We start from the raw sequence: 109,738 nt of genomic DNA, 5'->3' as shown, positions 1-109,738 counted from the left end.
GCTCCGGTGCTCTCTTTTAGGATTGCGTGCCACATTCCGCGAAAAGGAGACCACGGGACATGGCCGTGAAACTGCGTGACCACCAGATCGAGGCCGTAGCCGCCATTGTGCGCGGCCTCGACATCCCGCCGGGCGGTATTCACTGGAATGGTCTGCGCGGGCAGGTGCACGCCGCGTGTGGCACGGGGAAGACCATCATCGCCGCCGCATCGGCCAAGCGGTTGTGGGGCGTCGTCGATCCGTTCTAACTCTTGCTGAGGGGCAGCTCGTGAGCCTGTCGTATCAACATCGCGGGGGGGTGCGCTCGCGTGAATCCGGGCGGGCGGGGAGGGTGTTGATGACGTCGGGCCGGTTGGCGGCTGTGGCGAGCAGGGTGCGGAGTCGGCGCCGGGTGTGGGCAGGTCCATCTCGGGCTGGCGGAGGTAGCCGACGGCGACGGCGGGGACGTAGGCCATGAGTTCGGTGATGGCAGCGGAGCGGGGTCGGGCGCTGTTTTTCCGCCAGGTGGCGCAGGATCCGCAGGATCGTGGTGGTGGAGGCTGGTGATCCGGTGCTCTGCCGGGTGCCAGGCGTCTGGGGCTTCGGTGTCCGGGCTCGGGATGTCCTGGGCGGGCGGCTCGGGCGGGGGTTGGACGTAGGCAGTAGGCGGCGGCCTGGCCGGCGCCGGCGGCGTACTGCCACCAAAAGCGTGCTCCCTCGTCGGTGTCGGTCAGTTGCAGCACGCAGGCAAGGACCAGGGCGCTGCGGGGCTCGGACACGCGAGCACATCGTTTCCAGCGCAGCCACAGGATGTCGAAGGTGTCGGAGACCGCGGTGTCGCGCTGTTCGTCCTCGAGGAAGACCTGGGCGTAGAGGCTGTAGCAGCCCTCCATGAGCTCACGGAACGCTCGGTGGTCCAACGGAGGGGCCGCATGCGACGTGGTCAGGGCAGTCCTTTCGGTACACCGTTGCACCCACTCCCGGCTCTTGTGGAGATAGGTCTCGCGCATCGGTCCCAGCCAGGCGCGGTGGGCGCTGCTGAGATCCTCCGCGATCGGGCCGAGCTTGCGGCCGGGCCGTGCGGGCGCCGGCCGCAGGGTGGTGCGGGTGGCTCGTAGGGCGTGGTAACGGGGCGCCACCCAGGCGAGCACACGTGACCATTCCGGCGCAGGTAGCGCCCACCACAGGGCGCCTGCGGGTGGAAGTTCCGGTTTTCCTTGGCTGCGAGGCAGGCGCTCGTGTCTGGGGGTGTGTCAGTGGCGTGGGCTACGGTCCCGATGTCCTTTGCGGACCTTTTCGGCTAAGGGCCTCGCGGCCGCGCCTCGGGCAACAACCGGGTGGTGCTGCCCGACGGTTGCGCGGGCGTCGGCGCGGACGCCGAGCCGCACCGCTGGCGGCCGGCACCCGTCGCGGGTGCGCTAACCCGCGCGGACTCAGCCGCAGTGACCGTGCCCGTTGCCCAGCGCGCCGTCGATGGCGCCGAGCCAGAGGATGCACTGGCCTCGGGCGTCCAGGTACACGGGACCGGCGTACGTCGTGTAGAAGCCGTTGTCCACGACGTACGGGGCGCCGCGGCCCGCGTCGATGCCCAGCGTCACGGCCATCGACACCGGTGCACCGGAGGCGTTGTTGCGGATGGTGACCGCGCAGTTCTTGCCGGTCGACTTGTTGTAGGTGACGTAGACGGTGCCCTTGTCCTCGACCGGCGTGGAGTCGATGACGGTGTAGCCGGAGCCGCAGACACCGTTGTAGGCGGCTCCCGCCGCGGCGGCGACGGTGGCGGTGCGGGGCGCCGCGCCGGCCGGAGCGCCCAGGGCGACGGCTCCGCCGAGCGCGACGGTGGCCAGGACGGCGGCTGCGGTGAGGTGACGCGAAGACTTCATGGTGTTCCCCCGTGGTCGGTGGTCAAGTAGTGCTCGGCATGCGGTGCTTGCCGCACACGAGAGGAGACCGGTCGCCCCGGGGGGAAGTTGTGGTCACTTTTGTCACTGTCCTGTCACCGTGCGCGGCCGGTGATCTCCTTCGTGCACGCCGCTCTGCCCGAGTGCTGCACGCCCGCGCGAGCCTGTGAGGCCCCAGCCCCACCCCTCATGGAGCATTGTGCTCTTGAAAACGGCTGGTCATCGGGGCTGGTGTGGGTGGGTGGTCGTCTCCTTGGCTGGTCGCGGGCGGGTGCCTGTGGTGAAGATCGTCTGTCAGGCCGATGAGTAAGGCCGCCACGCCAGGTCTACATGCAGTGAAACCAGTCTGGAGGAAGACCACAGGAGGTCGAAGTGTCTAGATCAGTGCTCGACATGTCGGTGTCAGTCGACGGGTACGTCGCCGACACCGACGATTTCCTCGGCGGCGACGACGGCGAGCGGCTGCATAAGTGGGCCGACCCTGACGGGGAGTCCGGCCAGCCGTCCGGGCCGGCTGCGCAATTCCAGGACGAATGGAATGCGGCCGGTGCGGTGCTCGCGGGACGGCGGACTGCCGAGCTCATGGATCACTGGGGTGGTGATCACGGCGGTCTCCCGATCTTTGTGCCCAGCCACCGCCCGCCCGGCCCGGCCGCCCGCTGGGGCTATCCACTGGTGACGTACGTGACCGATGGGATCGAGAGCGCAATGGCACAGGCCAAGGCCGCAGCCGGAGGCAAAGACGTGCAGGTGCGTGGCGCGTACACGGCGCAGCGGGCGCTCGAGGCCGGGGTGCTGGATGAGGTGCAGATCCATCAGATACCGGTGCTTCTCGGGCGTGGCCATCGGCTGTTCGACGTGTTGCCGTCAGAGATCGAGTTGGAGATCGTCCGGGTGATCGACACACCGCAGGCCACCCACATCCGCTACCGCGTCCGTCGCTGAGCGCACGGGCAGACGATATTGAGCGTGGGCAATCGCCCGTAACCAGCACGAGTACGCGATCAACGATCCGCACCAACCCCGTGATCAGCAACTTCAAGTTGCACAAGCTTCATGGAACGTCACTGATCTGCGGATCTGAAACAGCTTCTGGCAATCGAACGCAGCCTGGGCCAGGACATGCCCCGGCCGCTCGCGAGCGGACGGGCTCCTGGCGCAGGAGGTCGGGGCGGGCGTCGGCGAGGTCGAAGGCCCGCTTGAGGCCCTCCACCAGGGCGGGTTCGATCCGGTAGACGCGGATGCGGTCGTCGAGCTGGAGCACGCGGGTGTTGTTGTCGGGGCCGATCCTGCGGCGTACCGCGCGGATACTGGTCAGCACCCCGCCGATCCTCCCCTGCGCGATCGGTGTCTCAGGGTGGTGGATGAAGTGCTCGCGGATGTCGTCGTAGGAGGCGGTGCCGCCGACTTCGACGAGGCGGCGCAGCACGGCGCGGGCGCCGGGCATCACAGCGACGACGGTGTCGAACAGCAGCCGCTCCGTCCAGCCCTCCCACATGTCGCTGCTGCTGAGGGATTCCGGGCCCGGCCGGGGTTCGAGCGCAGGGGCGGTGGGCCAACTGCTCGCCACGAGGGCCGGGTTGAGCCCGTAGGCGGCCTGCACGGCCGCGATCGCCTGCTCGTAGGTGTCGGCCTGGGTGTCGATGGTCAGCTGCACGCCCTCCCCCTCCGTGATCTCCGCTCCCATCCTGAACCCGGCCGGGAAAGGCCCAAGACGTTGCGGCGGAAATCCATGGAGTCCGCGCGGGCCTGCTCGGCACCGTCCCACTCCCGCCGCTAGCGCGCCTCGGGCAGCCGCCGATGACGCACCAACTCCTGTGCCACAGCGGCCAGATCCTCCGGCACCGCGTAGATGGTCTCGATCGGGGAGAGCACCGTGTGCAGCAGGACGTCGTGCACGCCGCCCAGCCCGGGCAGGGCGTAGAACCAGCCCCGGCGCTCCTCCCACTGCAGCCGAAGGCCCCCCCAGGCCGCCGCCGACCCGGCCGGCATCCCACCCCAGCCGCATATAGCCGGTCAGGCCCCGCTGGCGGGAGCGGACATCGGCCCGGACGATGCCCGGCGCAATACCCCGGGCCGTGAGGGCCTCGTCGACAGCCTGGACGTAGGGCCAGTGCGGCAGCCCCTGCGGCCTGCCGGACCACGATGGCGGATCAAGCAACACGGCTCTCACCTCTCACGACCATCGGGCCAGCAGGCGCGGCGGAAGCCGGCCGCGGGACCGATCACTTGGGGGGGCGCGCTGCTGCTGGCGGGCACTGCCTGAGGCGGTGTGAGGACGACGGGTGGAGGCACAGCGGCGGGCGTGCTGAACGGGGGCGCTGACGGTGCCGGCTCATGGGCGGAAGTCGGTTCAGTACCCCACGACGGGAGGAAATCCGCTGGTCACGTGTGAGGTGACCTTAGTCGCGCACGGAGATGGACGTCGATCACCGGAGTTGTCCTCGCTCTGGAACGACGATGCCGAAGGGGGCTCATTGTCGAGTCATTTCGAGCAGGTTCGAAGTCATTGCTGCCCGGACGTGAACGTGGAACGTTCGTGCCAGTCATACAGGTTGCGTCCCGCCGTACTGCGGAGACCCAGGCCAGTCAGCCATGTCGCCGGTGAGCGCGATCACCAGCAGGCCGCGACGTGCATTACTCCCTGATTACACCCAATTTTGGTACGTGGAGCGGGAGTTGCAGGTGCGTGACCCTTGTGAGATTTACGTGCATCTATGCCATGCCGCACTACGGCAGCGGACGCACCCCTCCTACCTTCGACGGGTGCAGCACAACACGCAGTGAGTAGGGATAAAGCCTGAACCAGCAACCCGAAGGGGTCGCCATGCATGCGATTGCTGAAAGACGACGGAAATTCCGACCGCCGAACCGATCACGGAGGCGCTTAGGCGCGGCCATAGTCGCCGGGCTCTCCGCGTTGACCATGGCGCTTTCCGTGGGCAACGCTCCTCAGGCGCAGGCCCAGTATCCCGGCCCCGTGCCCCCACAGCCCCCGCTCAACTGCGACAAGCCGTGGGTGATCCTTTCCGCCTACGGGACCGCGGAATTCACCGACGCCGGGCACCCCTACGGGACCACCGGCGTCAACGACACCTACATCGGGGCGCTGAAGACGGCCCTCGGCAGGAACAACGTCGCGGCGGCAGACATCGACGTCCGGAACCTCAACTACCCGGCATCGGCCATTGACCTGCCGCAGTGGATCATCGATCTGATCGGCTACGACCCCGGCCCCGACGACTATGCGGACTCGGTCCGCAAGGGCCACGACGAGGCGGTCAAGGACCTCACCTTCTACGCCAACTGCCCCAACAAGCCGACCGTCATCATGCTCGGCTACTCGCAGGGCGCGCAGGTGAACAAGAACGCCATCAATGACCCGGCGGTGACCGGCAACAAGTCCGTCTCGGACGCTGTCGGGGCGATCGTCAACGTCGGAGATGCGTCCCGCAGCAACAGCCAGATCGGCATGGACCAGGACGGCCAGATGCTCACCATCGACCAGGGCTACAACCGGGTCCCCTCTGACGTCGGACGCGGTGGACTCATGCAACGCCAGGACGTCCCCGGGGTCTTCGCCGGCTTCATCACCTCCGGCCGCTACTACGACGTATGCCGCAGCGACGACCTGGTCTGCAACGAGTCCGCCTACCCCGGCAGCGACGAGTGGAAGAACCGCTGGCTCCAGGACTTCGGCAACACAGCCTTCGGTGAGGACGCCCCGCACATCAAGTACAGCACCTACACCAACAACACCAGCGGGACGGACCGCGAAAAGGCCGCCGCGGTGGCCTCGGACGTCGCCACGAAGGCCGTCACCGCGGCCGTCCAGCAGCGCAACGTCGTACACCCGCCGCCGGACACGCCCGAACAGGTCTGGGCCACCAACGTCAACGTCCGCGCCCAGCCGACCACGGACGCTCCGATCGTGACGACGATCCCCGAGCCCACCACGGTCTATGTGCACTGCCAGGAACACGCACAACTGGTGACGTACGGGATCTACAGCAACGACGCCTGGTCGTACCTGCCGCAACAGGGTGGCTGGATCAGCAACATCTTCCTCACGGGCCCCGCGTGGATGCCGGGCGTCCCGGACTGCAACGACCTGCCCGGCGGCCCACCAGCGTCAGCAGCGCACCGCTAAACGCTTCGCTTGAACCAGCACACTTCGCCTGCCGGCGCGTCGTGGCTGGACGTTCGGAACCCCGCGTCGTGCGAGACGCGGGGTTCGGGGAACGCGCCGGGACACTCCAGCGGCGCGAGGAGATCCTCAACCGCCCCCGGCTGGAAAGCGCATCCACACAGCCATCCTGACGTCACCAACACCCACGCGACGTGTTCTCACACGTCAGAGGCGATGCGACCGCTGCAGTGATCGGTAAAACGGACAAGGATGAACAGTGGTGGAGACGGACAGACCCCGCATCGGACGTCACCGAACCCATCCCGTCCCCCGACGCAACTTCTTAGCTTGCAAACGACGGTGACCGTGCGGTCGCGGTTCCGGGGTTTTCCACCACGTAGATGTCTGAACCCGGTCACTACCGGTCGGCCGCCGCCGTGTTCGTCCCGCCGCCGTACGCCTCGGCGACCAGCCGCAAGGGGTCCGACCGCACGCCGAAGCGGTCGCGCAGTGCACGCCGCGCGGCGTGCACTCCGCACATCCCGTGCACCGCCTGGCCCGGTGGGGTGGAGGCGGAGCACAGGTAAACGCCCGGGAGCGGTGTCCGGTAGGGGTCCCAGCGGGCGGCCGGTCGCATCACCAGTTGCCAGGCGGTCGTCGCGCCGCCGGAGATGTCCCCGCCCACGTAGTTGGGGTTGTGCAGGCCCTGCTCGGCCGCGGTGACGACGTGCTCGGCGAGGATCAGGTCCCGGAAGCCGGGGGCGAACCGTTCCACCTGTTGCTTGATCTGTTCGCTGACGTCCCTGGTGGACCCGTTCGGTACGTGGGCGTAGGTCCAGAGCACATGCCGTCCGGCAGGGGCACGCCCTGGGTCCACCACCCCCGGTTGTACGGCCAGCACGAACGGACGCTCGGCGTGCCGGCCGGCCGCCACGTCGGACTCCGCCCGTACCGCCTCGGCGCGTGAACCCACCAGGTGCAAGGTGCCCGCCTTCGCGCAGTCCGGTGCGGACCACGGCACCGGACCGGACAGGGCGAAGTCCACCTTGCACGCCGCGCCGCCGTGCCGGAAGCCGCTCAGTTGACGGAGGTACCGCTCGGGCAGTCGTGGGCCCGCGATCTCCAGCAGGGCACCCGGTGCGACGTCCAGGAGAACGGCCCGCGCGGGTGGCAGTTCATCGAGCGACCGTACCCGGTGGCCGGTGACGATGCGGCCACCGTGCTCGGTCAGCTGCCCCACCATCGCGTCGACGATGGCCTGGCTGCCGCCGATCGGCAGCGGCCAGCCGACGGAATGGGCGAGCGACCCGAGGAGGAGGCCCACGCCGGCCGAGGCGAGCGTGCGCGGCGGCGCGATCGAGTGGCACGCGACGCCCGTCAGCAGGGCGGGGGCGAGATCGCCGCGGAACCGGGCGTTCCACCACGGCGACGCCTGTTCGGTGACGCGCAGCCCGAGGCGTGCGAGGGCCGTCACCTGCGGGGGGATCCCGCGCAGGTCGGACATCGCCGCCTCCACCAGCGGTTCCGTCCGATCGACCAGCGGGCGGAGCAGGCGGGACCAACTGGATCCGTCCGGTCCCAACCCGGCGGCGGTACGGTCCAGGTCATGCCACGCCACCGCGGCCCGGCCGCTGTCCAGCGGGTGGGCGTACGACGCCTCCGGCCAGGCCATCCGGACACCCTGGGAGGCCAGATCGAAGGCGCGGAAGAACGGGGACGCGACGGCCATCGGGTGCACCGCCGAGCAGACGTCGTGACGGTATCCCGGCAGGGTCAGTTCCCGCGTGCGGACGCCGCCGCCCACGCTGTCGGCCGCCTCGTGGACCTGGACCCGCAGCCCGGCGGCGGCCAGGACCAGGGCGGCCGCGAGCCCGTTCGGGCCGGAGCCGACCACGACCGCGTCGATGTCGTTGTCGCCCACATCATCTCCGATCCGAAGTTGATCCGAGGTTGATCCGATACAAGCCGTTCGAGCGCGACGTTCCCGGCCGACCGACCGGCCGGCCGACCGGGAAAGTCGGCGGCTACGCGCTCACCCGCCCGATCGCACGCGGGCCGCCATCGTGCGCACGGTGCGGACCTCGTGCACCTGGGCCAGCGGGATGGTCACGCCGAAGCGCTTGCGCACCTCGCTGAGGAGCCGGATGGCGGTCAGCGAGTCGGCGCCGAGGTCGTACAGGTCCGTCTCCGGCGTGACCGGGGGCACGCGCAGGATGCGGGACCACACGTCCGCCAGCTCGGCCTCCACGGACCCGCCCGCCGGGAGCCCATCCGCTGGCGTGGGCTCCGCCGGGACCACCGGGACCGCCGGGGCGGCCGGAGCGGCCGATTCGGCGGGTGTCGGCGGCTCCGGCTGGATCGCGGTGAGCCGGCCGCGGTCGACCTTGCCGTTGCGGGTGAGCGGCAGCGCGTCGTGCCAGACCACCACGGTCGGGATCATGTAGCCGGGCAGGTGCACAGCCAGCCGCCCGCGCAGCTCGTCCAGTCCGGGGCGGTTCGCACCGGCCGGGACCAGGTGGGCCGCCAGGCGGTCGCCGTACGTCCCGGCCTGTCGGACCACGACGGCCTGCTGGATCTCAGGCAGGGCCGTCAGCCGCGTCTCGACCTCGCCCGCCTCGATCCGGTAGCCGTTGACCTTGATCTGGAAGTCGCTGCGGCCGAGAATCTCGATCGACCCGTCCGGCAGGAATCGGCCCAGGTCACCGGTGCGGTACAGCCCGTCCGCGAAGCGGTCCGCGGTGCGCGCGGGGTCGCCGTGGTAGCCCTGGGCCACGCCGGTGCCACCGGCCCAGATCTCTCCGGCCACCCAGTCCGGTCGGTCCCAGCCCTCGGGGCCGCGGACGTGGGCGGTGTTGTTGCGGTTCGGCCGCCCGTACGGCACCGGCCGACTGCCGTCGTCCTCGGCGTCCACCGGGTGGAGGATGTTCCAGATCGTCGTCTCGGTCGGGCCGCCCAGCGAGACGACCTCGAGGTCGGGCTTGAGCCGGAGGAGCGCTGCGGGGAACTCCGGCGGGATCCGGTCGCCGCTCATCATGACCAGCCGCAGCGCGCCGATCCGGCCCGGCGCCGACTCGGCCTCCTCGCTCAGCATCGCCATGATCGCCGGCACCGAGTTCCACACCGTCACGCGGTGCTCCGCGCAGAGGTCCAGCCAGTGGGCGGGATCCGCCGCCCGGTCCGCGTCCGGCAGCACGATCGCCGCGCCGACCGACAGCGCGCCGAACACGTCGTACACGGACAGGTCGAAATTGAACGCGCTGATGCCGAAGAAGCGGTCCGTGGCGTCGACGCCGAACCGGGCCGTGCAGTCGGCGACCACGTTCGCGACGTTGCGGTGACTGACCATCACGCCCTTGGGCTGTCCGGTGGTACCGGAGGTGTAGAGCACGTACGCGAGGTCGTCGGTGGTCGCCCCGGCGGCCGGCTCCACCGGCTCGACGGGCACCACCGGCCGCGCCGCGTCGAGCAGCAGCGTGTCCGGCTCCGTACCGGGCGCGCCGCTGCCGGGCTCGTTGGCGGGCACGTTGGTGAGCACGCACCGCGCCCCGCCGTCGCGGAGCAGGTACGCGCGTCGCTCGTCGGGCAGGTCCGCGTCGACCGGCAGATACGCGGCCCCGGCGAGCAACGAGGCCAGAATGCCGATGATCTGCTCCGGCCCGCGCCGCATGACCAGCCCGACCAGGTCGCCGCGGCCGACCCCGCGCTCCCGCAGCCACGCGGCGGCGCCCTGCGCGCGGTGGAGCAGTCCGCCGTAACTCACGACGCCGCCCGTGGTGATCACCGCCGGGGCGTCGGGACGCGCCGCGGCCTGTGCGACGGCGTCCTCCCACAGCATGCGCGTGGCCAGCGGCGCCGCGGTGTCGTTGGTCTCGGCCCGCCGCCGCCGCTGGTCCTCGGGCAGCAGGTCGTGCGTGGTCTCCGTCCAGCCCGCCGCGTCGCAGAGCTGGTCCAGCAGCTGCTGGAAGCCGGCGACCAGGGCGGCCGGAAGCCCGGCCGGGAACAGCCGGTCCGCCAAGTCGACCCGCACGACCAGGTCGCCCGCCTGCTCCATCGCGAAGACGTCGAGGTGGGTCCGCGGAGCCTGGCCGACCGAGAAGACCTCCCGGCCGAACAGCTCGAGCGCGGCTCCGTCGAGGCCGGAGCGCTCGTGCCCGATGGCGGAGGTGAACGCGTACGGCGCCTGCGGGTACGCGGTGCCGGACGCGGCCGCCTGGCGCGACGCGGCGCCGAAGGCGTGCCCGTGCTCCGCGGCGGCGCGCATCCGCTGCTGCACCGGCGCACAGCGCTGCGCGAACGTGGCCGCCGGGTCGATGGCGACCTCGACGGGCAGGACGTCCGAGAAGCCGCCGATCGCGCCGCGGGGCGGCAGGAGACTCCCGGCGGTGCGCTCCACCGTCGTGGCGATCGTGAACCGCTCGCCGCCGCCCCAGTACGCCAGCACCTGGCCGTAGGCGGTCAGCAGCGCCGCGCTCGGCGTGATGCCCAGGCGGAGCGCGTGCGCCTTGAACGCGGCCCAGCGCCCGGCGGTCAGCCGTACCTGACGCTGCGTGAACCGCGGCCGGGCCACCGGGGGATTGGGGGCCAGCGGCAGGTCGGGGGCGAGCGCGAGGTCGTCGAGCCGTTCGCGCCAGAAGGCCAGGGAGCGCTGGGCCTCGGCGTCGTCCCGGGGGCCCTCCGGTTCCGCGACCTCGCCGGAGAACGCGGTCTCCGCCTCCGTGGGGGCGTCGCCCTGGTAGGCCCGCCACCATTCCCGGAAGAACAGGAACATGCTGCCAGCGTCCATGGTCAGCCGGTCATGGTTGACGTGCAGCACCATCCGGTCGTCGGCCAGGATGCTCACCTCGACGTGCACCGACGGCGCCCGGTCCGGTGGGGCGACCCGGTGCGAGGCGCGCTCCCGGTAGGCGGCCCGCGCCTGGTCGCGTGCCCGGCGCGGCAGTTGCCGCAGGTCCCGGACCCGGATGTGCACCGGTACGTCGTCGTGCACCACCTGGCACCCGTCGGAGGCGAACGTGGTGCGCAGCGCCGGATGCCGCGCCACCACGGTGCGCAGCGCCGCCTCCAGCCGCGCCACGTCCCAGTGCCCCTCGATCTCGTGGTAGACGTTTCCGGCGCCGCCCGGTTCGGGGTCGTAGCTGGTGAGGATCATGACTGACCTTTCGGAGTTACGCGGGGGCGGCCTGTTTCGCCTGGCCCACTTACGCGGGGGCGGCCTGCTTTCGCCCGGCCCACTTGGTGGTCGGCACGGCCACCAGCCCCGCTCCCAGCAGCAGGAGCCCCAGGACGATCCAGCCCGCCGTGCCGACGGTCAGGCACAGCGTGGTGACCAGGGCCTGGGAGGTGAGGCGTCCTATCGCCGTGCCGTTGGAGAGCAGCCCGAGGTACTCGCCCTGTGCCTCCGCGGGGGCCAGGCCGAAGCTCAGCTCGTAGACCGATGCGGTCGACCAGATCTCCCCGAGGGTGTACACGACGATGGCGACGATGAGGGCGACCGTGGCAGGGGCCGCCGACATGTGCCCCAGGAAACCGATCAGCGCGAGCGAGGCCAGGAAGGCGAGCCCCGCTCTGACCATGACCCGGGCTGCCGAGAGCAGAGACTCCATCCCCAGGGACAGCCGTACCTGCAGGAGCACCACCAGGACGGTGTTGAGCGGGACCACCAGCCCCACGACCCAGCGCGGCACCTGGGTATGCAGCGAGATCCACAGCGGCAGGACCAGGGTGAGGACCGGGAACTGCTGCATGATCACCGCGTTGATCCCGATCAGCGTCAGGTACGGGCGGTCGGTGAAGACCCGCCACCGCCTGCTCGCGGTGCCGGTGGCCTCGGTGCCCGGCACGCGCGGCATCCTGAGCGTCATCAGCGCGCACACGGCGAACGACAGGGCGTCGCAGGCGATCATCGACTGGTAGGCGAGCGGGCTGTCCACGTTGATGGCGACCGCCGCCACCGGGCCGACCAGGGTGACGCCCAGGTTCATCGCGGTGCGCAGGCGGGAGCGCAGCTGGGCCGCCCGCTCGCCTCCGGCGGCGCGGACCAGCGGCCCGCGCGAGGAACTGCTCGCCGAGGCCGCCAGGAAGGCGATGGTGGTGACGGCCACGAACGAGACCAGTGAGCGGGTGAGCAGCAGGGCGCTGGTCGCGAGTGCCTCCGCGACCAGCGACACGACATAGGTCTCGCGCGGTCCGTGGCGGTCGGCGATGCGGCCCACGGGGACGCCGGCCAGCATGCCGATCAGGCCCGAGACCGTGAGCCAGAGCCCGACCTCGGCCGGCGTCAGGCCGACGCAGCGCACGAAGTAGAGCGAACTCGTGGTCAGGAACAGGCCGTTGCCGGCGGAGTTGATCAGCGTGGACCAGTAGAGGTTGCGCCCCGGGCCGGGCTCCGGCAGCACGGACGTCAGTGCGCGGCGGATCGCGCCCCGGGGCGGCGTGGCTGTCTGCGTCACACCGTTTCCGGGGCTTGTACGGTCACGGCCTGCGAGAACCACGCGGCCGCGGCGAGGGTGCGCTCGCGGACCTGCTCCTCGCTGTCGCCGACGATGATCACGGCGCCGGCCTTCATGTTCGACGCCGCGCTGAACGACGGGATCTGCGAACCGGGGGCGATGCTGATGGCGGCCTCCACGCAGCCGGGCTGCGCCAGGAGCTCCGACTCGTCGGGCACGTGTTCCGCCACGCCGGCCGGTGCCTGGAGGTGGACCCAGCCGCACTGCTCCTTGCTGGGCTCGGCCGGCTCTCCCGGGGGCAGGCCCAGCGCCGCGCGGGCCCACTCGTCGGACAGGTCGACGCCGAAGCGGCGCAGCACGATGTCCTGGACGACGCCGCCGCCCAGGCGGCCACCGACCTCGCTGAACGTGAGCTCACCGTCCTTCTCGAAGGCCTCGGCGTGGAAGATCCCGTCCTCGTGGCCGACGGCGTCGAGGACCCCGGTCAGCAGGGACTGGGCCTTCGAGTAGAGGTCCGGGTTCTCGTTCGGGTCGAGCAGGACCGATCCGACCAGTCCGCCGGACTTGATGTCGATCACGTTCTGGAAGTAGCGCGAGACCGAGAGCGCCCGGACGACTCCGGCCCGCACGACCCCGTCGAGGTGGAGTTCCTCCCCCTCCATGAACTCCTCCACCAGCCAGGGGCCGCGGGGAGGCTGCTGGTAGGTCTCGACGAGGGAGGCCAGCTCGGCGGCGTCGGAGACGACGTGGGTGTCCTGCGAACCGGCGCCGGTGAGCGGCTTGATGACGATCGGATAGGTCAGCTGCTCGCCGTCCAGGTCGGACAGGAGGTCCGGCATCTGCGCACCGGCCACGGGAAGTCCCGCCTCGCGGACGAGGCGCTTCTGAACGAACTTGTCACGCAGGGCGATCGCGGCGGAGAGGTTCATGCCGACCGCCTTTCCGTGCTCGGCGAGCAGCGCCGCGGCGACGATCGGCCACTCGCCGATCGTGCACACGAAGTCGAACCCGTCGATTGCGATCTCGGCCCTGGCCAGGCCGGCCAGGATCTGCTCCACATCGCCGTCGTCCGGCACGACCACGTGGGTCGCGTCGGGGGCGTGGGACTTGGCCCTGCGCACGTGCCGGGGACCGATCACGGACACCACATCGGCATGGTGCTCCTTAAGCGCCAGGAACGCCGGGGTGTTCCAGCCGATCATCAGAACTCGGGGAGAAACGGTGGTGGACATTTGTGCACGCCTATCCATAGGTCGTTGACCGGCTGCCCGCGCCGCCGAGGGCAAGGGCGATCGGTTTGTTCGCTGGCTCAATCGGGGCGGGACGGCGAACACAGAATTTGCTGGGGAATGTGCGCCCCCGGTACTGCGGCAGGTCTTCGGTTTCGATGCCGGCCATCGCCGCTTCATCCCCGACAGGCATTCCATTCGGGGAATCTTCTATCAGCCTGCCGGTGATCACGTCAAAGGATAAAAACGCCGGGACAAATTCCTTCGATCTCCCTCGAAGGGGGCTTTTGCGACCCCCTTCGAGGGGTGGCCGAGCGTCTCGATAGTAAAAAGATCTTGAAGTTATTGAGCTGCCCATGCGGGCGCTTACGTGGCAGAACAGGACGAAACGATCAGCGCAAAACGTCATCAAACGCATATTCGGGCCTTGCCTCGGTCGCAAAATCCCTGCGTCGGTCCTGACGACCCGCGATCGTGCGTTTACTGTTTTTCCAGTGCGACATGGGCATGACGGGGAGCGTGTGCATCGAGCCCCAGTCCGATTGGAACGAAGCCCATTTGCTCGTGCGGGAGTGGCGCAGGCCGATGTACTGGGTGGATCGATTTCGAAACCAGGGTTTTCACCCTGTCTGACCGAGGGACGTCCGGGACGATCCCCAGCCGACCGTATTGTGAATGCGATCTAGAAGGGGTGGACTATGTCTGCGGACGGGGGCGTCGCGATTTCCGGGGAGATCCCGGTCATGGCACGCGATGTAGCGGTCATCGGGATGGCCGTCCGGATGCCGGAGGCCGACGATCTGTCGCAGTTCCTGGCAAATCTCCAGGACGGTCGCGACAGCGTCCGGGAGCTGTCCGCCGAGCGCCGTAGCCGTACGTCACTGTCGATCGACGCGCGGTACCAGCTCAACGGCTACATCGAGGACATCGACTCGTTCGACGACGCGGTCTTCGGGATCTCCCCGGGCGAGGCGCGGAACATGGCGCCGGAACACCGGCTGCTCCTGCAGAGCGCGTACCAGGCGCTGGAGAACGCCGGATACGATCCGACCTCGCTCGACGGCACCCGGACCTCGGTCTACGTCGGCGACACCCGGCTGGTCTACCAGCAGCTCGCCCGCCAGGTCGAGCCGACCATGGTGATGGGCACCCACGCCGCGGCCACCGCGGGCCGGATCGCACGGTTCTTCGGGCTCCGCGGGCCGGCCGCCATGGTCGACTCGTCCTGTTCGTCGGCCCTGCTCGCCGTCCACCACGGCGTGAACGACCTGCTGCTCGGCGACGCCGAGCTGGCCCTGGTCTGCGGCGTCAACCTGAACCTCTTCGGCGACCCGAAGGACGACGAGGACGAGCTGGACCTCGGCATCCGGTCCGCGGACGGCAAGACCCGGGCGTTCTCGGCGGATGCGGACGGCACCGGCTCCGGCGAGGCCGTCGTCAGCGTCCTACTCAAGCCGCTGGACCGGGCGCTGCGCGACGGGGACGTCGTCCATGCCGTCATCAAGGGCACCGCGGCCAACAACGTGGCGGGCCGATCCGGCAGCCTCACCGCGCCGGACAGCTCGGCGCAGGCCGAGGTGATCGAGCAGGCGTGGGCGAAGGCCGCCGTCGACCCCACCACGATCTCCTACATCGAGGCGCACGGGACCGCCACGCGGCTCGGCGATCCGATCGAGATCGAGGCCATCGACCTGGCGTTCAGCCGCGTGACGGACCGCAAGCAGTTCTGCGCGCTCTCCTCGGTGAAGAGCAACATCGGGCACACCTGGAGTGCGTCGGGCCTGGCCGGCCTGGTCAAGGCCGTGCTCGCACTGCGGAACCGGCAGCTCTTCCCCAGCCTCCACGCTCAGACGATGAGCCCGCTGATCGACTTCGCGAACTCGGCGGTCACCGTGACCAGGGAACTGACGCCGTGGGAGCCGACCGCCGGCGTCCGCCGGGCCGGCGTCAGCGCGTTCGGCGTCATGGGGACCAACGTGCACGCCGTCCTGGAGGAGGCGCCCGCCCGCGAGGAGCCGGGCCCCTCCTCGAACACCGGCAACTGGATCCCCGTTTCAGCGAAGACCGCCACGGCGCTCGCCGCCAATGTCGAGGCCCTGCGGTCCTGGCTCGTCGAGCACCCGGACCTGTGCATCGAGGACGTCCAGCGCACCCTGGTCACGGGCCGGCAGCACTTCCCGTACCGGGCCTGTGTCACCGCGGCCGATACGGCCGGGCTCACCGCCGCGCTCGTCGACCCCGCGACGACCGGCCCGGAGAGCAGCGCCGCGGTCACCGTCATCCTGGTCTCCGGACGGTGCACGGCGTCGGCCTCGCTGACCGCCTCCCTGCGTCGCGCGCACCCCGAGTTCGACCGGCTGTACGTCCAGGCCGAGCAGGCCGCCGGTGCGCACGCCGGAGACCCGAAGGCGGGCCGGTTCGCCTTCCAGTACGCGATGTACGGCCTGCTGGGGCGGATGGGCGTCGAGTCGCGCCACGTCGTCGGTGAGGGCGTCGGCAAGCTGGTGATCGACGCGAGCCTCGGCCGGGTCGAACTCGCCGAAGCGGTAAGGCAGGCGGTGAACGCCGAGGACACCGACGCCGGTGACCTGGACGCCCGCGTCGACCGTCTGCTCGCCGCGCTGGGCGACCAGCGGGTGCTGTTCGTCGAGGCCGGCCCCATGTCGACGGTCTCCTCGGCGGTCGCGGGCCGCGGTGGCGCCGCACGCTCCGTCGTGGCGCTCGCCGAACGCCCCGATGCCTTCGAGGCCTTTCTGTGTGACATGTATCTGACAGGGGCCCGCTGGAGGTGGGCGGAGACCGCCGGCGACGGCCGCAGGATCGAGCTGCCCTCCTATCAGTTCGACCGCACCCGCTGTTGGCTGGACCCCGCCAACACGGTGGCGCCCGCCCCGCAGGTCGGCGAAGCGGTCACCGGCGCGACGGTCGCCGCCGACCCGGCCCAGGCCGTTCAGCCCGCCGATGTGCTCGGGTCGGTCCTGGCGGCCTGGCAGGGCGTGCTGGGCATCGAGACCATCGCTCCCGACGAGTCCTTCTTCAACCTCGGCGGCGACTCGATCGGCGCCATCCAGGTGCTCAACCGGCTCCAGACGGTGTACGGCGTGGAGCTCGACCCCTACGCGATCTTCGACTACGAGACGCCGGCCGAACTCGCCGCCTACCTGGAGAAGTTGGCGGACATCACCACCTTCGCCACCACGACGCCCGCCGTGCAGGACGCGCCGCCGGACCTCGACGCCGCGCCGACCTCCGCGGAGCAGCTGAACGTATGGCTCGCGGCCGAGTTCGCGGGCGGCTCGGTGGCCTTCAACCTGATCCGCAGCTTCGAGCTGACCGGGACGGTCAACACCGAGGCGCTGCGGCGCGCCCTGGACGCACTGGCCGCACGGCACGACGCGCTGCGGGCCGTCTTCTCCTACGCGGACGAGGAGTTGACCCAGCGGATCACCCCGGCGGCCGGATTCACCGTGCCGCTGGAGCTGCTGGAAGCGCCGCTGGACGGGGACGCGCACGGCGCCGTGGACAGCGTCGCGCTGGCCAAGGCCTTCGCCTCCCGTCCGTTCGACCTGGCGAAGGGCCCCCTGCTGCGGGCCCAGTTGGCGTCCATCGGCGCCGACCGCCACCTGCTGACGCTCTGCACCCACCACGTCGTCGTCGACGGGTGGTCGCTGGGGCTGCTGGTCCGGGACCTGGGCGCCTACTACGCCCACTTCGACCGCGGCGCGGCCCTGGACCTGCCGGAGATCGGCATCGGCTACGGCGAGCACTACCGCAAGCTGGCACAGCAGGCCGGCGGCCGCCACGCGGATGCCGCCGCCTACTGGCTCGACCGGTTCGGCACCCCGGTGGCGGCCCTCGACCTGCCGGCCGCCCCCGTCGCCTCGGAGGGCCTCCCCTCCTACCGCGGCGCCTACCGGCACTACGAGCTCCCCGTGCCGCTGTGGCAGCGGCTCAAGTCGTTCTGCCAGGCCGGCGGGGTGACGGTGTTCACCTCGATGCTGAGCGCCGTCGCCGCCGCGCTCCACGGGTACAGCCGGGACGGCGACCTGGTCATCGGCACCCTGATCGCGGGGCGTAACAGCGAGTCGCTGGAGCAGCTGGTGGCGATGCTGATCCGGTCCCTGCCGCTCCGACTGAGGGTCGACGCTGACGGCAGCTTCGAGCAGCTGTCGGAGACGGTCCGCACCACGTTCGTCGACGCCCTGCGCAACAGCGACTACCCGTACGAGGAACTGGTGGAGGAGCTGCAGCAGCGCGGCCTGCTCCAGGCCTCGGGCCTGTTCGACGTCATCGTGGCGTTCCAGCAGTTCGGCGAGGACGGCGAGGCGCCGCACAGCGCTCTCGCGGGCCCCGGCCTCACCGTCCGGCCGGTCGAGGTGAACCTGGACACCAGGGACGTCCCGATCAACATCATGATGGCGGAGGAGGAGGGCACGGTCCGCTCGGCCATCCGCTTCGACAGCGGCCGGTTCACCGCGGAGATGATCGACCGGCTCTGGGCGGACATCAGCCGCCTGCTCGACCGGGCGCTCGACGACCCCTCGGCCCCGATGCGCCTCGCCGCGAGCCCGGCCGACGGCACGACGGCCGAGCCGGCCACTGCAGCCGCCCCCGCCCTCGCTCCGGCCGGAGCACAGGGGCCCTCCGACGCCGTCACCCAGAACCTCGCGGGGATCTGGTGCGAGGTGCTGGGCGTCTCCGACGTCACGGAGGAGGACCGGTTCTTCGATGTCGGCGGCAACTCGCTGCGCGCCATCAAGCTGCTGGCACGGATCCAGAGCCGACTGGGCGTCACGCTCGACCTGAAAACGTTCTTCGCCAGCCCCACGATCGCCGGCCTCGCCGAGGCCCTGGCCGAGGCCCAGCGACAGGTGGTCGCACCGATCCCGAGCCTGGGCGGCCCGGGGGAGTACGAGGGCGCCCGCACGCAGGACCTGTTGATGGAGATCGACCGCGGGAGCGCCTACCCCGGTGCCTTCCACCGCAACGACCTGCAGGAACTGCGCGGCCCGCTCGACCCGTCGCTGCTGCGGCGCGGCTTCGAGCTGCTGGTCGAGCGGCACGAGAGCATGCGGACGACCTGCGACCTCGTCGACGGTCGGACGGTGCAGACCGTGCACGCGCCGGGTGCCCTCCCCCTCAACTACCGCTTCCACGACATGACCGGCAGCTCCGCGGAGCAGGTCCACGAGTTCGTGCTCGCCCGCAAGGACGAGCCGTTCGAGACGGCGCGGGAGCCGCTGGTGCGGGCCGACCTGATCCGCCTCGACACCGACACCCACCTGCTGCTCACGTCGATCCACCACGTGTTCGCCGACGGTTCGTCCGCGCGGGTGCTCTTCCGCGATTGGCACGAGCTGTACGAGGCACTGGTGGCCGGACGCGCCGCCGACCTGCCGGAACTCCCGATCCAGTACAAGGACGCCGCGGCCTGGCGCAACGACCGGCTGACCCCCGAGGTCCGCAGCGAGCACCGGGAGTTCTGGCGCCGGGAGCTGAGCGGGCTGACCGTGCCGCTACCGCTGCCGGCCGACCTGCCGCGGCCCGAGGTCAGCGCGCTCGCCGGCGACCGGCTGTACCTGACCCTCCCGACCGACCTCGCCGAGCGGTTCGGGGCGCTCGCCCGGCAGCACTCGGTCACCGAGTTCACCGTCGGCTGGTGCGCGGTCGCGCTGCTCCTCGCCACCACAGGGGTCACCGACTCCCTGATCGGGACGTACTCCCTCGGCCGGGACCGCCAGGAGTTCGAGGACCAGATCGGCACCTTCATCGGCACCGTCCCGCTGCGCCTCAAGGTGGCCGCGGACGACGACGTGCCGGCGCTGCTCGCCCGGGCCCAGCAGACGATCCTGCGGGCGTTCGAGCACGACGAGTACCCGTACGGCGAGATCATGCGCGACCTGGGCTGGCAGCGGGGCCCCGAGCGCAGCCCGCTCTTCGACGTCGTGGTCAACCTGGACCAGATGGAGTCCGGCTGGGACGCGGCACCGGTCGGGGCGACCGTCGCCTTCGTTCCGAAGGACATCCACCGGCGCGCCAAGCAGGCCGACCTGCAGTTCGTCTTCCAGCGCTACGCCGACGGCCTGGTCCTGGCGATGAGCTACAACACGGAGGTCTTCTCGCCGGACTTGGCGCAGCTGATCCTGCGGCGCCTGCAGGCGGTGCTCGACGGCATGACCACCGCACGACCCCTCAGTGACATCCTGACCCAGGAGGAATTCCCCCATGACCGGTCTCCCCGGTAAGAACTTCCTGACCGCCCTGGACCACGGGCGTGCCGCCACCGGTGAGCGGGCCGAAAACGGCGGCGTGGTGCGCGAGTTCTCGGAGGACCGCTCGTCCTGCCAGATCCGGTTCTCCCGGCTCTCGGCGGACGACGCCGACGCCGTGATCGAGGCCGAGAAGGCCCTCGCGGACAAGGGCGGCTACGAGCTGGAGTGGAAGCTCTACACCCACGACGCGCCCTCCGACCTGGCCGCGCGCCTGGAGGCCGCCGGCTTCGTCGCCGACGACCGGGAGCAGGTGCTGGCCCTGCCGCTGGACGCGGAGACGATGGCGGTCTTCGACACCAGCGCCTTCGACGTGCGCCGCGTGGTCGACGAGGAGGGCCTCGCCGACTACGCCGAGATCGCCCGGGAGATCGGCCGCAAGAACGCCGACTCGGAGCGGCGCCGGCTGTGGGCCTGCCTGCAGGAGACGCCGGACGTGATGAGCGTCCACGTGGCCTACGTGGGCTCGGAGCCCGTGGCCGGCGGGCGGGTGCACTACCCCGAGGGCGCCGGCTACGCCGAACTGGCCGGCGGCCGGACGAAGACGACGCACCGGCTGCGCGGCATGTTCACCGCGGTCGTGGGCTCCCGGCTGGCGGAGGTCTCCGCCCGGGGACTCGACCTCGTCTTCACCGACGCCCTGCCCACCTCGGAGCCGATCCTCGCCAAGCGTGGATTCCGGACCGTGGTCGGGACGCAGCCGTTCGTCTACACGCCGTCGTCCTGACCCACCGGGCAGCCGTCCTCGCCCCTGACCGCGGCCCCGATCGACCAGCCGACGCGCACCGATCGGGGCCGCGCAGCCCGCGGCGATGACGCGGTCCGGGTCGGCACGGCCGGGTCGTTCACACCGCCGGTTCGCCGGATCGCCTGAATTCCACGATGAGATCGCACGCCGCCGCTGAGCATGCGTGCGGGAGGAAGCTGTGAAGACAACGAACCAACGCGCCGCCACCCTGGTCGAGCTCTTCGCCGACTCGGTGCGGCGCCACGGGGGACGGTCGGCTGTCGGAGACGGCACGACGACGCTCACCTACGAGGAGCTGGACCGCAGGTCGGACGCCGTGGGCGCGCTGCTCGCCAGCCACGGGGTGGGCGTCGAGGACCGGGTCGGGGTCTACCTGCCCCGCTCCGTCGACTTCGCCGTCGCGGTGCTCGGCGTCCTCAAGGCCGGAGCGGCCTACGTCGCGGTGGACCAGCGCTACCCCGACGCCCGCCGGGACCGGATGCTGCAGGACAGTGGCGCGAAGGTCGTCCTCAGCGACCAGGCGTCGGCCGGCTCGCTGACGGCGGTACCCGCCGAGGTCGTGCCGATCGGTGACTGGGCCGGGTTCGATGGCCAGGGCGCGGGCGCGGCACCGCTGCCGGAGAACGCGGCGAGCGTCCTGTTCACCTCGGGCTCCTCGGGCCGGCCGAAGGCGATTGTGCTGGAGCACCGGAACATCGTGTCGTTCGCGACCAACCCCGGCCTGCCGCAGCTCCACCCCGAGGACCGGACGGGGCAGATCTCCAACGTCTCCTTCGACGCTTTCCACTTCGAGATGTGGACCACCCTCGCGGCCGGTGCACAGATGGTCGTCCTGCCGCCGGCACCGGAACTGCTCGCCGCGGGCTTCCGGCGGCAGATGGAGGAGTACGGCGTCTCGGCGATGCTCGTGCCCACCATGGTGGTCAACCACGTCGTGCGGGAGGACCGGGACGCGTTCGCGTCGCTGCGGGTGCTCTGCGCCGGCGGTGACGTCCTCCAGCCCTCCGCCTGCCGCGACCTGTTCACGGGCCGCTTCCAGGGACAGCTCTACAACCTGTACGGGCCGGCCGAGACCACCACCGCCTGTACCGCGCACCTGGTGACCGAGTCGGATGTGCGGTCCGGCACGGTGCCGATCGGGACCGCGCTCGCCGGAGTGACGGTCCGGCTGCTCGACGCGGACCTGCGGGAGGTGCCCGCGGGCGAGCGCGGGGAGATCTTCGTCGGCGGCCCGGGCCTGGCCCGCGGCTACCTCGACCGCGCGGACCTCACCGCCGAGCGCTTCGTGACGGTCACCGTCGACGGCGCCCCGATGCCGATGTACCGGACCGGCGACCTGGCACAGCTGCGTGCGGACGGGGCGCTGCTGTTCATCGGCCGCGCCGACGACCAGGTGAAGATCCACGGCTACCGGGTGGAGCCCGGCGAGGTCGAGCAGTCGCTCCGGCACCACCCCGAGGTGCAGGACGCCGTCGTGCTCGCCGAGGGCGAGGGCGACGACCGCCGACTGGTCGCCTTCGTCGTGCTCGGCGAGGAATTGGACATCGCGGAGCTGCGCGCCCGGGTGGAGCGGGACCTGCCCGACTACATGGTGCCGAGCAGCTTCATCGTCCGGAGCGAGATCCCGTACACCCAGCACGGCAAGCGAGACAGCGCGGCCCTACGGGAGGCGCTGGCAGGGCACGACGCCCACGCCGCGGAAGACTTCGCGGAACCGCTCGGCGAGACCGAGCACTACGTGGCCGCCCTCTGGGCGGACCTGCTCGGCGTCGAACGGGTGGGCCGCGACCAGGACTTCTTCGCCCTGGGCGGGCACTCCATGCTCGCCTTCCGGATGAGCCACCGGATCAACCGCGAACTCGGCACCCGGCTCGCCTTCTCGGTCGTGCTGGACCACACCACCGTGCAGGGCCTGGCCGAGCAGCTCGACCTGGTACGGACGCCGGCGGCGGGCGAGTGAGCACGGCAGCCGACGTCGACCGCGCCCGCCGGGGCGCGGCCCCACCCGATCCGTACGCCTACGGCGAGCGGATAGAACTCGTGGTCGCCCACCACGCCCGGCTCCGTCCCGACGCCGTCGCGGTCCAGCAGGCCGAGGAGACGATCAGCTACGGCTCGCTCGTCGAACGGGCCGAGGCCGTCGCCGCGCAGCTGCGCCGCCGGGGCGTGCCCGTCGGCGCCCAGGTCGCGGTGGCGATGGACCGCTCGATCGACCTGGTGGCCACGCTGCTTGGCGTCCTGCGGGCCGGTGCCGCCTATGTGGCCGTCGACCCGCAGTGGCCCCGGCTCCGGATCGCGGACGCGGTGCGCGGAACGGACACCTGTCTCCTCGTCACCGACGAGGGCGAGCTCGCCGGGGAGGTGTGTGCCGGGACGGGCGTCCCTGCCATCACGCCGGGCGAGCTGTTCGCCGGCGACCCCGCCGCCGCACCCCCCGCGGAGACCGACGGCACGCGCACGGCGAGCGTCTTCTACACCTCGGGCTCCACCGGCCGGCCCAAGGGCGCGCTGTCGCCGCACCGCGGCACCCTCCGGACGGTCGTCGACTGTCCCGCGATCGCGGTCGGCGCCGACACCGTGTTCCTCCAGGCGTCACCGCTGCCGTGGGACGCGTTCTCGCTGGAGCTGTGGGCGCCGCTGCTCAACGGCGGCCGGAGCGTGCTGCTGGACCGCGGTGCCGCCGCCCTGGACGCGGAGCTCCTGAAGGCCGCCGTCCGCCGTGGCGTCAACAGCGTCTGGCTGACGAGTTCGCTGTTCGCCGCGCTGGCCGAGGACCGGCCCGATGTCTTCGAGGGGCTGCGCCTGGTGCTGACCGGCGGCGAGCGGGTCCCGGTGGCCGCCGCACGGCAGGTCCTCGCCGGCTTCCCGGAGCTGCACCTGGTCAACGGCTACGGTCCGGCGGAGTCGACGATCTTCGCCACCCACCACGTCGTCCGGCCGGGCGACGTGGCCGAGGGCAGCACCGAGATCCCCATCGGCACGCCCCTGCCGAGGACCGTGGTCCGGCTGCTGGACCCGGACGGCCGTCCCGGCGCCGCCACGGGCGAGTACGAGGGCGAGATCGCGGTCGGCGGCGACGGCGTCGCCCTCGGCTACGCCGGAGACCCGGAGGAGACCCGGCGGCGCTTCTTCGAGCTCGAGGGCGAGCGCTACTACCGCACCGGCGACCTCGCCCAGCGGGACGCGGACGGGCTGCTCCGCTACCGCGGACGCATCGACGACCAGATCAAGGTCCGCGGGATCCGCATCGAGCCCGGCGAGGTGGAGGCCGTCCTCGAGACGCACCCCTCGATCACGAAGGCCTGCGCCGTGGTGGTCGACTCGCCGTCGGGGAGCCGTCGGCACCTGCTGGCCGGGTACACCACCGCCGACCGGCGCCCCCTGGACCCGCCGGAGCTCAGGGCCTTCGCGGCGACCCGGCTGCTGGACGCCATGGTCCCCACGCTCCTCCACCACGTCGACCGGATGCCCCGCAACGCCAACGGCAAGACCGACCGCCGGGCGGTGGCCGCGCTGATCCAGGAGCACCTGGCCGCAGCCGACCCCGGCGGAGACGACCGGGCCGCAGGCGTCGGGGCGGTGGGCGAGGCCCCCGGCGGTCCGCTGGCGGAGGTGCGCGCACTCCTGGGCACGGCCCGGCTGACCGCCGCCGACGACCTCCTCGAAGCCGGGGCGAACTCCCTGGACGTCATCCGGCTGGCGGCCCAGCTGGGCCGACGGCTCGACGCCCGGTTGACCGCCGCCGACGTCTACCGGCTCCGTTCGGTCGAGGCGATCATCGCCTACTGCGCCGGTGCGGCGCGGGCCGACGAACTGCCGGAAGCAGTCGACGAGGAGAGCGACGGCCCGCTCTCCCACGCCCAACAGCGCTTCTGGCTCGCCGAGATGGCCTCGCCGGGAGCGGCGGACAACACCCTCGTGCTGGCCTACCTGCTCGCCGGTCCGCTCCGGCGGGACATCCTCGCCGAGGCACTCGCCGAGTGCCTGCGGTCGCACGCGGCACTGCGGACGGTCTACCTCTGGGGCGACGAGGGCCCGGTGCAGCGGATCCTGCCGCCCGAGCCGACTGGCAGAATCCTGGAAGAGGTCGAACCGCCGTCCGACGCCGTCGGGCGCGAACCGCAGGAACTCGCCGAGGCGCTCGTCGCCGACTGGTGGGACCGGCCGTTCGCGCTGGACTCGGAGATCCCGGTGCGGTTCAGGCTCTGCCGCATCGGTGACGAACGGCACCTGCTCTGCCTTCAGGTGCACCACATATCCTTCGACGGAACCTCGGAGCACGCCTTCGTGGCCAACCTGCGGGCCGCCTACGAAGCCCGCTGCGCCGGACGGCCCGTCCCCGCGCACGAAGGGCGGCTGAGCTACCGGCGCTACGCCGCCTGGGAGGCGCACCAGCTCGCCCACTGGGCCGACCGGGACCTCCCCTACTGGTCCGACCAACTGCGGCCAGCTCCCGAGCCGTTCCTGCCGGCGCCCACCGGTGGTGCCGCCGAGGCGGCCCGCCGGGAGCTCGCCACCCGCGTGGACGCCGAAACGGTGACAGCCCTGGCGGCGGTCTGCGCGGGTCTGGGCGGACCGGTCCTGACCGGACTCATGGCCGGGGCCGGGCTCGCCCTGGCACGGACCTTCGGGATCGCCGACCCGGCGCTCGGAACCGTGACGGCCGGCCGGTTCGACCCCGTCCCGGAGTCGACCGTCGGCTACTTCGTCAACCCGTTCGTCGTCCGCCTGGCGGCGAAGCCGGAAGAGGACGCGAGCACCGTACTCGCCCGTGCGGTGCGGCTGGTCGTGGACGGCCTCGACCACGCGCGCACGCCGTTCGACGACGTGGTGGGCGCACTGGCACCCGCCCGAGGGCGCCACCCCTTCTTCCAGACCTTCGTCGTCCTCCAACTGCCACCGCCGGCCGACGCTCTGGGCGCCGGTGTCGAGCTGACGCCCATACGGATCCGGCCGCCGCGCACCGCGATGGAGCTCGTGATCGAGGCGATTCCCGGCGCAGACGGCTCCTGGACGGTCGTCACGCAGTGGCGGGAGGACGGCGTCAGCGCCGACGCTGTCGCCCGTGTGGACGTGGAACTGCGTCGCTGCCTGGCCGAGATGGCGGGTCAGGCATGACCACCGACACCGGGTCCCGCGCCGGGCGATGGCTGTGCGGGTTCCACCCGGCACCGAGGCGTCCGACCTCGCGCCTGTTGATGCTGCCGCACGCCGGCGGCTCCGCCAGTTTCTACTTCCCGTTCTCGGAGGCGTTGTCCGGCGACGTGGATGTGCTGGTGGCGCAGTATCCAGGTCGGCAGGAACGCCACAGGGAGCCGTCGATCACCGACATCCGGGAGCTGGCGGTCGCGGTGCTCGCCGCGCTGACGGCGGACGGACTCGATGATGTGCCGCTGGCGCTGTTCGGACACAGCATGGGCGCTCTTGTCGCGTACGAGCTGGCCGGGCTCCTCGAAGAACGCGGTGTGCCGGTCGCGCGCCTGTTCGTCTCCGGGTGCCGTGGCGCAGCCGTGCCTGACGATCCGCGGCGGTTGCACGCCGCCGACGACGACGCCCTGATGGCCGAGTTGGCGGCAATGGGGGGAACCGACGTCGAGCTGCTCAGCCACCCGGACATCCGCCAGATGGTCCTACCGCCACTGCGCGCCGACTTACGTGCCGTGGAGACGTACAGCCACCGGCCCCGGCAACCCTTGCGCGTCCCGGTGACCGCGCTGATCGGTGATATGGACCCCCGGGTGCGGCCGGGCACTGCAGAGGCCTGGTCCGAGCTCACGCTTGGATCGTACGAACTGCGGATCTTCCACGGAGACCACTTCTTCCTCGTGGCGCCGGGGACGTTCGGCGAGGTGGTCAGCCTCCTGCGCGACCGGTTGACCGGACCGGGTCCATCGACCACTCACATCTCTCACGGTGAGGAAGAAGCACTATGATCACCCATTGGTGGCTCCATCAGCTGCCCCCGGTTTCCGGCGTCCTCAGGGCGGTCCTCTACGCGGGGCTGCTCGTACTCTGCATGAACCAGCAGCCCACGCCGCTGTTCGCGCCGAAGATCATGGCGAAGACCGAGTCGGCCTTCTACACTCCCGTCCTCGCGCTGCGCGTCCTGGGGATCCGATGGGTCCGCCCGGCGGTGCTCGTGGTGGTCAGGAATCTGACCATCGTCGCCTGGATCGCCGCGACGGCGGGCCTGCTGCAACCGGTCGCCGGGATCCTCACCTTCCTGGGCTTCGCGTTCCTGCACGCGGTGAACGCCGGTGCGCTGGGCGCCAACCACTCCAGCCACGCAGCCCTCTACACCCTGTTCGCCATGTGCTTCTCGGTGTCCTACGACTTCTCGCTCGACGGGCTGCTCGCCGACCACACCGCCTGGCCCCTGCTGGTGGCCCGCGACTCCGCGTTCACGTCGGGATTCGCCCCCTGCCTGCTGCTGGTGGCACTCGCCTACACCCTGTTCGCCGCCGGCGTCGCGAAGCTGCGCTTCGGCCGGCAGGGCTGGTTCGACGGCACCGCGCTGAACTTCTACCTCCGGATCTCCCAGCCGGCGGCACGCTGGCTGTGGCTGTCGCGGTTGATGATCTCCAAGCCGTGGCTGTGCCGGCTGGCCGCCTGGGGCACGCTGGTCGTCGAACTCGGCGCGGTGGCCGCCATTTTCAGCGGGCAGCTGCGCATGCCCATGGTCCTGGCGTGGATCGCCATGCACATCGTCATCCTCTGGGTCATGTTCCCGGCCTACTACATCCAGATGTGGTGCTACCTGCTGCTGTTCGACTGGCCCTGGCTGATCGAGCAGGTCACCGGCGACCGCCCGGCGACGCACGTCTTCACCTCCGACGGGCCGGTCGCCACGACCATGGCCGTCGTGGGCTGCGCGCTGACCGCCACGCTCCTCTACGTCCTGGTCGTCAGCTCGGAGCAGTGGCCGTTCACCAGCGTGCCGATGTACTCCAACGGCACCGCCGAGGCGGACCTGATCCCGCTGCCGGGCCGTGCCGAACTCCATGAGCGCGCCACCCGGGCGGCCCGGGGGCAGCACACCGCCTGGGGCCGCGCCTGGGTCGACGAGGAGTACCTGGAGGACATCTGGGCCCGTCCGGTGGACCCCGATGCCGAGCCGCAGCGCATGTTCCACCTGCTGATGAAGGAGGGCACTTCGACCTTCGTCCGCTGGTCGCAGTACGCCAAGGTGGTCCGCGAGCTCGCCATCGAGGACGTCCTCACGAAGCCGCCGAACAGCCCGGAGCATGCCGAGGACCAGGTCTACCCGGCCGCCGCGTTCCTGCGGCAGGTCGCCCCGCTGTTCCGCGCGGCGCTGCCGACCTGGGAGAAGTACGAGGCACTGGAGCTGGTGTGCCGCACCAGTTGCGGTGGTGTCCTGATCGGCCGCGCCGAACTGGCCGAGTCCCGAGTCGCGAGGTGAACGCGATGACCGCACCGCAGAGCATCAGCGAGATCGCGTCCGCCCCGGACGCGAAGTGGTACCCGCTGTCGTCGGCGCAGCTGACGATGTGGCTGGCTGTCCAGTCCGGCGACGCCCACGCCGCGTACACGGTTCCCGCCGTCTACCGGCTGGACGGCGAGCTGGACGTCGAGGCGCTCAAGGAGGCGTTCACCGAGCTGCTGCGGTGCCATGAGGCGCTGCGCACCGTGTTCGGCAGCGTGGACGGCGTGCCCCGGCAGCGGCCGGCCGCCGACGCGGAGCTGGACTGGACGTACCGGGTCGCCGCCCAGGGGACCGACCGGCTGATCGAGCACTTCGTGTCGCGCCCGTTCGACCTGGCCGCCGGGCGCCTGCTGCACGTGATGCTGGTGCAGGAGGCCGCCGACCGCCACGTCCTGGTCCTCGCGGCGCACCACATCGCGGTCGACGGATGGTCGTTGACCGTGCTCCTCGACCAGGCGCTGGACGCCTACCGGCGAGGTGTGCAGGGCGCCCCGCAGGAGGCCGAGGACGGTGCCCGGCTCCAGTACAAGGACTACGCGGTCTGGCAGCAGACCGTGCTCGACAGCGGCGCCCTGGACGCCTCCCGGGAGTACTGGCGACAGCGTTTCCAGGAGCCGGTCGAGCGGGTGGACCTGCCCGCCGACCGCCCCCGCCCGACGGTGCGCAGCCACCTCGGCGCGAACGCCACCCGCGTCCTGCGGCAGGAGACGGTGGCCGCCCTCAAGGACCTCTGCCGGCTGGAGCGGACCACGGCGTTCGCCGCGCTCAGCGCCGCACTGCGGGTGCTGGTGTACCGCTACAGCGGGCAGCGGGACATCGCCCTGGGCACCTCCGCCGTCAACCGGCCGCTGCCCGAGCTGTTCGACCAGGTCGGCTGCTACGTCAACAGCGTGGCGCTGCGCGATCCGGTGGCGCCCGGCGCGAGCTTCCGCGAGCTGCTGCTCAGCAGCCACCGGACCGTGCGCGGCGCCCTCGGCCACGCCGAGTACCCGTTCGACCGGGTGGTCCGTGACGCGGGCGCCGACACCGAAGCGGGGCGCAACGCGCTCTTCGACATCATGATCATGTCCGATGAGGGCTTCGGCGAGCCCGGCGAACAGGTGCCCGGCCTCGGAGTGCAGGCGGTCCGCGTCGGCAACGGCCACAGCAAGATGGACCTGACGCTGTTCTTCGCGGAGACGCCCGAAGGGCTGCTCGCCACCGTCGAGTACGCCGTCGAACTGTTCGACGCCGACCGCATCGAACGGCTGTTGCGCCACTTCGAGGTCCTGCTGGCGGACGCGGTGGCCAGGCCGGACGAGCCGGTGGAGGCCCTCGAACTGCTCGACGCCGCCGAGCGCGAGCTCGTCACGCACGGCTTCAACCGCACCGACGCACCGTACGACCTCGACACCACCGTCGTGCAGCTGTTCGAGGAGCAGGTCCGGCGCACCCCGGACGCCGTCGCGGTCGTCGACGAGCAACGGTCCTGGACGTTCGCCGAGCTCAACGCGCAGGCCAACCGACTGGCGTGGACGCTGCGCGACAAGTACGGCGTGGCGACCGGCTCCCTGGTGGCGCTGCGGCTGGCCCGGTCCGCCGACCTGACGGCGGCGGTCCTCGGCGTCCTGAAAGCCGGTGGCGCGTACCTGCCGCTGAGCACGACCGACCCCGACGACCGGGTCCGCCACGTCCTGGACGACAGCGGATGCGCCGTCGTGCTGCGGGTCGGGGACGCCGTGGACCCCGCGGACGCCGCGGACCCCCTCCTCACCGGCCGGACGCTGCTGGACCTGGCCGGGCCGCTGTCGGAGCGCACCGACGACCCGCCGCCCACCGCGGGGCCGGACGACCTCGCCTACTGCATCTACACCTCAGGGTCCACCGGGCTCCCCAAGGGCGCCCTGGTCGAGCACCGCTCCCTGGTCAACCGGCTGCACTGGATGGTCGAGGACCTGGGACTCGGCGAGGACGACGTCATCCTGCAGAAGACGCCGTACACCTTCGATGTCTCCGTCTGGGAACTGCTGCTGCCCGGGACGATCGGCGCCCGGCAGGTCATGCTCCCGCCCGGGGGAGAGTCCGACCCCGAGCTGATCCGGTCGACCATCCGCCGCCACGCGGTGACCGTGGTGCACTTCGTCCCGTCCATGCTCAGCCAGTACCTGAACTCCTGTCAGGACGGCTTCCCGGGAGTGCGGTTCTGCGTCTGCAGCGGCGAGGAGCTCGACAGCAGTCTCGCGCGGAGCTTCTTCGGCGCCGTCGGGGACGACGGTGCGCGACTGATCAACTACTACGGCCCGACCGAGGCGGCCGTGGACGTCACCACGCTGCACGTGGAACGCGACCGGCCGGTCACCCTCGGCCGTCCGGCGCCCAACAACCGCCTCTACGTCCTCGACGACAGCGGCCGGCCGTGCCCGATCGGCGTCACCGGTGAACTCTGCATCGGCGGGGCCCAGGTGGCCCGCGGCTACCTGAACCGCCCGGAGCTGACGGCGGAGCGGTTCGTCGCGGACCCGTTCGGCACCGGCCCGTTCGTCGCGGAGGGGGACGGCACCGGCCGGATGTACCGCACCGGTGACCTGGCCTGCTGGTTGCCCGACGGACAGCTGCGCTACCTGGGGCGGCGCGACAACCAGGTCAAGATCCGCGGCCAGCGCGTCGAGCTGGGCGAGATCGAACAGGCGCTGCGGGACGAACCCGGGATCGAGCGCGCCGTGGTCCTCCCCCGCGCGACCGGCGGGGAGACCGGGCTGCTCTACGCCTACCTGGAGGCCACCGGTTCGGCGCCCTCCAACGAGGCCCTGCGCGCGGCGCTGCTGCGCCGCCTGCCGACCCACATGGTGCCCTCCCACTTCCTGCGCGTCGACACCCTGCCGCTCACCGCCAACGGCAAGGTGGACCGCCGGGCGCTGTCCCGGCTCGGCGACGGGGAGCTGGCGACCGCGGAGCGGGTGGCGGCCGCCACCGAGACCGAGCGGGCGGTGGCCGGGATCTGGTCCGCACTGCTCGGCAGCGACGCCTTCGGAAGCACGGACGACTTCTTCGTGATCGGGGGCCACTCCCTGCTGGCCCTGCAACTGGCCAGCCGGGTCAACGAGCACTTCGGCCTCGACCTGCCGTCGGCCGCCTACTTCGCCCACCGCACCATCGCCGCCCAGGCCCGCCTGGTGGACGAGACGGCCCCGCGGACCCACACCGGTATAGCGGTGGTCGCCCGCACGGACGGCCACCCGCTGTCCTTCGCGCAGGAGCGGATGTGGTTCCTGTCCCAGCTCGACTCCGACAGCACCGCCTACCACATCCGTACGCTGGTGACCTTCCGCGGCCCGCTGGACGTCCCCGCCCTGCGCCTCGCGCTGGAGGACCTCGTCGCCCGGCACGAGCTGCTCCGCGTCACCTACGACGCGGCCGGCGGGACACCGACCCAGCGGGTCCGGGAAGGGCTGCCCCTGGCCTACGCCGAGCACGACCTGACCGCGTGCGATCCCGCGGAGCTGGACGAGGCCGTCGCACGGCTGGTGCAGACCGACGACATGATGCCCTTCCGGCTCACCGAGGAGGCACCGGTCCGGTTCGCCCTGTTCCGGACGGGCCCGTCCGAGCACCGGTTCCTGCTCACGCTCCACCACATCGCGGGTGACGGCTGGTCCATGCGGCTGCTGATGCGCGATCTCGCGGCCTTCTACGGGCGGCGGGCGGATCCGTCGCAGGCGCAGTCCGTGCCGGCGCCGTCGCGGGTCCAGTACATCGACTACGCCGCGGCCGTCCGGGAACGGGTGGCGAGCGGGGCGGTCGAGCCCGATCTGCAGTACTGGCTCGCCAAGCTCGCGGGCGCGCCCCAGCTCGAACTGCCGACGGACGTGCCGGAGCCCCAGGGCAGCGGCCGGGCCGACGGCCGCCTCGCGCGGAGCGTGCCCGTGGAGACCAGCGCGGCACTGCACAGACTCGCGGCGCAGACCTCGACGACCCCGTTCGAGATCGCCATGGCCGCGCTCAATCTGCTCCTGTCCCGGCTCAGCGGCCAGTCGGACGTGGTGGTCGGCTACCCGGTGGCCAACCGTGACGCCGTCGAGACGGAGAGCATCGTCGGCCTGTTCCTCAACACGCTCGTGCTGCGGACCGAGCTGGCCGGCGACTCGACCTTCCTCGACCTGCTCTCCCGGGTCAGCGCCGGGCTCCACGAGGGCTACGCGCACGAGGCCGCGCCATTCGAGCTGCTAGTGGAGCGACTCAACCCGGTGCGGCGCCTCGACCGCAGTCCCGTGTTCGACGTGCTGCTCAACTACCTCGGCCGGCTCCACGAGGAGGCGGTGATCGACGGCGTGGAGACGTTGTTCGACGACACCCTCTGGGAGCCCGAGGCCAAGCTGCCGTTCACGTTCTACGTCTCGGAGCGGGACGACGCCGCCCTGCACATCGAGCTCGTCTACCGCACCGACTCCTGCTCGGCGGCCCGCGCGGCGGCCATGCTGGGGCAGTTCAGCGCACTGCTGACCCAGGTCGTCGCCGCACCGAACCGCCCGCTGGACGCGTACTCCCTGGTCCTGCCCGGTGACGCCCATGCCGGTGCGGCCCTGGCGACGCCGATGCACGCGCCCGCGCAGCCGCCGGTGACCGAACTGATCGCGGCCCGGGCCACGATCGCACCGGACGCCACGGCCGTCAGCCACGGCGGCTCCGCCCTGACCTACCGGCAGCTGGTCGACCGCTCCGAGGAGCTCGCCCGGCACCTGGTCGCGGCGGGGTGCGGGCGGGGACAGGTGGTCGCGGTGACGGGGCCGCGGAGTCCGGGGTTCGTCGTGGCGATGCTGGCGGTGCTGCGCAGCGGCGCTGTGTTCTTCCCCGTGGACCCGGCGCTGCCGGCAGGGCGGCGTCAGCACCTGGTCGCCGTCGGCGCTCCGGTGTTCTGCGTCCGGGTCGAGGAGGCCGACGAGCCGCAGCCCGCCGTCATCGAGGGCATGCCGCAGACCACCGTGGACGCCGGTACCGGGCTGTCGCCGCTGGCGGGCCGCGAGGCGTCGCTCCCGGCCCCTGAGGTGGCGCTCCCGGCGGTGGACCCCGATTCCCCCGCGTACCTGTTCTTCACCTCGGGAACCACGGGCACGCCCCGCGGAGTCCTGGGCCGGCACGCCTCGTTGACCCACTTCCTGCGCTGGCAGAGCCAGGAGTTCGGTGTGACGTCGCAGGACCGGTGCGCTCAGCTGACCAGCTCCTCCTTCGATGTGATGCTCCGTGACACCCTCGTCGGCCTGGTCAGCGGCGGCACCACGGTGCTGCCCGGGCCCGAGGACGTGCTGGGCGGGAAGGCGGTGTTCTCCTGGCTGGTGAGGGAGCGGATCACGGTGCTGCACGCGGCACCGACGGTGCTCCAGTCATGGCTGCTGGACGCGCCGGCCGGTACCGGCCTGGGCGAGCTGCGGCTGGCCTTCCTGGCCGGCGAGCCGCTCAAGGCGGCGCTCGTCGAGCGGTTCCGGGAGGTCCTCCCCGACTCCGCCGAGGTGGTGAACCTCTACGGCCCGACCGAGACGACGATGGCGAAGTTCGCCTACCGCGTCCCGCGGAACGCCGCGCTGCCGCAGCTGCTGCCGGTGGGCTCGCCGCTGCCGCAGTGCCAGGCCGTCCTGACGCGCAACGGTGAGCTGTGCGGTGTGGGCGAGCTGGGGGAGATCCTCATCCGCACGCCGTTCCGGACCTTCGGCTACTTCGAGAACCCCGAGGCGAACGAGGCGGCCTTCCTGCCGAACCCGCAGCGCGCCGACGCGTCGGACCTGCTCTACCGGACCGGTGACCTGGGCCGGCTGCGCCCCGACGGGCTGCTGGAGGTCCGTGGCCGGATCGACGACCAGCTCAAGATCAACGGAGTGCGCCTGCACCCCGCCGAGATCGAGAGCGTCGCACTGGCACACCCGTCGGTGTCCGCGTGCGTCGTCGTGGCGCACCGCCGCAGCACGGAGGAGTACCACCTGGTGGCGTACGCCGTCCCTCGTGCGGGCGCCGATACGGACCGTCTGCCGTCGCAGCTGCGCTCGCACCTGGCCGAGCAGTTGCCGTCGGCCCTCGTCCCCGCCGAGTTCATCGTGATCGACGCGATTCCGACGACGGCAAACGGCAAGCAGGACCGGGCCGCCCTGCCGCTCCCGCGCTTCCTGTCCGACCAGGCCGTCTCCGCCACGCCACCGCGCTCCGCGACCGAGGAGCAGATCTGCGCGATCTGGCAGGACGTCCTCGGCGGCCCGGTCGCCGGGATCGACCAGAACTTCTTCGAACTCGGCGGCTCCTCGTTGAAGGTGCTGCGCCTGCACGCGCTGCTGAACGAGCACTTCTCCAGTGCGGTCCGGGTGGCACAGCTGTTCACCCACGCGACCGTCGCCGGTCAGGCCGAGCTGGTTGCCCCGCGCCAGGTCCGCCACGAGGAGAGCCTCCTCGGTGAAGGGGTCATCGTGCTGGATTTCTAGCCCCTCTTCCTGGAACCACGGAAAGTTCCGGCCGTGCGTGACGGGCTCCCGTCCCGCACGGCCGGACATCGGCGAATCGAACAGCACCGGCACGGCCGGCGTGATGGATGAAGGACGGATGATGACAGCGGTCAGCAACGGCTCCCCGTTGGTTGTATGGCATGTGGACGCACTTGATGACGCACGTGATGGAGCCCTCGACTGGGCCCGGCGCAACAGGCGGGAGTTGAGGTCGGCCGTCACGGAGCACGGCGCCGTGCTGGTGCGGGGCCTCGGGCTGGGCGACCCGGAGACCTTCGCCGCGGTCAGCAAGGCGCTCGCCGACACCGACGAACTGATGGTGGAACACGAGGGGTTCGCCCACCGCGACGAGGCCCCCGGACCGGTCTACTCCACCGCCAGCTGGGCCGACGACCAGACCATGTGCATGCACCACGAGTTGAGCTACGCCCGTGAGTTCCCCGCCATGCTCATCATGGGCTGCCTGACCGCCCCGGACCAGGGCGGCTGCACCGCCGTGGCCGACTCCAGCGCCGTGGTCGACGCGCTCCCCGCCGAGGTGGTGGACCGCCTGGAGACCGAGGGCTGGCTGCTCACCCGCAACTACAGCGACACGGTCGGGCTGCCCTGGGCGGAGGCCTTCGGCACCTCCTCCCGGGACGAGGTGGAACGGTACTGTCGCGAGGGGGGCATCGAGTTCGAGTGGCGAGGCGACGACCTGCGGACCTGGCACCGTCGACCCGCCCTCATCACCCACCCGGTCACGGGACGGCGGTCCTGGTTCAACCAGATCGCCTTCTTCTCCGAGTGGAGCCTCGATGAGGACGTCCGCGACTACCTCGTCTCGGTGCTCGGGCCCGACGGCCTCTCCTTCAACACCGGGTGGGGGAACGGCGAACCCTTCACCGCCGACCTCATCCAGGTGATCAACGACGCCTATGTGCGAGCGACCCGCCGCGAACCCTGGCAGGCGGGCGACCTGCTGATGGTGGACAACGTCCGTATGGCGCACAGCCGGGAGGCCTTCGAGGGCGACCGGCGCGTCCTGCTGGCCTTCGCGGACCCGCTGCGCGCCCGGCTCCCCGAGACCGCGCTCGGGATCTGACACCCGTGAGTCCCCCGGCCGCACTCGTGCCAAGCACCGTGTCCGCGGTGGATCCCTTTTCGAATGATATGGAGACCTTGTGGCTCAGCTGACTTCCAAACGACGCCTCGCCCTCGCCGTACCAGTCGTACTGTCGCTCACCGCCTCCCTGGGCTTCCTGCCCGGCGCGGCTTCGGCCGCCGCGGGCACCGCGCCCGCCGCCTCCGCCGCACAGGCCGCCGAGGGACCCGAACTGTCGTACGTGGTCAACACCAGGACGGACCGTCACACCCTCTCAGCGGTCCAGCGAGCCATATCCGCGGCGGGCGGCACGATCGTCGTGACGTACGACAAGATAGGTGTGATAGTCGTCCACTCCACGAACCCTGGCTTCGCCACCGCCCTGCGCGCGGTACCCGGAGTGCAGTCGGCGGGCGCCACACGTCACGCGCCGCTCCCGGCGCAGTCCACGACGGACGTCGGTACGCCGAAGGCGCTCACCGCCGACGAGGTCGCGCACGCCAAGGCCGCTGACGGGCAGGACCCGTTGGAGCCACTGCAGTGGGACCTGCCCGCCATCAAGGCGGACAAGGCACACGAGCGGACGCTCGGCAGCCGCCGTGTCACCGTGGCCGTCATCGACACCGGTGTGGACGACACCCACCCGGACATCGCGCCGAACTTCAACCGCGACGCGTCCGCCAACTGCGTGTCGGGCAAGCCGGACACCACCGAGGGCTCCTGGCGGCCGACCGCCGAGGAGAGCCCGCACGGCACCCATGTGGCGGGTGAGATCGCGGGCGCCAAGAACGGCATCGGTATCACCGGTGTGGCGCCCGGCGTGCGGGTCGCGGGCATCAAGGTGGCCACCACGGCCGGCTACATCTACACCGAGGCCGTGGTCTGCGGCTTCATGTGGGCGGCCGACCACCACGTCGATGTCACCAACAACAGCTATTACACTGACCCCTGGTACTTCAACTGCGCGAGCGACCCGGACCAGAAGGCTCTCGCGGAGGCCATCACCCGGGCGTCGCAGTACGCGGAGCGCAAGGGCACAGTCAATGTCGCGGCGGGCGGCAACGATGGCTACGACCTGGACGCCGCCTCCATCACCGACCCGGTCTCCCCCAACGACGGCACGCCCAGTGACCGGGTGATCGACCCGCACCAGTGCTTCGCCATCCCGACTCAGCTGCCGGGCGTGGTGACCGTCGCCTCGACCGGGGCGAAGGGCCTCAAGTCGTCGTTCTCCAACTACGGCCTCGGTGTCATCGACGTCGCCGCCCCCGGCGGTGACTCGACCGCCTACCAGGCCCCCGCCCCGCCCGCCACCAGCGGTAAGATCCTCGGCCCGTTGCCCGGCGGCAAGTGGGGATACATGTCGGGCACCTCGATGGCCACCCCGCATGTCGTCGGCGTGGCGGCCCTCATCAAGTCGACGCATCCGGACGCCTCCGCCGCCGTGGTGAAGGCCTTGCTGTACGCCGAGGCGGACGGGACGGCGTGCACCGACCCGTATGACATCGACGCGGACGGAAAGATCGACGCGGTGTGCAAGGGCTCGAAGAACCACAACGGGTTCTACGGGTGGGGCATCGTGAACGCGCTGAAGGCCGTGTCCTGGTGACCGTGCGGCTGCACGCGTAGGGCATGCGCGGGTCCGGTGCCGTCGGTGCCGGACCCGCGCCATGGTGACGCGTCGCACAGCGCACGGTGTGTTCAAGGGACATGGGTGTCGCCCGGGCGTGGGCGGCGCTGGGCGGGGACCCCGCAATGTTGTCGAGGTGCTGTCACGTTGACCGGTGGGTGAGATGATCTTCGGGTTGGTCGGGGGTGGGAGGGGCTCCCCGGCTGAATCCGCACCCCCAGCACATCGAGCTTGAGGAGCCCGAGGTCTTCGACGTCCTCCTTGTCGGCCTGCACCATCGGGTAGCCGGCCGGGGTCGGCTGCACCGGCAGCCTCTCCAGCAGGCTGGCGTTGGACAGGATCACCCCGCACGGGTGCATGGCGTAGCGGCGCGGCAGCGTGTCCAGGCCTTCGGCCAGCTCCCACAGCGATCCGAACGTGCCTGCCTGTGCAGCCAGTTGGCGCAGTTCCGGCAGTTCGAGCAGCGCGGTGCGGATCACCCACCACCTGCGGGGCAATCCGAGGGCGAGGCCGGTGTCGCGCAGGGCGTGCGGGCCCGGTAGGTCTCGGGCATGCCGGTGACCGCGACCCGCTCCGACCCGAACCGTTCGATGATCTTGTCGTAGACCTCCAGGCGGCGGGTGGATTCCACGTCCAGGTCGATGTCCGGCAGCGAGGTGCGGCGTTCGCTGAGGAACCGTTCGACGCCCGAGCCGCGCGCGGCGACCCGGATGCCCATGTCCCGCACGTCCGCGACGACCTGCGCGACGACCAGGAAGTAGGCCTCGTATCTCAGGCGGCCGATCACCTCCAGCTCGTACTCGAGCTGCCGCACGGACCGCTCGTCCGTATCCAGTCCGCGGGCGACCATCCCGGCCTCGCACCGCTGCCGCAGCAGGCGCAACGCAGAGCCGGCCTCCGGCCCGGCACCCACGACCTGCGGCTCGGGGAAGTGCGGCCGCCCCAAGCCCAGGTCGCGCCGGGCAGGGAGGCGCCGTAGCGGGCTTCGCCCTGCATAGTCGAAAGCTGCTGCTCCAGCATGGTGATCCGCCGCTGGAGCTGGTCAACATCGGCCGACGCTCCAAGCCCGGAATCCGCCCAAGTCTTCGCCCCGATCGACTGAGACAGCCGCTTTCGGTGCCCCAGGGCCTTGGGCGCAGCCGGGGCGACCGCGGCATGCGCCTGGTGCCGGTCTGATCGGTGACCGCAGCCGGAGCCTGTCCGGAGGGGAACTGTGTGGGCCATGGATCCCAAGGCGTTGTGCGAGTCGCTCGGCAAGAGCCTCGCACAACGCCTCGGGGTTCGAGTACGCGGAATGCTCCCACGCTGGCATGTTCCATCCGATGCACCACGGCGAGAGCAGTACCTCCGGGTGTGCGGTCATGGTGGGACTCTCCAAGGCTCGACGAACCGGACTCGCATGTGATCAGGGGCAGCGCAGCGGGATCAGTCGCTGACCACTCCTGTGGTCAGCGCAAGTGGGAAAGGCGGCGGCTCAGGTCGTAGGCCGTCTCAGGCCCGTAGGACGAGCGGCAGAGCGACAGCAACTCGTTGCCGTCCAGCTGGTATTCCTGAGGACCAGACGCGCACAGGACGTTCGCGGCCACTGCACAGCCGAGCTGGGCGGCCCGAGTCGAGGTGAGTCCCCAGGCGAGTGCCGCGAGGAAACCGGCGCGGAATCCGTCACCCACGCCGGTGGGGGCTTCGGCTTCGGTGACGGGCACGGCCGAAACCTCGATGGCACGCTCACCCTGTTGCTGAATCCGGCAGCCCTTCCTACCCAAGGTTGTTACCCAGGTGCTGACTCTGGCCAGTACGTCATCAGCCGTCCAGCCTGTCTTGATCAACAGCAGGGTGGCCTCGTATTCGTTCGTAAAGAGGTACTCGGCACCGGTGACCAGGTCTCTGATCGCGTCGCCCTGAAGCCGTGCGAGCTGCTGGGACGGATCTGCGGCGAAGGGCAATCCGGCCGTACGGCAGTCGTGGGTGTGCCGCAGCATCGCCTCCGGATCGTTTGCTCCGACCAGCACGAGATCCAGGCCTCCGACGTGCTGCGACACCGCGCCGAGATCGATGGCGGATGCCTCGCTCATCGCGCCGGCGTAGAAGGAGGCGATCTGGTTGCCGTCGTCATCCGTGGTGCAGAGGAACCGTGCGGTGTGCTGGGCCCGAGAGGTATGGAGCGAGTGCGTGTCCACCCCGTGTCGACGGAGCCATTCGTCGTACTCCTCGAAGTCGCGGCCCACCGCGCCGACCAGTACGGGCCGCAGGCCGAGCTGTCCGAGCCCGAAGGCGATGTTCGAGGCGACGCCGCCGCGGCGTACTTGGAGATCATCCACGAGAAAGGAGAGCGACACGTGATCGAGTTTGTCCGGCAGGATCTGGTCGACGAACCGTCCCTGGAAGCGCATCAGATGGTCGGTGGCGATCGAGCCGGTGACCGCTATGCGCACCTCACACCCCCGCGGCCTTGTGTAGCGCGTCCACGCGGTCCGTCCTCTCCCAGGTGAACTCGGGCAGCTCACGGCCGAAGTGGCCGTACGCCGCCGTCTGGGCGTAGATCGGGCGGAGCAGGTCGAGGTCGCGGATGATCGCGGCCGGGCGCAGGTCGAAGACCTCGTCGATGGCCTTCTCGATCTTCTCGTGGTCGATCTTGGCGGTGCCGAAGGTCTCGACGAACAGACCGACGGGCTCGGCCTTGCCGATCGCGTACGCGACCTGGACCTCGCAGCGGGAGGCGAGACCCGCGGCGACGACGTTCTTCGCCACCCAGCGCATCGCGTACGCAGCGGAGCGGTCGACCTTGGACGGGTCCTTGCCGGAGAAGGCGCCACCGCCGTGGCGGGCCATGCCGCCGTACGTGTCAATGATGATCTTGCGGCCGGTGAGGCCGGCGTCACCCATCGGGCCGCCGATCTCGAAGCGGCCGGTCGGGTTGACCAGGAGGCGGTAGCTGTCCGTGTCCAGCTTGATGCCGTCGTCCAGGAGCGACTTCAGCTCCGCCTCGACGACGAACTCGCGGATGTCGGGGGCGAGGAGCGACTCCAGGTCGATGTCGCTCGCGTGCTGCGAGGAGACGACCACGGTGTCGAGGCGGACGGCCTTGTCGCCGTCGTACTCGATGGTGACCTGCGTCTTGCCGTCGGGGCGCAGGTAGGGGATGGTGCCGTTCTTGCGGACCTCGGACAGGCGCTTCGACAGACGGTGCGCCAGGAAGATCGGCAGCGGCATCAGGGTCGGCGTCTCGTCGGTCGCGTAGCCGAACATCAGGCCCTGGTCGCCGGCGCCCTGGCGGTCCAGCTCGTCCTCGTCGCCCTCGACGCGGTTCTCGTACGCCGTGTCGACGCCCTGGGCGATGTCCGGGGACTGCGCGCCGATGGACACCGACACGCCGCAGGAGGCGCCGTCGAAGCCCTTCTTCGAGGAGTCGTAACCGATCTCGAGGATCTTGTTGCGGACGAGGGTCGCGATGTCCGCGTACGTCTTGGTGGTGACCTCGCCGGCCACATGGACCAGGCCGGTGGTGATCAGCGTCTCGACGGCGACCCGGGAGGTCGGGTCCTCGCGCAGAAGCGCGTCGAGAATGGTGTCGCTGATCTGGTCAGCGATCTTGTCGGGGTGACCCTCGGTCACGGACTCCGAGGTGAACAGGCGACGGGACATGCACTTCCTTCGGTGGCTCTGCGGAGTGACGAGGGCACGGCTACCGCCCCGACCTCGTCACTCCACCAGCGGACAGGGTGCGTCTCGAGGAACAGGTCGTCAGTTCAGCGGGTAGCGAGTTCTTGTGAGAGACGGTGCGCGTGGCTGTTGCGCCAGTAGACGCCGGTCCCGTCGATCTCGTTGATCGGCTCGGTGATCCCGTTTCGGTCTCGGTAGTCGTGCACCGCGTCGCGGCACGCCGGGATGGCGTAGTCGTCGATGATGACGAAGCCTCCCGGGGAAAGCCGTGGGAAGAGGTTTTCCAGGGCATCCGTGGTGGACTCGTACAGGTCGCCGTCCAACCTGATCACGGCCAGCGGGCCGGGCGGCGCCGTGGGCAGGGTGTCCTTGAACCAGCCCGGCAGGAACCGGACTTGATCGTCCAGCAGGCCGTAGCGTTCGAAGTTCGCCCGTACTTGGTCGACCGATACCGCGAGCACGCCGTTGTGCTCGTGCAACCGCATCTCCCGGTCGACCTCGTGGCTCTTGGGGCCCACTTCCGGCATGCCTTGGAAGGAGTCGGCGACCCAGACTCGGCGGGTGGTGTCGCCGTGTGCGCGCAGCACGGCTCGCATGAAGATCGAGGAACCACCGCGCCAGACACCGGTCTCGACGAGATCACCGGGCACTCGGTCGGCCAGCGCGGTCTCCACACAGTGCTGAAGGTTGTCCAGCCGCTTCAGCCCGACCATGGTGTGGGCAACGCTCGGCCAGTCGCGCCCGAGGAGCCTGGCGTCGACTCCGGCTTCGCCCTCGTACTCGAAGGTCTGGATCGCCGCGTCCCGGTAGATCAGGTTGGTCAGTACCCTCTTCATCAGGTCGAGGTACAGGTCGCGGGCATGTTCCGTCACTTGTTCGCCTCCTACTGGCCGGTCGGTCATACGTAGTCGATCTCACGGGGTGCGAAGAACGGGATCGTTCCCTCGGCATTGCGGCCCTTCTCCAGGACCGCGAGGTTGCGGTAGACGTGCAGGCCTACCAGGTCTCGGGCGGCGAATCCCGGATCGGTCGGCTCGGGCGCCGTCCACTCCTCGTAGTGCAGGTCGTCGAGGAGCGTCTTGAGCAGACCTATCGACGTGTCCCCGCCGGCCTGCGCCGTCGCCGCTCCCCCGTACCCGGGGCAGTAGGCGGTCCACAGGTCTTCGATGACGTAGAAGCCTCCGTTGCGGACAGCTGGGAAGAGCGCTTTGAACGCCGTCTGCTGATGCCGGGCGACGTGGCTGCCGTCGTCGATGACGATGTCGAACGGCCCGTGCTCCGCCGCGAGTCGGCGAAGGAACTCGGAGTCGTCCTGGCTACCCCGGAAGGTGTGGATCCGGTCCTCGTCCAGCCCGTGTTTCGGGAAGTAGTCGACACCGAAGACGTGGCCCTGGGGGAAGTAGGACCGCCACATCTTCAGAGATCCACCGCCTTCGGCGGGGTCCTGGTAACCGCCGATGCCGAGTTCGAGCACGCGGACGGGTTGGTAGCGCAGCCGTGCGAAGTGGTGCTCGTACAGGGGCGTGAACCAGTGCCACAGCCCCCATTTGTCGGAGGCGTAGCGCGCTGCAAGCTGCCCCAGATCGCCGGAGTGCGGGGTAGCAGCCCGGATGACGACGTCCACGGCGCGCATGTACGACTCGAAGATCCGGAATGGCTCGGTCTCGTCGGCATGCCGTACGAACCACTCGTCGTCTCGGTCGACCCGGAACCAGCCTGCTCCGGGGCCGGGCGGGGGCCCGTACACGCCACGGACCAGATCGGCGAGGTCGAAGGTCAGTCGAGCCGGGGCCGACTCGCTCACGTACTCGTCGATTTGGACCGACTCGCCCTTGCGCAGGACGAGGACACGCTCGGTCCGCTGGTCGCGGTGCTCCACGGCGAAGCCCACCCGTGCCTCGTCGGTGTTGTCCGGGGTGTCGCACCGGGTCAGCAGTTCGCGAATCAGGATCTGAGCGGCCATTTCGAGGCCGATCTGGTCGAGCGCAGCGAGCAGTTCTCGCTGCTGAAGGCCGGCTGTGGCCGGCAGGGCGGTCAGCGCTGCCGCTGTCGTAGTGGTCATGCCTCTCCGTAAGTTGTCGGGTGGCCCCAAACGTCGTGCAGGCGGGCGGCGACGGTGGCTGGGGGTGGAAGAGAGTGAATCTCGGCGGCGACGTCACGCGCGGCCTTCGAGAACGCCGGTTCGCTCAGCACTGAGGCAAGGGCCGTTCCGGCGGCCTCGTGAGTACTGATGCCGACTCCGCGTTCCTCGACGGCCCGGGCGTTGATGTGGTTGTCGGCCAGCGCTGGCATCACGAGTTGCGGTACGCCCGCGGCGAGAGCTGACATGGTGGTACCCGAGCCTCCGTGGTGCACGACGGCGGAGCATGTCGGGAGCAGTATGGACAGCGGGGTCCATTCCAGGGTCCGGACGTTGGGTGGGAGCGCGCCGAGCGCTGAGAGGTCGGCGTCTCCTGCTGCCAACAGGAAGTCCGTGTCGGACGCTGTTGCGACTTCGGGCAGCCAGGCGAGGGCGTCGACTCCGTGGGATCGCAGCAGCTGTGTGCCCGCCGTCACCAGGACGCGTGGCCGACCGGTCGTCGTGAGCGCCGCGTCGGGCACGAGCGCTCCCCCGTTGTAGGGAACGCTGCGCATGGTCATGCCTTCCGGGACTGTCGTCATGCTGGGTACTGCGATGTCGACGAACAGCGAGGTGGGGGGCACGCCTGATGAGCCGAACTGTTCCGCCAGGACGGTGCGCACGGCTTCCTGTATGCCGTTGCTGCGGGCGAAGCCGAGACCGTGTTCGATCAGGGGGATGTCCAGCTCTGCCGCCACCGCCCGTCCGGCACCCTGCCCATGGGTTGTCAGGACGGCGTCGGGTCGCCAGCGCCCTGCGACGGCACGGGTGGGCTCCAGCAGACGTGCCGCGACGTGCGCGAGCACGGGGGTGAGATCGGCCATCGACTCCATGGGTCTGCGGCTCAGTCCCGCGAAGAATGCGGCATCGATCGCCTGGAAATCGTCGAACAAGGTGGTCAGGGTCTCGCCAGGCAGTGCGTCGATCACGGGCAGCCCGGCTTCACTGACCCGGGTGGCGTCACCCGCGGTGACGACGAGTATTTCGTCCCCGAGAGCACGCAGCGCCCACAGCAGCGGTACCGCCGGAAACAGGTGACCCAGCGCGGGCGTTGCCACCACCATCACACGCATGTCAGTCCGCCTCCCTCAGCCGGCTGATGCCGCCGTGTCCGGTGTTGGCGCGCTTCTCGACGAACGCCAGGTTGTGGTAGAAGTGCAGGCCCCCCACCGTCTGGTCGGTGAGCTGCGGCCGGCGGCCAGCCCGCGCCGGATACTCAGCGTGGTTCAGCCCGTCCACCAGCGCCTTCAGGAATCCCACGCTCGTGCCTGTGTCATCGTCGTAGGCGCCGTGAAAGCTGGGCCAGTACGACGTCTGCAGGTCTTCGACCACGTACAGCCCGCCGGGCCGCAGCCGGGGGAACAAGGCACCGAAGGCCGTCACTACATCCGCGCTGACGTGGCTGCCGTCGTCGATGACGACGTCGATGGGCCCGATCCGGTCGGCGAGGTCGCTCAGTGATGCCGGATCGGCTTGGTCGGCCACGACGGTCTCGACGCGTGGCTCCTGGTGGAAGCTCTTGTCCGTGACGTCCACGCCGTAGATGAGCCCGCGTCGGAAGTACTTCTTCCACATCCGCAGGGAGCCGCCGCCGGCTGCGGGGTCGTCGTATCCGCCGATGCCGATCTCGACGATCGTGACGGCGCGGTCTCGGTAGGGCGCGAAGTGGTGCTCGTAGTGGGGCGTGTACTCGTGCACGCCCCACTTGTCCGAGCCGTGCCGCAGGGCGAGCTCGGCCAGGCGTGGCGTGCCGTGCCCGTCGAGCGCCGCCAGGATTCGCTCGACGGCGGGAAACACGGGCGGCGGGTCGAAGTAGACGCGCGGGTCGTCGTGGTCGCGCCAGAACACGGTGCGGGTCGCGGCGGACTGTTCCCCGGACGGCCCGAACAAGGACCGTGCGGCCTCGGTCAGGTCCTGGGTCACCACGGCTTCGGGATCCTGCAGTTCGCCGGACCGGTGGGAGACGCCGGAGCGGCTCACGTTGAGCACCCACGGCATGGTCCGGGATCCCTCGAACACCAACTGGATGTCGGCGGAGCCGCTGAGTGCTCTGGTCTCGACACGGCCGGCGAGTTCGGCCGCGAGAAACGCGGCGGCCTCGTCGACGCCGATCCGTTCGATCTCCTCTCGGGTGTGCGACGGCGTGCCCCCGGCACTGTCGATGAGGGCTCGCGCCACATGTGCGGAGTCCATGCTCTCTGCCCTCCTGGACGGTCAGAATCGGTAGCGCAGCAGCCGGTAGGCGTAGCGCAGGGGCCGCACCGAGCGCATGGCGCCCAGGACGAGGCGGTCGCGTGGCGGGAGCCGGTCGGCGTACGGCGAGTCGCACATGGACCACTCGTCGAGTGCCTGCAGGCCGGGCACGGCCTGTTCCAGGTCACGTGGGTTATCGACGGCCCAGCCGAACGACGCGCCGGTCTGCCTGACGAGGCGGGCGTAGCGGGCGATGTGCCGGGTCCACGGGAGCACCGCGTCGAACAGGATCTCTCCGCCCTGCAGACGATCGGTGATGTTCCGCAGCATCGCCAGGCCGTCGGCTTCGGCGAGATAGGGGGCGAGGCCCTCGGCGACGACCAGCGCCGGCCGGTCACCGGGCACCTGGGCCAGCCAGTCCGCTTCGACCACTGACGCGGCGAGCATGCGGTAGCCGGTGGACTCCTGGAACAGCTGGCGCCGCAGATCCATCACGGCTGGGAGGTCGACATCGAACCAGAGTGCGGTGTCCGGTACGTCGATGCGCTGTGCCCGGCTGTCCAGGCCGCATGCCAGGTGCAGAACGACGGCGTCGGGGTGGGCGCGGAGAAAGGCTGCTGTCCACTCGTCGAGCTGTTTGGCTCTGAAGGGGACCGTGCGGCGGTCGCGGCCGGCGAAATTCATCTTGCGGAAGTCGTAGTCGAGATGGCGCATCAGCTCCTCGGCGTGGGTGTCGCCGAGTACCGGCTGCGGGGCCCGGTTGTCCAGCGCGCGGACGTAGAGCGGCGCGAGCAGGGTTTCCTGTACGCCGGTCAGCCGGACCTGCGCGGGTGTGTGCCGTATCCGGTCCAGGCTCATATCGGCCTGCACTCGAGCATCGACCACCGGTACTCGGGCTGGTTGGCCAGCTCGAACCCGGTCGCGGCGAACAGCTGATGCCATTCGGGGAGGGTGCGCTCTCTGCCTCCGAACAGGACGAGCATGTCGGCGTCGAGGAACTTGCCGTGATCCCAGCGGTTGTCCGGGGACATGACGACGTCGAAGACGAGGAGTGTCGCCTGGCTGTTCCCGATGGCCGTGCGCAGACGGTGCAGCAGCTCCAGCACCTTGTCGTCGGACCAGTTGTGCAGCACGCCCTTGAGCAGGTAGGCGTCGCAGTCGCCGGGGATCTGCTCGCGGAAGAAGTCGCCCGGGACGACGGTGACGCGGTCGGCGACCCCGGCGTCGGTCAGGCGCGCCGTAGCGGAAGCCGCGACCCTGGGCAGGTCCATCAGGACGGCTGTGGTCTCCGGCTGCCTGCGCAGGACCTCGGCAAGGAACCCGCCGTCGCCGCCGCCGAGGTCGGCGATGCGCCGGAAGCGCTCCAGCCCGAGTTTCGGCAACTCCTCGGAGATCAGCCGGCGGCTCCAGTGCAGCATGAATCGCTCGAAGAACTCGCCCGCCTCCGGGTGGCTCTCCAGGTAGGCGTAGAAGGACTGGCCGAACGCCTCGTCGAAGGCAGGTGCGCCCGTGCGGACGCTGTGCAGGATCCTCTCGAAGGGACGCAGCGTCAGGTCCATGGTGTTGTACCTGACCAGGGGCAGTACGCTCCCCGGGTGCCCGGGGCGCAGCCCGTCGGACAGGGGCGTTGCCGAGAAGACCTTCTCCGGCCCCTCCTTGAAGATGCCCACGGACGCCGCGACGCGCAGGATCCGGTACAGGGACAGCGCGTGCGTCCCGGTCTTGGCGGCGAGCTCGTCGACCGTGAGTGAGCCGTCTCCGATGCGTTCGGCGATGTCCAGTTCGACGAGGACGTGGACGATCCGGGCGAGGCGGCCGGCCCCGGCGAGGAGCAGCAGGCGTTGGGCGTGCAGGTCGGTCGGCAGTCCGCCGGCTACGGCCCGTTCCTCGTGTGTCGTACTCATACCGTCTCCTTGGCGACACGCTCTTCGATCAGCTGCTTGATCCGGGTCATGTTGAGGCGGGTGTTGCGGTCGAGCCGCTCGACCATCGCGGCGTCGTCGAACGGCGCCTCGTCCTTGACCTCGAACTCCTGCATCCAGCGCATCTCCACGCCGTCCGGTGTCTCGCAGTAGGTCCACTTGAGGTGCATGAAGCGGAAGGGACCGGTCTCGATGCGGTGCGCAAGGACGGTGCGGGAGGCCTTGTCGGGGGTGCGGCGGGAGACCCATGACCAGACACGGCCGTCGGCGTCGGGGCGGGTGGTGAGGCGGAACTCGATGGCGTCGCCCTCGCGCCGGAGGACCTCCACCTCGGCGTATTCGGCGAACAGCGTCGGCCAGGACTCGACGTCGTTGGTCATGCTCCAGACGACCTCGAAGGGGGCCTGGACGACGATTGTGTTGTCGGTGGCGGCCACTAGGCGGACACCGTCCGGCTGTTGACGAGGTCGAGGGTCTGGCGCGGGGTCATGGTCTCGAAGACCTCCTCATCGCTGATCGCGATTCCGTGCTCGCTTCCCAGCTCGGCGAAGATCTCCAGGACCGCCACTGAGTCGTATCCGAGGTCCTGGTAGGAGACATCAAGGATGTCGCCGTCCAGGGCGGCGACATCGGAGTCTCCGGCGCATCGGCGGATGGTGGCAACGAGTCCGTCGAGTGACAGCAAGATGGTGCACCTCCAGAGGGAACAGTCAGACGCGGGTGAGGACGACGGCGGAGTTGAAGCCGCCTGTCCCGCGCGCGATGACCACGGCGTTCTTCAAGGGGAGTTGGCGCGGGTGGCGGAGCACGAGGTCGAGCTCCGCAGGGGCGTCGCGCGTGCCGACGGTCGGTGGGATGACGCCGTCGCGCAACGCCAGCAGGGCGGTGGCCACGTCGAGAGCTCCGCCGCCCGAGTAAAGCCGTCCAGTCATAGTCTTCGGGGCCGTGACCGGGACGTTCGCGGGCCCGAACACCTCGGCGAGGGCTGCGACTTCGGCGCGATCCTGTTGCGGAACTCCAGCAGCATCCGCGAAGACGACATCAATGTCGTCCGCTTCGAGCCGGGCCCTGTCGAGGGCGAGTCGGATGGCCCGTGCCAAGGCCGGCGGACGTCTCAGACCCGGCCGTGGGTCGAACGTCGAGGCGTGTCCGGCGATACGGCCGTAGACGTGGTCCGCGGCGCGGGCGCGGGCGTCCGCCGCCCGTTCGACTATCAGCGCGGCACCGCCCTCGCCCGGCACCCACCCGGTAGCGTCCGGATCGAAGGGCACATAGGCCCGTCCGGAATCACGCTCGGTGCTCAGCAGCCCGCTGGGGATCTGCGCGACGAGGCCCCAGGGGCATACGGACGCCTCGAATCCGCCGGTGATCGCGGTACGTAGGGTGCCTTTGTCCACGAGGCGAGTCGCCTGGGCTGCGGCGTCCAGGCCCCCCGCCTGCTCGGCCACGGCAACCGAACTGTGTCCGCGCAGGCCGTGCCGGATGGAGATCTGGCCGGTGTTGACGGCGTAGAACCAGGCGAAGGACTGATAGGCGCTCACCTTGCCCGGCCCGCTGCCCCACAACTTCTGCAGTTCTCGCTGGCCGAACTCGAACCCGCCGGCCGCGCTCGCCGTGATCACCCCGGTGGCGAACTCGTCCTGCTCGGCCGGACGGGCTCCGGAATCCTGCAGCGCCCAGTCGCTGGCGACCAGCGCGTAGCGGGTCATCCGATCGGTCTGCGGGAGCAGCCGGGACGACAGGTACTGTGCGTCGTCGAAGGCCCCGACCTCCCCCGCGACATGTACGGGGTATTGCTCGGCGTCGAACGCCTCGATGGGACGCAGACCGCTGCGGCCTTCCAAGGTCGCCGCCCAATAGGCGTCCGTTCCCACGCCGTTGGGTGCCACGACTCCGAGTCCTGTGATCCAGCCGGACGTGGATGCGTTCACCACCGGCCCCTTTCGGGCCGGGTGAGCACGGCGGCGCTCTGGAAGCCACCGAAGCCGCTGCCCACGCTGAGCACAGTTTCCAAGGGCGCTTGGCGGGCCACGTTCGGCACGTAGTCGAGGTCGCACTCCGGATCCGGTTCGGCGTAGTTGGCCGTAGGTGGGATCACGCCGTGTTCCATGGCCAGGACGCAGGCGGCGAGTTCGAGGGATCCGATGGCTCCCAGAGAATGCCCGATCATCGACTTGATGGAGCTCACCGGTATCTCGTGGGCATGGCCCGCGAAGCTGCGCTTGAACGCCGCGGTTTCGTGCCGGTCGTTCTGCCGGGTCCCCGAACCGTGGGCGTTGATGTAGTCCACGTCGGTCGGACAGCGGTGGGCTTGCCCAAGTGCGGCGTCGATCGCCGCAGCCATCTCCCGGCCATCGGGCCGCAAACCGGTCATGTGGAAGGCGTTGCTGCGGGTCGCGAAGCCCGCCACTTCGGCGAGGATGCGCGCCCCGCGCCGCATGGCGGCTTCCTTCTCTTCGAGGATGAACACCGCTGCCCCCTCGCCGAGCACGAAGCCGTCTCGGCGCCGGTCGAAGGGACGGGAGGCGTGTTCGGGGTCGTCGTTGTTCGGCGAAGTCGCCTTGATCGCGTCGAAGCAGGCAACCGTGATGGGCGAGATGGGGGCGTCCGTGGCGCCAGCCAGTACGAGGTCGGCCTGCCCGTCCTGGATCAGCTCCGCGCCGCGTCCGACGGCGTCGAGTCCCGAGGTGCATCCGGTGGAGACGAGTGTCACCGGCCCCTCGGCTCCCACCTCCCACGCCACTTCACGGGGGATGGAAGTGGGGACGAAATAGTCGAAGAGCTGCTCAACGGCGAGTGTGTGGTCGACCAGCCAGCTCTCGCCGCCCCGGCTGACCCTGGCGTACTCGGTGTCGAGACTGGTCGTGCAGCCGACAGCGCTCCCGATGCTGACGCCGACCGTCTCGGGGCGCAGGCCGGCCAGTTCGAGCCCACTGTTCACCACGGCCTCGCGGACGCAGGCGACGGCCAACAGCACGGCCCGGTCCCGGTGGGCGATCTGCTCGGAGGTGAAACCTTCCTGCTGTGGATCGAAATCAATCTCCGCCGCAATCTGAGAGCGGTACGGCGAGGGGTCGAAGGAAGTGATCCGTCGCGTTGCGGTACGGCCTGAACTCAGCAGATCCCAGAACTCCTTGACACCGACTCCGCCGGGTGCGCGGACGCCGATGCCGGTGATCACGACCTGACGGCTGGTCACAGCACTCCCCCAACCGCGGGCGGGGTGTCGTCGGGATGGGGTACCGGTTCGGTGTCCACGTGGCCGAGTTCGGGACGGGGCGCGAGTGGGCTGATCTGGAAGACGAGACGGACAGGTGTGGCGGCTCGGTTCTCGAAGCGGTGCCGTCGGCCGCGGGTGACCAGCAGCGCCTGATGAGTGTCGAGGCCGATTTCCTGTCCGTCGACCTGGACGACCACGCTACCCGTCACGACGTACAGGTACTTGTCGGAGTAGGGGTGATAGTGCTCGGTGACCCGCTCACCGGGTTCGAGATCCAGGGTCCCGAGGAAGCCGTCGGTCGCTCCCGCCGACTTCGGGGTGAGCAGGGCCCTGGTCCGGCCTCCCTGCCGCGTCGACGGAGTCACGTCGTCAACGCCTATGATGGGCGGTGGTATCTGCGCGATCACGTGCGTTCCCCCTCAGGCTTCCCAGGTGTAGATGACTTCGGCCTTGGAATCGGTGAGCTGGCTCCACTCAGACGAGTACGGCGTGAGGTACTTGCCGACCTCGGCGTTGACCGCCTGGAAGCGGGGATCGTCGCGTGCCTGGAGCAGATCGGACAGGACGTCCGCATCGGCCTCGATGAGATGCATGTACAGGTCGTGAAAGCGGAACAGGGTGCGGCGGGTCAGCCCGATCTCCTCGGGCAGCCCGGTCGTGTCGTGGTCCGCGAAGGCGGCGGCCACACGCTCGGCGTCGGCCGGGTCCATGCGCAGAACCATGAGTGCCCGGTACGCCATCAGCGGCCCCCCTCGGCGATGTGGGCCAAGGTGCAGGAAATCGACCTGGGGGTGGAAATCCCGCGGCAGAACGCGAAGTGCTCCTGCAGCTCGGGCAGAGCGTGCATGGCGCGGAAGCGCTCCTCGCTCTCCCACTGTGCGTAGTTGAGGACCTGGCTGCCGTCGTGGCTGAGGTGGAAGTTGGCGGAAACGAAGCCGGGAAGGTGGCGGATGGTCCGCTCGGTGATGTCGACCAGGTGCCGGTAGAGCTTCTCCTGGTCATCCGGCGACACGGTGAAGATGTTGACGAGCGTGTAGTGCTGGTCGTCGAGAGAAAGTCGCGACATGTGGGGGAACTCCTAGGCGACAGTCAGGATCAGGCGCGGGCCAGGATCTGGTCGAAGACCTGCTTCAGCACGGCTTCCGGGTCGTCCGCGGCTTTCTCGGACCGCCAGGCGACGAAGCCGTCCGGGCGAAGGAGCAGGGCGCCGGTGTCATCGATCCCCGTGGCGTCGGCGAGTGCGCCGTCGGGGTCCGTCAGCGTCGTGCCGAGGACGTGAGTGGTCAGCGGAATGCCGGCGGCAGCAGCGACGCGCCGGGCCGCGTCGGCCCAGGGTGCCTGGGCGGAGAGTGCCAGGAGGACGAAGTCGTCGATCGCGAGGTCGACCGTCGAGATCCGGCGGCCGTTGTGGTTCAGCCACACGTGGGGAACGCGCTGTCCCGGCCTGCCGGTCAGGTCGAGCTGCTGTGGGATCGCCGTGTCGAAGGCCGGACCTGCCACCGCCGAGGAGGTGTAGCGGTAACCGGCCGCCACCACCTTGGTGTCGATGAGCCTGGCCCCCAGGTCATCGTCGCCGTCGAGCCGGTAGGTGTGACGCATCCATGCCTGATCGGCGATCTCCGCCCCGACCGGATGCCGCTCTCGGTGGTAGGTGTCCAGCAGAGCGTCGCCCGCGCGGTCCTGCAGGACCGCCGCGAGCTTCCAGGCCAGATTGTGGGCATCCTGGATCCCTCCGTTGGCGCCGAAGGCGCCTGCGGGCGGATGCACATGAGCTGCGTCGCCGGCCAGGAACACCCGTGCGCTGCGGTAGGCGTCGGCGACGTTGTGCGACATCTCCCAGGGCTGGGTGAGCTGCACGTCGATGGGGATGTCTGTGACCCCCAGGGCGTTCCGGATGATCTCCTCGCAGCGCTCGGTGCCGAACTCGTCACCGCCTGACCGGTAGGCGTCGCAGAAAAACCCGAAGATCCACCTGTTCTCGTCGAACGTCTGCAGTACGCCCGGGGCCTGCGGGTTGGCGATGTAACTGATGACGAACCGGCGGCCGTGCAGAACCGGATCGAAGTCGGCCTTGAACAGCACGCTCATCGCCTTGCCCAGCGATCCGTGACCGGTGCTGGAAGTACCCAGCGTTTGCCGGATGCCGCTGCGAACGCCATCCGCGGCGATGACGTACTGCGCCCGAACGGCGGTTTGCTCCCCCGTGCCGCGATGGCTGATCACCGCGTCCACGCCGTCCGCGTCCTGCTCGAGGGACTCCAGCTGTGTGTGGAAGCGGATGTCCGCGCCGCGACGGAGAGCCTCATCGCGCAGGATCGGCTCCAGCTTGTCCTGCCCGCACCACTGAGCACGTGCCGGACTGACGTCCGCCACGTCGAGCGACGGTTCCTCGACGATCACGGCGTTCTTGATGTCGGCGAGGTCGCGGCTCCGCAGGACCACCCACGGAATTTGGTCGGCCGGCTGGCCGAGTTCGCGCCACCGTTTGCCCTCTATGAGCTCAAGACTGCGGTCGACGACCGTGTCCTCCAGGCCGGCATTGCGCAACAGCTCCATCGTGCGTGCGTTGATACCCGACGCGCGGGTCAGGAAGGTGGTGCTGCGGTGGCGCTCCACTAGCAGGCAGTGGACGCCTTGTTGGCGCAAGAAGACCGCTGCCGAAAGGCCAGTCAGCCCACCGCCGACTATGAGCACGGGAATGTCTGTCTGTTCCATCGCTCTCCGTCCCACTCGACACATCGATGCATGTGACAATGTCTGCTACAACGACAGAAGGGGAAGACGGAGACAACAGGCAGCACAAGGTGGCTGCACATCGCCCCCGTTGCCGCCATCGTATAGATCACTGGCGACAGCACCTTGGTATCACTGGTGCTGCCGCCCCAGTCAATGACGGACGGGGGAGATGGCTCGTTTCCGGTGGGCTGCGGAAACAGCGTCTAGCTCGCCGAATGCCTGGCAGTGCCAGGTTTACAGCGGGAGCTGACGCCCGATGATTCAAGCCAGAAGACATTCCGATGGTTTAACCCACGACCAACTCCGGATAGCCTCCAACTGGTTGGAGTGTCCAAGGCAATCTCAACCTGATTACGCCAACGGGTCACTCACCCCGCTTTATTCAAACAGGTTACGCAGCCTGCTTCACCTGCCGGAGGTGGCGAATGTGACTTTCCCGTGAAGAGTTCCGAATACTGAAACCCTCAGCGTGCTTTGACAGCGAGTCGCCAAAGAGAGGTGACCTCACGTGATCGGGCAGCGTGGAGCGGGTCGGCTGGATCATCCGCCTTGGGATGGTGAGGTCTGGCGTCCAATCGCCCCACCACCTCAAGTCCCGCTGCCGCGAAGAGATCAAGCAGGTCATCACGGGTACGCAGCCCGAGATGCTCGGCGAGATCCGACAGGATCAGCCATCCTTCCCCACCTGGTTCGAGATGGCCGGGCAATCGCCGTAGAAACTCACGCAGCATTCGGCTGCCCGGGTCGTACACTGCCGACTCCAGTGTGGAGGTCGGTTTCGCAGGCAGCCATGGAGGATTGCACACAACGAGCGCGGCGCGACGCCGTGCTGGAAAGAGGTCTGCCTCCGCCACCCGCACGTGCGCCGTCAGCCCCAACCGCTCGACATTTTCCTGCGCACAGGCCAGCGCCCGTGGATTGAGATCGGTGGCGACGACCTCGGTCATGCCACGCCGAGCCAGCACCGTGGCCAGCACCCCGGTCCCGGTGCCGATATCGAAGGCAACTGGCTGCACTGAGCAGGCATCAGGAAGTGGCGCTTGCGCCACCAGATCAACATATTCGCCGCGGACAGGGGAGAAAACACCGTAGTGGGGATGGATACGCGCTCCACCCAAGGCTGGCACCTTCACCCCTTTGCGGCGCCATTCATGAGCTCCGGTCATGCCCAGTAGAGCAGTGAGAGAACATACGAAGGGCCGATCGAGCGGGCATCCCGCCTCCGCACATGCTGTGCGTATGTCGGGGGAACGACGCAGTGACAGTACGGCGCCCTCGTCCACCGCGACAAGGAGGCTACCGAGCACCTTGGCTCGAAAGGCCTGTGCCTGACGGTACTGATTGAAGGCAATCGCAGAATCCTCCGCGGGACGACGGCGTCGGCGGTCGATCCTCCTCTTCATGGCGGAAAGCAACTGACGCGCATTGTGAAAGTCTCCGCACCACAGCATCGCCGTGCCTTCGGCCGCTATATGGTAAGCGGCATCTGCCTTGATCCGGTCATCGGCGAGGACGATGCGCCGCGGTGGAACGGCGGCGTTCTCGGAGTGCCATAAGGCGGTGCGGCCGCGGCCTTCGGTGTCGGTCCAGGTGACCTGGTGTTCAATGTCGGTCATCAAGATGTGTTCCTGTCCTCCTTTTTGACAAACCGTCAATCGCATGTGACCAGCACAAATACGAGAGCGGACGGATGCTGGGGTACGGCGGACGAGAGCCGACTGTTAGTGGCTCACCGGCTCGTGGCCCGCTCCTGGCGGCTGCCTCCACAGGAAGCAGGCAGGGATGAGGCAAACCACCATGAGTCCCAGGCAGCAGCTGAAGGTCATCGTGAAGGTGTCCGAGATCAGACCAATCGCACTGGCCCGTTGCTCCCGATCAGCCAAGGCCGTGGTGGCCACCAGCTGACCTTGGCTGACAGGAACATCGAACCTGCTGGCAAGGCCGGCTGCCAGCACGATCGCCATGACCGCGGAACCGATCGCGCCGAAGGCCTGCTGGATGATATTGGCCGTGGTGGAACCACGCGCCACCGCAGGTCCGTTCAGCAGCTGCAGCGCGGAAGAGATGATCGGCATCATCGTGGCACCGACACCGAGACCGGTAACGAAAAGCCCGGGCGCAAGCATGCTCCAGTACCGGCTAGACGGATCCACCTGGGTGAAGACCCCAAGACCGGCCGAGATCAGCAGCAACCCGGGGACGACCACCTTGCCCGGCCCGATCCGATCGGCCAGTCGCCCAGCCATCGGCATCGTCACCACGGCTCCAAGACCGAGCGGCAGCAACTGCACGCCCGCCTCCAGGGCACCAAGCTGACGCACCATCAGGAAGTACGTCGGGAGCACGATCATCACGCCGAAAAAGGCGACAGCAAAGACCGCCATCGTGGCGATGGCCACGCAGAAGCGCCTGTTGCGGAACAGCCCCAGATCCAGCAAGGGATGTTCGATCCGATTGGCGCGCATCACAAAGCTCACGACGAGAAGCAGCCCGAGGACAGCCGGCACCCACACGCCCAGTGTGACGCCGTCGGACCGTGGGATGTTGGAGATGCCGTAGAGCAAGAGGGCCACGCCAGGCGAGAGCATGAGCATTCCAGGCAGATCGAACGTGCCGTTCGCCGGTTTGCCGTCACGGGGCAGGTAGCGCAGGGTCAGCCCCAGAGCGAGCAGACCGATGGGCACATTGAGGTAGAAGATCCAGCGCCAACTGACCGATTCGACCAGCCAGCCACCAAGGATCGGCCCAGCCAAGGGCCCGAGCAGCATGGGCACACCCAGCAGGGACATAACCCGGCCCACCCTGGCGGGTCCCGCCTCCTTGGTCAGGATGGTCATGCCGGCGGGTGTCAGGATGCCGCCTCCGAGTCCCTGCAGTACGCGGAAGGCGATCATGGAACCGATGTCCCAGGCGAGCCCCGCCAGGACCGAGCCGATCAGGAACAGGGTGAGCGCGAAGGCGTACAGCCGTTTCGTGCCGAAGCGTTCGGCCGCCCAGCCGGTCGCGGGGATCACCGTGGCCAGCGCGAGCATGTAAGCGGTGGTGACCCATTGGATGGTGTCAAAGGATGTGTGGAACTGGACGATCAGGCTCTGCAGCGCGATCGTCACCACGGTGGTGTCAAGGATCGCCATGATCGATCCGGCGATCACCGCGGCGGCTACTTTGAGCAGCGCACCGTCGATCCGTGAGGACTGAGGGGTGTGGTCGGTAACGTGGGCAGCACCCACGTGTGATTCGGCTGACGCCATGTGCGAGAGAACTCCTGCGTAGACATCCCTTGTTGGGAGTGCGCGTGTACCCGGGATGAGACAGCCGACATAAGTCGGGCCTCGTGCCACGGGAAAGAAGATCCTCCGAATGCACTGCCAACTCGATGTCCACACGTGAGAAACCGCGTGTCAGAGCTGAACAGCAGCTACGGGGAAATGTCACGCCCCGCCTTCGTCAAGGAAGGCGGTGAGCCGGGATGGCCTAGCGAACGTAGAGCGCGTGTGCAGGAGCAACCATGTCTGCAACGTATCACAGCCCCGGTGTGCGGGGCAGGCCGCCCACCTCTGCAGGCGGCGGCCTGCCCTGCACCACGCGGGACATCGTGGCCGGAACCAGCCGGTTTCAGCGCGGCAGTTGAGCCGTCACGAACGCACACTCACCGAACACCGCCGCAAGCGCGCTGTCTCGGGGAACGCCCAGCATGTCGACGATGCCGGCGAACTCTTCGTCGAGGGGCACACCCAGTCGACGGCCACGGTCGAGCACACTGTCGACGGTCACGTTCCAGCCGATCTCACGCAGACGGTCAGCGGCAGCCTGGCGGGGCTCGGCATTCCACATGTCACCGATGTCGACGCCGAGCGAATCGCTGGTTCCCTGCATCGTCGGATGGGCGGCGAAGCGCTCCACGACGTCCGTCGGCATGAACTCCACGCAGACCTGGCTGCCGGGCGCGGACAGCGCGGTGATGGCACTGAACATGTCGGCCTCCGCCTTTGCCGGCAGATACGGTAAAAACCCTTCACCAATCCACGCCGTCGGCCGGGCGGGATCAAAACCTGCCGCCCGCAAAGCGCTCACCCAGTCCTTGCGCAGGTCCACGCCCACCGCGTAGCGGTCGCAGCCGGCCGCCACACCCAGGTGCTGCATGACCTCTGCCTTGTACTGCAGGACTCCCGGCTGGTCGATCTCGTACAGGACCGTGCCGGGCGGCCAGGGCAGCCGGTATGCGCGGACGTCGAGTCCGGCCGCGAGCACGACGGCCTGGCGGACACCGTCCAAGGCGGACGTTGCGAAGAAGTCGTCGAACACGCGGGAGCGGACGCCCGTAAAGCGGGAGGACATCATGGAATCGGGTGCGGCGTTGGCTTCGGCGACACTCGTCGGCAGCGGCTTCGGCGCCCGTGCCGCAAGTACTAAGTCCCTCGCGTAGGGGTCATCGACGAGCCGATCCGGCCGGTCACTCTCGACGGCACGCGCCGAACAGGCGGCTAGAGCCGTCAGCCCCACACTGACAGTTATATCCCACTCATCATATTTAGCGTTCATGGAACCTCATCTCGGTTGGTCGGGCGGGCTAGGTCGCCCAATGGGCAGGACGACAGGAATGGCACGCGGACCGGACTCTGGAGACCCACAATCGAGCGATTGCTTGCTCCTGGATAGGGTCGTACCCCGTCTGGCAGGAGGAGCGCACCGTCGCCATCGGGGAGGGCACGAAAGCCAAGTCCGATACCTTGGCGACGCCCAGGGCCCGGTCATTGGCTTCATGCAGCAGGGCCGTACCTCCAGCGGCCACACGTGGGTGATCACACCTGCAAGCCCACGAAGACGTCAAGGGCTACATCTCAGCCACCGGCCATGTACTCGACTTCGCTGACGTCAGCGAGATACGTACGGTGCAGACATCATGATGCGAGGGGAACAGATTGGCTTGATCCAGGCTCGGCGTATGTCCATGCCAGCAAGCCGACGCTGGAAGCAATACGACTCGCCTTCGCTTCGTCGCCGGTGGCCGGCAAAAGGAGCGGTTGCCGGCGACACGTGGGCGGTCAGCCTGCCCACCGAGGCAACAGGCGCCCGCGACGACAGCAAGCGCGTTGCCTCGCGGCGCAATCGGCTTCGAGTTCGGGCCCCGGCTTCCACCCCTGAAAGACGAGCTCTTGCTTCTCGTCGTCGACCCACACCGTGGGTGACTCGTGGTCTCCGGTGTGCGGGTCGATGCCGACGAACAGTAGCGGCATGGCTGCCTCCGTAGGGGAGTTGTGCAGGACTGTGCGACACCGCCACTGCGCTGGTGAACCGTGCGCGACACGCACGACCCGGTTAAGCGGGAGCCGAGGCAGTCCTGCCGGCGGCGTCTGGCCGACGGCCTCAAGGCCGTCGGCCGCATCGAGCCTCTGGTCGCCCTGGCGGTGCAGATCGGCTCGCTCATCGTCACCGTGACCAGCAACTGGCCCGGTAACCCTCACGGGTGACCGGGCCAGGCTGAAGGAGCTGATGACAGGCCGCCCCGGGGTGGAGCGGGCAGCAACGCGCCCGGGGCCGGCCGCACGCCTTCGTACCGCCACTGTGCCACGTCCCGGGTCATCCCACGACGGCTACGTCCCGACCTCGCGTGCGAGACCGACGTCGAGGGCATGGACGTCGGGAGACAGCTGGCCAAACAGCGCAAACCCGGAGGCCTGGCAGGATCTGACGGGCGGGCAGCGAGCGTCTCGTCGCCGTCACCGGTGCGGCGGCTCTCAGAACGTTGTGCCGGTCGGAGCCTGCCGGAATCCGGCGGCGATCTCGTGGGGGCGTGCGGGCACCGTGTTCGGGCCGACGCGGACGTAGAACTCCGCGCGCTGGCCGTCGCGGTAGGCGTACATCTGGCCCCCGCCGGAGACCTCGATGGCGAGGACCGTCTTGCCGTCGTGGTCGATCACGCGTGTGTCGTAGGGCGGCACCGGCTCCAGGGTGTCCCGGATCATGCCCACGACCTGGAGAACCTGCTTGTCGACGTTCGCACCATCGGGCAGGCCCACGATCTGCAGGTCGTCCCGGACGCCGATCAGGACGGTGCCGCCGTCCTGCGATGCGAAGGCGGCGATGGTCTTGAGCATCTTCTTCCGTGATTCGCCCTCCGGGACCTCCCGTTTGCACTCCAGGTACCGTCCCTCTCCGTTCGCCAGGAGGATGTCCAGCTCAGGGCCGAGCTGCTCCCAGACGACCGAGGCGTCGCGGGCGCGCCCGTATGCGGGAGCCGAGAAGCTGCGCCAGTCCAGCCACTGGTTCTCGCGGCGGAGCATCAGCAGGCTGTCGTGCGCGAGTCCGTGGGGCAGAGGGAAGCAGTAGGTGCCGGCGCCGTCGACGGACTGGCGCTCGTTTCCCGCCGCCCAGCTCAGCTCCAGTGCCGCGTCGTCCAGGGCCTCGCCGTCGACGACGGCCGTAAGCAGGTCGGGCCTGATGGTGATCTGCGAAAGCCAGCCCGCGCGCTGCGGCAGGACGATACGCCACAGGTCCGAGCGGTCCGCGGCGCTCTCGTGGGGGCGCTGGTGGAGGAAGGCGCTGAGGGCCTGGTCGAAGTTCAGGAAGGAAGGGCCGTCCCCGACCAACAGGTCGTAGCCCGGCTGGGGAGTGCTGTTGTCCCGGCTGATGGCCCACTCGGTGCGCGGCCACGGCGTAGTTACCCGGCCCCACTCTTCCTGGCCGCGCAGCTGATAGGCGGAGGCGCTGGAGGCCGGCGGGCCGGGGACGACGACGTGGAGGCCATCGACGTCCTGCTCGTCGCCCCGCAGCAGCGCGGCGACCGTCGGGCCGGGCAGGCACAGCTCCAGGAAGCTCGCCGTGCTGTAGCGCCAGGCGCGTTCCTTCAGTGGGGCGTCGTCGTCCAAGGTGACCTGCCCATGGTGCAGTCGCCACTGTTGTGCATCCGCGACCAGTGCCAGCCGTACGTTCACGGCGGTGCGCTCGCTGAGCATCGCCACCAGTACGGCCGTGTCCGTCTGCCCGTTGTTCGCCACGCCCGACTCCCCTCTCCCCGCAGCGTGTGGAGCCCAACCAGGCGCATCGTCACGGCCCGCGCTCCCGAGCAGGTTACGCCGGGGTATGTAAGCGGCAGGGCCAAGCACTGCTCAGCTCAGGCGGAAGCCGAGCAGCATGAGACCGACGGCCGCGGCACATGGCGGCGTTGCCCATCCGCGTGCCGCGGTATTCGAGGGGTCGCCATTTCCTGGGACGTGGCTGCAGTTTCGTGGGCGCACCCCTTGTCCTGACGGTCGCACCGTACAACCGTGCCGAAGCCCGGTCACCAGGACACGGACAGCGGCACCCACGACTTTCATACCTGGTACGAATCCGATCGAGTCGACCTTCTCCACGGTCAAGCTCCGTACCAAGGTCACCCGCGACGCCGGAAGCCCGGCCGCGGCCCTCGCGATGGTGTTCAACTCGTCGAATCCGCCCAGGCCCGCCGGCGCGCGGTCACCGGAGCCCACCTCGTCGCCCTGGTCCGGGGGGCGCCAGGTTCGAGAACGGCGTCCTGGTCGAGCGCGCCGAGGCGCCGCTGCTTGACGAGGCGTCAGCGGACGTGGTCGAGCAGCTCGGCGACGTCCGCGAAGACCCTTTCACCCGCCTCCGCGGCGGCGGGAGAAAGGGTGTCGAGGGTGAGGAATCCGTGGACCATCCCGGCCTCGCAGCGGTGTTGGACCGGAACGTCCGCGTCGGCAAGCCGGGCGGCGTAGGCGTCACCCTCATCCCGAAGCGGGTCGTGCTCCGCGGTGACTACAACGGCGGGTGGCAGCCCGGCGAGGTCTGCGGCGTATAGCGGGCTGACCCCGGGGTCGGCGCGGCGGGACGGGTCCGGGACCCATTGCTCGGCCCCCCACGCGACATCGTCGACCGTCAGGCCCCAACCCGTGGCCTTCGACCGCGCGCTGGGACAGGAGAGTGTCAGATCGGTGTTGGGGTACACCAGGATCTGGGCAGCCGGCAGCGGTCCTCCTTCATCACGAAGGCGCAGGCAGGCCAGCGCAGCGAGGTTCCCGCCGGAACTGTCGCCCATGACGACGGTCGGGCCGCCGATCCCGACACCGGAACCTCCGCCGGCCGCTGCCCACCGGATGGCATCCACGCAGTCGTCGACGGCAGCCGGCCACGGGTGCTCCGGAGCACGGCGGAAGTCGACGCTCAGCACAGCCGTGCCGGTCCTGAGTGCCAATCGACGGCATGCCCGATCGTGCGACTCCAGATCGCCGATCGTCCACATCCCTCCATGGAGGAACACGACCAGCGGCCGGAACGTCGCCGAAGGGCGGTAGAGGCGGGCCCCCACGGCAGCCGAGCCGACCGCTAGATCCTCGACGTGGTCGATCTCGGGGCCCGGAGGCCGGGCTTCAGCGCGGAGTCGTTGCGCACGCCGCAACTCCGCCGCACCCACGGCACGGGCGGGAGGTCCGGGATCCTGCCGAACAGCCTCGATGAAGGCGGTCAATTCGGCATCGGCGAACGGGAGATCGATCGGTTCGGCCATGCAGGCCAGGATGCCACCTTGACCCGAACGACCCCGGCCCGGAGACAGTCTCCTGGTCAAGAGCCTTCACCATCACTGCCTGCTGCCTGCTGCCTGCTGCCTGCTGCCTGCTGCCTGCTGCCTGCTGCCTGCTGCCTGCAGACGCTTTCCGATCCACAACATTTGACAATTGCTCGCCTCGCGCGGAGTGGTCTCCCATTCCTCGGAGAGCGGGTCGGCGTTGTCGAAGCCGGGCGGGTAGAGCGAGATCACCCGGACTCGTTGAGGTCACGCCGCGGTCGGCGGGCCCTTGGAGAGGATCTCGGTGAACCCTGCCTGGGCGCTCTTGGCTGCGTAGAAGGCGTCGTGCGCGTCCGACCGGTGGTGGCCTCGTGTTCCGCAGGCGGAGACCATCGTCACGACATCTGGCTTGTCCGAGTTGAGGAGGAGGGGAAGGAAGCTCTTCCGGCCGCCGGCGCGGCACGTCGCCCGGCAAGACGGTCATGCGGCGCGGCAGAGTGCCCCGGGGCCGGCCGGTGCCGCGGTGCGGGCCGCGGTCGCGGTACGGGTCGCGGGTAAGGGACGGGCGGTGCGGACGGTGGCCGCGCCCTGCGGGCGGTTCCGCGCAAAGACGACGAGCCGCAGCACCGCGAGCCGCGCGATGTCGGCGAGTGCGGAGGCGGACAGGCCCTCGATGAACCCCACGCCGAAGTCGTCCAGACGCCGCGCGATGGCCAGCTTGTCCGCGACCGTGAGGTTGATGCCCTCGCGCTGCGCGCCGTCGCGCAGCGTCGTGTCGAAGACGTGGAAGGAATCGTCGAGCTCGCCGGTCGGTTCCCCGGTGCGTTCGCTCGGGTCGCTGCTCATGCCGGCTCCTGTATGGGATCTCGGTCTACCGGTATGACCTGGCACCGCGGGCGTGGCCGTTCGGCGATGCTGCGTTCAGGCCCAGTGGCCGCGCAGGCGGACTCCCGCCTCCTCCGCCGGCCGGCCTGTGCTGCCCAGGACGATGACCTGGAAGGCCGCGCCGACGTAGGCGGTGATGAAGCGGGAGATCCTGCGGGTGCTGTTGCGCATGGTGGGTTGCCTGCCTTCCGGGTCCGTGGGCTGGTGGTCTTCGAACTCGCTTCGGTGTGTCACCAGTTGGTGGCGTCGTTCATCGACTGCTGCCAGTAGGTGACCTTGAGCGAGTCGTCGATGTAGGCGCCCTTCGCGGGCAGTGACGGGTGGGCGGCCCTGCCCACGTTCCCCTTGAGGGAGCGGCCGTAGAAATAGACCGTCAGGTCCTTCGCGGTGTAGCCGTTGGAGCCGCTGCCGTCGCTGGCGGACAGGCTCACCGACGCATAACCGGACTGACCCGGCTCCAGCGTGACGACCGCCTGCGGCTGCGATTCCTCGATGACCGGCGGCACGGACTGGGTGTCGGTGAACTGCACGGCCGGATAGCCGTAGAGGAAGCAGGTCCTGCTGCCGGTGTTGGTCACCGTGAGCAGCATGTGGTTCACCGGGCGGTTCAACGGAGCCGCGACCGTCCTCGTGTTGGAACCCTCGCACGTGACCGGCTTGTTGGAGGAGCCGGGCAGCTTCGACGCGGCGGTGTGCGTGGATCCCGGATCGGCGGTGGGCGTGGCGCCGGAGGAACCCGGCACGTTCGAGGAGGAGTTGGAGCCGGGCCTTACCGAAGGGGCGCCGGAAGTGGGGCTCGTGGAAGTGGTCGCCGCGGCGCCGTCGTCGGTGGCGCCTGTTGCGTCGTTGCACGCGGTCAGGGAGAGCGCGGCGAGTACGGCGGTCGCGGCGGCGGCAACGAGACGGGTGCGGGAGGTACGGAGGTTGGACATGTTGCTGTGCCCCTTCGGTGTCCGGTGGCGGTGGTGACTGGATGACCGAAGCTTGCGAGGTGATCCGTCCCAACCGCCACGCACAGCGGGCAGTTGGGGACGCTGGAACACCGAAACGCGCTCTGACCAGGGAGAACGCAGAGCCCCTGGAACGCGCGACTGGAACACGGGGGGATCCGCCGGACAGGTCCCAGCCGACGGAGACGACGGCGGCACCGCCCGCGTCAACTCCGTCTGCCCGCCCACCTCAAGTCCCGCGCAGAGGAGGCCGCCGGGCGCGAGGGCCTGTCGGTCGACGCCTGGCTGGTGCGCGCCGTGTCGGCCACGGTCGACGGCGGCACCCGGCCGCGCACGCCGGACAGGACCCACACCACCGGACAGAACGTCACCGGCTGGGTGCGCCAGGGCCTGCCTTAAAGTCCCGGCTCATTTCATCTTGTGGCAAGATCGCGGGATGCTACGACTAACCGACTTCATCATCGACTGCCCGGACACGATGAAGCTGGCAGCCTTCTACTCCGAGGTGACGGGGCTCCCGGTCAAAGAGGACAGTAACGAGCACTGGGCCGGCATCCAGCTCGGCGAGATCGAACTGGCCTTCATCCAGGTGGAGGATTACCGCGCCCCGCAGTGGCCCGACACCGAGCACCCCAAGCAGTTCCACCTCGACTTCGAAGTCGACGACATCGAGGCCGAACAGCGCCGCGTCCTGGCCCTCGGCGCGACCCTGCAGCGGGACTGCATCGACCCCGACGGCTACGGCTTCCGCGTCTACACCGACCCCATCGGCCATCCCTTCTGCCTCTGCCGCAACAAGGGTGTCACGTGGACCGATCAGGGCCCCATCTGGCCCAAGCACCACTAACGACCTCGTGCACGGTTGGCCGTGGCTCAGCGTTCAGGTAGCTCGCTGAACAGGGCATGGTGGGGGCTGGGGCGCGTGAGTTGATCGTGGCGGAGTACCGGGTCACCGGGCTGTCGCCGACGGTGACCGCTGAACTCGTCGCTGAGGTGGGGCCGTTGTGGCACGAACAGCATCAGGCACGCCTGGCGGCTCGGCCGCGGCGACGGGCTGCAGGCGCCGGGACGAAGCACAGGTTCGTCTTCGTCGACCGGCTGCCGGCCACCTTGGCCGTCGCCGCACTGCGACCTCAGCGAGAGTGCCCAGCCGGATGCCCCGGGCGACGGTGCAGCCCCGTTGCGCCAGCAGGGGCCGCATCTCGCCGATGGCGCCGCGGGTGATGGTGGAGCGGTCCACGGGCCGGGGCTGTCTCGTGGGTTCCGAGATCGCGGGGACGGCGGTGTGGAGGCCCCGGAGTACCGGGTGTGGGTGCGCGCCCCGATGCCGACAGGGCGGTCGATCTTATTGATCTCTGCACACGTCATGCCGAGGCGGCGGCTTGTTCTGCTGCTGCCTGGGTCGGTGGGCCGGCTACAGGTCCTGGACGGCGCGCAGCGCCTGGTCCACCCGGGCCATGGCCGCAGGGTCGACCGGGCCCAGGAGCTTCGCTCCCTCGAATCGGTCCATTCGCAGCTGCTGGATGTTGACGGCGACGGCGGTGCACGGGATCGGGTCACCGATCACGACGGACATGGCCGTGTCCGGGAACCTGCCATTCGGATGCAGCACGATCACGAGCACGGCACCGTAGGACTCCTCCAGACCAGTCAGGCTGATGATCAGGACGGAGCGGCCGTCGGGAAGCTCCCAGATCTCACCGCGCCTCACAGGCCGTCGCCCTCGCCCGCCAGGTCGTCGCCCAGACCGAGAGCTGCGAGCTGTTGAGCAGCGTCAAGGGTGGCGGCACGGCGCGCGGCGCGCACCACGTAGGCGTTCACGCTCAAGCCGGCCTCGGTGGCGGCCGCCTTGATCGACGGGGCCAGATCATCGGGGATGCGCAGGGTCATCGTGGTGACAGACATGGTTGCAGAATAGCCACCGCTTCACGGTTGCGTAAGGCGGTTGCGAACGGCTTGGCGGCAGGGAGAGGCGGCACTGCCCGGCGACCACGGGATGCGGCCATGAGCAATCCACAACGAAGCGTCCCGGCTGCAGGAGACCTGGCCATTGATGCGGGCTCCGCGGCGAAGGCACCAGGCACCGCCTGCCGCTGACCGCGTGCTGTCCCCATGACCCGCACTTCGATCGCTCACTTCGCGACACGCGCACCCCTCGGCTGCATCCGAGGAGCAGCCACCGACGACGCCATGATGGCTCACAGATGGCACATACTGGAGTCACCTGTGGCGCCACCCCCGTCCCCAGTGGCTTCCGCAGCACGGTAGCTGCAGGTCGGCGATTCGGTGCACACGCCCATCGCATCCATGCCCTGGCCCGAATTCGCAAGGATCTACGGCTTATAGCCGCTGCCGGGTCGGTGACCTCACCATGGCTCATATGTGGCGCACAATGGCTCCAATTGGCGCCACATGCGTGCCATGATGGGGTCGCAGAATCCCACGGCACCGGGTACGGCGTACGACGCAATGGAGCCTCCACCATGTCCGTCAGTACAAGGCGGCCACCCCGTAGCTGCTCGAGAAGCAGGCACCGGAAGAGGCCGGCAACGTCCGCAGCACCGTCGTCGCTGTGGAAGCACCGAAGCCCGCTGTGCCGCCTGGCAGATGACACCGGGAGCGATCGACGTCCCGGAGGCCGCCAAGGAGGCCGCCGAGGACGCTGCCGCGGAGGTACGCGCGGACCTCGACGCGGTGACCCGGCCGGCCACGGCTTCGGCGCGGCCGGTGTCGCGGCCGCGTCCGTCGCAGGTCTGATCCGCCGGCGCCTGTGGCCCGCGACAACCACCATGAAAGGGAAACGATGAGTCAAACGCCTCCCGTCCCCCACGGCCTCCCCATGGAGCGCGATGCGGGCCCCTTCGACCCGCCCCGTGACATCTCACGGCTGCGCGAGGCGTGCCCGGTCAGCCCCATGATCTTCCCCGACGGCCACGAGGGCTGGTTGGTCACCGGCCACAGCGCGGCCCGCCAGCTCATGGCCGACACCCGGTTCAGCTCCCGCCTGGACATCGGCCCTGTCCGCATCCCGTACGAAGTCCCGGGCATGCCCGCCGTCACCGAGCCGTCTCCGCAGGTGCCGGGCCTGTTCGTCAGCATGGACCCGCCGGACCACACCCGGCTGCGGCGCATGCTCACCGGCGCCTTCACCGTCAAACGCATGAAGGAACTCGAAGGGCACATCACCGATATCGCCGAGCGACAGCTGGACGAGATGGCGCGCCTGACCCCGCCGGTCGACCTGGTCATGGAGTTCGCGCTGCCGGTGCCCCTGCTGGTGATCTGCGAACTGCTCGGTGTTCCCTACGCGGACCGGAAGAGCTTCCAGGCCAACACGGCCAAGTTCATGGAGAAGGACCCGACGCTCGACGAGAAAATGGCCGCCTACACCGGCCTGACCACGTACCTCTCCGAACTGGTCACGCGCAAACGCGCCGCCCCCGGCGAAGACATCCTCTCCGACCTGTCCCGCCGTGACGACCTGTCCATCGAGGAACTGACCGGCATCGCCTTTTTGCTGCTGCTCGCGGGCCACGAGACCACCGCCAACATGCTGGGGCTGGGCGCGTTCGCGCTCCTGGAGCACCCCGAGCAGCTGGCCGAACTGCGCGCCGACCCGGACCTGATGCCCGATGCCGTCGAGGAACTCTTGCGCTACCTGTCCGTGGCCGACATCTTCTTCCGCTACGCCACGGAGGACATCGCGCTCGGTGGCGAAACAATCGGCAAGGGATCGACCGTCGTCGTCTCCTTGCTGGCCGCCAACCACGACCCCCGGCGCTTCGACAACCCCGCCACCCTGGACATCCACCGCAAGGCCCGCGGTCACCTGTCCTTCGGCCACGGCCTCCATCAATGCCTCGGCCAGCAATTGGCCCGCATCGAGATGCGCGCCGGTTTCGCCGGCCTGCTGCGCCGCTTCCCGACCCTCAAGCTCGCCATCCCCGCCGGTGAAGTGAGGCTCAGGACCAACATGAACATCTACGGTGTCCACGAACTGCCGGTCACCTGGACGGAAACGGCCCCGTAGGAAAACGACGCCGCAGGACGCCCGACGGGCGCGGCTGTGTCCCTCACTCACCGGACGGCCAACCCGGCGGACAGCTCAAGGCGCCCGCACCCGGGGCAGCGGAACACCTCTGCCTGTCGCCGCGGCCGGCCCGTCCGACCCGTCCGCCTGCCGGGCGGACGGGCAGGCGGCCCTTGAGCCGCTCCGCCGTTTCCATTCCTGCCGCCGGACTGGAGCACAGTCCCAGCACCGCCCCCGCCTGCTCACTTCCCCAGGAACGACGTGATGCTCAGCCGCAGTCCCGCACTGCCGAGCCCGTGGGCGATGGCGTGCTGACGCGGTGTGCCGTAGTTGCGCAGCTCCTCCCGGCCGACACCGAGCCCAAGGACCCGGTGCGGCAGGTCCCGCAGCGCCTCGCTGATCTCCGGTACGGACGTCCCCGCCAGGTACGGCTCGACGATGGCCACGGAGGGATCACGCTGCTCGGCCACCACCGCCCTGAGGGCCGTGCCGTCGAAGGGGCGGACCGTGGCGCCGTACAGGACACTCACATCGAGCCCCTCGGTCGCCGCCAGCACGGTGTCGGCGAGCGGGCCGATCGCGATGACGGTGCCCGCAGCACCCCGGCGCAACACCCGGAACCCGTGGCCCCGCCCACCGCCTGTCAGAGCGTGCGCCCGCTTGTTCGCCTGATTGGACAGCCGGATGTACACGAGGCCGTCGTCGGCCGCCGCATCCCTCAACTGCGCCTCGGCCTCGTCCGGATGACCCGGCACATGAATGGTCCAGCCCGGCAGCGTCGACAGCAGGGCGACATCGCCGGGCGACTGGTGGCTGCGGCCGCCACCGGCGATGTCGTACGACGCGCCGGCGCTGACCAGAACGGCGCCGACGCCCTGGTGGTTGAGGTCCAGCTTGATCTGCTCGAAGGGACGCTCGATCAGGAACGGTGCGAAGCTGTGGACGATCGGCCGCATCCCGGCCAGTGCCATGCCGCCCGCGGCGCTGATGAGCAGCTGTTCCCGGATGCCCAGGTTGATGACCCGGGTGGGGTGCGCGGCGCGGGCCTCGTCGAACAGCTTGGCGCTGAGGTCCGCCGTCAGCAGCGAGAGACGGTCGTGCCTCGCGAGCAGGTCCGTCGTCACCTCGACGAAGCGCTCACGCATGATTCCGGCCATGGGCCCTCCTGGAGGTGTCAGTGGTTGTCGCCGGGCTCGTCGACCTCGGCCACCACGAGCCGGGGTCGTCCGGAACCCGACGCGGTGAACGCCGCTTCCAGCCCGCTGTGGTCCCGGCCGTCCACCCGCTCGGTCGACCAGCCCTCGACCAGGAAACGGGTCTCGAGACCGCCCGGCCAGCCCTGCGTCGCCGACCGGTTGTCGATGACCACGACGTGCAGACGGTCGAGGCCGGCTCGCGCCGCATAGGCGATCGCCTCGTGGTTCGACCCCTCGTCGAGTTCGCCGTCGCCGAGCAGCACCCAGATCCGCGGCTCGAGGATGCCCCGCGCACGCAGCGCCAGGGCCGTTCCGACCGCCAGCGGCAGCCCGTGTCCGAGCGAACCACTGGAGATCTCGACACCGGGAACGAGGACCCGGTCGGGGTGATGTCCCAGAGCGGAACGGAAGGCGCCGAACCGCTCGAACTCCGCCGGGTCCAGGAAACCCTTCGCGGCGAGGACCGCGTAGTACGCCATCGGGCCGTGCCCTTTGGACAGGTAGAACCGGTCGCGGTCCTCGGCCATGTCCGGGGTCACCCGCAGCACGCGGTCGTACAGCACCCACAGCACATCGAGCGTCGAGGTCGCCGCCTTGGCGTGCTTCTCGTCACCGGTCATGCGCGCCATCAGAGCGCGCAGGTCCGCGTAGTCGGCCTTGATCTGCGTCATGGGTCAGGGCTCCAACCTCGGAAGGTGCGTCCTCAGGAAGTCCACGCGTCTTTGGATCCCGTCTCAGACGGACCCGGAGAGCTGTTTCGCGGGGGCCGGCGCGTCGGCGGGTCCCACTGTCGTGCCGCGCTCCGCCGCGGCCGCCAGCGGCACGATCAACAAGCCGGCCACCAGTACCACCACCGCGACCGCCGCCCAGCCCCACGCTCCCCAGGACAGCGCGGCCGCCGAGACTATGCCGGGCCCGAGCACGCCCTGCGCCACCATGTGCAGCTGGAACGTGCCCAAGTACTCGCCCTGCGCGTGGTCCGGTGCGAGCCCGTGGGACAGGCCCCATCCCGACGCGGACTGCTGCAGCTCGGCCATCGTGAACAGCAGCACCGCCACGCCCAGGACGACGGACGCCGTCAGGGCGTTCCCGTACGCAGCGGTGGCGGCGACAGCACAGGCGGCGGCCAGCCATACACCAGACCGCCTGGCCAGCCGCGCGGCACCCCGCACCGTCTCCGCGCCCTTGCTGGCCGGAACCTGCAACAGCACGACGACGACGGTGTTGGCGACGAGCAGCAGCGGAACGAGGGCGTGCGGGGCATCCGTACGCGACACCGCCCACAGGGGAAGGACGACCAGCAGGACGGACGCGTGCAGCGCCAGGGGCGCGGACAGTGCCGTGAGAGCGACGAAGCGCACATCGCGCAGGGCACCGAACCGGCGTACCGTGCCGGCGGCCGGGGCGGCCGGGGCGGCCGTGGCGCGGGGCAGACGCAGGATGAGCAGCACAGCACCGAGCAGCAGCGCGGCGCTGAGCCAGGGCAACGCCCTGACGAGGGTGCCGCCGCCGAGGAGCGCCAGCGCCGTGACCCCGCTGCCGGCGCTGAACCCGATATTGAAGACGGTGCGCAGCATCGCCCGGACCTGAACGCGTTCCGCGGGAACGATCTGTGAGCCGACAAAGGCGCCGAACGTCGGCCCGACGCCGTACTCGACAAATCCCACCGCGACGATCAACACGTAGAAAGGCCCCGCGGAATGCACGGCCGGGTACAGCGCGAACCCGGCGGCCTGCAGCGCGAACAGCGCAACAAGCATGCGTCGGGCCCCGAGCCGGTCGGCAGCCGCACCGCACAGGAAGGACGCCACGAATCCCGACAGAGCCGCGGCCGACGTGCCCAGCCCCACCTGGGTCGGCGACAGCCCGGACACGGTGGTGAAGTAGATGACACTGCCACTGAGAAAGACACCTCGGCCCACCGCGTAAGCAAGATTGACGCACGACAGGAGCCGTTCACGGCCGGGCCGTGGGATCACCGCGGCGGCCACGCGCTGTAGGGATGGCATCGCTCGTACGCTCCTCATGGCCGGCCGTGCACCTGTGACTTCAGATTCGGTCCAGAAGGTATGCGCGAGCGCAACAGCCGTGGTCGAGAGCCGCTGGAGAGGCGATCGCAGCACGCACATCGCTGAACAGGAGGCCCCTAAGCTGCCGGGCCATGAGACACCGCGCACTGGGCAGGAGCGGCCTGCAGATCAGTGAGATCGCCTACGGAAGCTGGATCAGCACCACCGAGGACTCGGCGGAGGCGGTCGCCCGTGAAGCGCTCGAGCAGGGGATCACGACGTTCGACACCGCCGACGCGTACGCGGGAACGCTCGCGGAAACCGTCCTCGGCCGGGTGCTTTCCGGTGCTCGCAGGGAGTCGGTGGTGATCAGCACCAAGGTGTGCGCCCCCGTCGGGCCGGGGCCGAACGACCGGGGGCTGTCCCGCAAACACATCATGGAGTCGGCCGCCGGGTCGCTGCGCCGGCTGCGCACCGACCACATCGACATCTACCAGGCGCACCGCTACGACGCGCGCACCCCGCTCGAGGAGACCCTCCGGGCCTTCGACGACCTGGTCCGGCAGGGGAAGGTGCTCTACATCGGCGTCTCGGAGTGGACCGCCGACCAGATCGTCGCCGCACTGAAGATCGCCGGTGAGATGGGGTTCGACCGCATCATCTCCAACCAGCCGCAATACAACATGGTGTGGCGGGTCATCGAGTCCGAGGTGCTTGAGCTGTGTACGCGCGAGGGAATCGGCCAGATCGTATGGTCGCCGTTGGCGCAGGGGCTGCTGACCGGAAAGTACCGCCCTGGTGCGCCGCTGCCACCCGGCTCACGGGCCGGTGGCCCGGCGCGCTCCCAGTTCGCGGTCGGCGCGCTCACCGAGGACGTCCTCGACCGGGTGGCCCAACTTGCCTCAGTCGCAGCCGAGTTGAGCATCACGATGCCGCAGCTGGCACTCGCCTGGGTGCTGCGCAACCCACAGGTGTCGAGCGCCATCGTGGGCGCCACCGCTCCGGGGCAGATCGTCGAGACGGCCGCGGCGTCCGGTATCGAACTCGATGACGACGTGCTGGCCCGCATCGACGACATCCTCGAGCCGATCGTCGAACGAGACCCGGCCAAGACCCCGGCGCACCCCACGGACTACGGCAGACAAAGCGAGCACGACGCGTAAGGAGCCCGCTCCGTGTCACCCACACCCCCCTCCGCTGCGGCCACCACCTCTGTCCGGCTGATCGAGGTCGCCGACGCCCCGGCGCTCGCGGCCCATCTGGCGCGCGACGTCGAGGCGTTCGCGCGCTGGCAACCGGCCAGGCCGGAGGGGTTCCACACCGCAGAACATCAGGCCGCCCGCATCGAGCAGCTCCTCGCCACCCACAGCAGCGGCGGCGGCTGGCCGGGCGTCATCGTCGCGGACGGCGCCCTCATCGGTCAGGTGACGGTGAGCACCATCCTGCGCGGGCCGCTGCAGAAGGGCTTCCTCAGCTACTGGGTGGCGACCGTGGCCCAGGGGCACGGGCACGCGGGCCGCGCGGTGGCCCTCACGCTGCGTGTGATGAAGGAAGAGCTGGGCCTGTGCCGTGCGGAGGCGCACACCCAGCTGGAGAACCTGGCCTCGCACGCGGTACTGCGACGCAACGGCTTCACGCCATGGGGTGTCGCCCACGCCCACATCCACATCGACGGGGCCTGGCGCGACGAGCTCTTCTGGGGGCGGAACCTGGCCGACGGCGCCCCACCGCAGTAACCCATGGCGCGGCCCCGGGCCCGAGCGGCCCGGGGAATCCACCCGTCACGCCGCCGCGACCCGCTCCTTGGCGCCCAGCGCGGCCCGAACCGCCTCCAGACCGTCGAGGCGCTTGCGGTCCCAGCCGTCGCGCCGCTCGTCCGCCAGCTCCGGCCCGAGGACTTCCCCCGTGTCCGCAGGCAGCTCCTGCTGCCACCGCCGCAGCAGCACAGAGGGGCGCCGGTCGCGGAAGTGCAGCCCCTTGGCCACGCGCAGGGCCGTCTGCGCCGCGGCGGGAGACAGCAGCCCCGCATCTCGCTTCCGCGCGAGCAGCCAGCGCACGTTCACCAGCGGGATCGTCACGGGCGTGAAGTCCTCGGGGTCGTAAAGGAGCGCCACGTCGCCGTCGGACTCGATGGCCCCCGACAGGTACTGCTCGTACACCCAGCCGCTCCCGTTCATGCCGAGGGTGCGGCATTCCACGGCCCGCAGGGCGCCCATGGATGACGCGCCGGTGAGCGGCTGCCCAGTGGCCAGGACCGCGCGCACCTCGGCGATGCTGACGGCCAGCCGTTGCCCGAACTCACCGTCCAGCATGAGGACTTCGTGCCCGGATGCGGACCCGGTCAGGTCCAGCAGATCGAGCCTGCGGACCGGCGGGCGCAGTTCGAGACGACGGCCGAGCCGGGCAGCGAGGTCGCGCAGCGGCGGCAGATCGGACGCACGCAGGGAGGGGCCGGTGAAGACGACGAGGTCGGTGGTCGTGGTGGTCATCGCAGTGGCCTCGCCATCCCCGCGGCCACCATCTCGCGGCGCAGGCGCATACCGAGCCGCGCCGAGTCGTGGTGGTACACCTCGAGTCCGGGCACGATGACCTGGGTCACGGAGAAGGGGAAGTCGTCCGGGGCGAGTTCGGTGGCGAACACCAGGGAAAGACCTGCCTTTTCGAGTCCGTCGAGCACGCGCTGCAGGTCGCCCTGTGTCGTGCCGGTGCTGGTGTTGGGCAGCTCGTCGAAGTCGATCTCTGTTCGCTCGGCGCTCCAGGCGTGCAGCATGTCCCGCATGGCTTCGTACGACGCGTGCCGCCGGTACGCCTGGCTGTTGAGGTCCTCACGGGCCCCGTTGATGACCGCGAGCCGGGACTGGGCCGCCTCGGTCAGGGCGCGGGTGACGGCCACGAGCGGGTCGAGGTGGGCACCGCCGCCCCCGTTGATCAGCATCCCGTCCCCGGCATACGTGTCGTCGGTGGTGACGAACATGGCGGGCACACCGGTCTCACTGGCGTAGCTGAAGACCTGGACGCTGACCCCCTTGCTCCGGAACTGTTCCACGAGCGCGGCAGGCAGCTCGGGCAACGAGTCGAGGCGGACGCGGTGACCCCGCCTGAGCGTCTCGCCGAACGCCGTGCAGTCCTGCTCGATGGCCTCGAGCAGTCCGTGCAGCAGCGCTTCCTGCGGGCTGTTGCCGACCGCGAGACCGATCACGTTCGAGCTGGCCATCTTGCACTCGTGGGGGTAGGGGGTGAACACAGCAAGGGCAGGAACCCATACCTCGGTGTCGCTGAAGAGTTCACGCACCGGCCACCAGTGGATGCGCGCGTCCTCGGTCCAGGTGTGTCCCCGGCGCAGGATCAACCGCCGGGGGTCGAGCACCGGCACGCCCTGCTGCCGCAGTTCGGCGTACGAGGCCAGTGGGGGTGGCGGGTCGGCCGGCGGCTCGCACCAGGTCCGCTCGATCGCCTCCATCATGGCGGAGACCCGCGCGGCCCGGGGAGTCGCGCCCTTGCCGCTGGTCACCGTGTTGAGCCCGGGGGCCGCCGCCGGGCGCATGCTGTGAAACACCGGGATGCCGAGGATGTCGAGATCGGTGACGTCGGCGATCCGTGTGATGCCGCAGCGCTCCAAAGACGCCTGCGCCAGTGCCTCGGTCTCCTCGAGGGTGCGCGTGCGCAACGAGGTGCCGCAAGCCGTCACCGGATTCTCGGACTCGTACGGAAACCAGTGCCGACGAACGGCGCTGACCGGGGAGTTCAGCACGGCTGTGCTCATCGTGAGGGGGATCCCTTCGCCATGGACGGGCTGCCCAGGGCGGCATGACAAGCCCCCAGGACCCATCGGAACCAGGCCGCCGCATTGGCGGGTCTGCGAATGCTGTGCCCCTCGTCGGGCAGGAGCATCAGCTCCACGTCGACGCCCCGACTGTCCAGGGACCGGTACATCGCGCGGGACTCGCCGACCGGGACATGTGTGTCCCCGCACCCGTGGGACAGGAGAACACGGGTGGCGGCCCCGATCGCGTCGAGCGACAGGCTCTCCCGGCGGTACGCGATGGCCTCGTCCACTGCCCCGTACTCCCGCAGCCAGTGCCAGTGCAGGTCCGAGACACGCGCGACCGCGGCGAAGTCGGCCCAGCCCGCATGGCTGACGGCGAGGCGGACCGAGGGCAGCAGTGCCGCGAGGGCCAGCGAGAGATAGCCGCCGAAACTGCCCCCCATGACGGCGACACGGTGTGCGTCGAGCAGGGGGTGCGCCAGCGCGTCTTCCACCTGGGCTGCCGCGACGGTGGCCACCTGTGACGTCCAGCGGCCCCAACCGCGTTCCACGGCCTGTTGGCCGTAACCGATCGACAGGGGGGGATCCGGCATGAGCACGGCATAGCCCTCGGCCACGAACGGCCACGGATTCCACCGCCACGACCAGTCCGTCCAACTCAACAAGGGCCCGCCGTGACACCAGACGAGCACGGGAAGTTCACCCGCAGGATCGGACGCGGGCAGACACAACCAGCTGTGCCACGTCGATCCGTCCGGCGCCCGGTGGGCGAACCGCTCCATGCGCCCGGCCGGGGTGGCGGGAGCGGCCGGAGCCGCTACCAAGGCCGGCGCGGACGGCCGCGCCCTCGCGGCGGACGCGACGCCGGCCGCCTCCAGCGGAAGCGACACCACCTCGGGCGGCAGGTCGATCCGGGAGCGCACGACCAGCGCCTCGACGCCCGCCACGGTCACCGCCTGCACCGATCCCCCGGCCTCGACCCGCTCGACCGCGCCGTCGCCGGTCCGCAGCCGCCACAGGTGCCGTCGGCCCGCCTCCTGCCCGGTGCACAGCACGGTGTCCGCCCCGAACCAGGCCCGTGGGCGCAGCCAGTTGGCGTGCCGAGGGGCGACGCGGACCACCGCGGAGCCGTCGGAGGCGACCAGCACCGCTTCCTGCCGCGGGCCGAGCCCGGGGCGCGCGATCCGCTCCGCGGTACACGCGAACCATGAGCCGTCGGGGGCCGCGACCGGCTCCGAGAGGTCGTCGTCATCCGCCCACACCGCATGCGCGCCCGCAGGGTCCGACGGGGCGAAGAGCAGCAGCCCGTGACGTCGATGCCCACCGCGCAGAAAACGTGCCACCCCCGCGGCGCACCGCAGACCGTCGGGTGTCAGCGCCAGTTCACCGGTCAGCCGCACATCCTCCCCGAGCGGCAGCTCGAGCAGCTCGGGGGCCGCAGGGCCCCGCGCGCTGTCGGACAGGCCGACGTTCAGCACCCGCAGCACCTCGTCGGGTGTGTGGTACTGCGACTGGGGCCAGAGATCGCCACGCACCAGCGTGACCGTGTCCCGGTCCGGTGGCTCGGCGGCGCGGAGCTCTTGGTCCTCGGCCAGGGAAGTCGCCCCGGCTCTGACCCAGACGGCCGCGCAAGCCGTCGCCCCCGCCGCGGCGTAGGAGACGACACCGCGCGGCGCGCCCAGCACGAGGTGCGGCTCACGCGGCGCCTGCGGCCGGTGCCGCCACAGGGAGCGGCCGCCGTGTCCGTGCGCCGCCTCGCCGACGGCACGCCGGTCGGACAGGAAGAGATAGCCGCCGTCCTCGGTGACCGTCACCGACGACGCCGCGGCATGAGCGTGCTCCAGGGCCAGGTCACCGTCGGGCCCGTGTGCATAGCCGAGAACGAACGGCACGAGGTCCCGGCGGCCGGCGCGCCGCAGCTCCGCCTCGATCAGGAGACCGCAGCCGAGGCGATGAGCCACCTGAACCCGTGACTGCGCCAGCAGCGTTTCAAGGGCCGCCGCGCCCGGGCCCTCGATCTGCGACACCCTCGTCATGGTCTCAAGCCTGTCCGGCCCGCTGATGTATCCCGACCGCCGTCGCCAACAGGTCGTCGATGTCCTGCCCGGCCAGATGGGCGGTCAGTTCACGGCGCAGCCAACTGACCTTCTCCTCCAGGGACAGGTAATGGTGCGTGCCGGCGATCGCTTCCGCCGGTGCGCTCTTCAAGAACCCGGCCAGCGCCACTTCGGCCAGGTCGCGGGGGCTCGGCCGCCGCACGCTCAGGGTGAGGTACAGGGCGTTCCCCTGGTGCGCGGCCACGGTGTGCTCGTGCCCCGGCGGGAGGTACAGGACGCTTCCCGGCGTCAGTGCCGTCTGCGTACGCCGCCCTTCGTCACCGACGCTCCACCGGGTCTCGCCCTCGAGCTGCAGTGCGAACAGATGGGCCTCGGTACGGACCGGCGTCCCGCCCTGTGCGTCGTCCTGGGCCGGCGGCGGGCTGAGAAACACCGAAGAGCGTACGTCGGCCCGCAATTCCTCGCGCAGAGCGCCGACGAGTTCCTTGAGACCGGCATGCCAGTGATCGGGCTGACGGAGGCAGACCGTGTAACCCGCCGCGAACCACTTCCGCACGCCTGCGCCGTTCGCGTACCGGGCTCTTGGCTTCTGCAGCACCTTGCGTGTCACGCTGATGTCCGCGGCCGGTGCGCTCACTCCGTCACGAGCGACGCTGAAGTACGGGGCGACGAGCAGCCCGCAGTCGAACGCGTCCCAGATCTCCGGGGCGGAGAGCAGGGCGGGGACGGCGGGGCAGCGGAACGTCGCGGTACGCACCCCCCAGGCATCGGCGAGGAAGGCTTCGGCGTCGCCGACGAGCTCGGTCAGTTGCTGCGTACTCTTCACGGTGGTCATGGGTTCAAGCCGTCCTGTCCCTCATCGTGGCCACTGCCGTGTCGACGAGGAGTCCTGCGTCCACGGAACTCACATGGTCGAGCAGCGACTTGGCCACCGCGTCCGCCTCGGCCTCCGGCGTCGCGCGCGGATCCCGTTCCCGTATGCGGTCGCAGTCCTCCGCGAAGAGGGTCATCAGGGACTCGACCAGGTCGCGCGGAGTGGGTTCGGTGATGGTGAACGTCACGTGCAGCGAGGTGCCTTCGCGGGCCGTCGCCACGTGCGGCATGCCGTGCGGCAGGTACAGGACGTCGCCGGGCTCCATGACGAAGGAGTGTGCGTGGCTGTCCACGTCCACATCGAGGCCGGAGCGGGAGTCGATCTCCCGGGGCTCGTCGTAGATCCGCCATTCCTTGGTGCCGGCGATCTGTATCGCGAGGACGTGCGACCCGTCACGGTGGGGCAGCATGCCCGTGTTGTCGCTCGGCGTGTAGAACACGTAGGTCTTGAGCTCGGCGGCCAGGCGAGCCTCGATCTCCCGCATCAGCGTGCGCAGCGGACGGTGCCAGTCCTCGAGCTGACTCATCTTCATGGTCGCGCCGCCCGCAAGCAGCGAGCGCACCTTCGACGCATCGGCAAACCCCGGTACAGCGCTCCCGGCCACATTCCGCGTCTTTGTGAATGCGGGGATCTCCGGCTGCTGACCCTCCTTGAGGAGGGTGAAGTACGGCCAGCGCAGCAGCCCCGTGTCGAGCATGCCCTGGATATCGGACTCGCGAATCAACCCGTCCACGGGACACGCCCGCTTGAACAATCCGTGTTTCTTGTTCCAGTACGTGCCCAGCAGATCCTTCTCGTCGACAAGACGAGTGAGCGGATGTTCAGTACTCACGGAAGATCCTTAATGACGTCTGATTCTGAACAGTCCCGGGAGCGCTGGCATTGCCGCCCCCGGGATCTGTGCGAAGCAAACCGGTCAGGCTTCGTTGATCTCGGAAATCAGCATCGGGCGCGCTTGGTTGGAGAGCTCCTCGACCTCGGCGTCGGCAGCCTCGAGGAGGCTCTCGTCGTCGGTGGCCTGGAGCTTGTCGTCGAGGGACATTCCATTACCTCTTTCCGAATTTATTGACGATTCCCGCCGTTGGCAGGTGCCGGTTACATTAATTATCCGGCGTGTCCCGGTCAAGGCTTTCCCGTGCCACTCCAAGGCGGCTCGAGCAATACGCGAGTGAATTTATGTGCCCGGTTGCCGGGATTGGATGAGGGCATGCCGAATTCACGGCGCGAGCTGTATTCGGCCTTGTTTTCCAGGAGAGGAGCATGAGAGGGTTCGCTCGGGCTGCGCCCCGGAAACAAGCGGGAACAAGCTGACGCCCAGGTCGGCGCCCCACAGACAACCACCGTGGGACCCCCTGCTCGAGCGCCCATGGACAGCCGGTCAAGCGCACCGTGAGGGCGCCTGCGGGAGCACGTCGGCCTGGTGCCCGGGTCCTGTGACGCGATCCTCGGGCGATCTCGGGTGGAGCCGCCCGTCGGGCGCCCGGCCCAGACGTTCCTCCGCTGGTGCATGAAGACGGGCCGGATACCCCGCCTCACCCTCCAAACGTTGGATCCCCGAGCATTCACCCTCAACCATTGCAACGAATTGAGCGAGGGTTGTTGCATTAGATGTCAAACCCATTGCAACGATTTCTCGGCGTCTACCTGCACTGATGGCACTCATGCACAATAATTCTGTTGCTAGATTCATAAATGCAACGTAGCGTTTCCATCCTGAGAAACGAAGGACCGAAGGCCTCGCAGGCCGAGGGGTGCGCGTTTCGCGAAGTGAGCGATCGAAGGGGTGGGTCATGGGGACAGCACGCAGTCAGCGGCAGGCGGTGCCTGGTGCCTTCGCCGCCTTCGCCCGCTTCGTGTTGTGTGGCGGCGGGGTGGGGCTGGCCTCGAGCTTCGCCGTGGCGGCCCTTGCCTCCTGGATTCCCTGGGTTTTGGCCAACGCCGTGATCACCGTGGCTTCCACGCTCCTGGCCACCGATCTGCATGCCCGTTTCACCTTCGGCGCGGGCGGGCGCGCGACGTGGCGCCAGCATGTGCAGTCGGCCGGGTCCGCGGTGGCCGCGTATGCGGTGACCTGCGTGGCGATGTTTGTCCTGCAGCTGCTGGTGGCGGCGCCCGGTGCGGTGCTCGAGCAGGTCGTCTACCTGTCCGCCTCCGCACTCGCCGGCATCGCGCGGTTCGCGGTGCTGCGCCTGGTCGTCTTCGCACGCGGCCGCTCGCAGGCCGCGGCCACCGTCCGTCCGGTACCCGCGAGCGCGGCCCGCCCCGCGGCCCCGGCCGGCCCCGCGACGCTCTGCCACGCCGCCTGACCCCTCTGCCGGGCGGCGCCCCGCGTGGCCCGGGATCCCCGTCTCTCGGCGCGGGGGCAGAGCCCCAGAGGTTCCGGATACCGGGAGGGCATGCGAGCACGTCGCGTTCCAACGACCTTCCACGGCCGCTCGAGCAGGTGCGAGCACCGTGGAAGCAGTCGCGCAGACATCTGCACGACCTGGACCGTCCCGGCAGCCGGAAGGAAGTCCGTACCATGGCGCAGCGTCCGTGGAACGCGAGGTTCGAGACGATTCTCCGGCAGGGCCTGCCCGGCCTGGGCAAGGACAGGGCACCTGCCGTCGACGTGCCGATGGAGGCGTACGGGCTCGACTCCATGGGCCTCATCAGCATCGTCAGCTCCCTGGAGTCCGCCTACTGTGTCAGCCTCGCCGGTCAGGTCACCGTTCCGGTGCGCACCCTGACCGCGGGCGACCTGTGGGGCATCGTCTCGGCTTCACTGCAGTCGACCTGGGACACCAGCCGGCCGTCGCCGGCGGGCCGTACGACGCTCGGCCAGGCCCCCTGGATCATGGCCTGACAGACTCCAGGCGGGCCGAGGAGCCCGCCGTCCTGGGCGAGCACCCGGTCGCCCCAGCCGGGGCCGGTGGTGCGGGCGAAATGGTGGACGCGGACGCGGCCAGCGCACCCAGCCCGTGAAGCTCTGTCAGCCCGTGAAGCTCTGTCCGAAAGCCTGGGCCCTGTCCGGCGTACGCGGCCGGGTGCCGCCGTCGACCGCGGCCGACACGGCGCCCACCAGCCAGGCGGTGACCGACAGGCCCTCGCAGGTCGCGGCCTCCTCGGCACGCGCCTTCAGGTAGGCGGGCAGACGCAGGCTGACGCGGGCGGTGCCGCCCTCGTCGCCGTCGGCCGGGGCCGGGGTCCTGAACGATTCGACGGGCGGGCCCGGTTCCGCGCAGGCGCCGCCGTCGGTGGGCGGCGGTGTCACCACGAAGTCGGGGTCGAGCCCGCGCAGCCGTACGTCGACCGAGCCGGGCGCCGGCTCGCGGGTGATCTCGTCCATCGCGGCGGAGAGCACGCTGAGCAGGGTCAGCCGGGTCGCCGACTCCAGGGGAGCGGTGAGCCGCTCGGCCAGTTCGCGGGCTTCGTCGCCGCCGTCGTCGGCGCCCACCGCGAGTTCACGGCGCAGGGTGTCGACATCGTGCGAGGGACGACGGCTCTACCTGAGGAAAAAGGGGAGCCCACGTCCTGAGCCATTACGGCGCCGTGTGGTGTCGCGCAGCCAGCTGTAGCGGCCGATCAGTTCGCGGTCCTCGGCCGAGTCCTCGCCCGAGTCCTGGAGGACGCCGCCGTGCCGCCCGAACGCTCCAGACCCGGTCGGCTTCCGCAGGATCTTCGCTCCACCGACGCTCCGTCACTCTTCGAGTGCTTCTCTTTCGAGGACGTCCATGGTGGCTCCAACACCGGTGGCCTCGCCCGCCTCCGGCACCCCCGGGCCGCAACCAGCTGGAGTGCCATGTCCCGTCGTCCGTTCACCTCGGAGACCGTCGTCGAAGGGCATCCCGACAGGTTCGCCGACCGTATCGGCGGCACCGTCCTCGACGCGCATCACGAGCAGGCCGCGTATATCGGCGTCGAAGTCGAGGGCCCGTACAAGCCGGACCACGACCGCTGCTGAGCCGCGGTTCCTGAGGTGCCTCTCTGCGGTCCCACCACGGCAGTCACCTTGTTCCACCGACCCCGGGAATGCCTTCATGACCCTGCACAGCCTCGCGACGCCGCAGCCCGGCCCCACTGTCCTCGACCCGCACCTGGACCGGTACGCCGTGCGCACCGCGGGCATGACGGCCTCGGAGATCCGGGCCTTGTTCGCGGTCGCCGGCAGGCCGGAGGTGGTGTCGCTGGCCGGCGGCATGCCGAACCTGGCCGCGCTGCCGCTGGAGTCGCTGTCGGCGCAGGCCGCGCAGATCATCGCGGAGGACGGCCTGACGGCGCTGCAGTACGCGTCGGCGTACGGCATGCCGGTGCTGCGGGAGCAGATCTGCGACGTGATGGCGCTGGAGGGCATCACGGCGCATCCGGACGACGTGGTGATGACGGTCGGCTCGCAGATGGGCCTCGACCTGGTGACCCGGCTGTTCTGCGACCCAGGTGACGTGGTGGTGGCCGAGGGTCCGTCGTACGTCGGTGCGCTGGGCTCGTTCGCCGCGTACCAGGCGCAGGTCGTGCACGTGGCGATGGACGAGCACGGCCTGGTGCCGGAGGGGCTGCGGGCGGCGCTGCGGCAGGCCAGGAATGCCGGGCAGCGCGTGAAGCTGCTGTACACGATCCCGAATTTCCACAACCCGGCCGGCGTGACACTGGCGGTCGAGCGGCGGGCGGAGATCCTGGAGATCTGCCGTACGTACGACGTGCTGGTCGTCGAGGACAACCCGTACGGCCTGCTCGGCTTCGACGGCCGGACCTACCCGGCGCTGCGCTCGCTGGACCCGGACAACGTGGTGTACCTGGGCTCGTTCTCGAAGACGTTCGCCTCCGGCCTGCGGGTCGGCTGGGTGCTGGCGCCTCGCGCGGTGCGGGAGAAGCTGGCGCTGGCCATGGAGTCGGCGACGCTGTGCCCGCCCACGCTGAACCAGATGATCGTGTCGCGTTATCTGGCCACGCACGACTGGACGGGCCAGATCAAGATGTTCCGGGAGAACTACCGCGAGCGCCGCGACGCGATGCTGTCCGCACTGGAGCAGTACCTGCCGCCGGGCTGTACGTGGACGAAGCCGGAGGGCGGGTTCTACGTGTGGGTGACGGTGCCTCAGGGCGTGGACACCAAGGCGATGCTGCCGCGCGCGGTGACCGCCCGGGTGGCGTACGCGTCGGGCAGCGGGTTCTTCACCGACAAGTCCGGCAGCCGCCAGGTGCGGCTGGCCTACTGCTACCCGACGCCGGAGCGGATTCGCGAGGGCGTGCGCCGACTGGCCGCTGTACTGAAGGCCGAAATGGACCTCGCGCGCACCTTCGACAGCGTGGGCTCCCGCCGGAGACCGGGGCCCGAGCGGGGCCGATGATGTCGCCTTCATCCGTCCCCGCTGCCCCCGCCATAGCGTTCACCTTCAGGTAATTGCAACGAAAGCGCTGGGGATCGTTGCATTAAACTCAAGCCTATTGCAATGATTTTCTTGCATCTACCTGCAGAGATGTCAATTATTCGCAACGAGCTTGTTGCTAACTCCCTGAAAGCAACGTAGCGTTTCCAACGTCGGAAACAACGCATCGAAGGAGCACACCATGCAGAAGAACCAGAACACGATCCAGACGTTCGACGCCCCCGCCTCCATCACGGCCGTCCTGGACATCCCCATCGGACACATCCGGTTCATCGCCGCCGACCGCGCCGACGCCACCGTCCAGGTCCTGCCCGCCAACCCCGACAAGAGCCGCGACGTCAAGGCCGCGGAGCAGGTCAAGGTCGCCTACGACAACGGCGTCCTGCGGATCGAGAGCCCGGCTGAGAGGAACCGGATGCTCGGCCACCCCGGGTCCCTCGAGGTCACCGTCCAGCTGCCCGCCGGCTCCCGCGTCGACGCCAAGGCCGCAGTCGTCGAACTGAGCGGCGTCGGACGCCTCGGCGACGTCACCTTCGAGGGCGCGACGGGCACCGTCAAGCTCGACGAGACCGCAGGCGCCCGCCTCACCCTCGCCACCGGCGACATCACCGTCGGCCGCCTGAACGGCCCCGCCGAGATCAGCACCCAGAAGGGCGACCTCAGCGTCACCGAAGCCGTGCACGGCGCCGTCACCCTGACCACCCAGCACGGCCAGATCTCCGTCGGCGCCGCCCAGGGAGTCTCCGCCACCCTCAACGCCAGCACCGCCTACGGCCGGATCGACAACGCGCTCAAGAACAGCGACGGCGCCGGCGCAGGCCTCAACATCCACGCCACCACCTCCTACGGCGACATCACCGCCCGCAGCCTCTGACCGCTGATGTACGGCACCTGTGTGAGGGCGCTCATGCCACCGGCTGTGGTGGCATGAGCGCCCTCACGACGGTCTCAGTAGCGGTAGTGGTCCGACTTGTACGGGCCCTCGACCTGGACGCCGATGTACGCGGCCTGCTCGGGGCGGAGCGTGGTCAACTTCACGCCGAGCGAGTCCAGGTGGAGACGGGCGACCTTCTCGTCGAGGTGCTTGGGCAGCGTGTACACGCCGGTCGGGTACTCGTCGGGCTTGGTGAACAGCTCGATCTGGGCCAGGGTCTGGTCCGCGAAGGAGTTGGACATCACGAACGACGGGTGGCCGGTGGCGTTGCCCAGGTTCAGCAGACGACCCTCGGACAGGATGATGATCACCTTGCCGTCGGGGAACGTCCAGGTGTGGACCTGCGGCTTGACCTCGTCCTTGACGATGCCCGGGATCCTGGCGAGGCCGGCCATGTCGATCTCGTTGTCGAAGTGGCCGATGTTGCCGACGATCGCCTGGTGCTTCATCTTGGCCATGTCCGAGGCCATGATGATGTCCTTGTTGCCGGTCGTGGTGACGAAGATGTCGGCCTTGTCGACGACCTCGTCCAGCGTCGTGACCTGGTAGCCGTCCATCGCCGCCTGCAGGGCGCAGATCGGGTCGATCTCGGTCACGATGACGCGGGCACCCTGCCCGCGCAGGGACTCCGCACAGCCCTTGCCCACGTCGCCGTAGCCGCACACGACCGCGGTCTTGCCGCCGATGAGGACGTCGGTGGCGCGGTTGATGCCGTCGATCAGGGAGTGGCGGCAGCCGTACTTGTTGTCGAACTTCGACTTGGTGACGGCGTCGTTGACGTTGATCGCCGGGAACAGAAGGACACCGTCGCGCTGCATCTCGTACAGACGGTGCACGCCGGTGGTGGTCTCCTCGGTCACCCCGCGGATCTCCGAGGCGATGGCGGTCCAGTCGAGCGAACTCGCCTTCAGCAGGGCGGCCACGGCCTCCAGTTCCTCGTTGTCGGCCGGGGGCAGCTCCCCGGTCTTCTGGTACTCGACACCCTTGTGGACCAGGAGGGTGGCGTCACCGCCGTCGTCCAGGATCATGTTCGGACCGCCGGTGGGGCTGTCCGGCCAGGTCAGCGCCTGCTCCGTGCACCACCAGTACTCCTGCGCGGTCTCGCCCTTCCAGGCGAAGACCGGGACGCCCTGCGGGTTGTCGGGCGTGCCGTTCGGGCCGACGGCGATGGCGGCGGCCGCGTGGTCCTGGGTGGAGAAGATGTTGCAGGACGCCCAGCGGACCTGCGCGCCCAGGGCGACCAGGGTCTCGATGAGCACGGCGGTCTGCACGGTCATGTGCAGCGAACCGGTCACCCGCGCGCCGGCCAGGGGCTGGGCCTCGGCGTATTCCTTGCGGATCGCCATCAGGCCGGGCATCTCGTGCTCGGCGAGGGTGATCTCCTTGCGGCCGAACTCGGCCAGGGAGAGGTCGGCGACCTTGAAATCCGCGAAATCAGGCGACACGAATGCTCCTTGAACTCATGACGTTACGGTGGATGTCCAGGGCCGCGGTGGACCTGTTCAGGGTGATGTAGTGCAGTCCTGGCGCGCCCTCGGCGAGCAGGCGTTCGGCCATGGCGGTGGCGTACTCGACGCCGATGCGGTGGCCCGTGGCGGGGTCGTCCCGAGCGGCTTCCAGGTGGTGGGCCAGGTCCACGGGGAAGGCCGCGTCGCTCAGTTCGGCGAACCGGCGGATCTGGCGTACGTCGGTGGCGGGCATGATCTCGGGGACGATCGGGATGTCGCATCCGGCTGCGGCCACCCGGTCGCGCAGCCGCAGATAGTCCTCGACGTGGAAGAACATCTGCGTGATGGCGTAGTCGGCGCCGGCGCGGCACTTGGCCACGAAATGCCGGATGTCGGCGTCCCAGTCCGACGAGCGGGGATGCAGCTCGGGGAAGGCGGCGACGCCGATGGTGAAGTTCCCCAGGGAACGGACGAGTTCGACCAGCTGGTACGCGTGGGTGAAGCCGTCCGGGTGCGGCACCCACGGTCCTTTGGGGGCGCCCGGAGGATCGCCACGCAGGGCGAGGACGTCTCTGATGCCGGCATCGGCGTAGGCGCCGATGATGTGCCTCAGCTCGGCCACCGAGTGGCCCACGGCGGTGAGATGCGCGACCGGGCGCAGGATGGTCTCCGCCGCGATCCGCCGGGTGACCTCGATGGTCCGGTCCCGGGAGGAACCGCCCGCGCCGTACGTCACGGAGACGAAGTCCGGCCGCAGCGCCTCTACTCGGCGGATCGCCTGCCACAGCGTCCGCTCGCCGGCGGCCGTCTTCGGCGGGAAGAACTCGAAGGAAAAGGTCGTCATGCGCGGCCTCCCGCGTTGAAGTAGCCGGCCTGCGGGTGGTGGACGACGATCGCGTCGGTGGACTGCTCCGGGTGGAGCTGGAACTCCTCGGACAGGTGCACGCCGATCCGCTCGGGCTTCAGCAGCTCCGCGATCTTCGCGCGGTCCTCCAGGTCCGGGCAGGCCGGATAGCCCAGCGAGTAGCGGCACCCCTGGTACTCGGTGCGGAACATGCCGTCCAGCGAACCGGGATCGCCTGCCGCGATGCCGAGTTCGGAACGGACGCGGGCGTGCCAGTACTCGGCGAGCGCCTCCGCCAACTGCACGGACAGGCCGTGCAGTTCGAGGTAGTCGCGGTAGGCGTTGGCCTCGAACATGCGGGCCGTCTCCTCGCCGATCCGCGAGCCGACGGTGACGACCTGCAGGCCGACGACGTCGGTCTCCCCCGCCTCCTGCGTGCGGAAGAAGTCCGCGAGGCACAGGCGGCGGCCGCGGCGCTGGCGCGGGAAGGTGAAGCGGGTGCGCTCGCCACCGTGCTCGTCCAGGATGATCAGGTCGTCGTCCTTGGAGACGCACGGGAAGTAGCCGTAGACCACGGCCGCTTCGAGGAGGCTCTCCGTCTGGAGCCGGTCCAGCAGGCCGCGCAGCCGGGGCCGGCCCTCGCTCTCGACCAGGTCCTTCGTCAGCCCCCACTGGCCCCGGAAGAGGGCCGTCTCGTCCAGCCAGCTCGCGTACTCCTTGAGCTGGATGCCCTTGATGACGCGGGTGCCCCAGAAGGGCGGGGTGGGGAGGGGGTTGTCGGTGGCCACGTCCGAGCGGACGTGGCCCTCCTGCGGACGCTCCTCGACCTCGACGGAGGCCGTCGCCCGGACCCGGCGCTGCTTGAGTTCCGGCAGCTTGGCGCCGGGCACGCCGCGCTTGACGCCGATCAGCGCGTCCATCAGCCGCAGGCCCTCGAACGCATCGCGGGCGTAGCGGACCTCGCCCTGGTAGATCTCGTGCAGGTCCTGCTCCACGTACGCGCGGGTGAGGGCCGCACCGCCGAGGATGACCGGGAAGTCGGCCGCCAGGCCGCGCTGGTTGAGCTCCTCCAGGTTCTCCTTCATGATCACCGTGGACTTCACCAGCAGCCCGGACATGCCGATGACGTCGGCGCGGTGTTCCTCGGCGGCCTCCAGGATCGCCGAGACCGGCTGCTTGATGCCGAGGTTGACGACGTTGTAGCCGTTGTTCGACAAGATGATGTCGACGAGGTTCTTGCCGATGTCGTGCACATCCCCGCGCACGGTGGCCAGCACGATGGTGCCCTTGCCGGCCTCGTCGCCCTCGACCTTCTCCATGTGCGGTTCGAGGTGGGCGACGGCCGTCTTCATCACCTCCGCGGACTGCAGCACGAACGGCAGCTGCATCTGCCCGGAACCGAACAGCTCACCGACGACCTTCATGCCGTCCAGCAGCGTCTCGTTGACGATGTCCAGGGCCTTGCGGGTCTCCAGCGCCGCGTCGAGATCGGCCTCCAGACCGTTCTTCTCACCATCGATGATGCGCCGCTTGAGACGCTCCTCCAGCGGCAGCGCGGCCAGCTCCTCGGCCTTGCCCGCCTTCAGCGACTTCGCCGTGGCGCCCTCGAACAGCGCCATCAGCTTCTGCAGGGGGTCGTAGCCCTCGGCCCGCCGGTCGTAGATGAGGTCGAGGGCCGTGGTGACCTCTTCCTCGCTGAAGCGGGCGATCGGCAGGATCTTCGAGGCGTGCACGATCGCCGAGTCCAGGCCCGCCTTGACACACTCGTCCAGGAAGACCGAGTTGAGCAGCATGCGGGCGGCCGGATTGAGACCGAAGGAGATGTTCGACAGACCCAGCGTGGTCTGCACGTCCGGGTGCCGGCGCTTGAGCTCACGGATCGCCTCGATGGTGGCGATACCGTCCTTGCGCGACTCCTCCTGACCGGTGCAGATGGTGAACGTCAGGGTGTCGATGAGGATGTCCGACTCGTGGATGCCCCAGGTCCCGGTCAGGTCGTCGATCAGCCGCTCGGCGATGGCGACCTTGTGCTCGGGGGTGCGGGCCTGGCCCTCCTCGTCGATGGTCAGCGCAATCAGCGCCGCGCCGTGCTCCTGGGCGAGCTTGGTGACCTTCGCGAAGCGGGACTCGGGGCCGTCGCCGTCCTCGTAGTTGACGGAGTTGATGACCGCGCGGCCGCCGAGCTTCTCCAGCCCCGCCCGCAGGACATCGACCTCGGTGGAGTCCAGCACGATCGGCAGCGTCGAGGCGGTCGCGAAGCGGCCCGCCAGCTCCTCCATGTCCGCCACGCCGTCCCGGCCGACATAGTCCACGCACAAATCCAGCATGTGCGCGCCCTCGCGGATCTGGTCACGGGCCATCTCCACACAGTCGTCCCAGCGGCCGGCCAGCATGGCCTCACGGAACTTCTTCGACCCGTTGGCGTTGGTCCGCTCACCGATCGCCAGATACGCGGTGTCCTGACGGAACGGCACACTCTGATACAGGGAGGCAGCCCCCGGCTCGGGCTGCGGGTCACGCTCGCCCGGGGCGAGGGTCCGCACCCGCTCGACGACCTGCCGCAGATGCTCCGGAGTCGTGCCGCAACAGCCCCCGATCAGGGAGAGCCCGTAGTCGAGGACGAAGTTCTCCTGCGCATCCGCCAGCCCCTCGGGCCCCAGCGGGAAGTGCGCGCCGTCCTTGGTGAGCACCGGCAGGCCCGCATTCGGCATGCACAGCAGCGGAATACGGGAATGCCGGGTCAGATAGCGCAGATGCTCACTCATCTCGGCCGGCCCGGTCGAGCAGTTCAGGCCGATCATGTCGATGCCCAGCGGCTCCAGCGCCGTCAGCGCGGCACCGATCTCCGAGCCCAGCAGCATGGTGCCGGTCGTCTCGAACGCCATCGACACCAGCAACGGCACATCCGAACCGGTCGCCTCCATGGCGCGGCGGGCACCGAGCACCGACGCCTTCGTCTGCAACAAGTCCTGCGTGGTCTCCACGATCAGGGCATCCGCACCACCCGCGAGCAGACCCTCGGCATTGGCCTGATAACCGTCACGGATCGTGGCGTAACCGACATGGCCGAGGGTCGGCAGCTTGGTGCCCGGGCCGATCGAGCCCAGCACCCAGCGCGCACGGCCGTCACGGGCCGCGAACTCGTCCGCCACCTCACGGGCGATCCGGGCACCCGCCTCCGACAACTCGTGCACCCGCTCCGCGATCTCGTACTCCGCCGCGGCCGTGTGATTCGCACCGAAGGTGTTGGTCTCCACACAGTCCACACCAGCCGCGAAGTACTCCTCATGGACCGAACGCACGATGTCCGGCCGGGTGACGTTCAAAACCTCGTTGCAGCCCTCCAACTGCTGGAAGTCCTCCAGGGTCGGGTCGTGGGCCTGCAGCATGGTGCCCATCGCTCCGTCGGCGACCACCACCCGGGTGGCGAGCGCCTCGCGGAGGGTTTCGCCGCCTCCGGTCACCGCGGGCATGGCACGCCTCCCAGATGTGCCGCCAGGTCCTCGGCCGCCTCCGTGCCATAGGACGCGGCGACGACGGTGGTGAGCCGGCCGGGGTCGGGTTCATAGGCCTGGGAACCCACCTCGGACAGCGCCAGTGAGGCCATGGCACAGCCGAGCTGGGCCGCGCGCGGCCGGTTCAGGCCCCAGGCGAGGGCCGCGAGGAAGCCCGCCCGGAAGGCGTCGCCGACTCCCGTCGGGTCGACGACCGGGACACCGGCGACGGCGGGCACGGTGAACGCCGGACGATCCGCCTCCTCGACCCGGACCCCGTCGGGGCCGAGCGTGGTGACCCAGGCGCCCACGTGTCCGAGGACGTCGTCGTGGCTCCAGCCGGTGCGTTCCAGCAGCAGGGTCGCCTCGTACTCGTTGGTGAACAGCCAGCGTGCCCCGGTCACCAGAGTGCGTGTCCGGTCGCGGTCGAGGCTGGCCAACTGCTGGGAGGGGTCGGCCGCGAAGGCGATGCCGAGCGCACGGCAGCGCGCGGTGTGACGCAGCATGGCCTCGGGGTCGTCGGGCGCCACGACCACGAGGTCGGGACGCGGATCGAGGCGCCCGAGGTCGATGTCACGGGCCTCGGTCATGGCGCCGGCGTAGAACGCGGCTATCTGGTTGGCGTCCTGGTCCGTGAGACACAGGAACCGGGCCGTCTGCCGCAGGGCGGAGACGTGTACGGCGCCGGTGTCGACGCCATGCTCCTTCAGCCACACCTCGTACTCGCCGAAGTCGCTGCCGACCGCGCCGACGAGCACGGGACTCAGCCCCAGCCCGCCGAGCCCGTAGGAGATGTTGGCGGCGACCCCGCCGCGGCGCACCTCCAGGTCGTCGGCCAGGAACGACAGCGACACACGGTCGAGCCGGCCGGGGATCAGCTGGTCCACGATCCGGCCGGGGAATGTCATCAGGTGGTCGGTGGCGATGGAGCCGGTCACCGCGATGCGCATGGGAACTCCCGTCCCTGTAGGCCCGGCCGGTCAGCGGCCGGCGGCGGCGTTGAGCTGATCGGCACGGTCGGTGCGCTCCCAGGTGAACTCGGGCAGCTCACGGCCGAAGTGGCCGTACGCGGCGGTGCGCGCGTAGATCGGCCGCAGCAGGTCGAGATCGCGGATGACGGCGGCCGGGCGCAGGTCGAACACCTCGCTGATGGCCCGCTCGATCACGGCGCGCGGCATGTGTTCCGTACCGAAGGTCTCGACGAACAGGCCGACCGGCTCGGCCTTGCCGATCGCGTACGCGACCTGCACCTCACAGCGCTCGGCGAGGTCCGCCGCGACCACGTTCTTGGCGACCCAGCGCATCGCGTAGGCGGCCGAGCGGTCCACCTTGGACGGGTCCTTGCCGGAGAACGCGCCGCCGCCGTGGCGGGCCATGCCGCCATAGGTGTCGATGATGATCTTGCGGCCGGTCAGGCCGGCGTCTCCCATCGGGCCGCCGATCTCGAACCGGCCGGTGGGGTTGACGAGCAACCGGTAGCCGTCGGTCTCCAGCTTGATGCCGTCCTCGGCCAGCCGGGCCAGCACGGGCTCCACGACCTGCCGGCGGATGTCCGGTGTCAGCAGGTGGTCGAGGTCGATGCCGGACGCGTGCTGGGAGGAGACCACCACCGTGTCCAGGCGTACCGGGCGGTCGTCCTGGTACTCGATGGTGACCTGGGTCTTGCCGTCGGGGCGCAGATAGGGCACCACGCCGTCCTTGCGCACCTCGGCGAGCCGGCGCGACAGCCGGTGCGCCAGCTCGATGGGCAGGGGCATCAGGGTGGGCGTCTCGCGGGTGGCGTATCCGAACATCAGGCCCTGGTCCCCGGCACCCTGCGCGGCAAGGGCGTCGTCGCTGTCACCGAGCCGCTTCTCGTACGCGCTGTCCACGCCCTGGGCGATGTCGGGTGACTGGGCCCCGATGGACACCGACACCCCGCACGAGGCGCCGTCGAAGCCCTTGGCCGACGAGTCGTAGCCGATGTCCAGGACGGTCTTGCGGACGATTCCGGGGATGTCCGCGTAGGCGGAGGTGGTCACCTCCCCGGCGACGTGGACCTGGCCCGTGGTGATCAGGGTCTCCACCGCCACCCGAGAGGCCGGGTCCTCGCGCAGGAGGGCGTCCAGGACGGCGTCACTGACCTGGTCGGCGATCTTGTCGGGGTGGCCTTCGGTGACGGACTCGGAAGTGAAGAGCCGGGTTGCCATGTCTCTCCTAGGCGTGAGCGGTCGTGGTCCAACGTGCCGCCCGTGTCCGGGCGGTCGGCAGGCTCGCCGGGGGCGGCTGCGAGATCCGTGCGAAGCCGGCGACGGTGGCCGGGCGGGCGGCGGCAGGAACCGAGGACCCGGCCCAGGCCGCGCGTGTGCGGCGCCCCGAGGAGCTGCCGGTCCTGGGTCGGTCCGGTCGTCGGCGGGGGCGGGACGTGGGCGTCCGGCCGGCCGTACCGGGACACGTGACGCGGGCCCGGCCGGGAAGCATCCCCAGCAGCACCGGACGGCGCCGGGTCCGTATGTGTGCTGTCCTTCCCTGGCGGGTCTGCGGCGGGCACCAGGGTGGCTCTCGCCCGTCGAGGGCGGGTGGAGGACCGCTCGACGTCGCGGGCTCGGGTTCGAGGACGCTCGTACGAGTCCTCGAACCACGCCCTGTCACATCGCCGGCAGGCGCGACGGCCCTGACACGGGCGAGGGTGAGCAGGGCGGCGGTGACGGCGGACGATGTGTGCGCCCCCTCGGCGTGCCGCGCCCCGGTGGCCTTGTCGCCGCGCCCTCGGCGTATGGCGTCACGTATGGGCCCGAGTTCGGTGGCCTTGTTCCCCCGCCGCCCGGCCGGCTCGCCGTCCAGGGCAGTCATGGATTTCTCCTTGCGGCCGTCGTCATGAACTCCCGGCCGGCCTCCGCCAGGTGGCTCGAAGCCGGTCGGAGCGCTGGAACGCCCGCAGCGCAGGCTCTCCACCGCCCTGCGAGCACCTGTCGAGGGCACGGCGGGATGCTCAGGCATGAGCTGCGACGCGGACGGACACGAGCCCTCGCGGAGCCCCGGACCGCCCGTCGGCGCCCACATCCCCCGATGGGCACCGGCGGGCCTTCTTCCTGCCCGCTGCCGGTTCGGTCGGTCGGTGTGATCAGCAGCGGTAGTGGTGCGGTGCAGACGAGACGAAGGGACACACCAACGGTGAACAGCACGTGGTTCCGGCGCTTCACCACGGCCGCGGGGGATGGGCCGCGGCTCGTGTGCTTCCCGCATGCCGGGGGCTCCGCGACGGCGTACATGCAGCTGGCGCGTACCCTGCCTGCGACCTTCGACGTGGTGTCCGTTCAGTACCCAGGGCGCCAGGACCGGTACCTCGAGGCGCCGTTCACGGCCCTGGCCCCGCTTGTCGAGGCAGTGGCCGAGGCGCTGGCCGAGGAGCTGGCCGAGGACTCCGGACGGCCGTACGCCCTGTTCGGCCACAGCATGGGTGCGCTCGTCGCATTCGAGACGGCCCTGCTGCTCACCCAGGGTGAACTGCCCGGCCCCCAGCGGCTGTTCCTCTCCGGCCGGGGCGGGCCCGGCACCCGGGCCCGCGCCCGATACGACCTGTTCGACGACGCCGACGTGCTGGCCGACGTGCGGGGGCTCGGGGGCACCAACCAGGCCATGCTCGACGATCCTGAGGTCCTGGAGATGGTGCTGCCGGCGCTGCGCGCCGACTACCAGGCTCTGGGCACGTACACCTGGCGCGGTGGAGAGCCGCTCGCCGCTCCGATAACCGCCCTGGTCGGGGACCGCGACCCCATGGTGACGGTCCGGGAGGCCCGGACATGGCAGGAGCACACCACCGGCGGCTTCGATCTGAAGGTCTTCCCCGGCGGCCACTTCTACCTCGTCGACCACATCGGCCAGGTCGCCGCAGCCGTCACCGACGGGCTGCTCGCCGGCACCGCCGCTCCCTGAGCAGCCGGGCAGCACAGCGAAGACCGTCCCGCCCCCGCCCCGCCCGGGCGGAGGTGATGCAACGAAGTCAGAGGGCACGAGGGCACGATGCAACGAGGGGGAAACGACGTGGGAAACACCGGTATCGACACGGACGTCGTCATCGCGGGCGCCGGGCCGACGGGCCTGATGCTCGCCTGCGAGCTACGGCTGGCGAACGTCGACGTGGTGGTCGTCGAGCGGCTCGCGGAGCGGACGGGCGAGTCGCGGGCCGGCGGGATACATTCCCGCACCCTGGAGGTGCTGGACCAGCGCGGAATCCTGGATCGCTTCCTGGCGGCCGGCGAACTGCAGCCGGTGGGCCATTTCTCCGGCCTTTATCTGGAATTCGACGAGTCGGAATCCAGGCACGCCTACCCGCTGATGATCCTGCAGTCCGACATCGAGCGGCTGCTGGAGGAGTGGGCCGCGGAGCTTGGCGTGCGGGTGCGCAGGTCGTCCGAGGTGAGCGGGATCCACCAGGACGAGGCCGGCGTGACGGTCGAACTGCGTACACAGGAGGCGGCACCTGCGACGCTGCGTGCCCGCTACCTCGTGGGCTGTGACGGCGGACGCAGCACGGTGCGCAAGCTGGCGGGCATCGACTTCCCCGGCACCGAGGCCACCATGACCGCGCTGATCGGCGACGTCGAACTGCCGGATCTGCCCGAGGACTACGTCTGGGTGCGGCGCTGCACGGGCGGCGACTACTCGGCGATCGCCTTCGAGCCGGGCTGGTACCGGGTGATCGCCTCCGAGTACGACCACGTCGCGGACCGCGACGCACCCGCGACGTTCGAGCAGCTCCGGGAGTCACTGGTCCGGCTCGCGGGCACCGACTTCGGCATGCACAGCCCGCGGTGGGTCTCCCGGTTCAACGACGCCGCACGGCAGGCCGCCCAGTACCGGGCGGGCCGGGTGCTGCTCGCGGGCGACGCGGCGCACATCCACTTCCCGGCCGGCGGGCAAGGGCTGAACATGGGCGTACAGGACGCGGTCAACCTCGGCTGGAAGCTCGCCTCGGTGGTGCGCGGCCAGGCTCCGGAGAGTCTGCTGGACAGCTACCACGCCGAGCGCCACCCCGTCGGGGAGCGCGTTCTGCACAACACCCGGGCGCAGTCGGCCCTGGCCCGCCCCGGCGCCCAGACGGACGCACTGCGCGAGGTGTTCGGCTCGCTCCTCGTGTTCGACGACGTCAACCGGCATCTGTGCGGCATGCTCACCGCACTGGACATCCGGTACCCCGTCGACGGTGACCATCCGCTGGCGGGCCGCCGGGTCCCCGACGCAGACCTCAAGACGCCTGACGGCGCCACCCGCGTCCACGAGTTGCTGCACGCCGCTCGCCCCGTGCTGCTCGACCTGCGCGGCAGCGCCGAGGTGGCGGCGGTCGCGAAGGCGTGGGCCGATCGCGTCGACCTCGTCGAGGGCCGGAGCGAGGACGACCGCTGGGCCGTCCCGGCCGTCGGTGAGATCCCCGCTCCTGCCGCGCTCCTGATCCGCCCCGACGGCCATGTCGCCTGGGCGGCGGCCGCCGACGGCGCGCCCGGCACTTCCGCACTGCGGACCGCCCTCACCACCTGGTTCGGCCCGGCCCTGCAGAAATGAGGCACGACCCGAAATGACCGTTTCGTGAGATTCCTTTACCGATCCCGGATTCAGGCTTTTCAGCTCAGCGGGAGAACTTCGCACTTGAACTCTTCTCGCTGTCCCGTCGACGGGACAAAATACCTTGAATGGCGGCGACGAATGCGTGGCGATTCTCGTTTGTTTGCGCTGCCTCTATGCCGTGGTGTCGGCCAGACGGTTAAAGTCGGGTGCGAGCCTGCATTCCGGCTCGGATTGTGATCTGGTTGGCAATTCTGCTCGTAGACAAACTCGCTTCATTGTCAGAGGGGAAGGTCCTCCGTTGATGTCGCCCACAACACCGTTGCCATGGAGGGTGTACGAATGACCGAGCAGCTGATCGAGCTGATGCTGCAGCCCTCGACTCGAACCCAGGAAAGCCCCATCGAGCCGTCCCCGGCATGGCGGGAACTGCAGGAGTCCGCGCCGGTTCACCGGGTGAAACTGCCGGACGGCCACTATGCCTGGATAGTCACCGAATACCAGCTGATACGGAAAGTGCTGGCCGATCACAAGCGGTTCAGTGCTCGCTACGAGCTGTGGCACCTTCCCTTCCCGTTCGTCGAGGAGGGGGGCACCCTGCCGCCGGCGACGGTCGGTGACCCTTCGGGGATCGACCCGCCGCACCACACCCGGATCCGCCAGGCCGTGACCGGTCTGTTCACCGTCCGGCGCATGCGGCAGCTGACCGAACGCATCGAGAAGATGACGATCGAGCATCTGGACGCCATGGAGAAGCTGACTCCGCCGGTGGACCTGGTGAAGGTGTTCGCGGAGGCCATTCCGTCGCTGACGATCTGCGAACTGCTTGCCGTACCGGAGGACCGCCGCGACGAATTCCTCAAGCAGGCCCGGACCGTGATGAGCTGGGACGTCAGCCTCGAGGAGCGGGGCGCCGCCCACACAGCGGTCCACGACTACCTCCGCAGCCTGGTCGTGGAGAAGCGGGCGAACCCGACGGACGACATGCTGAGCGACCTGGCCGCCACGGAGCTGACCCTCGACGAGATCGCGGGATTCTGCGCGTTCCTGCTGGGCGCCGGGATGGACACGACGTCCAACATGATCGCGACCGGCATGCTCGTGCTGTTCTCCCACCCGGACCAGCTCGCCGCGCTGCGGGACGACCTGACCTTGATCGACGCCGCGGTCGAGGAGCTGCTCCGTTACCTGAGCGTGGCGGACATGACGTTCCGGACCGCGCTGGAGGACGTCGAGCTGGGCGGCCAGACCGTCAAGGCGGGGGAAACGCTGGTGTTCTCCCTCGCGGTGGGCAACCGGGACCCCAAGAAGTACCCCGACCCGGATCGGCTCGACCTGCACCGGAAGCCCTCTGGCCACCTGGCCTTCTCCCACGGCGTCCACCAGTGCCTGGGGCAGCAGCTCGCCCGCGTCGAGATGCGGGTCACCATTCCCGCGCTGCTGGAGCGCTTCCCGTCACTACGGCTGGCCGCCGCGGCCGAGGAGATCCCCATGCGCACCCGCGAGAACATCTACGGCGTCTGGAACCTGCCGGTCGCGTGGGAGGTGGAGTAGCGCCGTGAAACTCGTCGTCGACCCAAGCCGCTGCGTCGGTGCCGGCATGTGCGCCCTCATCGCACCCGAGTATTTCGACCAGGATGAGGAAGGGCGAGTAGAACCGCTTCGGACGGTGGATGCCATCGACGAATCCGTCCGCCGCGCTGCGGACTCCTGCCCTTCCGGGGCCGTGAGGGTCATTGTCGAACCTCGACCGGCATCGGACACGGATGCCGAGCACAGCCCCAGGTCGCCCCGATAGACGCGGACAGGCATCGCACGGAACCACGCCGTCGAGCCGCTGCCGCCGGATTGGGCTCGGCCATGCCTGTCTCCACGCTCACGCCGCCGTCCGGGCCCCGGTGCTTTCCGAGGCCTTGACGGCGCAGAACGCCCGGAGGCTGCCGGCGTGGTCGAGCCTGTCGTTCTTGCCCGTGCGGCCTCCCACATGGTGCTTCTTGTGGTGCTTCCTACCGAAGGAGCGGGCGCCGGGGCGGAACCGGCGCAGGCGCACCGCTCGCGGTCGTCGCCGGCCTCGGCGAGCGCCCGGGCGCCCGGCTGGACGCCGAGACCGGGGAAGCCGAGGGGTACGTCAGCGTCCGGGCGCCGAGAGAGGAGCGGACGGCTACGGCCGGGGCGCCGGCGATCTGCAAGGCCCGCTTCGTCTCATGCGGTGGCCGTCGGGACGGCGGTCTGCCCGTCGTCCCTCTTCGGCTTGCCGGTGCCGTCCGAGGTCGTTTCGGCTCTGGTGTAGAGGACCTCGCGGCCCTGCTCCGCGGCGCGGATGAGCCCCTCGCTGACGAAGTCGAGGAAGCGGGCGGCATTCTCGAGACGGGTGGCGGCCGGGGTGCCGCGGCCGAGGATGCCGACGCCCTGGCGTGCGGTCTCGATGAACTGGTCGTTCGCCCGTGCGCTGCGGATCATCGACTGGTACCAGAGATCGTCGTCGACGACGTAGCGCTCGCGGCGGCGTTCGTCACGTTCCCGGCGGACGAGGTCCAGGCTCTCGAGGAACGTGATCGCCTTGGAGATGGACGCCGGGCTGACCGTGAGGCGCTGGGCGAGTTCGGAGGCGGTGAGGCTGCCGGTGTCGGTGGTGTAGAGGCAGCCCAGCACCCGGGCCATCATCTTGGGCAGGCCCGAGGTCATGAAGACGGTGGTGAGGGTCTCCTGGTAGTCGCGCACGGCCTCGGCGTCGCGTCCGTAGCCCTGCGGGAGCGCCTGCGCGTCCCCGGGTACGGCCTGCCTGCGCCGGTGGGTGCGCTGCTGGGTGGCGCGGTGGGCCAGGTCGGCGCGGTAGCCGGTGGGGCCGCCGTTCCGTGTCACCTCACGCGTGATGGTGGAGGTGGGACGGTCGAGACGGCGGGCGATCTCGGCGTAGGCCAGGTTGTCGGCCAGCCCCAGCGCGATCTGCTGGCGCTCCTGTTGGGTGAGCCTGCCTCCCGGCATCACGGCCCCTTCCTGCCCCACGGGTACTCCATGGTGCTGCTCGGTGTTCCTGCCCGGTGTTCCCTGACGCCTCCACCATAGCGTTCATCTTCAATGTATTGCAACGGCTGGCTACTGCGATCGTTGCGTTAAACGAGAAGACGTTGCAACGATTATCTAGCCCTCACCTGCATAGATGCCGCTTCTTAGCAAATGTCTTGTTGCTTCAATCAGGAAAGCAACGTAGCGTTTCCAGTGTTCGGAACAACGATCCGCAAGCACAAGGGAGAGCACGATGCAGAAGTTCGACACCCCCGCCCCGATCTCCGCCGTCCTGGGCATCCCCGCGGGACGCGTCCAGTTCATCGCCGCGGACCGGGCCGACACCACGGTCGAGGTCCTGCCCGCGAACGCCTCGAAGGGCCGCGACGTGAAGGCGGCGGAGCAGACCACGGTCGAATACGCCGACGGAGTCCTGCGGATCGGGAATCCGGCGAAGAACCAGTACTTCGGCCCCTCCGGAGCCGTCGAGGTGACGGTCAAGCTGCCCGCCGGTTCCCGGGTCGAGGCCAAGGCCGCCAGCGCCGAGCTCCGGACCGTCGGCCGCCTCGGCGACGTCGACTTCGAAGGCGCGTACCACCAGATCAAGCTGGACGAGGCTGCGAGCGTCCGCCTCACCGCGGTCGACGGCGACGTCGAGGTCGGCCGGCTGGGCGGCCCCGCCGAGATCAGCACCGCGAGGGGCGACATCCGGATCATCGAGGCCACGGGCGGCAAGGTCGTGCTCCGCACCCAGTCCGGCGACATCTCGGTCGGCGCCGCCGCCGGCGTCTCGGCCGCCCTGGACGCCGGCACCAGCCACGGCCGCATCAGCAACGCCCTCAAGAACGACGGCACCGCCGAACTCGACATCCACGCCACCACCCCCAACGGCGACATCACCGCCCGCAGCCTCTGAGGAACAGAACCATGACCAACCTGGCCATCACGGCCAACGGGTTGCGCGAGTCCTACCGCGGCATGGACGCGGGGATTCGACCGGCTGCTCACCGGCGAGGAGAACCCACCATTCAGCAGGTTCTCCTCGCCGCGGCGCCACACCCGGGCGGGGAGGCAGCGTTCACGTCCGGCAGTCGTCCGGCGAAATCGTATGAGACAGAGGTACGGGCCGGCGCTGTGGCGCGCGGGTTTCCTGCCCTGGCGGCCCATGGGGCGACAGCGCACGGTCGGTGTCGGCGAGTTGCCCGCCGTAGCGGCTGTGACACCAAAGATGATCTCCAGCTACGAAACCCTTGCCGGAGCCACGTTCAGACGGAGGATGTCGACGGACATCCTCAGCCTCACCAGGTGACCGGCATGCTCTTGACCCCGGCCATGGAGGCGGTACCGCCCAGCGCGATCTCCTCCTGCGGCACCGCGAGCCGCAGGTTCGGGAAGCGGTTGAGCAGCGCCGGAAGCGCCACCCGCAGCTCGACCCTGGCGAGCTGCTGGCCGATGCACTGGTGGATGCCGTGACTGAAGGCGATCTGGCTGACCGCGTCGCGCCCGATCTCCAGGGTGTCCGGACTCGAGAAGTACTTGGGGTCGCGGTTGGCCTGCGCCAGGGACAGCGTGATGGTCTCGCCCTTGCTGATGAGCGTTCCGTCCAGCTCCACGTCCTCCAGCGCGGTTCGGATGATGACCGGCACGATGGTGAGGTAGCGAAGCAGCTCCTCGACAGCGGATTCGGTCTTGCTCGGATCGGCGCGCAGCGCGGCGAGTTGCTCGGGGTTGTTGAGCAGGGCCCAGGTGCCGAGCGAGATCATGCTCGACGTGGTTTCCAGGCCGGCGCCGAGCAGCATGACGCCGATGTTGGCCAGTTCCTGGTCGGTGAGGTCGCTCTTGGTGAGGCCGCTGAGCATGTCGTCGGTGGGGTTGGCGCGCTTGTCCAGGACGAGTCGGCCGATGTAGGCCTGGAGGTCGGTGATCGCCTTCGTCCAGTCTTCGGCCGAGATGGTCTCGCCGGGCCTGCTGGCGGTGATCACGATCGCGTCGCGCAGGAAGGCTTCCTGGTCCTCGAAGGGGACGCCGAGCATCTCGCAGATCATCGCGGTGGGCACCGGCAGCGAGAAGGCCTCCACCAGGTCGGTCGGGGGGCCGACCCGCTCCATCTCGTCGAGCCGGGCGGCGGTGACCTGTTCGATCCGTTCGGTGAGCTTGCGTATGCGGCGCACGGTGAACTCGCCGGCCAGCAGCCGCCGGTAGCGGTTGTGTTCCGGCGCGTCCATACCAGTGAAGTCACCGGGCTCGGCAGGCGGGTAGGGGCCGACCGTGCCGGTCTCGTAGGGCAGGTGCAGCAGGTCATAGCGGATGCTGAACCGCGGATCGGCGAGGACCGCACGCGACACGTCACGGGTGGTGGTGAGCCAGCCGATGTGCCCGTCGGGATAGGCGAGCCTGCTCAGTGCGGGACGTTCGCGAAGCTCGGCAGGAGGGTCAAACGGACAGCCACCGGGCCGTTCGACCGGCAGGGTGGGGATGTCCGAGCGTTCCGTGGTGTCCATAGCGCAACACTTGCCCACATGACGTGCCATCACAATGCCTTGCCTGCCGCCTTGGCACTGCGTGGCGCCGTTCTGGTAATCGGCCTTGACACGCTCCCTCACGCGTCGATCCCGCTTGGCGGGCCGAGTCGGCTCCACGAGTGGGGACCGGGCCGGAACCCCGCCTGGCCCGGCCGCCGAGCACGCTACCGCGCGACCGACCGTGGGGGACTTCTGTCCTGGCCACAGGACAAAGCCCACTCCAGGTGTACTCAGGCGCGACGAGGATTCGTCCACCGTCCGCAGTGGATCGCGCAGGTGCCGGCCGACGACCTGGGCCCAGTAGCACCCGTTATCGGCACATACCCGGCCAATCCGGCTTGCCGAGTTCGATGTGTCGTACCGGTCCGGAGCGGCCGGGTGCGGATGCCTCAAGGCGGCGGGCCCGTGCGGGGCGGTGCCGGGCAGGGTGCCGAGTGGTGCCCCGCCGGCAGTTGCCGCGATGCGCCGCTCGTCCGGTGGTGGATGTGTCAGAGAGCGGTGGCCTGCCGGATGATGATGTTGCCGAACGAGTTGCGCGCGTACACCTGCACGACTTCCTCGCCATCCGCCGGCCGGTCAGTGATCTCCATCAGGTTCTGCACGGTGCCGCTCTTGGCGTTGACGTCCAGCCAGGCGGAGTTCCCCGGGTGAATGCCCACCTCCAGCTCACCGTTCGACGTCTCCAGGCGCAGGTCGCCGTTGGACGCGTCGCCGACGCGGACGTTGCCGTTGGCGGTCTTCGCGGTGACCGACCCCCGCGAGCGTTCGACCGTGATGTTGCCGTTGGCGGCCTTCACCTGGATGTCGCCGACGACTTCGCGAACCACACTGTCGCCGTTGGAGTTCTTGATGGCCGCGCTGCCGTCGATCTCACGGACGCGCACGATACCGGTGCTGGTGGTGATGTCCGCCCTGCCCGCCACGTGGTCGACGGTGATGTTGCCGCCGGAAGTCCGCAGCCGCACCGGGCCGGCCTTTTCCAGTTGCAGGTCGCCGACGGACGTCTTCAGGTCGCACTCGCCCAGCTCGCCGCTGCCGAGGAACCGGGCCACGCTCGCGGTGCCGTGCAGCTGGGAGCCGGTGGGCACCTCGATGGTCACGTCGATCGACGGGTTGCCGCTGAACGGGGTGTACATCCGCAGCCCCCTAGGCGCCTTGACGGTAAGGCTGCCACCGGCGAAGTCGACCGCGGTCTCCTCGGCGGCGCGCACGTCGTCCTTCTTGGAGCTGTCAGTCGGCCGGACCTCGACGACGGTGTCCGTGCGGTCCGAGGCGATGATCTCGATGTCGCCGAGGAAGACGTGGACGTTGACGGTGATCGGGCTCGGCGATTCGAACGCAGGCACAACTCTCTCCCCTTGTGAGCGTTTGCGTGTGGGGTCCGGCGGGCCGGGTCAGCGGACCCAGCCGGTGAACTGCTGGCCGCCGACGCGACCCCGGGTGACGGGCGGAGGAGCAGCACCGCTGTCCAGGGCGGCCGCGGCGGCGCGCCCCAGCCAGACGTTGACGGAGAGCTTCTCCCTGGCCGCGGCTTCTTCGATGCGCGCCTTCAACTGTTCGGACAGGCGCACGTTGATCCTGGCCATGGCGCCGTCCTGCGCGTCGACGACGGGCGGTGCGACATGGGGTACGGACGGGGCGGAGCGGGCGAAGGAATCGTCGGTCGGGGGCGGGACGACGATGAAGTCGGGCTCGCGACCGCGCAGGCGCAGTTCCACTGAGCCGGGCGCGAGATCCCTGGTGATCTCGTCGGCCGCTGCCGAGAGGGCCTCCAGCAGCATGAGCCGCACGGCCGAGCCCAGTGGCCTGACAAGGCGCTCGGCGAGCACGCGGGCGTCCTCGCCACCCGCTTCGGCGGCCACCGCCAGTTCGGCACTGAGCTGGGAGATGTACGGCGCAAGGTCCATGGCGCAAGCATGGCGCTCACCTGGTGCCAAGCCAACACATGAATGGCGCAGTCGGTGTGTTCGCAGCGGGCCCGCCGGCGAGCGCTCACTGAGGCCCACCTGGTACACGCCGGCGCGGGATTCGACAACGGCACTCCAGCCGAACACGAGGATTCCGAGAGAGCCTGAACACACGTCAAGGTGGCGAACCGCCCACTCGATGGGCTGTCAGCCACGGAGGAAGCCGGTGGGTCCGTCGGCGCGTGGGTGACGGCACGGTCGGTCCCTCGCCCCGGGACGGTACACGACACGAGCGCGCCGTCGAGGCGTGCGACGGAAGGACGGCACGATCCCATGACTACAGCCACCGTGGCCCCCGACACTCCTTGGATACGCCGGTACCAGCACGCAGAACCCGGCGCCGCCCAGCTCGTCTGCCTTCCGCACGCCGGTGGCAGTGCGCCTTTCTTCCTCCCGGTGGCCCGCGGTCTCGCCGGCCGGTGTGAGGTGCTGGCGATCCAGTACCCCGGACGGCACGAGCGGTTGATGGAACCACTGCTGGACTCGGTCGATGAGCTGGCCGATCAGCTCTTCCCCGTGCTGCGGCGGCAGACCCGAGGTCCGATCGCCCTGTTCGGGCACAGCCTGGGCGCGACCGTCGCCTTCGAACTGGCCCGCCGCTTCGAGGCCTCCGGAACGGTGCCCACCGCGCTCTTCGTCTCGGCCCGCACCGCGCCTTCCCGCCAGCCGGCCACTGCGGTTCACCTCGGCACGGACGCCGAGCTGATCGCCCGGATGCGCTCGCTGGGCGGCACGGACGAGGAAATCCTCGCGGACGAGGCCTTGCTGCGTCTGGCTCTGCCCATCGTCCGCAACGACTACAAGGCCGCCGAGACCTACCGATACCGCGCCGGCCGGCCCCTGAGCTGCCCCGTGCACGCGCTCATCGGCCGCGACGACCAGGGGGTCACCGAGGACGACGCGCGCGCCTGGGCCGACCACACCACGGGATCCTTCGCTCTGCACACCTACAGCGGCGGACACTTCTACCTCGTCGACCACCAGGAGGAGGTCCTCGGGGCCATCGCCGGGCAACTCCTTCCGGCCTGACGCCGCACGTTCGGACCTCACACACCCCCAGGGCGGGAACCGGCTCAGATCCCGGTTCCCGCCCTGGCCCGCGCTCCGGCTCCCGCGACAGCCCGGGAGTCAGAGGACCGCGCCCTCCTTGGTCCTCCTGCGCAAGGTCGGCCTGCTCGACCGGCTGAGGTCCGCCCACATGTCCGACAGACCGCTGATGGTGCGCGCCGCGAACAACGTGCGGATGGACACCTCCTGGTTCAGCTCCGCCCGGATCAGACCGACCAGCCTGATCGCCCGCAGCGAGTTGCCACCGAGGTCGAAGAAGTCCTGGTCGATGCCCACCCGGTCGAGCTCGAGCACGTCGGCGAACGCCGTGGCCAGCACCCGCTCGGTGTCGTTGCGCGGTGCCCGGTACGTGTCCTCGTCGAACTCCGGCTCCGGCAGCGACGCCCGGTCCACTTTCCCGTCGGCCGTGACCGGCAGGCGCTCCAGCACCACGAACACCGACGGCACCATGACCTCCGGCAACCGCTGCGCGGCGAACCGGCGCAGCTCGTCGCCCGAAACGGCCCGGCCGCCCACGGGGACCGCATAGGCCACCAGCCGCTGCTGCCCGGAGCCGTCCTCCCTGACGGTCACCACCGACTGCACCAGCGCGGTGTACTCGGACAGCACCTCTTCGATCTCGGCCGGCTCGACCCGGACACCACGCACGTCCACCTGGGTGTCGGCCCGCCCCACGTACTCGAGCCGGCCGTCGGTACCCCACCGCACCCGGTCTCCGGTGCGATACATGCGTCCGCCCGCCGGACCGAACGGGCAGGGCACGAACCGCTCCGCGGTCTGCCCGGGGCGCCCGCGATAACCGCGCGCCACGCCGGCCCCGGCCACGTACAGCTCTCCGGTCACTCCCGCGGGGACCGGTGCCAGCCCCGGTCCCAGCACGTAGAGGGCGGTGTTGTCCGTCGGCCGGCCCACCGCGCCCGCGTGGTGGGCCGGCTCATCCGCCGCCGAGCGGTGACACGCGGCGGACACCGTCGTTTCGGTCGGACCGTGACCGCTGACGATCGTCAGGTCGGGGCAGGCCTCCCGGACCCGGCGCAGCGCGGCCGCGGGCACGCGGTCACCACCGGTCCACACCTCGCGCAACCCGGCCAGGCACTCGGGGCGCTGCGCCGCGATCGCCGAGAACAGGCCCGCGGGCAGCCACACCGTGGAGAGGTCGTGCGCCGCCCGCGCCTCGGTCAGCGCGTCGATGCCGAGCTGTCCCGGAGGGGCCACGACCACCCGGCCGCCGTTCAGCAGAGCCACCCACACTTCGAGGGCGAGCGCGTCGGAGGTGTGCGGCGCATGCCACAGCACACTGCCGCGGCCGCCTTCCCGCCAGTGGCGATCCATGACGAGCCGCACCATGTTCCGGTTCGTCACAGCGACTTCTGTGGCCGCGCCGGTCGTTGCCGAGCCGTACATCACGGCCAGCAGACTGTCCTGATGCGACGGGACCGGAACCCGGGGCACGCCGTTGCTGTCGTCGTCGGCGGTGTCCGACCGGATGTCGTCGAACACCATCACCGGCACATCCAGGTCGGCAAAGAGCACGTCGGCTGTCGCCGCATCGGTGAGCAGTACGCCCGCCGAAGCGTCGCCGACCTGCGATCTGATCCGCTCCGCCGGGAACGCCGGGTCGACCGGCAGGTAGGCTCCGCCCGCCTTCACCACCCCCAGCAGGGCGACGAGCAGGTCCACCGACCGGGGCATCGCCACCGCCACGACCGTCTCGGGTCCGACGTGCCGCCGTCGCAGCGCCTCGGCCAGGCGGCCGGACCGCTCGTCCAGTTCCCGGTACGAGACCGCCGAGTCGCCGGACACGATGGCAACGGCCTCGGGATCCCGCTCCACCTGTCGGGCGAACAGCTCCGCCACCGTCGCCGTCGGCACCGGTACGTCCGTGTCGTTCGGCGCCGTCAGCACCCGGTCCCGCTCGGCACCGCTCACCACGTCCAGCGCACCGACCGGTTGCGCGCCGGCGGCCACCACAGCACGGATGTACGCGATCAGCTCCTCGCCGATGAAGCGCAGCTCCGCGCGGTGGTACAGGCTCGCTGGAGCGTCGAGCCGGATGAAGAGGTCGCTGTCGGGGCTCCCGTCGGTGTAGACGCCGATCGACAGTTCTTCGAAGGTCCCGGTCGTCGCGCCGGAGTAGCGCGCCGGGCTGTCGGCGAAGTGGAGTTGCTCCGCGAACTCGACGACGTTGATGACGGCACCGTAACTGCCGCGGCCGCTCATGACGGTTCCGCTCGCACGCTGGATGTCCGAGTAGTGACAGGCGGCGTGACCGAAGATCTCGTACGTCTCGTCGACGAGCGTGTCGGCGATCTCGGCGAAGGTCGCACCGAGCGGAACCCTCGCCCGCACCGGCACCACGTTCACCGCCAGCCCGGGCGTCCTGCTCGCCACCCCGACCCGATTACCCACGGCCAGCGAGAGGAGGAACTCCGGACGATCGCAGCGGTGCCGGAAGAACACCGCGGCGGCCGCGGTCAGCAACTGCGACATCCACAGGCCCGTGGACTTCGCGGCCTCGGTCCACACGTCCGCCTCGGCGCGCGGGACGGTCAGCGTGCGGCTCACCATGCCGATGGTCTCGGCCACCTCCGACCAGCGGTCGGCGCTGCTCATCGGTTCGCAGAGGGCGGACCGCATCGAGTCGGACAGGGCGACGCGCGGAACCTGTGCGGGCGCGGGCGCGTCCGTCAGGTAGTCGCGCCAGAACTCAGTGTCCTCGGTGAACTTCTGGGAGGCGAGGTAGTCCACCGCCTCGGTTGCGAACGACTCGGCATCCCACGGGTGCGGCAGCTGCGGTACCTGCTCCCCGCGCACCAGCGCCGTGTACACCTCGGCGAGGCGCTTCGACAGCAGGCCACCCGCGCCGAACCCGTCCGATATGAGGTGGTGGTAGGCGATCACCAGGAGAGTGCGAGTCGCCGAGAGCTTGACCACACCGAGGCGGAACAGCAGATCCCGCGCCAGGTCGAAGGGCTGTCGCACCATCTCGGCCAGGGCTTCGCGCGCCGCCTGCTCGGGGTCGGCCTCGGCACTGAGATCGAGGAAGAACGGCCGCCAGTCCCCCAGTTCCCGGGGAACGAGGCGCAGTCCGCTGCCGTCGTCGACGAAGTTGACGCGCAGCACCTCCGCCTCGCCCATCACGTGCAGGAACGCGGACTCCATGACCGCCGCGTCCAGCTCACCGTCCACATCCCACATGGTCAGCGCATGGTTCGGCGTGTCAGGAGCCATTTGCTGCGCCCGCCACATCCCTTCATGCGCAGACGACGCACCGAACGTACGCACACAGATCAACCCCTCAGCAAAACAGTCAGCCGTTCAAGACAACTTGGTGCAATGGAGCGCCCAAAACGCAGTGAGATCACTGCGGGCCACGCCCTGCCAGCGCGGACGTGATGTGCTCGGCCATCAGCCTCGGTGTCGGGTACCGAAGCACCGTGTTCGCCCTCAGCTTGAGTCCGGTCGAGGCGGTCAGGCGTTTGCTCAGCTCCGACGACAGCATCGAGTCGAATCCCAATTTCATGAACTCGTCGTCGGGGTTGAGCTCGTCACCGCTGGAGTATCCGAGCACGACGGCGACCCTCTCGATGACGTGGTCGAGGACGAGTGCCTGCGCGTCATTGCCGGGGAGGGCCGAGATCCTGTCCGCCAGGGGGACGAGGCCGTCGTCGCCTGCGGGCGGCTCCGTCGAGGGCACCTCCGCCGCAGCCGCTGTGTGCGACGAGTTCAGCCAGTAGCGCCGCCGCTGGAACGCGTACGTCGGAAGGTCCACCCGCCGACGCGTCCTGAACAGGGCGTCCCAGTCCACGGACCCGCCCTGGACGTGAAGCCCGGCCAGCGAGCCGAGCACGGCCTCCACCTCGCCGCGGCCCCGCCGCGAGGACGACAGGACCAGCGCGTCGTCCACGTCCTCGACTATCTCCTGCACCGGGGCGGTCAGCACCGGGTGCGGGCTCATCTCGATGAACACCCGGAAGCCGTCCTCGGCCAGGCGCCGGACGGACGTTTCGAAAAGGACCTTCTCTCGCAGGTTGTTGTACCAGTAGTCGGCATCCAGGCCCGCGGTGTCGATTGTTTCGCCGTGCAGGGTCGAATAGAAGGGCAGGGTCGACGTCTTCGGGTTCACGTCGGACAGCGAGCCGATCACCTGGTCGCGCACCCGGGTCACCTGGTGGGAATGGGAGGCGTATTCGACCGATATCCTCCGGGCCTGGGCACCGTCGGCCTTCATCTTCTCGACGAATTCGTCGAGTGCGTCCGGTTCCCCGGAAACCACCACGGAGCGGGGTCCGTTGACCACCGCGACGCTGACCCGGTCGTTCCACGGAGCCAGTCGCTCCTCCACGACCTCTGCGGACTCCGCCACCGACGCCATCCCGCCGTGACCGATCAAATCCACCAGCGCCTTGCTGCGCAGCGCCACGATCTTGGTGGCGTCTCTGAGGGACAGCGCACCGCCTACGTAGGCGGCGGCTATCTCGCCCTGGCTGTGGCCGACCACCGCGGCCGGCTCCACACCCCAGGACCGCCACAGGGCGGCCAGGGACACCATCACCGAGAACAGCGCCGGCTGCACGACGTCCACCCGCTCCAGGGTCGGCGCCCCTTCCACGCCGCGCACCACATCGAGCAGCGACCAGTCGACCCACTCGGCCAGTGCGGCCGCACACGCGTCGAGGCTCTGCGCGAAGACCGGGAAGGCGTCGTACAGCTCCCGGCCCATACCGACCCACTGCGAGCCCTGCCCCGGGAACATGAAGGCGACGCCACCGAGGTTCCCGGCAGCGCCACGGACCACCCCGGCGGACTCCGCACCGGCACTCAACGACGTCAGGCCGCGCATCAGGTCGTCCCGACCGCGGCCCAGGACCACCGCGCGGTGCTCGAACCGCGAGCGGCTCGACACCAGCGACCAGCCGGCATCGGCGATGTCCAGGTCCGCGTCGGCGGCGACAAGGTCGCGCAGCTTGCCCGCCTGCTGCTCCAGGGCCTTCGCGCTCTTGCCCGACACCACCCACGGCACCAGGCCGCCGACGACGCCCGCGTCCGGGCCGTGCTCCTGCTCCTGTGTCGGGGCCTCTTCCAGGATCACGTGCGCGTTGGTACCGCTGACTCCGAACGACGACACACCGGCCCGCCGCGGACCGTCGGCGCGGGTCCACTCACGGCCCTCCACCAGCAGTTCGACCCCGCCCGAGGACCAGTCCACGTGCCGCGAGGGTGCATCCACGTGCAGGGTCTTCGGGAGGTACCCGTGCCGCATGGCCATCACTGCCTTGATGACCCCGCCGACTCCGGCGGCGGCCTGGGCGTGACCCAGGTTCGACTTGAGGGATCCCAGCCAGAGCGGCCTGCCCTCGGGCCGGTCCTTCCCGTAGGTCGCCAGCAGGGCGTCTGCCTCGATGGGATCTCCCAGTACGGTTCCGGTGCCGTGGGCCTCGACCAGGTCCACCTCGGCGGCCGAGACCCCCGCGTTCGCCAGTGCTGTGCGGATCACCTTCTGCTGGGCGCGGCCGTTGGGAGCGGTCAGCCCGTTGCTGGCCCCGTCCTGATTCACCGCGGAACCGCGCACGACAGCGAGCACCGGGTGGCCGCTTCGGCGGGCGTCGGACAGCCGCTCCAGCAGCAGCACGCCCACCCCCTCGGCCCAGCCGGTTCCATCGGCTCCGTCCGCGAAGGCCTTGCACCGGCCGTCGGCCGACAAAGCGCCCTGCCGGGCGAACTCCACGAAGGCCGCGGGCGTCGACATCACCAGTGCCCCGCCTGCCAGCGCGAGCGAGCACTCGCCCGCACGCAGCGACTGCACCGCCATGTGCAGGGCCACCAGCGACGACGAGCACGCCGTGTCCAAGGACACCGCCGGCCCGGTCAGCCCCAGCTCGTACGCCACCCGGCCGGTCGCGACGCTCAGCGAGCTGCCGTACAGCAGGTAGCCCTCCAGCTCGCTCTGGCCGGCCTCCAGGAAACGCCACCCGTACTCGGACGAACTGACCCCGGAGAAGACGCCGACGTCGGTTCCGCGCACGTCGGCGGGAACGATGCCGGCGCGCTCGAAGGCCTCCCACGACGTCTCAAGGAGCAGGCGGTGGTGGGGATCGACCG

General features: G+C 69.7%; 83 protein-coding genes and 5 pseudogenes (1 of these 88 only partly in view). 31 read left to right on the top strand and 57 right to left on the bottom strand.

Annotated features, from left to right (window positions below; all coding sequences use genetic code 11):
• Positions 1 to 59 precede the first annotated feature (59 nt).
• Positions 60 to 224 (top strand): annotated as a pseudogene (locus EDD92_RS49610) (DEAD/DEAH box helicase family protein); the annotation flags it as partial.
• Positions 225 to 1,412: 1,188 nt separating this feature from the next.
• Here EDD92_RS49610 and EDD92_RS49595 read toward each other — a convergent pair.
• Positions 1,413 to 1,862, bottom strand: a complete 450-nt coding sequence (locus tag EDD92_RS49595; RefSeq protein WP_123971056.1) for a spore-associated protein A — start codon at positions 1,860 to 1,862, stop codon at positions 1,413 to 1,415.
• Positions 1,863 to 2,252: 390 nt separating this feature from the next.
• Between EDD92_RS49595 and EDD92_RS49590 the strand changes: the two genes are divergently transcribed.
• Entirely contained in the window at positions 2,253 to 2,825 is a 573-nt protein-coding gene (locus EDD92_RS49590; RefSeq protein ID WP_123971055.1) for a dihydrofolate reductase family protein, read from the top strand.
• 109 nt (positions 2,826 to 2,934) lie between these two features.
• On the opposite strand, the gene EDD92_RS50400 is transcribed toward EDD92_RS49590, so the two are convergent.
• Positions 2,935 to 3,537 carry a hypothetical protein gene (locus EDD92_RS50400; RefSeq protein ID WP_185124540.1) on the bottom strand — a complete coding sequence of 201 codons (603 nt, stop codon included), beginning with the start codon at positions 3,535 to 3,537 and terminating at the stop codon, positions 2,935 to 2,937.
• Between the two features lie 119 nt (positions 3,538 to 3,656).
• On the bottom strand, positions 3,657 to 3,872 hold the full coding sequence (locus EDD92_RS49580) for a hypothetical protein (protein WP_123971054.1): 216 nt from the start codon (positions 3,870 to 3,872) through the stop codon (positions 3,657 to 3,659).
• Positions 3,873 to 4,860: 988 nt separating this feature from the next.
• Here EDD92_RS49580 and EDD92_RS49575 point away from each other — a divergent pair.
• Complete coding sequence (locus EDD92_RS49575; RefSeq protein ID WP_185124539.1) at positions 4,861 to 6,030, top strand: cutinase family protein; 1,170 nt, start codon at positions 4,861 to 4,863, stop codon at positions 6,028 to 6,030.
• A gap of 397 nt (positions 6,031 to 6,427) precedes the next feature.
• Here EDD92_RS49575 and EDD92_RS49570 read toward each other — a convergent pair whose 3' ends face one another.
• From EDD92_RS49570 to EDD92_RS49555, 4 genes are all read right to left on the bottom strand, one after another.
• Positions 6,428 to 7,930 carry an NAD(P)/FAD-dependent oxidoreductase gene (locus EDD92_RS49570; protein ID WP_123971052.1) on the bottom strand — a complete coding sequence of 501 codons (1,503 nt, stop codon included), beginning with the start codon at positions 7,928 to 7,930 and terminating at the stop codon, positions 6,428 to 6,430.
• A gap of 111 nt (positions 7,931 to 8,041) precedes the next feature.
• The gene (locus EDD92_RS49565) at positions 8,042 to 11,158 is read right to left on the bottom strand and encodes a non-ribosomal peptide synthetase (protein ID WP_123971051.1); all 3,117 of its coding nucleotides are present in this window, start codon (positions 11,156 to 11,158) and stop codon (positions 8,042 to 8,044) included.
• Positions 11,159 to 11,207: 49 nt separating this feature from the next.
• Positions 11,208 to 12,458 carry an MFS transporter gene (locus EDD92_RS49560; RefSeq protein ID WP_185124538.1) on the bottom strand — a complete coding sequence of 417 codons (1,251 nt, stop codon included), beginning with the start codon at positions 12,456 to 12,458 and terminating at the stop codon, positions 11,208 to 11,210.
• Complete coding sequence (locus EDD92_RS49555) at positions 12,455 to 13,690, bottom strand: ATP-grasp domain-containing protein (protein WP_185124537.1); 1,236 nt, start codon at positions 13,688 to 13,690, stop codon at positions 12,455 to 12,457. Before EDD92_RS49555 ends, EDD92_RS49560 begins: the two co-directional genes overlap by 4 nt.
• A gap of 740 nt (positions 13,691 to 14,430) precedes the next feature.
• Between EDD92_RS49555 and EDD92_RS49550 the strand changes: the two genes are divergently transcribed.
• The 9 genes from EDD92_RS49550 to EDD92_RS49510 all read left to right on the top strand — a co-directional run bounded on the left by EDD92_RS49550 (position 14,431) and on the right by EDD92_RS49510 (position 37,302).
• Positions 14,431 to 19,932 carry a condensation domain-containing protein gene (locus EDD92_RS49550; protein ID WP_185124536.1) on the top strand — a complete coding sequence of 1,834 codons (5,502 nt, stop codon included), beginning with the start codon at positions 14,431 to 14,433 and terminating at the stop codon, positions 19,930 to 19,932.
• Complete coding sequence (locus tag EDD92_RS49545) at positions 19,913 to 20,683, top strand: hypothetical protein (RefSeq protein WP_221268341.1); 771 nt, start codon at positions 19,913 to 19,915, stop codon at positions 20,681 to 20,683. The genes EDD92_RS49550 and EDD92_RS49545 overlap by 20 nt, the downstream gene beginning before the upstream one ends.
• 199 nt (positions 20,684 to 20,882) lie before the next feature.
• A complete protein-coding gene (locus EDD92_RS49540; RefSeq protein WP_123971047.1) occupies positions 20,883 to 22,664 on the top strand; it encodes a non-ribosomal peptide synthetase in 1,782 nt (593 codons plus the stop codon).
• Positions 22,661 to 25,822: a non-ribosomal peptide synthetase gene (locus EDD92_RS49535; protein WP_123971046.1), complete on the top strand. Its 3,162-nt coding sequence runs from the start codon at positions 22,661 to 22,663 to the stop codon at positions 25,820 to 25,822. The genes EDD92_RS49540 and EDD92_RS49535 overlap by 4 nt, the downstream gene beginning before the upstream one ends.
• On the top strand, positions 25,819 to 26,637 hold the full coding sequence (locus tag EDD92_RS49530; protein ID WP_260327437.1) for a thioesterase II family protein: 819 nt from the start codon (positions 25,819 to 25,821) through the stop codon (positions 26,635 to 26,637). Before EDD92_RS49535 ends, EDD92_RS49530 begins: the two co-directional genes overlap by 4 nt.
• Positions 26,634 to 28,124: a hypothetical protein gene (locus EDD92_RS49525; protein WP_123971045.1), complete on the top strand. Its 1,491-nt coding sequence runs from the start codon at positions 26,634 to 26,636 to the stop codon at positions 28,122 to 28,124. Before EDD92_RS49530 ends, EDD92_RS49525 begins: the two co-directional genes overlap by 4 nt.
• 5 nt (positions 28,125 to 28,129) lie before the next feature.
• Entirely contained in the window at positions 28,130 to 34,588 is a 6,459-nt protein-coding gene (locus EDD92_RS49520) for a non-ribosomal peptide synthetase (RefSeq protein WP_123971044.1), read from the top strand.
• Between the two features lie 121 nt (positions 34,589 to 34,709).
• A complete protein-coding gene (locus tag EDD92_RS49515) occupies positions 34,710 to 35,693 on the top strand; it encodes a TauD/TfdA family dioxygenase (RefSeq protein WP_221268339.1) in 984 nt (327 codons plus the stop codon).
• Between the two features lie 79 nt (positions 35,694 to 35,772).
• Positions 35,773 to 37,302 (top strand): S8 family serine peptidase, encoded by a 1,530-nt coding sequence (locus EDD92_RS49510; protein ID WP_123971043.1) that lies wholly within the window; start codon positions 35,773 to 35,775, stop codon positions 37,300 to 37,302.
• Between the two features lie 155 nt (positions 37,303 to 37,457).
• On the opposite strand, the pseudogene EDD92_RS49505 reads toward EDD92_RS49510, so the two are convergent.
• The 20 genes and pseudogenes from EDD92_RS49505 to EDD92_RS49410 all read right to left on the bottom strand — a co-directional run.
• Positions 37,458 to 38,281: pseudogene (locus EDD92_RS49505) on the bottom strand (DNA polymerase III subunit alpha); the annotation flags it as partial.
• A 490-nt stretch (positions 38,282 to 38,771) separates the two neighbouring features.
• Positions 38,772 to 39,755: a carbohydrate kinase family protein gene (locus tag EDD92_RS49500; protein WP_123971042.1), complete on the bottom strand. Its 984-nt coding sequence runs from the start codon at positions 39,753 to 39,755 to the stop codon at positions 38,772 to 38,774.
• Position 39,756: 1 nt separating this feature from the next.
• Positions 39,757 to 40,965, bottom strand: a complete 1,209-nt coding sequence (metK, locus tag EDD92_RS49495) for a methionine adenosyltransferase (protein WP_123971041.1) — start codon at positions 40,963 to 40,965, stop codon at positions 39,757 to 39,759.
• Between the two features lie 104 nt (positions 40,966 to 41,069).
• Positions 41,070 to 41,855: a TylF/MycF family methyltransferase gene (locus tag EDD92_RS49490; RefSeq protein ID WP_260327436.1), complete on the bottom strand. Its 786-nt coding sequence runs from the start codon at positions 41,853 to 41,855 to the stop codon at positions 41,070 to 41,072.
• A 26-nt stretch (positions 41,856 to 41,881) separates the two neighbouring features.
• Positions 41,882 to 43,045 carry a class I SAM-dependent methyltransferase gene (locus EDD92_RS49485; protein ID WP_123971039.1) on the bottom strand — a complete coding sequence of 388 codons (1,164 nt, stop codon included), beginning with the start codon at positions 43,043 to 43,045 and terminating at the stop codon, positions 41,882 to 41,884.
• Positions 43,042 to 44,175 (bottom strand): nucleotide disphospho-sugar-binding domain-containing protein, encoded by a 1,134-nt coding sequence (locus tag EDD92_RS49480; RefSeq protein ID WP_123971038.1) that lies wholly within the window; start codon positions 44,173 to 44,175, stop codon positions 43,042 to 43,044. The genes EDD92_RS49485 and EDD92_RS49480 overlap by 4 nt, the downstream gene beginning before the upstream one ends.
• A gap of 1 nt (position 44,176) precedes the next feature.
• A complete protein-coding gene (locus tag EDD92_RS49475; protein WP_123971037.1) occupies positions 44,177 to 45,295 on the bottom strand; it encodes a class I SAM-dependent methyltransferase in 1,119 nt (372 codons plus the stop codon).
• A gap of 21 nt (positions 45,296 to 45,316) precedes the next feature.
• Positions 45,317 to 46,153, bottom strand: a complete 837-nt coding sequence (locus EDD92_RS49470; protein WP_123971036.1) for a class I SAM-dependent methyltransferase — start codon at positions 46,151 to 46,153, stop codon at positions 45,317 to 45,319.
• Positions 46,150 to 47,199, bottom strand: a complete 1,050-nt coding sequence (locus EDD92_RS49465; RefSeq protein ID WP_123971035.1) for a methyltransferase — start codon at positions 47,197 to 47,199, stop codon at positions 46,150 to 46,152. Before EDD92_RS49465 ends, EDD92_RS49470 begins: the two co-directional genes overlap by 4 nt.
• The gene (locus tag EDD92_RS49460) at positions 47,196 to 47,654 is read right to left on the bottom strand and encodes an SRPBCC family protein (RefSeq protein WP_260327435.1); all 459 of its coding nucleotides are present in this window, start codon (positions 47,652 to 47,654) and stop codon (positions 47,196 to 47,198) included. Before EDD92_RS49460 ends, EDD92_RS49465 begins: the two co-directional genes overlap by 4 nt.
• Complete coding sequence (locus EDD92_RS49455) at positions 47,654 to 47,902, bottom strand: acyl carrier protein (RefSeq protein ID WP_260327434.1); 249 nt, start codon at positions 47,900 to 47,902, stop codon at positions 47,654 to 47,656. Before EDD92_RS49455 ends, EDD92_RS49460 begins: the two co-directional genes overlap by 1 nt.
• Positions 47,903 to 47,927: 25 nt before the next feature.
• Positions 47,928 to 49,148: a ketosynthase chain-length factor gene (locus tag EDD92_RS49450; protein WP_148096491.1), complete on the bottom strand. Its 1,221-nt coding sequence runs from the start codon at positions 49,146 to 49,148 to the stop codon at positions 47,928 to 47,930.
• A complete protein-coding gene (locus EDD92_RS49445) occupies positions 49,145 to 50,416 on the bottom strand; it encodes a beta-ketoacyl synthase (RefSeq protein WP_260327433.1) in 1,272 nt (423 codons plus the stop codon). The genes EDD92_RS49450 and EDD92_RS49445 overlap by 4 nt, the downstream gene beginning before the upstream one ends.
• Positions 50,413 to 50,802: a cupin domain-containing protein gene (locus tag EDD92_RS49440; RefSeq protein ID WP_260327432.1), complete on the bottom strand. Its 390-nt coding sequence runs from the start codon at positions 50,800 to 50,802 to the stop codon at positions 50,413 to 50,415. The genes EDD92_RS49445 and EDD92_RS49440 overlap by 4 nt, the downstream gene beginning before the upstream one ends.
• Before the next feature lie 54 nt (positions 50,803 to 50,856).
• Positions 50,857 to 51,177 carry a TcmI family type II polyketide cyclase gene (locus EDD92_RS49435; RefSeq protein ID WP_123971032.1) on the bottom strand — a complete coding sequence of 107 codons (321 nt, stop codon included), beginning with the start codon at positions 51,175 to 51,177 and terminating at the stop codon, positions 50,857 to 50,859.
• Complete coding sequence (locus tag EDD92_RS49430; protein ID WP_123971031.1) at positions 51,177 to 51,503, bottom strand: antibiotic biosynthesis monooxygenase; 327 nt, start codon at positions 51,501 to 51,503, stop codon at positions 51,177 to 51,179. Before EDD92_RS49430 ends, EDD92_RS49435 begins: the two co-directional genes overlap by 1 nt.
• A gap of 29 nt (positions 51,504 to 51,532) precedes the next feature.
• Positions 51,533 to 53,152 (bottom strand): FAD-dependent monooxygenase, encoded by a 1,620-nt coding sequence (locus EDD92_RS49425; RefSeq protein ID WP_185124535.1) that lies wholly within the window; start codon positions 53,150 to 53,152, stop codon positions 51,533 to 51,535.
• Between the two features lie 485 nt (positions 53,153 to 53,637).
• Complete coding sequence (locus EDD92_RS49420) at positions 53,638 to 54,789, bottom strand: class I SAM-dependent methyltransferase (RefSeq protein ID WP_123971029.1); 1,152 nt, start codon at positions 54,787 to 54,789, stop codon at positions 53,638 to 53,640.
• A 105-nt stretch (positions 54,790 to 54,894) separates the two neighbouring features.
• Complete coding sequence (locus tag EDD92_RS49415; RefSeq protein ID WP_123971028.1) at positions 54,895 to 56,424, bottom strand: DHA2 family efflux MFS transporter permease subunit; 1,530 nt, start codon at positions 56,422 to 56,424, stop codon at positions 54,895 to 54,897.
• 364 nt (positions 56,425 to 56,788) lie between these two features.
• Positions 56,789 to 57,715, bottom strand: a complete 927-nt coding sequence (locus EDD92_RS49410) for an SAM-dependent methyltransferase (protein ID WP_123971027.1) — start codon at positions 57,713 to 57,715, stop codon at positions 56,789 to 56,791.
• A gap of 755 nt (positions 57,716 to 58,470) precedes the next feature.
• Between EDD92_RS49410 and EDD92_RS50395 the strand changes: the two genes are divergently transcribed.
• Complete coding sequence (locus tag EDD92_RS50395; protein ID WP_185124534.1) at positions 58,471 to 58,644, top strand: hypothetical protein; 174 nt, start codon at positions 58,471 to 58,473, stop codon at positions 58,642 to 58,644.
• Positions 58,645 to 58,911: 267 nt separating this feature from the next.
• Here EDD92_RS50395 and EDD92_RS49400 read toward each other — a convergent pair whose 3' ends face one another.
• The gene (locus tag EDD92_RS49400; RefSeq protein WP_123971025.1) at positions 58,912 to 60,171 is read right to left on the bottom strand and encodes a helix-turn-helix domain-containing protein; all 1,260 of its coding nucleotides are present in this window, start codon (positions 60,169 to 60,171) and stop codon (positions 58,912 to 58,914) included.
• Between the two features lie 328 nt (positions 60,172 to 60,499).
• On the opposite strand from EDD92_RS49400, the pseudogene EDD92_RS52020 reads away from it, so the two are divergent.
• Positions 60,500 to 60,701, top strand: a pseudogene (locus tag EDD92_RS52020) (IS256 family transposase); the annotation flags it as partial.
• A gap of 27 nt (positions 60,702 to 60,728) precedes the next feature.
• On the opposite strand, the gene EDD92_RS49390 reads toward EDD92_RS52020, so the two are convergent.
• The 5 genes and pseudogenes from EDD92_RS49390 to EDD92_RS49375 all read right to left on the bottom strand — a co-directional run bounded on the left by EDD92_RS49390 (position 60,729) and on the right by EDD92_RS49375 (position 63,496).
• Positions 60,729 to 61,679 (bottom strand): alpha/beta hydrolase, encoded by a 951-nt coding sequence (locus EDD92_RS49390; protein ID WP_123971024.1) that lies wholly within the window; start codon positions 61,677 to 61,679, stop codon positions 60,729 to 60,731.
• A gap of 168 nt (positions 61,680 to 61,847) precedes the next feature.
• Positions 61,848 to 62,123 (bottom strand): annotated as a pseudogene (locus tag EDD92_RS52280) (SDR family NAD(P)-dependent oxidoreductase); the annotation flags it as partial.
• Positions 62,124 to 62,159: 36 nt separating this feature from the next.
• Entirely contained in the window at positions 62,160 to 62,525 is a 366-nt protein-coding gene (locus tag EDD92_RS52005) for a hypothetical protein (protein ID WP_260327429.1), read from the bottom strand.
• 75 nt (positions 62,526 to 62,600) lie between these two features.
• The gene (locus tag EDD92_RS52000; RefSeq protein ID WP_260327428.1) at positions 62,601 to 62,735 is read right to left on the bottom strand and encodes a hypothetical protein; all 135 of its coding nucleotides are present in this window, start codon (positions 62,733 to 62,735) and stop codon (positions 62,601 to 62,603) included.
• Between the two features lie 59 nt (positions 62,736 to 62,794).
• Positions 62,795 to 63,496, bottom strand: a complete 702-nt coding sequence (locus EDD92_RS49375) for a DUF4232 domain-containing protein (RefSeq protein WP_123971023.1) — start codon at positions 63,494 to 63,496, stop codon at positions 62,795 to 62,797.
• Positions 63,497 to 63,686: 190 nt separating this feature from the next.
• Here EDD92_RS49375 and EDD92_RS49370 point away from each other — a divergent pair.
• Positions 63,687 to 63,913: pseudogene (locus EDD92_RS49370) on the top strand (hypothetical protein); the annotation flags it as partial.
• Between the two features lie 37 nt (positions 63,914 to 63,950).
• The gene (locus tag EDD92_RS49365) at positions 63,951 to 64,361 is read left to right on the top strand and encodes a VOC family protein (protein WP_123971022.1); all 411 of its coding nucleotides are present in this window, start codon (positions 63,951 to 63,953) and stop codon (positions 64,359 to 64,361) included.
• A 567-nt stretch (positions 64,362 to 64,928) separates the two neighbouring features.
• On the opposite strand, the gene EDD92_RS49355 is transcribed toward EDD92_RS49365, so the two are convergent.
• Together EDD92_RS49355 and EDD92_RS49350 are read right to left on the bottom strand one after the other, a co-directional pair.
• Complete coding sequence (locus EDD92_RS49355) at positions 64,929 to 65,225, bottom strand: hypothetical protein (RefSeq protein ID WP_123971021.1); 297 nt, start codon at positions 65,223 to 65,225, stop codon at positions 64,929 to 64,931.
• Positions 65,222 to 65,419, bottom strand: coding sequence for a type II toxin-antitoxin system HicB family antitoxin (locus EDD92_RS49350; protein WP_260327426.1), 198 nt, complete (start codon positions 65,417 to 65,419; stop codon positions 65,222 to 65,224). The genes EDD92_RS49355 and EDD92_RS49350 overlap by 4 nt, the downstream gene beginning before the upstream one ends.
• Before the next feature lie 702 nt (positions 65,420 to 66,121).
• On the opposite strand from EDD92_RS49350, the gene EDD92_RS50390 reads away from it, so the two are divergent.
• Entirely contained in the window at positions 66,122 to 66,271 is a 150-nt protein-coding gene (locus EDD92_RS50390; protein ID WP_185124533.1) for a hypothetical protein, read from the top strand.
• A gap of 46 nt (positions 66,272 to 66,317) precedes the next feature.
• Positions 66,318 to 67,544 carry a cytochrome P450 gene (locus tag EDD92_RS49345; protein ID WP_123971020.1) on the top strand — a complete coding sequence of 409 codons (1,227 nt, stop codon included), beginning with the start codon at positions 66,318 to 66,320 and terminating at the stop codon, positions 67,542 to 67,544.
• 242 nt (positions 67,545 to 67,786) lie between these two features.
• On the opposite strand, the gene EDD92_RS49340 is transcribed toward EDD92_RS49345, so the two are convergent.
• The 3 genes from EDD92_RS49340 to EDD92_RS49330 all read right to left on the bottom strand — a co-directional run bounded on the left by EDD92_RS49340 (position 67,787) and on the right by EDD92_RS49330 (position 70,749).
• Entirely contained in the window at positions 67,787 to 68,701 is a 915-nt protein-coding gene (locus EDD92_RS49340) for a transketolase family protein (RefSeq protein WP_260327425.1), read from the bottom strand.
• A 17-nt stretch (positions 68,702 to 68,718) separates the two neighbouring features.
• Positions 68,719 to 69,411, bottom strand: a complete 693-nt coding sequence (locus tag EDD92_RS49335) for a thiamine pyrophosphate-dependent enzyme (RefSeq protein ID WP_123971019.1) — start codon at positions 69,409 to 69,411, stop codon at positions 68,719 to 68,721.
• Positions 69,412 to 69,474: 63 nt separating this feature from the next.
• Positions 69,475 to 70,749, bottom strand: a complete 1,275-nt coding sequence (locus EDD92_RS49330; protein WP_185124532.1) for an MFS transporter — start codon at positions 70,747 to 70,749, stop codon at positions 69,475 to 69,477.
• A gap of 152 nt (positions 70,750 to 70,901) precedes the next feature.
• On the opposite strand from EDD92_RS49330, the gene EDD92_RS49325 reads away from it, so the two are divergent.
• Both EDD92_RS49325 and EDD92_RS49320 read left to right on the top strand, forming a co-directional pair.
• On the top strand, positions 70,902 to 71,912 hold the full coding sequence (locus EDD92_RS49325) for an aldo/keto reductase family protein (protein WP_123971017.1): 1,011 nt from the start codon (positions 70,902 to 70,904) through the stop codon (positions 71,910 to 71,912).
• Between the two features lie 12 nt (positions 71,913 to 71,924).
• Complete coding sequence (locus EDD92_RS49320; RefSeq protein ID WP_123971016.1) at positions 71,925 to 72,485, top strand: GNAT family N-acetyltransferase; 561 nt, start codon at positions 71,925 to 71,927, stop codon at positions 72,483 to 72,485.
• A gap of 45 nt (positions 72,486 to 72,530) precedes the next feature.
• Here EDD92_RS49320 and EDD92_RS49315 read toward each other — a convergent pair whose 3' ends face one another.
• The 6 genes from EDD92_RS49315 to EDD92_RS51990 form a co-directional block, all read right to left on the bottom strand.
• Positions 72,531 to 73,238 carry a TfuA-like protein gene (locus EDD92_RS49315; protein WP_123971015.1) on the bottom strand — a complete coding sequence of 236 codons (708 nt, stop codon included), beginning with the start codon at positions 73,236 to 73,238 and terminating at the stop codon, positions 72,531 to 72,533.
• The gene (locus EDD92_RS49310) at positions 73,235 to 74,512 is read right to left on the bottom strand and encodes a YcaO-like family protein (RefSeq protein WP_185124531.1); all 1,278 of its coding nucleotides are present in this window, start codon (positions 74,510 to 74,512) and stop codon (positions 73,235 to 73,237) included. The genes EDD92_RS49315 and EDD92_RS49310 overlap by 4 nt, the downstream gene beginning before the upstream one ends.
• Positions 74,509 to 76,551, bottom strand: a complete 2,043-nt coding sequence (locus tag EDD92_RS49305) for a S9 family peptidase (RefSeq protein WP_123971013.1) — start codon at positions 76,549 to 76,551, stop codon at positions 74,509 to 74,511. The genes EDD92_RS49310 and EDD92_RS49305 overlap by 4 nt, the downstream gene beginning before the upstream one ends.
• A gap of 4 nt (positions 76,552 to 76,555) precedes the next feature.
• Positions 76,556 to 77,407, bottom strand: a complete 852-nt coding sequence (locus EDD92_RS49300; protein ID WP_123971012.1) for a JmjC domain-containing protein — start codon at positions 77,405 to 77,407, stop codon at positions 76,556 to 76,558.
• A 4-nt stretch (positions 77,408 to 77,411) separates the two neighbouring features.
• Positions 77,412 to 78,278: a JmjC domain-containing protein gene (locus tag EDD92_RS49295; protein ID WP_123971011.1), complete on the bottom strand. Its 867-nt coding sequence runs from the start codon at positions 78,276 to 78,278 to the stop codon at positions 77,412 to 77,414.
• 84 nt (positions 78,279 to 78,362) lie between these two features.
• Positions 78,363 to 78,488 (bottom strand): hypothetical protein, encoded by a 126-nt coding sequence (locus EDD92_RS51990; protein ID WP_260327424.1) that lies wholly within the window; start codon positions 78,486 to 78,488, stop codon positions 78,363 to 78,365.
• Positions 78,489 to 79,236: 748 nt separating this feature from the next.
• On the opposite strand from EDD92_RS51990, the gene EDD92_RS49290 reads away from it, so the two are divergent.
• Together EDD92_RS49290 and EDD92_RS49285 are read left to right on the top strand one after the other, a co-directional pair.
• The gene (locus tag EDD92_RS49290; protein ID WP_123971010.1) at positions 79,237 to 79,752 is read left to right on the top strand and encodes a hypothetical protein; all 516 of its coding nucleotides are present in this window, start codon (positions 79,237 to 79,239) and stop codon (positions 79,750 to 79,752) included.
• 215 nt (positions 79,753 to 79,967) lie between these two features.
• Positions 79,968 to 80,291 (top strand): acyl carrier protein, encoded by a 324-nt coding sequence (locus tag EDD92_RS49285; RefSeq protein ID WP_260327423.1) that lies wholly within the window; start codon positions 79,968 to 79,970, stop codon positions 80,289 to 80,291.
• A gap of 126 nt (positions 80,292 to 80,417) precedes the next feature.
• Here the strand turns inward: EDD92_RS49285 and EDD92_RS49280 are convergent, their stop codons facing one another.
• On the bottom strand, positions 80,418 to 80,882 hold the full coding sequence (locus EDD92_RS49280; protein WP_260327422.1) for a hypothetical protein: 465 nt from the start codon (positions 80,880 to 80,882) through the stop codon (positions 80,418 to 80,420).
• 345 nt (positions 80,883 to 81,227) lie between these two features.
• Between EDD92_RS49280 and EDD92_RS52275 the strand changes: the two genes are divergently transcribed.
• The 3 genes from EDD92_RS52275 to EDD92_RS49265 all read left to right on the top strand — a co-directional run bounded on the left by EDD92_RS52275 (position 81,228) and on the right by EDD92_RS49265 (position 83,686).
• Positions 81,228 to 81,389 (top strand): adenosylhomocysteinase, encoded by a 162-nt coding sequence (locus EDD92_RS52275; protein ID WP_123971008.1) that lies wholly within the window; start codon positions 81,228 to 81,230, stop codon positions 81,387 to 81,389.
• Positions 81,390 to 81,465: 76 nt separating this feature from the next.
• On the top strand, positions 81,466 to 82,773 hold the full coding sequence (locus EDD92_RS49270; protein ID WP_123971007.1) for a PLP-dependent aminotransferase family protein: 1,308 nt from the start codon (positions 81,466 to 81,468) through the stop codon (positions 82,771 to 82,773).
• 241 nt (positions 82,774 to 83,014) lie between these two features.
• Positions 83,015 to 83,686 carry a DUF4097 family beta strand repeat-containing protein gene (locus tag EDD92_RS49265; protein WP_123971075.1) on the top strand — a complete coding sequence of 224 codons (672 nt, stop codon included), beginning with the start codon at positions 83,015 to 83,017 and terminating at the stop codon, positions 83,684 to 83,686.
• Positions 83,687 to 83,760: 74 nt separating this feature from the next.
• On the opposite strand, the gene ahcY is transcribed toward EDD92_RS49265, so the two are convergent.
• The 6 genes from ahcY to EDD92_RS49235 are packed head-to-tail and all read right to left on the bottom strand — an operon-like array spanning position 83,761 to position 92,364.
• A complete protein-coding gene (gene ahcY / locus EDD92_RS49260) occupies positions 83,761 to 85,191 on the bottom strand; it encodes an adenosylhomocysteinase (RefSeq protein WP_123971006.1) in 1,431 nt (476 codons plus the stop codon).
• Entirely contained in the window at positions 85,181 to 86,038 is an 858-nt protein-coding gene (gene metF / locus EDD92_RS49255; protein ID WP_123971005.1) for a methylenetetrahydrofolate reductase [NAD(P)H], read from the bottom strand. The genes ahcY and metF overlap by 11 nt, the downstream gene beginning before the upstream one ends.
• The gene (gene metH / locus EDD92_RS49250; RefSeq protein ID WP_123971004.1) at positions 86,035 to 89,511 is read right to left on the bottom strand and encodes a methionine synthase; all 3,477 of its coding nucleotides are present in this window, start codon (positions 89,509 to 89,511) and stop codon (positions 86,035 to 86,037) included. The genes metF and metH overlap by 4 nt, the downstream gene beginning before the upstream one ends.
• On the bottom strand, positions 89,499 to 90,482 hold the full coding sequence (locus tag EDD92_RS49245) for a carbohydrate kinase family protein (RefSeq protein ID WP_123971003.1): 984 nt from the start codon (positions 90,480 to 90,482) through the stop codon (positions 89,499 to 89,501). Before EDD92_RS49245 ends, metH begins: the two co-directional genes overlap by 13 nt.
• A gap of 30 nt (positions 90,483 to 90,512) precedes the next feature.
• Positions 90,513 to 91,721: a methionine adenosyltransferase gene (gene metK / locus EDD92_RS49240; RefSeq protein ID WP_123971002.1), complete on the bottom strand. Its 1,209-nt coding sequence runs from the start codon at positions 91,719 to 91,721 to the stop codon at positions 90,513 to 90,515.
• Positions 91,722 to 91,728: 7 nt separating this feature from the next.
• Positions 91,729 to 92,364 carry a hypothetical protein gene (locus tag EDD92_RS49235; RefSeq protein WP_123971001.1) on the bottom strand — a complete coding sequence of 212 codons (636 nt, stop codon included), beginning with the start codon at positions 92,362 to 92,364 and terminating at the stop codon, positions 91,729 to 91,731.
• A 321-nt stretch (positions 92,365 to 92,685) separates the two neighbouring features.
• On the opposite strand from EDD92_RS49235, the gene EDD92_RS49230 reads away from it, so the two are divergent.
• From EDD92_RS49230 to EDD92_RS49215, 4 genes are all read left to right on the top strand, one after another.
• Positions 92,686 to 93,447, top strand: coding sequence for a thioesterase II family protein (locus EDD92_RS49230; RefSeq protein ID WP_123971000.1), 762 nt, complete (start codon positions 92,686 to 92,688; stop codon positions 93,445 to 93,447).
• Between the two features lie 87 nt (positions 93,448 to 93,534).
• Entirely contained in the window at positions 93,535 to 95,073 is a 1,539-nt protein-coding gene (locus EDD92_RS49225; RefSeq protein ID WP_123970999.1) for an FAD-dependent monooxygenase, read from the top strand.
• A 342-nt stretch (positions 95,074 to 95,415) separates the two neighbouring features.
• Positions 95,416 to 96,627, top strand: a complete 1,212-nt coding sequence (locus EDD92_RS49220; RefSeq protein ID WP_260327420.1) for a cytochrome P450 — start codon at positions 95,416 to 95,418, stop codon at positions 96,625 to 96,627.
• 4 nt (positions 96,628 to 96,631) lie between these two features.
• Positions 96,632 to 96,871, top strand: coding sequence for a ferredoxin (locus tag EDD92_RS49215; RefSeq protein ID WP_123970998.1), 240 nt, complete (start codon positions 96,632 to 96,634; stop codon positions 96,869 to 96,871).
• 404 nt (positions 96,872 to 97,275) lie between these two features.
• On the opposite strand, the gene EDD92_RS49210 is transcribed toward EDD92_RS49215, so the two are convergent.
• Positions 97,276 to 98,058 carry a helix-turn-helix domain-containing protein gene (locus EDD92_RS49210; protein WP_123971073.1) on the bottom strand — a complete coding sequence of 261 codons (783 nt, stop codon included), beginning with the start codon at positions 98,056 to 98,058 and terminating at the stop codon, positions 97,276 to 97,278.
• Positions 98,059 to 98,332: 274 nt separating this feature from the next.
• On the opposite strand from EDD92_RS49210, the gene EDD92_RS49205 reads away from it, so the two are divergent.
• Entirely contained in the window at positions 98,333 to 98,995 is a 663-nt protein-coding gene (locus EDD92_RS49205; protein WP_123970997.1) for a DUF4097 family beta strand repeat-containing protein, read from the top strand.
• A gap of 382 nt (positions 98,996 to 99,377) precedes the next feature.
• On the opposite strand, the gene EDD92_RS49200 is transcribed toward EDD92_RS49205, so the two are convergent.
• The 3 genes from EDD92_RS49200 to EDD92_RS49190 all read right to left on the bottom strand — a co-directional run bounded on the left by EDD92_RS49200 (position 99,378) and on the right by EDD92_RS49190 (position 102,508).
• A complete protein-coding gene (locus EDD92_RS49200; RefSeq protein WP_123970996.1) occupies positions 99,378 to 100,580 on the bottom strand; it encodes a cytochrome P450 in 1,203 nt (400 codons plus the stop codon).
• Positions 100,581 to 101,089: 509 nt separating this feature from the next.
• Complete coding sequence (locus EDD92_RS49195) at positions 101,090 to 101,947, bottom strand: DUF4097 family beta strand repeat-containing protein (protein ID WP_123970995.1); 858 nt, start codon at positions 101,945 to 101,947, stop codon at positions 101,090 to 101,092.
• Between the two features lie 48 nt (positions 101,948 to 101,995).
• Positions 101,996 to 102,508 carry a toxin-antitoxin system HicB family antitoxin gene (locus tag EDD92_RS49190; protein ID WP_123970994.1) on the bottom strand — a complete coding sequence of 171 codons (513 nt, stop codon included), beginning with the start codon at positions 102,506 to 102,508 and terminating at the stop codon, positions 101,996 to 101,998.
• A 333-nt stretch (positions 102,509 to 102,841) separates the two neighbouring features.
• Here EDD92_RS49190 and EDD92_RS49185 point away from each other — a divergent pair, with 333 nt between their 5' ends.
• Positions 102,842 to 103,597, top strand: a complete 756-nt coding sequence (locus EDD92_RS49185; protein ID WP_123970993.1) for a thioesterase II family protein — start codon at positions 102,842 to 102,844, stop codon at positions 103,595 to 103,597.
• A 99-nt stretch (positions 103,598 to 103,696) separates the two neighbouring features.
• Here the strand turns inward: EDD92_RS49185 and EDD92_RS49180 are convergent, their stop codons facing one another.
• Positions 103,697 to 106,921 carry an amino acid adenylation domain-containing protein gene (locus tag EDD92_RS49180; RefSeq protein ID WP_260327417.1) on the bottom strand — a complete coding sequence of 1,075 codons (3,225 nt, stop codon included), beginning with the start codon at positions 106,919 to 106,921 and terminating at the stop codon, positions 103,697 to 103,699.
• A 76-nt stretch (positions 106,922 to 106,997) separates the two neighbouring features.
• Positions 106,998 to 109,738, bottom strand: the 3' portion of a protein-coding gene (locus EDD92_RS49175; RefSeq protein WP_123971072.1) for a type I polyketide synthase. The gene runs 373 nt beyond the window's last position; only the last 2,741 of its 3,114 coding nucleotides appear in the window; its start codon lies off the right edge, out of view; its stop codon occupies positions 106,998 to 107,000.

The organism is Streptomyces sp. TLI_185, assembly GCF_003814765.1.
Taxonomy (GTDB): domain Bacteria; phylum Actinomycetota; class Actinomycetes; order Streptomycetales; family Streptomycetaceae; genus Streptomyces.
This window is presented reverse-complemented; position numbering and strand designations above follow the sequence as displayed.

Excerpts from the sequence above, each read along its gene's own strand:
- EDD92_RS49555 (WP_185124537.1), bottom strand. The coding sequence starts at position 13,690 with ATGTCCACCACCGTTTCTCCCCGAGTTCTGATGATCGGCTGGAACACC.
- EDD92_RS49410 (WP_123971027.1), bottom strand. The coding sequence starts at position 57,715 with ATGAACGCTAAATATGATGAGTGGGATATAACTGTCAGTGTGGGGCTG.
- EDD92_RS49475 (WP_123971037.1), bottom strand. The coding sequence starts at position 45,295 with ATGGACTCCGCACATGTGGCGCGAGCCCTCATCGACAGTGCCGGGGGC.
- EDD92_RS49330 (WP_185124532.1), bottom strand. The coding sequence starts at position 70,749 with ATGCCATCCCTACAGCGCGTGGCCGCCGCGGTGATCCCACGGCCCGGC.
- EDD92_RS49465 (WP_123971035.1), bottom strand. The coding sequence starts at position 47,199 with ATGAGTACGACACACGAGGAACGGGCCGTAGCCGGCGGACTGCCGACC.
- EDD92_RS49310 (WP_185124531.1), bottom strand. The coding sequence starts at position 74,512 with ATGAGCACAGCCGTGCTGAACTCCCCGGTCAGCGCCGTTCGTCGGCAC.
- metK (WP_123971002.1), bottom strand. The coding sequence starts at position 91,721 with ATGGCAACCCGGCTCTTCACTTCCGAGTCCGTCACCGAAGGCCACCCC.
- EDD92_RS49580 (WP_123971054.1), bottom strand. The coding sequence starts at position 3,872 with ATGCCGGCCGGGTCGGCGGCGGCCTGGGGGGGCCTTCGGCTGCAGTGG.
- EDD92_RS49480 (WP_123971038.1), bottom strand. The coding sequence starts at position 44,175 with ATGCGTGTGATGGTGGTGGCAACGCCCGCGCTGGGTCACCTGTTTCCG.
- EDD92_RS49530 (WP_260327437.1), top strand. The coding sequence starts at position 25,819 with ATGACCACCGACACCGGGTCCCGCGCCGGGCGATGGCTGTGCGGGTTC.
- EDD92_RS49435 (WP_123971032.1), bottom strand. The coding sequence starts at position 51,177 with ATGGCGTACCGGGCACTCATGGTTCTGCGCATGGACCCGGCCGACGCC.
- EDD92_RS49290 (WP_123971010.1), top strand. The coding sequence starts at position 79,237 with ATGGGGACAGCACGCAGTCAGCGGCAGGCGGTGCCTGGTGCCTTCGCC.
- metK (WP_123971041.1), bottom strand. The coding sequence starts at position 40,965 with ATGTCCCGTCGCCTGTTCACCTCGGAGTCCGTGACCGAGGGTCACCCC.
- EDD92_RS49200 (WP_123970996.1), bottom strand. The coding sequence starts at position 100,580 with ATGGACACCACGGAACGCTCGGACATCCCCACCCTGCCGGTCGAACGG.
- EDD92_RS49270 (WP_123971007.1), top strand. The coding sequence starts at position 81,466 with ATGACCCTGCACAGCCTCGCGACGCCGCAGCCCGGCCCCACTGTCCTC.
- EDD92_RS49235 (WP_123971001.1), bottom strand. The coding sequence starts at position 92,364 with ATGACTGCCCTGGACGGCGAGCCGGCCGGGCGGCGGGGGAACAAGGCC.
- EDD92_RS49300 (WP_123971012.1), bottom strand. The coding sequence starts at position 77,407 with ATGACCACCGTGAAGAGTACGCAGCAACTGACCGAGCTCGTCGGCGAC.
- EDD92_RS52005 (WP_260327429.1), bottom strand. The coding sequence starts at position 62,525 with ATGAGCAGCGACCCGAGCGAACGCACCGGGGAACCGACCGGCGAGCTC.
- EDD92_RS49245 (WP_123971003.1), bottom strand. The coding sequence starts at position 90,482 with ATGCGCATCGCGGTGACCGGCTCCATCGCCACCGACCACCTGATGACA.
- EDD92_RS49185 (WP_123970993.1), top strand. The coding sequence starts at position 102,842 with ATGACTACAGCCACCGTGGCCCCCGACACTCCTTGGATACGCCGGTAC.
- EDD92_RS49375 (WP_123971023.1), bottom strand. The coding sequence starts at position 63,496 with ATGTCCAACCTCCGTACCTCCCGCACCCGTCTCGTTGCCGCCGCCGCG.
- EDD92_RS51990 (WP_260327424.1), bottom strand. The coding sequence starts at position 78,488 with ATGTCCCTCGACGACAAGCTCCAGGCCACCGACGACGAGAGCCTCCTC.
- EDD92_RS49550 (WP_185124536.1), top strand. The coding sequence starts at position 14,431 with ATGGCACGCGATGTAGCGGTCATCGGGATGGCCGTCCGGATGCCGGAG.
- EDD92_RS49190 (WP_123970994.1), bottom strand. The coding sequence starts at position 102,508 with ATGGACCTTGCGCCGTACATCTCCCAGCTCAGTGCCGAACTGGCGGTG.
- EDD92_RS49335 (WP_123971019.1), bottom strand. The coding sequence starts at position 69,411 with ATGACGCAGATCAAGGCCGACTACGCGGACCTGCGCGCTCTGATGGCG.
- metF (WP_123971005.1), bottom strand. The coding sequence starts at position 86,038 with ATGACGACCTTTTCCTTCGAGTTCTTCCCGCCGAAGACGGCCGCCGGC.
- EDD92_RS49325 (WP_123971017.1), top strand. The coding sequence starts at position 70,902 with ATGAGACACCGCGCACTGGGCAGGAGCGGCCTGCAGATCAGTGAGATC.
- EDD92_RS49390 (WP_123971024.1), bottom strand. The coding sequence starts at position 61,679 with ATGGCCGAACCGATCGATCTCCCGTTCGCCGATGCCGAATTGACCGCC.
- EDD92_RS49305 (WP_123971013.1), bottom strand. The coding sequence starts at position 76,551 with ATGACGAGGGTGTCGCAGATCGAGGGCCCGGGCGCGGCGGCCCTTGAA.
- EDD92_RS52275 (WP_123971008.1), top strand. The coding sequence starts at position 81,228 with ATGTCCCGTCGTCCGTTCACCTCGGAGACCGTCGTCGAAGGGCATCCC.
- EDD92_RS49515 (WP_221268339.1), top strand. The coding sequence starts at position 34,710 with ATGACAGCGGTCAGCAACGGCTCCCCGTTGGTTGTATGGCATGTGGAC.
- metH (WP_123971004.1), bottom strand. The coding sequence starts at position 89,511 with ATGCCCGCGGTGACCGGAGGCGGCGAAACCCTCCGCGAGGCGCTCGCC.
- EDD92_RS49350 (WP_260327426.1), bottom strand. The coding sequence starts at position 65,419 with ATGTCTGTCACCACGATGACCCTGCGCATCCCCGATGATCTGGCCCCG.
- EDD92_RS49470 (WP_123971036.1), bottom strand. The coding sequence starts at position 46,153 with ATGAGCCTGGACCGGATACGGCACACACCCGCGCAGGTCCGGCTGACC.
- EDD92_RS52000 (WP_260327428.1), bottom strand. The coding sequence starts at position 62,735 with ATGCGCAACAGCACCCGCAGGATCTCCCGCTTCATCACCGCCTACGTC.
- EDD92_RS49545 (WP_221268341.1), top strand. The coding sequence starts at position 19,913 with ATGACCGGTCTCCCCGGTAAGAACTTCCTGACCGCCCTGGACCACGGG.
- EDD92_RS49430 (WP_123971031.1), bottom strand. The coding sequence starts at position 51,503 with ATGTCGCGACTTTCTCTCGACGACCAGCACTACACGCTCGTCAACATC.
- EDD92_RS49520 (WP_123971044.1), top strand. The coding sequence starts at position 28,130 with ATGACCGCACCGCAGAGCATCAGCGAGATCGCGTCCGCCCCGGACGCG.
- EDD92_RS49205 (WP_123970997.1), top strand. The coding sequence starts at position 98,333 with ATGCAGAAGTTCGACACCCCCGCCCCGATCTCCGCCGTCCTGGGCATC.
- EDD92_RS49315 (WP_123971015.1), bottom strand. The coding sequence starts at position 73,238 with ATGACCACCACGACCACCGACCTCGTCGTCTTCACCGGCCCCTCCCTG.
- EDD92_RS49220 (WP_260327420.1), top strand. The coding sequence starts at position 95,416 with ATGACCGAGCAGCTGATCGAGCTGATGCTGCAGCCCTCGACTCGAACC.
- EDD92_RS49365 (WP_123971022.1), top strand. The coding sequence starts at position 63,951 with ATGCTACGACTAACCGACTTCATCATCGACTGCCCGGACACGATGAAG.
- EDD92_RS49420 (WP_123971029.1), bottom strand. The coding sequence starts at position 54,789 with ATGACCGACATTGAACACCAGGTCACCTGGACCGACACCGAAGGCCGC.
- EDD92_RS49425 (WP_185124535.1), bottom strand. The coding sequence starts at position 53,152 with ATGGAACAGACAGACATTCCCGTGCTCATAGTCGGCGGTGGGCTGACT.
- EDD92_RS49485 (WP_123971039.1), bottom strand. The coding sequence starts at position 43,045 with ATGACCACTACGACAGCGGCAGCGCTGACCGCCCTGCCGGCCACAGCC.
- EDD92_RS49595 (WP_123971056.1), bottom strand. The coding sequence starts at position 1,862 with ATGAAGTCTTCGCGTCACCTCACCGCAGCCGCCGTCCTGGCCACCGTC.
- EDD92_RS50390 (WP_185124533.1), top strand. The coding sequence starts at position 66,122 with ATGACACCGGGAGCGATCGACGTCCCGGAGGCCGCCAAGGAGGCCGCC.
- EDD92_RS49210 (WP_123971073.1), bottom strand. The coding sequence starts at position 98,058 with ATGCCGGGAGGCAGGCTCACCCAACAGGAGCGCCAGCAGATCGCGCTG.
- EDD92_RS49285 (WP_260327423.1), top strand. The coding sequence starts at position 79,968 with ATGGCGCAGCGTCCGTGGAACGCGAGGTTCGAGACGATTCTCCGGCAG.
- EDD92_RS49345 (WP_123971020.1), top strand. The coding sequence starts at position 66,318 with ATGAGTCAAACGCCTCCCGTCCCCCACGGCCTCCCCATGGAGCGCGAT.
- EDD92_RS49340 (WP_260327425.1), bottom strand. The coding sequence starts at position 68,701 with ATGGCCGGAATCATGCGTGAGCGCTTCGTCGAGGTGACGACGGACCTG.
- EDD92_RS49415 (WP_123971028.1), bottom strand. The coding sequence starts at position 56,424 with ATGGCGTCAGCCGAATCACACGTGGGTGCTGCCCACGTTACCGACCAC.
- EDD92_RS49225 (WP_123970999.1), top strand. The coding sequence starts at position 93,535 with ATGCAACGAGGGGGAAACGACGTGGGAAACACCGGTATCGACACGGAC.
- EDD92_RS49565 (WP_123971051.1), bottom strand. The coding sequence starts at position 11,158 with ATGATCCTCACCAGCTACGACCCCGAACCGGGCGGCGCCGGAAACGTC.
- EDD92_RS49525 (WP_123971045.1), top strand. The coding sequence starts at position 26,634 with ATGATCACCCATTGGTGGCTCCATCAGCTGCCCCCGGTTTCCGGCGTC.